At 45.6% G+C, this 115,343-nt stretch carries 92 protein-coding genes and 2 tRNA genes (2 of these 94 only partly in view); 41 read left to right on the forward strand and 53 right to left on the reverse strand.

Features of this window, described 5'->3' with window-relative positions:
* Nucleotides 1-1,280, forward strand: partial view of an alpha-L-fucosidase gene (locus tag A8C56_RS07235; protein WP_067761719.1) — the 3' portion only. The gene continues 217 nt to the left of window position 1, outside the view; the window shows 1,280 of its 1,497 coding nt (coding positions 218-1,497); its start codon lies off the left edge, out of view; the stop codon is at nucleotides 1,278-1,280.
* 18 nt (nucleotides 1,281-1,298) lie between these two features.
* Nucleotides 1,299-2,915 (forward strand): beta-N-acetylhexosaminidase, encoded by a 1,617-nt coding sequence (locus A8C56_RS07240; protein ID WP_084490085.1) that lies wholly within the window; start codon nucleotides 1,299-1,301, stop codon nucleotides 2,913-2,915.
* A gap of 230 nt (nucleotides 2,916-3,145) precedes the next feature.
* Here A8C56_RS07240 and A8C56_RS07245 read toward each other — a convergent pair whose 3' ends face one another.
* The gene (locus A8C56_RS07245) at nucleotides 3,146-3,817 is read right to left on the reverse strand and encodes a DUF1345 domain-containing protein (protein WP_067761722.1); all 672 of its coding nucleotides are present in this window, start codon (nucleotides 3,815-3,817) and stop codon (nucleotides 3,146-3,148) included.
* 71 nt (nucleotides 3,818-3,888) lie between these two features.
* On the opposite strand from A8C56_RS07245, the gene A8C56_RS07250 reads away from it, so the two are divergent.
* Entirely contained in the window at nucleotides 3,889-5,127 is a 1,239-nt protein-coding gene (locus tag A8C56_RS07250; protein WP_067753905.1) for an MFS transporter, read from the forward strand.
* Between the two features lie 147 nt (nucleotides 5,128-5,274).
* Here A8C56_RS07250 and A8C56_RS07255 read toward each other — a convergent pair whose 3' ends face one another.
* Nucleotides 5,275-6,174, reverse strand: coding sequence for a LysR family transcriptional regulator (locus tag A8C56_RS07255; protein WP_067753907.1), 900 nt, complete (start codon nucleotides 6,172-6,174; stop codon nucleotides 5,275-5,277).
* A gap of 28 nt (nucleotides 6,175-6,202) precedes the next feature.
* Here A8C56_RS07255 and A8C56_RS24385 point away from each other — a divergent pair, with 28 nt between their 5' ends.
* From A8C56_RS24385 to A8C56_RS07270, 4 genes are all read left to right on the forward strand, one after another.
* A complete protein-coding gene (locus A8C56_RS24385; RefSeq protein WP_157097904.1) occupies nucleotides 6,203-6,340 on the forward strand; it encodes a hypothetical protein in 138 nt (45 codons plus the stop codon).
* Nucleotides 6,330-7,751, forward strand: coding sequence for an FAD-binding oxidoreductase (locus tag A8C56_RS07260; protein ID WP_067753910.1), 1,422 nt, complete (start codon nucleotides 6,330-6,332; stop codon nucleotides 7,749-7,751). Before A8C56_RS24385 ends, A8C56_RS07260 begins: the two co-directional genes overlap by 11 nt.
* Before the next feature lie 64 nt (nucleotides 7,752-7,815).
* The gene (nhaA, locus tag A8C56_RS07265) at nucleotides 7,816-8,988 is read left to right on the forward strand and encodes a Na+/H+ antiporter NhaA (RefSeq protein ID WP_067753913.1); all 1,173 of its coding nucleotides are present in this window, start codon (nucleotides 7,816-7,818) and stop codon (nucleotides 8,986-8,988) included.
* Nucleotides 8,989-9,047: 59 nt separating this feature from the next.
* Nucleotides 9,048-9,926 carry a bestrophin family protein gene (locus tag A8C56_RS07270; RefSeq protein WP_067761724.1) on the forward strand — a complete coding sequence of 293 codons (879 nt, stop codon included), beginning with the start codon at nucleotides 9,048-9,050 and terminating at the stop codon, nucleotides 9,924-9,926.
* Between the two features lie 230 nt (nucleotides 9,927-10,156).
* On the opposite strand, the gene A8C56_RS07275 is transcribed toward A8C56_RS07270, so the two are convergent.
* The 13 genes from A8C56_RS07275 to A8C56_RS07330 form a co-directional block, all read right to left on the reverse strand.
* A complete protein-coding gene (locus tag A8C56_RS07275) occupies nucleotides 10,157-12,397 on the reverse strand; it encodes a tetratricopeptide repeat protein (protein WP_084490086.1) in 2,241 nt (746 codons plus the stop codon).
* Between the two features lie 239 nt (nucleotides 12,398-12,636).
* Nucleotides 12,637-13,320, reverse strand: coding sequence for a deoxyribonuclease V (nfi, locus tag A8C56_RS07280; RefSeq protein ID WP_067753916.1), 684 nt, complete (start codon nucleotides 13,318-13,320; stop codon nucleotides 12,637-12,639).
* Between the two features lie 18 nt (nucleotides 13,321-13,338).
* Nucleotides 13,339-14,172 carry an aminoglycoside phosphotransferase family protein gene (locus tag A8C56_RS07285; protein ID WP_067753919.1) on the reverse strand — a complete coding sequence of 278 codons (834 nt, stop codon included), beginning with the start codon at nucleotides 14,170-14,172 and terminating at the stop codon, nucleotides 13,339-13,341.
* A 197-nt stretch (nucleotides 14,173-14,369) separates the two neighbouring features.
* A complete protein-coding gene (locus A8C56_RS07290; protein ID WP_067753922.1) occupies nucleotides 14,370-16,097 on the reverse strand; it encodes an ATP-binding protein in 1,728 nt (575 codons plus the stop codon).
* A gap of 36 nt (nucleotides 16,098-16,133) precedes the next feature.
* The gene (locus A8C56_RS07295) at nucleotides 16,134-17,243 is read right to left on the reverse strand and encodes a histidine kinase (protein ID WP_067753925.1); all 1,110 of its coding nucleotides are present in this window, start codon (nucleotides 17,241-17,243) and stop codon (nucleotides 16,134-16,136) included.
* Nucleotides 17,244-17,255: 12 nt separating this feature from the next.
* The gene (locus tag A8C56_RS07300) at nucleotides 17,256-18,332 is read right to left on the reverse strand and encodes a porin (protein ID WP_067753928.1); all 1,077 of its coding nucleotides are present in this window, start codon (nucleotides 18,330-18,332) and stop codon (nucleotides 17,256-17,258) included.
* A 39-nt stretch (nucleotides 18,333-18,371) separates the two neighbouring features.
* Nucleotides 18,372-18,935, reverse strand: a complete 564-nt coding sequence (locus tag A8C56_RS07305) for a K(+)-transporting ATPase subunit C (RefSeq protein ID WP_067753931.1) — start codon at nucleotides 18,933-18,935, stop codon at nucleotides 18,372-18,374.
* A gap of 19 nt (nucleotides 18,936-18,954) precedes the next feature.
* A complete protein-coding gene (kdpB, locus tag A8C56_RS07310; protein ID WP_067753934.1) occupies nucleotides 18,955-20,997 on the reverse strand; it encodes a potassium-transporting ATPase subunit KdpB in 2,043 nt (680 codons plus the stop codon).
* A gap of 57 nt (nucleotides 20,998-21,054) precedes the next feature.
* On the reverse strand, nucleotides 21,055-22,773 hold the full coding sequence (kdpA, locus tag A8C56_RS07315) for a potassium-transporting ATPase subunit KdpA (RefSeq protein WP_067753937.1): 1,719 nt from the start codon (nucleotides 22,771-22,773) through the stop codon (nucleotides 21,055-21,057).
* A gap of 20 nt (nucleotides 22,774-22,793) precedes the next feature.
* Complete coding sequence (kdpF, locus tag A8C56_RS23840; RefSeq protein WP_157098102.1) at nucleotides 22,794-22,874, reverse strand: K(+)-transporting ATPase subunit F; 81 nt, start codon at nucleotides 22,872-22,874, stop codon at nucleotides 22,794-22,796.
* A 32-nt stretch (nucleotides 22,875-22,906) separates the two neighbouring features.
* Nucleotides 22,907-23,491, reverse strand: coding sequence for a GNAT family protein (locus tag A8C56_RS07320; protein ID WP_067753940.1), 585 nt, complete (start codon nucleotides 23,489-23,491; stop codon nucleotides 22,907-22,909).
* A gap of 30 nt (nucleotides 23,492-23,521) precedes the next feature.
* The gene (locus tag A8C56_RS07325) at nucleotides 23,522-23,881 is read right to left on the reverse strand and encodes a DUF7674 family protein (RefSeq protein WP_157097905.1); all 360 of its coding nucleotides are present in this window, start codon (nucleotides 23,879-23,881) and stop codon (nucleotides 23,522-23,524) included.
* Between the two features lie 167 nt (nucleotides 23,882-24,048).
* A complete protein-coding gene (locus tag A8C56_RS07330) occupies nucleotides 24,049-25,392 on the reverse strand; it encodes a sigma-54-dependent transcriptional regulator (RefSeq protein ID WP_067753946.1) in 1,344 nt (447 codons plus the stop codon).
* A gap of 183 nt (nucleotides 25,393-25,575) precedes the next feature.
* Here A8C56_RS07330 and A8C56_RS07335 point away from each other — a divergent pair, with 183 nt between their 5' ends.
* The 5 genes from A8C56_RS07335 (at nucleotide 25,576) to A8C56_RS07355 (ending at nucleotide 29,615) form a co-directional block, all read left to right on the forward strand.
* Complete coding sequence (locus A8C56_RS07335) at nucleotides 25,576-26,595, forward strand: LacI family DNA-binding transcriptional regulator (RefSeq protein WP_084490087.1); 1,020 nt, start codon at nucleotides 25,576-25,578, stop codon at nucleotides 26,593-26,595.
* A gap of 217 nt (nucleotides 26,596-26,812) precedes the next feature.
* On the forward strand, nucleotides 26,813-27,844 hold the full coding sequence (locus A8C56_RS07340) for a phosphotransferase enzyme family protein (RefSeq protein WP_067753953.1): 1,032 nt from the start codon (nucleotides 26,813-26,815) through the stop codon (nucleotides 27,842-27,844).
* Nucleotides 27,845-27,969: 125 nt separating this feature from the next.
* Nucleotides 27,970-28,043, forward strand: a tRNA-Pro gene (locus A8C56_RS07345).
* Nucleotides 28,044-28,508: 465 nt separating this feature from the next.
* The gene (locus A8C56_RS07350) at nucleotides 28,509-29,393 is read left to right on the forward strand and encodes a DUF2268 domain-containing putative Zn-dependent protease (RefSeq protein WP_067753957.1); all 885 of its coding nucleotides are present in this window, start codon (nucleotides 28,509-28,511) and stop codon (nucleotides 29,391-29,393) included.
* Between the two features lie 39 nt (nucleotides 29,394-29,432).
* Entirely contained in the window at nucleotides 29,433-29,615 is a 183-nt protein-coding gene (locus tag A8C56_RS07355) for a hypothetical protein (RefSeq protein WP_067753960.1), read from the forward strand.
* 347 nt (nucleotides 29,616-29,962) lie between these two features.
* Here the strand turns inward: A8C56_RS07355 and A8C56_RS07360 are convergent, their stop codons facing one another.
* Entirely contained in the window at nucleotides 29,963-30,148 is a 186-nt protein-coding gene (locus A8C56_RS07360; RefSeq protein ID WP_067753963.1) for a hypothetical protein, read from the reverse strand.
* A 290-nt stretch (nucleotides 30,149-30,438) separates the two neighbouring features.
* Between A8C56_RS07360 and A8C56_RS25265 the strand changes: the two genes are divergently transcribed.
* Nucleotides 30,439-30,564, forward strand: coding sequence for a hypothetical protein (locus A8C56_RS25265; RefSeq protein WP_262492539.1), 126 nt, complete (start codon nucleotides 30,439-30,441; stop codon nucleotides 30,562-30,564).
* Nucleotides 30,565-30,710: 146 nt separating this feature from the next.
* Here the strand turns inward: A8C56_RS25265 and A8C56_RS07365 are convergent, their stop codons facing one another.
* Entirely contained in the window at nucleotides 30,711-31,643 is a 933-nt protein-coding gene (locus tag A8C56_RS07365; RefSeq protein WP_067753966.1) for a metallophosphoesterase family protein, read from the reverse strand.
* A 252-nt stretch (nucleotides 31,644-31,895) separates the two neighbouring features.
* Between A8C56_RS07365 and A8C56_RS07370 the strand changes: the two genes are divergently transcribed.
* Together A8C56_RS07370 and A8C56_RS07375 are read left to right on the forward strand one after the other, a co-directional pair.
* Complete coding sequence (locus tag A8C56_RS07370) at nucleotides 31,896-34,991, forward strand: SusC/RagA family TonB-linked outer membrane protein (protein ID WP_067753968.1); 3,096 nt, start codon at nucleotides 31,896-31,898, stop codon at nucleotides 34,989-34,991.
* Nucleotides 34,992-35,005: 14 nt separating this feature from the next.
* A complete protein-coding gene (locus tag A8C56_RS07375) occupies nucleotides 35,006-36,556 on the forward strand; it encodes a RagB/SusD family nutrient uptake outer membrane protein (RefSeq protein WP_067753970.1) in 1,551 nt (516 codons plus the stop codon).
* 886 nt (nucleotides 36,557-37,442) lie between these two features.
* On the opposite strand, the gene A8C56_RS07390 is transcribed toward A8C56_RS07375, so the two are convergent.
* The 5 genes from A8C56_RS07390 to A8C56_RS07415 all read right to left on the reverse strand — a co-directional run bounded on the left by A8C56_RS07390 (nucleotide 37,443) and on the right by A8C56_RS07415 (nucleotide 40,162).
* Complete coding sequence (locus A8C56_RS07390; protein ID WP_067753976.1) at nucleotides 37,443-37,688, reverse strand: hypothetical protein; 246 nt, start codon at nucleotides 37,686-37,688, stop codon at nucleotides 37,443-37,445.
* 102 nt (nucleotides 37,689-37,790) lie between these two features.
* Nucleotides 37,791-38,618 (reverse strand): universal stress protein, encoded by an 828-nt coding sequence (locus A8C56_RS07395; RefSeq protein WP_067753979.1) that lies wholly within the window; start codon nucleotides 38,616-38,618, stop codon nucleotides 37,791-37,793.
* A 214-nt stretch (nucleotides 38,619-38,832) separates the two neighbouring features.
* Nucleotides 38,833-39,273: a L,D-transpeptidase family protein gene (locus tag A8C56_RS07400; RefSeq protein WP_067753982.1), complete on the reverse strand. Its 441-nt coding sequence runs from the start codon at nucleotides 39,271-39,273 to the stop codon at nucleotides 38,833-38,835.
* Nucleotides 39,270-39,518, reverse strand: a complete 249-nt coding sequence (locus A8C56_RS07405; RefSeq protein WP_067753986.1) for a L,D-transpeptidase family protein — start codon at nucleotides 39,516-39,518, stop codon at nucleotides 39,270-39,272. The genes A8C56_RS07400 and A8C56_RS07405 overlap by 4 nt, the downstream gene beginning before the upstream one ends.
* A gap of 461 nt (nucleotides 39,519-39,979) precedes the next feature.
* Nucleotides 39,980-40,162 (reverse strand): hypothetical protein, encoded by a 183-nt coding sequence (locus A8C56_RS07415; protein WP_157097907.1) that lies wholly within the window; start codon nucleotides 40,160-40,162, stop codon nucleotides 39,980-39,982.
* Nucleotides 40,163-40,789: 627 nt separating this feature from the next.
* Between A8C56_RS07415 and A8C56_RS07420 the strand changes: the two genes are divergently transcribed.
* The 4 genes from A8C56_RS07420 to A8C56_RS07435 all read left to right on the forward strand — a co-directional run bounded on the left by A8C56_RS07420 (nucleotide 40,790) and on the right by A8C56_RS07435 (nucleotide 43,721).
* Complete coding sequence (locus tag A8C56_RS07420; protein ID WP_067753994.1) at nucleotides 40,790-41,605, forward strand: universal stress protein; 816 nt, start codon at nucleotides 40,790-40,792, stop codon at nucleotides 41,603-41,605.
* Nucleotides 41,606-41,746: 141 nt separating this feature from the next.
* Complete coding sequence (locus tag A8C56_RS07425) at nucleotides 41,747-42,583, forward strand: universal stress protein (protein WP_067753996.1); 837 nt, start codon at nucleotides 41,747-41,749, stop codon at nucleotides 42,581-42,583.
* 96 nt (nucleotides 42,584-42,679) lie between these two features.
* Nucleotides 42,680-43,090 carry a hypothetical protein gene (locus A8C56_RS07430; protein ID WP_067753998.1) on the forward strand — a complete coding sequence of 137 codons (411 nt, stop codon included), beginning with the start codon at nucleotides 42,680-42,682 and terminating at the stop codon, nucleotides 43,088-43,090.
* Between the two features lie 190 nt (nucleotides 43,091-43,280).
* Nucleotides 43,281-43,721 carry an Hsp20/alpha crystallin family protein gene (locus tag A8C56_RS07435; RefSeq protein WP_067754000.1) on the forward strand — a complete coding sequence of 147 codons (441 nt, stop codon included), beginning with the start codon at nucleotides 43,281-43,283 and terminating at the stop codon, nucleotides 43,719-43,721.
* Here the strand turns inward: A8C56_RS07435 and A8C56_RS07440 are convergent.
* Nucleotides 43,718-44,776 carry a response regulator gene (locus A8C56_RS07440; RefSeq protein ID WP_067754002.1) on the reverse strand — a complete coding sequence of 353 codons (1,059 nt, stop codon included), beginning with the start codon at nucleotides 44,774-44,776 and terminating at the stop codon, nucleotides 43,718-43,720. The genes A8C56_RS07435 and A8C56_RS07440 overlap by 4 nt on opposite strands.
* Nucleotides 44,777-45,294: 518 nt before the next feature.
* Nucleotides 45,295-45,870 carry a DUF308 domain-containing protein gene (locus A8C56_RS07445; RefSeq protein ID WP_071609327.1) on the reverse strand — a complete coding sequence of 192 codons (576 nt, stop codon included), beginning with the start codon at nucleotides 45,868-45,870 and terminating at the stop codon, nucleotides 45,295-45,297.
* A gap of 480 nt (nucleotides 45,871-46,350) precedes the next feature.
* Between A8C56_RS07445 and A8C56_RS07455 the strand changes: the two genes are divergently transcribed.
* Both A8C56_RS07455 and A8C56_RS07460 read left to right on the forward strand, forming a co-directional pair.
* A complete protein-coding gene (locus A8C56_RS07455; RefSeq protein WP_218917263.1) occupies nucleotides 46,351-47,361 on the forward strand; it encodes a zinc-dependent alcohol dehydrogenase family protein in 1,011 nt (336 codons plus the stop codon).
* 101 nt (nucleotides 47,362-47,462) lie between these two features.
* Nucleotides 47,463-49,076, forward strand: a complete 1,614-nt coding sequence (locus A8C56_RS07460) for a sensor histidine kinase (RefSeq protein ID WP_067754010.1) — start codon at nucleotides 47,463-47,465, stop codon at nucleotides 49,074-49,076.
* A 113-nt stretch (nucleotides 49,077-49,189) separates the two neighbouring features.
* On the opposite strand, the gene A8C56_RS07465 is transcribed toward A8C56_RS07460, so the two are convergent.
* The 3 genes from A8C56_RS07465 to ppsA form a co-directional block, all read right to left on the reverse strand.
* Nucleotides 49,190-49,570: a hypothetical protein gene (locus tag A8C56_RS07465; RefSeq protein ID WP_067754013.1), complete on the reverse strand. Its 381-nt coding sequence runs from the start codon at nucleotides 49,568-49,570 to the stop codon at nucleotides 49,190-49,192.
* 199 nt (nucleotides 49,571-49,769) lie between these two features.
* Entirely contained in the window at nucleotides 49,770-50,420 is a 651-nt protein-coding gene (locus tag A8C56_RS07470; protein WP_067761730.1) for a BON domain-containing protein, read from the reverse strand.
* 105 nt (nucleotides 50,421-50,525) lie between these two features.
* Nucleotides 50,526-52,919, reverse strand: a complete 2,394-nt coding sequence (ppsA, locus tag A8C56_RS07475) for a phosphoenolpyruvate synthase (protein ID WP_067754016.1) — start codon at nucleotides 52,917-52,919, stop codon at nucleotides 50,526-50,528.
* 194 nt (nucleotides 52,920-53,113) lie between these two features.
* Between ppsA and A8C56_RS07480 the strand changes: the two genes are divergently transcribed.
* Both A8C56_RS07480 and A8C56_RS07485 read left to right on the forward strand, forming a co-directional pair.
* The gene (locus tag A8C56_RS07480; RefSeq protein WP_067754019.1) at nucleotides 53,114-53,866 is read left to right on the forward strand and encodes an SDR family NAD(P)-dependent oxidoreductase; all 753 of its coding nucleotides are present in this window, start codon (nucleotides 53,114-53,116) and stop codon (nucleotides 53,864-53,866) included.
* 33 nt (nucleotides 53,867-53,899) lie between these two features.
* Nucleotides 53,900-54,244, forward strand: a complete 345-nt coding sequence (locus A8C56_RS07485) for a hypothetical protein (protein ID WP_157097909.1) — start codon at nucleotides 53,900-53,902, stop codon at nucleotides 54,242-54,244.
* Here A8C56_RS07485 and A8C56_RS07490 read toward each other — a convergent pair.
* Nucleotides 54,225-54,995 carry a phosphosulfolactate synthase gene (locus A8C56_RS07490; protein ID WP_067754025.1) on the reverse strand — a complete coding sequence of 257 codons (771 nt, stop codon included), beginning with the start codon at nucleotides 54,993-54,995 and terminating at the stop codon, nucleotides 54,225-54,227. The genes A8C56_RS07485 and A8C56_RS07490 overlap by 20 nt on opposite strands.
* Nucleotides 54,996-55,281: 286 nt before the next feature.
* Nucleotides 55,282-56,892: a DUF6377 domain-containing protein gene (locus tag A8C56_RS07495; protein WP_067754028.1), complete on the reverse strand. Its 1,611-nt coding sequence runs from the start codon at nucleotides 56,890-56,892 to the stop codon at nucleotides 55,282-55,284.
* 419 nt (nucleotides 56,893-57,311) lie between these two features.
* On the opposite strand from A8C56_RS07495, the gene A8C56_RS07500 reads away from it, so the two are divergent.
* The 4 genes from A8C56_RS07500 (at nucleotide 57,312) to A8C56_RS07515 (ending at nucleotide 66,336) form a co-directional block, all read left to right on the forward strand.
* Entirely contained in the window at nucleotides 57,312-60,323 is a 3,012-nt protein-coding gene (locus A8C56_RS07500; protein WP_067761732.1) for a SusC/RagA family TonB-linked outer membrane protein, read from the forward strand.
* Nucleotides 60,324-60,343: 20 nt separating this feature from the next.
* Nucleotides 60,344-62,083, forward strand: coding sequence for a RagB/SusD family nutrient uptake outer membrane protein (locus tag A8C56_RS07505; RefSeq protein ID WP_067754031.1), 1,740 nt, complete (start codon nucleotides 60,344-60,346; stop codon nucleotides 62,081-62,083).
* 82 nt (nucleotides 62,084-62,165) lie between these two features.
* Entirely contained in the window at nucleotides 62,166-64,343 is a 2,178-nt protein-coding gene (locus A8C56_RS07510; protein WP_067761734.1) for a TIM-barrel domain-containing protein, read from the forward strand.
* Between the two features lie 448 nt (nucleotides 64,344-64,791).
* Nucleotides 64,792-66,336, forward strand: coding sequence for an alpha-N-arabinofuranosidase (locus tag A8C56_RS07515; protein ID WP_067754034.1), 1,545 nt, complete (start codon nucleotides 64,792-64,794; stop codon nucleotides 66,334-66,336).
* Between the two features lie 65 nt (nucleotides 66,337-66,401).
* On the opposite strand, the gene nagB is transcribed toward A8C56_RS07515, so the two are convergent.
* Nucleotides 66,402-68,333, reverse strand: coding sequence for a glucosamine-6-phosphate deaminase (nagB, locus tag A8C56_RS07520; protein ID WP_067754037.1), 1,932 nt, complete (start codon nucleotides 68,331-68,333; stop codon nucleotides 66,402-66,404).
* 30 nt (nucleotides 68,334-68,363) lie between these two features.
* Nucleotides 68,364-69,980, reverse strand: a complete 1,617-nt coding sequence (locus A8C56_RS07525; protein WP_067754040.1) for a beta-N-acetylhexosaminidase — start codon at nucleotides 69,978-69,980, stop codon at nucleotides 68,364-68,366.
* Between the two features lie 135 nt (nucleotides 69,981-70,115).
* Here A8C56_RS07525 and A8C56_RS07530 point away from each other — a divergent pair, with 135 nt between their 5' ends.
* From A8C56_RS07530 to A8C56_RS07545, 4 genes are all read left to right on the forward strand, one after another.
* Complete coding sequence (locus A8C56_RS07530; RefSeq protein WP_067754042.1) at nucleotides 70,116-70,637, forward strand: nuclear transport factor 2 family protein; 522 nt, start codon at nucleotides 70,116-70,118, stop codon at nucleotides 70,635-70,637.
* Nucleotides 70,638-70,783: 146 nt separating this feature from the next.
* A complete protein-coding gene (locus tag A8C56_RS07535) occupies nucleotides 70,784-71,806 on the forward strand; it encodes an isoaspartyl peptidase/L-asparaginase family protein (RefSeq protein ID WP_067754045.1) in 1,023 nt (340 codons plus the stop codon).
* A 47-nt stretch (nucleotides 71,807-71,853) separates the two neighbouring features.
* Nucleotides 71,854-72,597 carry a copper homeostasis protein CutC gene (locus A8C56_RS07540; RefSeq protein ID WP_067754048.1) on the forward strand — a complete coding sequence of 248 codons (744 nt, stop codon included), beginning with the start codon at nucleotides 71,854-71,856 and terminating at the stop codon, nucleotides 72,595-72,597.
* Between the two features lie 16 nt (nucleotides 72,598-72,613).
* Nucleotides 72,614-72,955, forward strand: coding sequence for a DMT family protein (locus A8C56_RS07545; RefSeq protein WP_067754051.1), 342 nt, complete (start codon nucleotides 72,614-72,616; stop codon nucleotides 72,953-72,955).
* Nucleotides 72,956-73,154: 199 nt separating this feature from the next.
* Here A8C56_RS07545 and A8C56_RS07550 read toward each other — a convergent pair whose 3' ends face one another.
* From A8C56_RS07550 to abc-f, 4 genes are all read right to left on the reverse strand, one after another.
* Entirely contained in the window at nucleotides 73,155-73,574 is a 420-nt protein-coding gene (locus A8C56_RS07550) for an SH3 domain-containing protein (RefSeq protein ID WP_067754053.1), read from the reverse strand.
* Nucleotides 73,575-73,586: 12 nt separating this feature from the next.
* A complete protein-coding gene (locus A8C56_RS25270; RefSeq protein WP_262492540.1) occupies nucleotides 73,587-73,712 on the reverse strand; it encodes a hypothetical protein in 126 nt (41 codons plus the stop codon).
* Nucleotides 73,713-73,762: 50 nt separating this feature from the next.
* Complete coding sequence (locus A8C56_RS24990; RefSeq protein ID WP_245645794.1) at nucleotides 73,763-74,071, reverse strand: BON domain-containing protein; 309 nt, start codon at nucleotides 74,069-74,071, stop codon at nucleotides 73,763-73,765.
* Nucleotides 74,072-74,271: 200 nt separating this feature from the next.
* Entirely contained in the window at nucleotides 74,272-76,239 is a 1,968-nt protein-coding gene (gene abc-f, locus A8C56_RS07560; protein ID WP_067754058.1) for a ribosomal protection-like ABC-F family protein, read from the reverse strand.
* 110 nt (nucleotides 76,240-76,349) lie between these two features.
* Here abc-f and A8C56_RS07565 point away from each other — a divergent pair, with 110 nt between their 5' ends.
* On the forward strand, nucleotides 76,350-76,976 hold the full coding sequence (locus tag A8C56_RS07565) for a DUF3347 domain-containing protein (RefSeq protein ID WP_067754061.1): 627 nt from the start codon (nucleotides 76,350-76,352) through the stop codon (nucleotides 76,974-76,976).
* Between the two features lie 51 nt (nucleotides 76,977-77,027).
* Nucleotides 77,028-77,100, forward strand: a tRNA-Lys gene (locus A8C56_RS07570).
* Between the two features lie 200 nt (nucleotides 77,101-77,300).
* On the opposite strand, the gene A8C56_RS07575 is transcribed toward A8C56_RS07570, so the two are convergent.
* Nucleotides 77,301-78,197, reverse strand: coding sequence for a helix-turn-helix domain-containing protein (locus A8C56_RS07575; RefSeq protein ID WP_067754064.1), 897 nt, complete (start codon nucleotides 78,195-78,197; stop codon nucleotides 77,301-77,303).
* 272 nt (nucleotides 78,198-78,469) lie between these two features.
* Between A8C56_RS07575 and A8C56_RS07580 the strand changes: the two genes are divergently transcribed.
* Both A8C56_RS07580 and chrA read left to right on the forward strand, forming a co-directional pair.
* Nucleotides 78,470-79,522 (forward strand): flavin monoamine oxidase family protein, encoded by a 1,053-nt coding sequence (locus A8C56_RS07580; protein WP_067754067.1) that lies wholly within the window; start codon nucleotides 78,470-78,472, stop codon nucleotides 79,520-79,522.
* Between the two features lie 62 nt (nucleotides 79,523-79,584).
* The gene (gene chrA, locus A8C56_RS07585) at nucleotides 79,585-80,739 is read left to right on the forward strand and encodes a chromate efflux transporter (RefSeq protein ID WP_067754070.1); all 1,155 of its coding nucleotides are present in this window, start codon (nucleotides 79,585-79,587) and stop codon (nucleotides 80,737-80,739) included.
* Between the two features lie 162 nt (nucleotides 80,740-80,901).
* Here the strand turns inward: chrA and A8C56_RS07590 are convergent, their stop codons facing one another.
* From A8C56_RS07590 to A8C56_RS24390, 6 genes are all read right to left on the reverse strand, one after another.
* On the reverse strand, nucleotides 80,902-82,176 hold the full coding sequence (locus A8C56_RS07590; RefSeq protein WP_067754073.1) for a multidrug effflux MFS transporter: 1,275 nt from the start codon (nucleotides 82,174-82,176) through the stop codon (nucleotides 80,902-80,904).
* Nucleotides 82,177-82,194: 18 nt separating this feature from the next.
* Nucleotides 82,195-83,631, reverse strand: a complete 1,437-nt coding sequence (locus tag A8C56_RS07595; protein ID WP_084490089.1) for an efflux transporter outer membrane subunit — start codon at nucleotides 83,629-83,631, stop codon at nucleotides 82,195-82,197.
* A gap of 573 nt (nucleotides 83,632-84,204) precedes the next feature.
* Complete coding sequence (locus tag A8C56_RS07600) at nucleotides 84,205-87,369, reverse strand: efflux RND transporter permease subunit (protein ID WP_067761738.1); 3,165 nt, start codon at nucleotides 87,367-87,369, stop codon at nucleotides 84,205-84,207.
* 486 nt (nucleotides 87,370-87,855) lie between these two features.
* On the reverse strand, nucleotides 87,856-89,031 hold the full coding sequence (locus tag A8C56_RS07605) for an efflux RND transporter periplasmic adaptor subunit (protein WP_067761740.1): 1,176 nt from the start codon (nucleotides 89,029-89,031) through the stop codon (nucleotides 87,856-87,858).
* A 207-nt stretch (nucleotides 89,032-89,238) separates the two neighbouring features.
* Nucleotides 89,239-89,835 (reverse strand): TetR/AcrR family transcriptional regulator, encoded by a 597-nt coding sequence (locus A8C56_RS07610; RefSeq protein WP_067754076.1) that lies wholly within the window; start codon nucleotides 89,833-89,835, stop codon nucleotides 89,239-89,241.
* Between the two features lie 33 nt (nucleotides 89,836-89,868).
* Nucleotides 89,869-90,036 (reverse strand): hypothetical protein, encoded by a 168-nt coding sequence (locus A8C56_RS24390; protein ID WP_157097910.1) that lies wholly within the window; start codon nucleotides 90,034-90,036, stop codon nucleotides 89,869-89,871.
* Nucleotides 90,037-90,247: 211 nt separating this feature from the next.
* Here A8C56_RS24390 and A8C56_RS07615 point away from each other — a divergent pair, with 211 nt between their 5' ends.
* Nucleotides 90,248-90,853 (forward strand): hypothetical protein, encoded by a 606-nt coding sequence (locus A8C56_RS07615; protein WP_067754079.1) that lies wholly within the window; start codon nucleotides 90,248-90,250, stop codon nucleotides 90,851-90,853.
* A 426-nt stretch (nucleotides 90,854-91,279) separates the two neighbouring features.
* Here the strand turns inward: A8C56_RS07615 and A8C56_RS07620 are convergent, their stop codons facing one another.
* The 5 genes from A8C56_RS07620 to A8C56_RS07640 all read right to left on the reverse strand — a co-directional run bounded on the left by A8C56_RS07620 (nucleotide 91,280) and on the right by A8C56_RS07640 (nucleotide 100,524).
* On the reverse strand, nucleotides 91,280-92,890 hold the full coding sequence (locus tag A8C56_RS07620) for an alpha-L-arabinofuranosidase C-terminal domain-containing protein (RefSeq protein WP_084490090.1): 1,611 nt from the start codon (nucleotides 92,888-92,890) through the stop codon (nucleotides 91,280-91,282).
* A 54-nt stretch (nucleotides 92,891-92,944) separates the two neighbouring features.
* Complete coding sequence (locus A8C56_RS07625; RefSeq protein ID WP_157097911.1) at nucleotides 92,945-94,579, reverse strand: RagB/SusD family nutrient uptake outer membrane protein; 1,635 nt, start codon at nucleotides 94,577-94,579, stop codon at nucleotides 92,945-92,947.
* Nucleotides 94,580-94,618: 39 nt separating this feature from the next.
* Complete coding sequence (locus A8C56_RS07630) at nucleotides 94,619-97,699, reverse strand: SusC/RagA family TonB-linked outer membrane protein (protein ID WP_067754088.1); 3,081 nt, start codon at nucleotides 97,697-97,699, stop codon at nucleotides 94,619-94,621.
* An 85-nt stretch (nucleotides 97,700-97,784) separates the two neighbouring features.
* Nucleotides 97,785-99,038 (reverse strand): MFS transporter, encoded by a 1,254-nt coding sequence (locus tag A8C56_RS07635; protein WP_067754091.1) that lies wholly within the window; start codon nucleotides 99,036-99,038, stop codon nucleotides 97,785-97,787.
* Entirely contained in the window at nucleotides 99,031-100,524 is a 1,494-nt protein-coding gene (locus A8C56_RS07640; RefSeq protein ID WP_067754094.1) for an FAD-dependent oxidoreductase, read from the reverse strand. Before A8C56_RS07640 ends, A8C56_RS07635 begins: the two co-directional genes overlap by 8 nt.
* Nucleotides 100,525-100,572: 48 nt before the next feature.
* Between A8C56_RS07640 and A8C56_RS07645 the strand changes: the two genes are divergently transcribed.
* Entirely contained in the window at nucleotides 100,573-101,688 is a 1,116-nt protein-coding gene (locus A8C56_RS07645) for a LacI family DNA-binding transcriptional regulator (RefSeq protein WP_169818753.1), read from the forward strand.
* A gap of 522 nt (nucleotides 101,689-102,210) precedes the next feature.
* Here A8C56_RS07645 and A8C56_RS24075 read toward each other — a convergent pair.
* A complete protein-coding gene (locus tag A8C56_RS24075; RefSeq protein WP_084490412.1) occupies nucleotides 102,211-108,498 on the reverse strand; it encodes an alpha-2-macroglobulin family protein in 6,288 nt (2,095 codons plus the stop codon).
* A gap of 401 nt (nucleotides 108,499-108,899) precedes the next feature.
* Here A8C56_RS24075 and A8C56_RS07655 point away from each other — a divergent pair, with 401 nt between their 5' ends.
* Together A8C56_RS07655 and A8C56_RS07660 are read left to right on the forward strand one after the other, a co-directional pair.
* Entirely contained in the window at nucleotides 108,900-109,556 is a 657-nt protein-coding gene (locus A8C56_RS07655) for a protein-L-isoaspartate(D-aspartate) O-methyltransferase (protein ID WP_067754097.1), read from the forward strand.
* 10 nt (nucleotides 109,557-109,566) lie between these two features.
* The gene (locus tag A8C56_RS07660; protein ID WP_067754100.1) at nucleotides 109,567-110,247 is read left to right on the forward strand and encodes a LysE family translocator; all 681 of its coding nucleotides are present in this window, start codon (nucleotides 109,567-109,569) and stop codon (nucleotides 110,245-110,247) included.
* A 73-nt stretch (nucleotides 110,248-110,320) separates the two neighbouring features.
* Here A8C56_RS07660 and A8C56_RS07665 read toward each other — a convergent pair whose 3' ends face one another.
* The 4 genes from A8C56_RS07665 to A8C56_RS07680 form a co-directional block, all read right to left on the reverse strand.
* Nucleotides 110,321-110,878: an FEKKY domain-containing protein gene (locus A8C56_RS07665; RefSeq protein ID WP_067754103.1), complete on the reverse strand. Its 558-nt coding sequence runs from the start codon at nucleotides 110,876-110,878 to the stop codon at nucleotides 110,321-110,323.
* 120 nt (nucleotides 110,879-110,998) lie between these two features.
* Nucleotides 110,999-111,292 (reverse strand): type II toxin-antitoxin system RelE/ParE family toxin, encoded by a 294-nt coding sequence (locus A8C56_RS07670; protein ID WP_067754105.1) that lies wholly within the window; start codon nucleotides 111,290-111,292, stop codon nucleotides 110,999-111,001.
* The gene (locus A8C56_RS07675) at nucleotides 111,282-111,512 is read right to left on the reverse strand and encodes a hypothetical protein (RefSeq protein WP_067754108.1); all 231 of its coding nucleotides are present in this window, start codon (nucleotides 111,510-111,512) and stop codon (nucleotides 111,282-111,284) included. Before A8C56_RS07675 ends, A8C56_RS07670 begins: the two co-directional genes overlap by 11 nt.
* Nucleotides 111,513-111,751: 239 nt before the next feature.
* A complete protein-coding gene (locus tag A8C56_RS07680; protein ID WP_067754111.1) occupies nucleotides 111,752-113,068 on the reverse strand; it encodes a (Fe-S)-binding protein in 1,317 nt (438 codons plus the stop codon).
* Between the two features lie 78 nt (nucleotides 113,069-113,146).
* On the opposite strand from A8C56_RS07680, the gene A8C56_RS07685 reads away from it, so the two are divergent.
* Entirely contained in the window at nucleotides 113,147-113,638 is a 492-nt protein-coding gene (locus tag A8C56_RS07685) for a phosphoribosyltransferase family protein (protein WP_071609328.1), read from the forward strand.
* 149 nt (nucleotides 113,639-113,787) lie between these two features.
* Here A8C56_RS07685 and A8C56_RS07690 read toward each other — a convergent pair whose 3' ends face one another.
* Nucleotides 113,788-114,669: a dienelactone hydrolase family protein gene (locus tag A8C56_RS07690; RefSeq protein WP_067754114.1), complete on the reverse strand. Its 882-nt coding sequence runs from the start codon at nucleotides 114,667-114,669 to the stop codon at nucleotides 113,788-113,790.
* A 150-nt stretch (nucleotides 114,670-114,819) separates the two neighbouring features.
* On the opposite strand from A8C56_RS07690, the gene cmk reads away from it, so the two are divergent.
* Nucleotides 114,820-115,343 carry the 5' portion of a (d)CMP kinase gene (gene cmk / locus A8C56_RS07695; protein ID WP_067754117.1) on the forward strand. 154 nt of this gene lie beyond the right edge of the window, so the window shows 524 of its 678 coding nt (coding positions 1-524); the start codon lies at nucleotides 114,820-114,822; the stop codon falls past the right edge of the window.

Genomic DNA, 115,343 nt, shown 5'->3' on the forward strand with positions numbered 1-115,343 from the left:
TTGCCGGAGGTGAATGGAACGGTGTAAAAGCGCCAACAGCATCCGAATGGATCCGGTCCTGGTCCGGGAAAACCGCTCCGGATAACTGGAAGGCTACCTACGACAACCTGTACAAACAATTTAACCCGGTAAGCTTTGATGCAACGCGCTGGGCAAAACAGGCCAAAGCAATGGGTGCGCGTTATGTGATCTTTACCACCAAGCATCATGACGGATTCTGTATGTGGCCCAGCCGGTTTTCAGATTATACCATCCGGCAAAGCCCGTATCAAAAAGATATTGTGCGGCAGATTGTGGATGCCTATGCAAAAGAAGGCATTGATGTATATCTTTATTTCTCCATTATTGACTGGCATAATAAAGACTACAGGAGCGCCTCTCCAAAAACGGCTGGGGAAAAAGCGTCTTATCAAAAGTTTTTGGATTATACCCGGAACCAGCTTTTTGAGTTGCTGAACAACTATCCGCAAATAAAGGGGTTCTGGTTTGATGGCACCTGGGATAAGGCCTGGATCGATTCTTATGCGTTCACCTATCAGTTGGAAAAAGACCTGCGTGCCGCCCATCCGGGGCTGATCATTGGCAGCCGTTTCCGTAATGACGAATATGGCAAACGCCATTTTGATTCCAATGGCGACCTGCTGGGCGATTATGAGCAGGGATGGGAGCGTAAACTGCCTGCCAAATATGAATGGCTGAATGGCAACGACTGGGATTGTGTAATGACCATTCCCCCCAATGGCTGGGGATATATTAAAGACTGGTCACCGTTTTATACCAAAACTTCTTATGACCTGATCGATATGCTGATGCACGCCACTTCTATGGGCGGAAATTTTGTGCTGAACTTTGGCCCCGATGGAAACGGGAATATGAGCCCCGGTGAAGACCGGCTTGCAAAAGAGATCGGCGAATGGGTGCAACTGAACGGGGAAGCGGTTTATGGAGTCACACACGCGCCGCTGGAGCCCAACAGTTACGGTTACTTTACCCAAAAGGGCAATACCTTGTATTTAACGGTGTTCAATCGCCCGGTCAATAATCTGATCCGGATCAAAATGCCGAAATCAGCTACAGAAGTGCCAACAGCAGCCAGCCTGCTGGTGAGCGGAACCTCGTTGAAGATGAAATTCACAGATATAGGACTGGATCTTGACAGGAATATATATGTTGATATTACTCTGCCTGACACCTTTGTAAGCCAGCAGCCTTTTGTAATAAAGATCATTACAAAGTCGGGAAAGATCAATGCTGCAGAGCTGGAGAAAGCGCATATGTAAAAACTAAAATGGTATTCAATGAGAATGAAGATCTGTTTGATGGCTGTTATTGCCGGACTTTATTTAAGCGGGGCAGGGCAGGAGCAATGCCCGGTTATTCCTGCTCCGGTTCAGGCCGTCAGATCTGCAGAAACCTTTTTGTTGAGCAGATATACGGGTCTTATTTTAGATGCTCCGGAATTAAAAGGCGCTGGTGCTTACTTACAGCAACGTTTGCTGGACCTGAAACAGATTCCTGTAGCTGTGAAGCCGGCAGATGCTGATTATATCCGGCTTTCAATAAATAAGCAGGCAAAGCAGGATGAATCCTACCGGTTGGCTATTACAAAAAAAGGCGTCAACATTACCGCTAATTCTGTTGCGGGAGTTACCAATGGCATCTCCAGCCTGTTACAACTGGTCAGTCTTCAAAAGCCGGTCAATGGCGGGGTTTCGCTGGAAGGATGGAGCATTAAGGATGCTCCCAGATACGGCTGGCGCGGGTTTATGCTGGATGAGTCCCGGCATTTTATGGGCAAAGCCAAAGTGCTGCAATTGCTGGACTGGATGGCATTTTACAAGCTCAACCGTTTTCACTGGCACCTGACCGATGAACCGGGATGGCGTATTGAAATAAAGCGCTATCCCAAACTGGCATTGCTGGGCGGGTTGGGCAACTTTACGAACCCGACCGCTCCTGCAGCGTATTATACCCAGGAGGAAATCAGTGAAATTGTGCACTATGCAGCTCAACGAAACATTACAGTAATCCCGGAGATAGACATGCCGGGCCATGCAACCGCTGCCAACCGGGCCTATCCGCAGTACAGCGGCGGAGGTAATGAGCAACATCCGGACTTTACCTTTGACCCGGGCAATGAAGGCACCTATGGCTATCTTATGAACATCTTAAGAGAGGTAAACCTTTTATTTCCCTCCGGGATGATACACCTGGGTGGAGATGAAGTGAGCTTTGGCTCTGATAAATGGATACAGCATGAGGGGGTCAAAAAACTGATGCAAACGCATTCCTTGAAAGACCTGAAAGCCGTGGAGCGCTACTTTATGGAGCGTATGGCAGATTCTGTTTACAGCCTGCATGCCGGGTTACTGGCATGGGATGAGATGGCAGCGGTGAATTTGCCCAAAGACAAAACGATTATCTGCTGGTGGCGGCATGACCAGCCCCGGCAGTTACAACTGGCGCTGGATAAAGGCTATCGTATTATTGTTTGTCCGCGGTTACCTTATTATTTTGATTTTGTACAGGACAGCAGCCACCGGATGGGCAGGAAATGGGGAAAAGCATATGCTCCCATAAAAGACGTGTATAATTATAAAGCAGAATCCCTGATCGCAGATCAAAAACAACAGGCACAGGTGCTGGGCATACAGGCAAACCTGTGGACAGAAACGGTGACCAATTTTAACCGGATGGACTATATGGTGTTCCCGCGTATTGCTGCTCTGGCAGAAGCCGCCTGGACAACGGATGCGCTTAAAAATTATGATGGATTTGCCACGCGCTTAAAAATGCAATTGCCTTTATACAGGGATGCGGGCATTTATTTTTATAATCCTTTTGATCCTTCAGAAATACCCGAACCTGTTTTTTTCAGGAGAGATACCAGGAGTTTATCAGCACAGGAGAATTGAGGGAAATGAGGAATAAGGAACAAGGAATGAGAAATAAGGAATGAGGAAGTGGGGAATGGTAAATGTAAAATGTAGAATGTTGAATTTGGAATGTAGAAGGGGCTGATAGCTCAATTCTTATTAAAGCGGGTAGCAAGTGGGAAGTGGCCAGTAGGGAAGAGGATCGTGACTGAAAACTAAAAACTGATAACGCAATTCTCACATCTCTCTTTTAACTTTTCTCTTCTTACTCAATGAATCAGCCCTGAAATAATATTGATCGTAAGCGCTACCAGGAATGTATTCAGGGCAAAGGAAATGAGGCCGTGATACATGGTTACATAACGCAGTTGTTTGGAAGTGGTGTTCACATCTGATACCTGAAAGGTACAACCCATACAGAGTGAATAATAGGCGAAATCAAGGTAATTGGGCTGATCATCTTCCGGGAATTTCAAACCACAGCCTTTTTCGCCATCCTGGTAATACAAATGCGCATAATGAAAAATATAGATGGTATGCACCAGCAGCCATGATGCCACGATACTGCCTACGGATACCGGTATCCATAAATACTTGCTGAGGTTGTTCTCCTTGGCATTAATAATAATGCTTAATACTGCTGCCAGGCACGCAAAGCAGGTGATCAGAATAAAAATAAAAACAAAGGCCCTGCCTCCATCTTCTACCGCTGCTTTTTTTACAATATATTCATGAGGTGTTGTGTAGATTATATACCAGCATATTAAAAGATAGCAGCAGCAAAAGAACAGCCACCCTATTAAAATATCCATCATTACCGGAGGCCTGAAAAAGCTGGTTATACCGCCGGCAATGCCTCCCACTATAAAGGAGATAAAGAGGCGCTGCAGGGCAAGCAGCTTATGCACTTTTTTTTCTTTAAACGGATGTTTGTTTTGCATACTTTTTTCTGAAAGATCAAATGTACTGGATAATCCGCTTTTTAAAGTAGCTTTGCGGCTTTTCAAATTTCATGAAAATACTTCGGATTTATATTAATTCCTTCAACGGGTTGTCAAAAGAAGCCTGGATGCTGGCAGTGGTTATGCTGATTAACCGGTCTGGCTCTATGGTACTGCCTTTCCTGGGAGTATATATGACGGAGCACCTGCACTTCAGCATAAAGGACTCTGGTATCGTACTGAGCTTTTTTGGCATAGGCTCTGTCATCGGGTCATGGCTGGGCGGTTTTATCACGGATCGCTTCGGGGAGTTCAGGGTACAGGTGCTGAGCCTGTTTTTAAGTGCACCCTTATTTGCCCTCCTCCCGTTTTTTACAACGGTACAGGGGTTAGCCGCCATCATACTGGTACAAAGCATCATCAGCGAATCGTTTCGTCCTGCAAACTCGGTAGCTATTACCAGGTATGCGAAACCGGAGAATCTGACCAGGGCATTTTCATTAAACCGGATGGCCATCAATCTCGGCTTTTCCATTGGCCCGGCACTGGGCGGAATACTGGCTGCCATTTCCTATAATTTTTTGTTTGCGGTAAACGCTTTGGGAGCGTTAGCCGCGGGAGTGGTCTATTTCCGGTTTTTCAGAACCAGGTCGCGGCAGTTCCGTAAAATTGAAAAGGAGCGCAAAAAGGAAACAGATACAATAACTATTATAAAAGAAGAATCTGCTTACAGGGATCTTCCCTTCATTGTTTATTCTGTTTTCTGCGGTATCTTTTCTGTTTGTTTTTTCCAGTTCTTTAATACGCTGCCGCTGTTTTATAAAGAAGTTGTCGGGTTGGATCAGCAAACGATCGGCTATATACTGGGTTACAGTGGTTTTATTATTGTAGTAATGGAAATGCTGCTGGTGAATATGGCTGAAAAATACCTGTCGGCAGCCGCCACACTGCTGATCGGAACCCTTGCCACCGCTATTGCTTATTCCGTATTGGTCATTAATCACCACTTAGCTACGCTTACATTGTCCATTACCATTCTTAGTCTTGCGGAGATCCTGGTGCTCCCGTTTATGGCTGCCATAACCGCTGTCCGGTCAGGGAAAGGCAATAAGGGATCTTATATGGGACTAAATGGCATGGCAATTGCCGTTTCTTTTATTATTACCCCTTATCTTGGAACCCGTGTAGCCAGTGATCTTGGCTTTACCACACTATGGGCTGGTACCGGTGTCATCCTGCTGGCAGTGGCTGTTGCTTTTTATTTTTGCGTGAAACGGATCCTGCCCGCAGATATTGCCACCGGACATTAATGCGCAAATGAAATTTATTACAGACCTAACAAAGCATTGCAACTAAATATGCGGGACTTAAGTAAAATTCATTATAGACCTAAACAAAGCGTTGCATTTTTGGGACACTTTTCGGTCTGATTAAAATGTTGCCTCCATATAAGCCAGCTATTGTTTAAAGTTGTAGTAATGATTGATGAATTTTATAAAGAAACCGGGAATGGCGGCAGCGCCGCTTTGCAGCTGCACAAACTGAAAATGCCGTTCTATTTCCAGCCCCTGTACATCAATGATAACCAGTTCCCCGCTGTTCAGTTCTTTTAAAATGGTATGAATGGAAAGAAAAGAAGCGGCCTGGGAGTGAGCGATATAGGACTTTATGCTTTCCGAGCTTTCCAGCTGTATTTCCCGGTTTAACTGTGATAGCCTGATGTGCCTGCTTTTCAGATGTTTTGCAATGACTTCCAGCGTACCGGATCCCGGTTCTCTTAATGCAAGAGGGATAACCTGTAATTCTTTCAGAGAGATCTGTTGCTTTTTAGCGATCGGGTTTTTGGCAGCGGCCACTAAAACGATTTCATCTTTTATAAAAGGCGTATATTTAAAAAGCCCGCTTTTGGGCTGTCCCTCAATCATGCCAAAATCAATTTCATTTTTTTGCAGCAGTTGCTCAATATGTTCTGTATTGCCACCGGACAGAACAACGGAAACATCTTTGAAGCTTTTTTTAAAAGCCGCTAGGGCGGGCGGCAAAAGATATTCCGCAATGGTGGTACTGGCACCTACCCGCAGCTTTCCTTTATGATGTTGGGTAAAAGAACTGAGCTCCAGCTCCATTTTACGATAAAGGGCAAACAGTTCTTCGGTATGCTGCAATAACAGCTCGCCGGCCGGCGTGAGCGCTATTTTTGAACCGCTGCGCTCAAACAGCTTTGTTTTAAAATGGCGCTCCGTTTCCCGGATATGCTTGGTCACTGCGGGTTGAGAAATGAACAGCTCTTCCGAAGCCCTTGTAAAATTTAGCCGCTTTGCAACAGCACGAAATACCTGTAGCCTGAAGTCAAACATATAATAACGGTGTGCTCAAAGATAAGAAATGCCGGTGGATGTGATTAAGGCCTGTCAGGAGCAGTTGTGTGCCTTTGCAGAACCAGAAGCAGGAATCCTGGAATATGGCCGAAACAGCGCGGGCGTAAAAGAGAAAAAGCGTATCTTGTATTTCTATGAGCAATAAATACCACAGGAAACTGTTTTTAAAGCTAACGGCGTTTGCCAATGCGGCATTGCTGTTAAAACCATTGGAAACCCTGGCACAGTACAAAACCGGCAAGGCTGCTATTGCTGAAAATGTGATCTTCTATAAGAAAGGAACAGCGCAATATGAACTGCTCCGGAAGGGATTTAATAAACGCATTAATAAATATCCGGAAGTAATAGCGCTTGCAAAGAATACTGCCGGTGTAGCAGAGGCTATACGTTATGCTGCCCGAAACCATTTACCGGTTGCCATAAAAAGCGGCGGGCACTGCATGGAGGGCTTTTCCTGTAATGACGGAGGAATGGTGATCAACCTTTCAGCGATGAAAGCTACCAGTTGGATGAATGACGGGCGGCTCCTGGTACAACCGGGCTGCACACTGGCGCAGTTATATGATAGTGTTTTATCAAAAAAGCGGTACATTCCCGGTGGTTCCTGTGGCAGTGTGGGGATAGGGGGGCTAACATTGGGCGGAGGATATGGTTTGCTTTCAAGAAAGTATGGACTTACCTGCGACAGTCTTGAGGAGGTAACAATGGTAGATGGCAAAGGCAATATAGTTAACTCTAATACCGATCCGGAACTGCTGTGGGCCTGCAGGGGTGGCGGTAATGGTAATTTTGGGGTTATCACTGAAATGAAATTCAAGACCTACGCGGCGCCTGTTACTATGCAAAGTTTCCGCTTCAGAGCCTTTAAAACGGACCCGGCCCGGATGAAAAATATTACAGAGCAATGGTTCCTGATCACGCAAAGTTTACCCGTATCCTGTTTTTCTGCTCTGGTGCTGAGCGCAAAAACGGTATACATACTTTTAACCAATATAGCCGGACATAGTGCTGATGTAGAGAAAGCAGTACAACAGCTGACCCAACTGACTGATAGAAAAACGGCCACCCGGCCCACGCCCCTGGCGCAGGCTTTAAAAGTTTTTTACGCGGAAAGCCAGCCGGTATTGTTCAAAAATGCTTCCGCCGGTCTGTACAAAAGTTTTGATGATATAAGCGGTTGTATTGATGCGGTGCTGGGTATAACAAGAAGCACGCCGGGCATGATCTACCAGATCAATACACTGGGCGGCAATATACAGAACGCTGAAGCAGAAAAAGCCTCCGCTTTCCCGCACAGGGCCTACAGCTATTTTTCCGAGCTGCAGACGTATTGGGAAACGGCGTCCCAGGGCAACAGGCTGCTGCAACGGTTTGAGGCGGTACAGGCACTTTTTTCAGGCAATAATATCCGTACCCAATACAGGAACTACCCCGATATTCATTTTAAAGACTGGGCACATTTGTATTATGGCAGTAATTATGAAAGGCTGCAAAAGGTAAAGGCAAAGTATGACCCTGATAACCTGATACGGCATGAGCAAAGTGTGCAGTTATAATAAAAGAAAGCACCGCAATTTTGTGGTGTATTGTATTTTAGCAGGTTAAAAGCGTTCAAAGATCATGCTCAGAAGATTTAATTTAAAACCATTCAGGGAATATTTTAGTTCCAGCTCTGTTGGAGGCATTGTGCTGATCAGTTGTGTGACAGTTTCTCTGCTTATTGCTAACCTGCCCTTGGGAATTCCTTTTGAAAATTTCCTGAACAGCACGGTAGGGTGGAAGAATGAATGGGTTGATCTTGAATTTACCCTTTTGCACTGGATCAATGATGGCCTGATGGCAGTATTTTTTTTGCTGGTAGGGCTGGAGATAAAAAGAGAGATACTGGAAGGAGAATTGTCTTCTCCCCAAAAAGCATCGTTGCCTATTATTGCCGCTTTTGGCGGTGCCCTGCTTCCGGCGGTGATCTTTTATTTACTGAACCGGAATGAACCAACCGCCGCAGGATGGGGCATACCCATGGCTACGGATATCGCCTTTGCACTGGCGGCGCTTTCCCTGTTAGGAAAGCGGGTGCCTGCAAGCCTGAAGGTTTTTTTAGCGGCGCTGGCTATTGTGGACGACCTGATCGCGATAGGGGTCATTGCATTGTTTTATTCATCAGATATTCACTGGAATTATCTGTTGCTGGCCGGCGGGGTTCTATTATTACTTCTTCTCTTTAACCGGCTGCGCCTGAAAAATATAGGGTTCTATATTGTTCCGGGACTTTTTATCTGGTACTTTATCCATCATTCCGGTATTCATGCCACCATTGCCGGGGTGCTGGTTGCCCTGACGCTGCCCTTGAGAGCAGGGACAGAAGCATCGCCCCTTGAAAGACTGGAGCATTTTTTAACAAAGCCTGTTAATTTTTTTATTGTACCGTTATTTGCCCTTGCCAATACCAACATCCGCTTTGAGCCGGCAATGATGAATGGATTGCTGGAGCCGTTGGGGATAGGTATTATATCAGGATTGTTTGCAGGGAAAACTTTGGGCATCTTTATTTCTACCAGGCTGGCTGTCCGTTTAAAAATAGGGAAGCTACCCCGCAATGCCGGCTGGAAACATATCATTGGCCTGGGAATGCTGGCAGGCATAGGTTTCACCATGTCGGTTTTTATCAGCTTATTGTCGTTTGATGATCCTGTACTGATTGCGGAAGCAAAGCTGGCGATCCTGATCGCATCAGTTCTGGCCGCACTGGCGGGGTGCTTATTTATGGCAACGCTTCAGCAAAAAACGAAATAACCGGTCAACCGGCTATCAGGGCTCATTATATTTGCGGTAACAAGAAATTGGTAAAGCGAATGACGATCTACAATTCCAAAGAGTGGTTTAAGGCTGTTTTTTATTTTCATAAATCAGACAGCTTCAGAAAGCTGCTGCCGTATTTGTTACTTATGGCGCTTATATCCTGGGGCATAGCGTATTTTGAACTGGAATACCTGAAGCTTTCTGAAAAAAGCTGGCTGAAGAATATTAACATGGTGCATAATTTACTGGGGTTTGCGCTTTCTCTGTTGCTGGTGTTCCGTACCAATACAGCCTATGACCGCTGGTGGGAAGCCCGCCGTCAGTGGGGAGCCTTGACCAATGTCTGCCGTTCAATGGCTATAAAGCTGGATGCATATCTTTCAAAAACGGATAAAGGAAGCCGGCATTTCTTTCGTAAATCGATTCCTCTTTATTCACAGGTACTTTCGGGCTTTCTGCGGTCTGACTATACCACATTTATGCTGGACAGCGCAGCCCATCCGGAGCTGGACCTGGAACAAAAGCACGGCCCGAATCAGGTGGCATCGATGATCTTCCGTTATGTGAACGGGCTTTATACAGACGGGAAGATCACAGGAGATCAGCTTATCGTTATCAATAATGAAATCCAGTCGCTGACGGATATATGCGGTGCCTGTGAGCGGATTAAAAATACCCCCATCCCTTATTCCTACAGCTCCTTTATTAAAAAATTTATTGTATTGTACGTGGTTACGCTGCCTGTAGGATTTGTTTTTTCTATGGGCTATTTTGTGATAGCCGCAGTTCCTTTTGTTTTTTATGTGCTGGCTTCATTGGAGCTGATCGCCGAATCTATTGAAAACCCGTTCGGGACGGATGCAGACGATCTTCCATTAGAGCAAATGGCAGGTAACATGAAAAAGCATGTACAGGAACTGTTGTATGCCTGATGTTTGATGGTTACCGGATGCCCGCTGCCGGTTACCCGGTTCAGAGTGCTGGTTTCCCGGTCCTGATCCCGATCCGATAGTTATCAGGACTCTCGGGCCTGATAACTGGCCTTTGAACTGATAACTGATTTATGGTTCATCTGATGCTGAATGCCGGATTCCTGATGCCGGATGATGCGTGTCTCATTTTCTCGTTTCTCACTTCTGAAAACTGATAGCTGACTACTGTTTTATAACAACCCTAACTGTTGCCAGAGCTGTAGGAAGCGCTGGTCGCCCGGATAATATTTTTTGAGCGTTTGGGCATAGGGTCTTGCCGCTGGGGGATTATTCTGCTGAAGGAACAGCACACAGAGTGCATAGTTGATGTCTGCATCTGCAGGTGCCAACTCTAATGCTTTCAGGTATTGCTGCGCTGCGGCCTGGTATTGCTGTTTTTGCTGTAACAGGATACCATAATTATAATATACACGCGGGTTAACGGTTTTAAGAGCGATGGCTTTCTGTAAACTCTTTTCTACATTTCCCGGTTGCTGTAATTCGTTATATAATAACGCAAGATTGAAATAGATACGGTCATTTTTTGGGTCAATTTTGATAGCGTCCTGCAATACCTGCAAGGCGGCCTGGTTATTGCCTTTAAGATTATAGACGGTTGAAAGATTCAGGCGGGCATAATTCATCTGATCATCTTTCTGCAGGGCTTTCAGATAAAAGGATGCGGCCTTATCATAGTTTTTCAGTTTCAGGTAATAATCCGCTGCCATAACATTACCGGAAGCAAAATCGGTCTGGTATAAAACATTATTATTGAGCTCAGCCAGTGCGTTGGTATATGCGGCGCCGAGACCTGCCATCAGATCGCCATCATTGGTGCTTAACACAAGGTTGGCTGCTGCAATACGTACCGCGCGTACCTTATCTGTAAGCAGCGGCCGGATGGCTTCTCCCCATACAGAAGGATCAAAATTATTAAGGCCAGTAACAGCACGGTACCGGATCAGCGCGTCTTTGTCCCGGAACGCTTTTACCAGCTCATTTCCATTGTTGCTGCCGGGCAGGCTGGAAAGATAGTGCAGGGTAGCTGCCTGAATAACAGACGGAGTTGCCGTATCCCTGATGAGCCTGATCAGATGCGCCTGGCTGCCTGCATCCAGTCTGCTGCCGGGGATCAGGTCTTCTGCAAAGTGATATTTACGTGTTGGCCCGAACCATTTTACAACGGCCGCTGCTGCCCATTGGGCAGATCGGTTGGTATGGCAATTGTTACAGGCGTTGGGAGTACCGTAGGTCACAGAAAGATCGGGACGTGGTACACGGAAGGTATGATCATTGCGCCAGTCATTGCCCATGTAGAACTTTCCGGGCATGTGGCAGTTCTTGCATTGTGCCCCTTCCGTATTCACTGCATGAAATGTGTGCGTGGGTGCATCGTACTTTTTATCATGGCATTGCAGGCAAACACCATTGCCGGCTATCAGCAGCTTACCGGTATGCGGGTTATGGCAGTTAGTACATTTTACCCCCCGGTTATACATTTTGCTTTGCAGGAATGAAGTATAGGTATAATCTTCATCGTTGGCCTGCCCGTCTGCATAGAAATGATCCGTGGTCGGGATCTCGGGAATATAATCATCCAGGATCTCATTACTGTTCTTCAGGTCTGCGCTGATATTGCTTTTACGGGCGTGACAGGGAAAGCAGGTTTGTATCTGCGATAGCTGGTTGCTGTTTTTCGGAGCCCTGAGATAAGAACCCGCAACGTGGGCACCGTTTTTGTAATCGCTGCTGTTGATATAATCAATATGTGTTTTTGCCGGGCCGTGGCAGGCTTCGCAGCTGACGGTTAATGCACTGTAGGTGGTGTTATAGGTATCGGTTTCAGTGGAATAGTTCTTTTTCAGATCCGTACTGTGGCATTCTGCGCACATGGTGTTCCAGTTCTGGCCGTTGCCGGTCCAGTGCAGCCAGTCCGTTGCGGCAATTTTTTGCCCTGCATACTGATGGAACCATTTTTTATCTTTACTGTTCCAGGACTGCCGTGTAGCCTGCATTCTTCCCCGGTCAAATGCTACTAGGTACTGTTGCAGGGGGTAGTAGCCGAATGTATACAGGATCTCATAGTCGTGGTTTTTTCCATCAGGGCCTTCGGTATTGATAAAAAATTTTCCATCCTTTTTAAAGAATTTTGATGTAACGCCGTCTGCTGTATAGGTTGCATTATTAAAATCGCCCAGTACGGTGGAATCATTGGCCGGCTGCATTGCTTTATAATGATCCGATAACAGCCACTGGTCATGTTCTGTTTTATGGCAGCTGACGCAGGCCTGGTCGCCCACGTAAGTATTGGCAGCTGTTTGTATGCTTTTCGGGCCGGGATGTGAGCAACGCACAATCACCAGGCTTCCCAGGAAGAAGCAACTGATTATGAGAACAGCAATAAGGGTCTTTTTGTGATGCGTCCAGCTCATGAGGAACAAATATAAGCAGCAGCCGTTGAAAAATCTATTGTTTCAGGGGAGAATGGGCCGGGGGCAGGAGGAGTGGTGAACAGCTCATGGTTTATAGGGTATCGTTCATAGCTGATGGCTGAGTGCTGATAACTGAAAACTGCTGGTGTATGGTCGATCGCCTATGTCCCATAGCCGATGGTACATTTTGGTTCCGGATGTTCGATCCTTGGTTTTCGATTCTGAAAACTCACTACTCATCACTCATTTCCCCTGGCTTTAACCCGTTCTTCATTGACGAGCAGGTGCGCCAGCCTTGTTGGCTCCGGTATGCGATGCTTACGGACGCAGCGTTTTATAATGTCCAGGCTTTGCAACATGCTAACATGGTAGCCGGGTGATACAAAAACAGGTTTGCAATTGGCCTTGCTTCTTAACACATTGCCTATTTGCTCCTCTTTATGCATGAGGGGTGTAGCGGCAAATTGCTGGTTGGCCGGCTCCTGGTAGCTGCCCGTAAGGCGGCTTTTGCCACAGCCAATGGTGGGCTGACCGGCGATAATGCCAAAATGTGTGGCGATGCCCATTCTTCTCGGATGCGCAATGCCCTGGCCATCCAGTACCAGTATATCCGGCTTTTGGGCCAGTTGCTGCCAGGCTTTTAAGAGTGCGGGCACCTCGCGGAACGCCAGCAACCCGGATACATAGGGGAATTTTACGGTAAAGGTGACTACCACATAGGTTTGTACCAGCAGCTCAGGATATTTTAATACAACGATGCCGGCATAAACCGTTTCTTCAAACTTATTAAAGGAAATATCAGCGCCGCCGATCAGCCGGATGGGGCCTGTAAACGGGTCAAGGGTCACCTTCTCTCGGAGTTGTTTTTGAATAGCAACTGCTTCAGAAGGGGTGAGGGTGTTGTAAAATTCAGGATCGGTCATGCCTAAAGATACAGTATATTACCTGTTTAACGCTGTTAAAGCCATCCGGTTAATGGTAAATGGCACGTCCGGGTCTTCTGCCACGCTTAGCATCCATATGCCTGAAAGGGCTGACCATGCTGCGATCCATTGCAGCATTCTTTTGGCAGGAATGCCTGTTGCTGTGCAAACTACTTTTAATTGCAGTTGCAGCCTGCCCGGCGCCAGGGCAATTTCTTTAGCCGGGTTGCAAAAAAGATTGGCATACTCAAAACCTTCATCGCCATACAATCTTTTAGGGTCTATTGCCAGCCAGCCCCGTTTATCAGAATAGAGAATGTTTTCATGATGCAGATCTCCATGCAAAACGGTTTTGGTGGTTGTTGTTTCTAAAAGCTCCCGGGCAATTGCGGCACTGGTCATAAACCGGTTGCTGTATTTTTCATGCGCATGCAGCAATTCATAAAACCAGTCGTTCAGATCAATCAGCTCCGGAAGCGGCTTACTGCGGGTTTGATGTAATTTCTTTGCCGTTGCACAGATCACTCCTGTGGCTTCGTCATCCCTGCCATTGGCAGCTATTTGTTTTAATGAAAGGTGCCCAGTAATACGTTCAAGCAATAAAGCCTCCCTGGTATATTGAAACACTTTAGCAGCGCCATATCCATCCCACCATTGCATCAATAGTCCACCGAACTGCTCTTCTTCCTCCAGCGATATTTTTAGCATTGCCTTTTGATGCCTGTAAATAACAGGCTGCAGGAGGCTGGCATATGAGAAAAAATAAGCGCCATCCGGCTCCAATTGCCATTGTTGCAGGTATTGCTTTTTGAGTTCAAGCGATTGGGTTTCTTTTTCTTTGTTCCAGAACATACAATTTGATCCTGTTGCAACTTACCACTTTTTTGTTGTTATTGTAAACGATGCAGAAAGCGGCCTCCCGACTTGTTTTGGATAAGATGAAATGCCTGGGGTTAGTAGCCAAAAAGACGATAGTGAAAACAACTTACCTGTTTGGTATTGGTGCCCCGGATTACTCTTTTCTGTCTGCAATATCCAGCATCCTGATACTATGTATTGCCGGATACCGGCAACACTACCGTAAATTCTGTGCCTACTCCAAATTCACTGTTAACGCTGATGGTACCGCCCTGTGCTTCGATCAGCTCTTTGCTGATGGAAAGGCCCAGTCCGGTACCTTCTTTTTTGGAACCGGGTATGCGAAAGTACCTGTCAAATATCTTATCCAGATAAAAAGGGGCAATGCCCTGTCCGAAATCCTTTACAGAAAATACCACCCGCTGTCCGTACGTGGTAATTGAAACGGCAATAATACTGTTATCGTGGCTATACCTGAGGGCATTGGAAATAAGATTGCTGAAGATCCAGGTTGTTTTATCGGCATCTACATGCAGCAGGGGTAGCTGCTCCGGTATCTTTGTCTGGATCCGGATATTTTTAGCTGTAGCCGCGGTTTCATTCATCTGGATAGCCTTCCGCATCAGCTCATCCGGGCGGCTCAATACCGGTTGCAATTGCAGCTTGCCACTTTCCAGTTGCGTTACGTTCAATAACTCACTTGTTATCTTTAGCAGGCGCTCTGCATCATCCTGTATGCTTTCCACCAGCTCTTTTTGCTCATTATTCAGTGTTCCGACCCCCGGGTTCTCCAGTAGCTGAGAGCTCATTTTAATGGAGGATATCGGCGTTTTTAATTCATGGGAAACAGTTGCTATGAAGTTAGTTTTTGCATAATCCAGTTCTTTAAACGGGGTGATGTTTTTCAGGAAAATAACATCGCCCAGGTGCTGTGGCTTTTTGTCTCCAACAGGAACGGCATTGATCGGGATGATCGCTTTGTCAAAATAGCTTTCTTTGTTATCTGCATATATCTTTAAAGGTTCATTTGTACCAGAAGGCTCAAAGAAGTCCCTGATGAGCATGCGGATGAGATCGTTTTTGATTGCAAGATCCTGCACCTGTTTGCCAATCACCTCTTCCGGCCGGGTATTGGTAATCTTGTAGGCCTCTTCGTTCATGAAAAGCACCTTTTTATTTTCGTCCAGGCCAATCACAGGCTCATGAATATTCTCAATCAGTGTTTCTACCCGCTGTTTTTCCGTCATTAACCTTGCAAGATTGCTGTTATTGTATTGTTCCAGTTTTTGTGCCATTGTGTTAAAGGCATTGGCCATATCGCCAAATTCATCCGGCCGGTTAAAGGTTACCCGTTTGGAGTAATTTTCGGCTGCAATGCTCTGGATGCTTTTTGTAAGCTCATCTATCGGACCTGCAATTGAAGCCGGCAGGTTCAGCAGTAACGTAAAGGATATAATGAAGCATAATGTGCCTGCTACTGCGATCCATACAATGGCCTTTTCCGCAGTTTCTGTGGCAATTTTGCTTTTCCGCTGAATGGCCTCCATGTTCACCAGCATAATATCGGCCAGGTCCTTTCTGATCTTTGTCAACATGGCCGTTGTTGTATTACCGGCTGTAATAGAGTTAAAATCCTGCTGCAGGTGATCTGTGGCCAGCCGCTCAGTGGGCTCTGTAATGTTTTTTTGCTGCATTTTGAGGTTGCTCTCAAATTTGGCACGTGCCTGGGGCAGACGTACGTCTTCATCCAGGGCCAGCAACATTTCGCGGGAGTAAGCAACAGAGTTATAGTTGGAAACCAGTATGTTCTTGGTGTCCGATGAAAGTCTGTTTACATACACGCTGGATAAAATAGCCAGAAATGCGATCAGTATAAAGAGGGCTCCCAAACCCAGTATCAATTTTGTTTTAATGCGCATTTGCTTTTGTTTTAATAGCTGCAGATTCGCACCCGCTTAACTAAGTATGACCAGATCAATATGACTATTGCTCAATTTTTTTAAAAGATTATTAAACACATTGGTGGCGCCAATGATCTGGAACAGGCTTAAATGGGGTTTGCCGATGCAGATGGTGGTTATTTTCCGCTCTTCTGCCTGCTCCACAATGGCGGCAGATATCCGATCCTCCTTTATTTTGATGATTTCCGCGCCCAGCTCTGTTGCCAGCTGGAAATTATTGATAAGATACCGCTGCTTGTTTAACTGGATCTTATCGGCGCTTTCTGCAGATGTTTCTACATACAGCACATACCATTTGCTGTGATAATAGTTGGCCAGGCGCGCGGTTTTACGGATGACGGTCTTTGCCGTAGCCTCGTTGCTGCTGATGCAGGCAAGGAACCGTTCCTGCTGAACAGGCAACTTTACGATCTCGGTTTCAACCTTGCGCTCTACGGCAGAGGCAACTTCCTTTAACGCCAGTTCCCTTAGCTGAAGGATGTTCTCATGCCTGAAGAAATTGCTGATTGCCGATTGGATCTTATCGGCCTTATAAATTTTCCCTTCTTTTAAACGGGTGATCAGCTCGTCAGATGGCAGATCAATATTTACCACATCATCGGCTTCCTTAATAAGGCTGTCCGGGATGCGCTCTGTTACATTTACACCGGTTATTGCAAGAACGTCCTCGTGCAGACTTTCAATATGCTGGATGTTTACCGCTGATATTACGTTAATACCGGCATCAAGGAGATCGCGTACATCCTGCCAGCGCTTTGCATTGCGGCTGCCCTCAATATTGGTATGGGCCAGCTCATCTACCAGCACAATTTCGGGCCGCAGGTTTATGATGGCGTCAGTGTCCATTTCTTCCAGCTCCTTTCCTTTATAAAACAGCCGCCGCCGGGGAACTTCGGGGATCCCCTTTACCAGCGCTTTTGTTTCTTCCCTGTTATGGGTTTCAATATACCCGATGCGTACATCAATGCCGTTTCTCAAAAGCGTATGCGCCTCCTGCAACATCCGGTATGTTTTTCCCACGCCGGCGCTCATGCCTATATAGAGCTTGAACCGGCCCCGTTTGCTTTTCCGGATGAGCTGTAAAAAATCTTCTGCTGAGTCCATAATGCTATGCTGTTAAAAAGAAAACGCAAGTGAACTGGTTATAAGAAATTTATTATATGTTGGTTGATTGTTTTGCAAAAATAGCTTGTCTTTACTGTTAAAGGCCCTTGCTTCTACCCGCCAGAGAAAATTGCCGGTAATTCTTCTGTCCACATTCAGGGAATATCCCCAGGTTTTAAACCCGTTGGCTGTTGCTACAGGGATGATAACGCCCCGGGGATCCTGGTAATACTCGCCACGCAAGGCTATGTTCCAGTTGTTAAGCGTATAGGCAGCTATAGCAACGGCACTGTACCAGGTGTTATAACGGTCACTGTTTTTAAACTGCTGTTCAGCTCCTGCATCCAATCCCAAAGTTAATGCGAAATGCTTTGAAAGCTGCAGTTGCCCGTACAAATCGTGGAAATAACGCATCTGGCGAATGCTGTCCGGCTTGTCATTGCCAATAAAGGAGCTGCTGTTGATTGTTATACTGGCATTGGGTTTAAAAATGACCTGATGACCAAAGGCAATGGAATTGTTCCCATCAGGACGTTCAATGCGCTGCCACCCGTTTAAAGCTAAGGCTGCTATGTACCATTTACCATTATCAGTAGTATAGGATAAACGTGCACCGGTTTCAAAATAAGGAGAGTTTTCCGCGGCAATACTGCGGGTTAGGGTCGGACCATCTTTTCCTATGGCGCTTTCCCATCCAATATGAGAGGGTAGGATACCCGCATCTATCCACAGATTTTTATTTTTTACAATCTTTACACCTGCATCCGCTTCATAAATATTTTTAAGCGCGCCTTTTTCATTGGTCATATTATCGTTTGTATATGTTCCGGCCATCAGGGCGATGTTTCCCCGCACCCGCTCCCTGTTATAACTTGCTTTGATCATTGCCAGGTTTACATTAAATGTATTATGGCGGTTGTAATTGTACAGGAACGGCGCAATAATATGATTGGCTGGTTTGTTAAAATCGTAGGCATAATATACATCTGCATAACCGCTGATTGACAGGGAGTGTTGTGCAGTGCTGTCATTTTGTGCCCATAGAGCTCTTGTTGACAGTAATGCTACTGTCAGAAAAATGTATCGCATAATTGTAAGGGCTAATTTTTTTTGATGAAAAGCTGTTTTTTACTTTATGTTATCCAGTGCAATATTTAATTTTAGAACATTGACTTTAGCCGGCCCGAATAATCCCAAAAGAGGTTTTTGAATATGGGCCTGTACCAGCATTTGAACCCGGCTTTCCGGCAGGTTGCGTGCCCTTGCTACACGAGGCACTTGTATGAAAGCAGCTGCCGGCGACAGATCGGGATCTAAACCACTGCCCGAACTGGTTACCAGTTCTGCAGGTATAGCCGTTTTCTCAACTCCCGGGTTATGCGCCAGGAACGTATCTGTTTTTGCCTGAACCTCTTTGAGGTAATGCGGGTTAGAAGGCCCTTTGTTACTACCGGCGCTGCCGGCAGCATTATAATTGACTGCGGAGGGGCGGCTCCAGAAATAGTTGTCAGCTGTGAATTTCTGTCCAATATTGGCGTACCCAACTACTTTTCCGTTCACACTTAATTTTTCACCATCGCCACCGCCTGGTGTTAACCTGCCGACTCCTGCAATCAGCAATGGATACAAAACAGCACATAGTATAATAAAGATCAGGGTTAACATTAAAGAGGGAAAAATATATTTTTTCATTTTTTGCGTTATTTTTTTACTACATAAAAAGTGCGAGCACCATATCAATTAATTTTATCCCGATAAAGGGCACTATAACACCACCTAATCCATAGATCAGCAGATTCCTGCGCAGCAACGCACTTGCCCCGATCGGCTTGTAGGCCACTCCTTTTAAAGCGAGCGGGATGAGGATCGGTATAATAATAGCGTTAAAGATAACCGCAGAAAGGATGGCACTCTGCGGACTGGTAAGATGCATGATATTTAAAGCCTGTAAAGTAGGCATGGAAGCGATGAATAAAGCCGGCACAATTGCAAAATATTTAGCTACGTCATTGGCAATAGAAAAAGTAGTCAGTGTGCCTCTTGTCATTAATAACTGCTTACCGATTTCTACAATTTCAATAAGCTTGGTAGGGTCATTATCTAAATCAACCATATTACCGGCTTCTTTTGCGGCTTGTGTACCACTATTCATTGCAACGCCCACATCTGCATGGGCCAGCGCAGGGGCATCATTGGTGCCATCGCCCATCATCGCTACCAGTTTACCACCTTCCTGCTCTTTTTTAATATAATCCATTTTGTCTTCAGGCCTGGCCTCTGCTATAAAGTCATCTACACCTGCTTTATCGGCAATATATTTGGCAGTTAAGGGATTATCGCCCGTAACCATCACTGTTTTTACACCCATTCTGCGTAAACGCTGAAAGCGTTCCCGGATGCCGGGTTTAATAATATCCTGCAATTCAATTACGCCAATTACTCTGTCGTTTTCTGCAACTACCAGCGGTGTGCCTCCGTTATTTGAAATTTCTTTTACTTTCTCAGCTATTTCTTCAGGGAAATCATAACCTGCTTTATCGCTCATTTTTTTTATAGCATCCACTGCACCTTTGCGGATGCGTACAGTGTCATAATTGATGCCCGAGCTTCTTGTTTCAGCTGTAAAAGGAACAAATTGCGGTCTTTCAATTTTTAAAGTAGCGGTATCAATTGCCGCAAGTTCCACAATCGATTTGCCTTCCGGTGTTTCATCGGCTAAAGAGCTGAGTACCGCGCATCTTATAAAATGCTTTTCTTCCACATCATTAGCGGGGAAAAAATGGGTCGCCTTTCGGTTACCAATGGTAATTGTACCTGTTTTATCAAGTAGTAAGGTATCAAGATCACCTGCTGTTTCAACGGCTTTACCGCTTTTAGTAATTACGTTGGCCTTTAACGCCCTATCCATTCCTGCAATACCTATAGCGCTTAACAAACCTCCAATTGTAGTAGGTATAAGACACACGTATAGTGAAACAAATGCTGCAATAGTAATGGGCGTATTGGCATAATCGGCGAAGGGCTTCAGCGTAACGCAAACGATGAGAAAAATTAATGTAAAACAGGCCAGCAAAATTGTAAGCGCAATTTCATTAGGCGTTTTTTGACGGCTGGCACCTTCTACCAATGCAATCATTTTATCCAAAAAGCTTTCTCCGGGATCGGTGGTTACCTTAACTTTTATATGATCGCTCAACACCTTGGTGCCGCCTGTTACGGAACTTTTGTCACCGCCTGCTTCACGGATTACCGGGGCTGATTCGCCCGTGATCGCACTTTCATCAATAGTGGCGAGCCCTTCAATGATCTCCCCGTCAATAGGAATAATGTCTCCCGTTTCACATATAAAAAGATCACCTTTCTGAAGTTGTGAAGAGGGAACGGTTTTTACCTCGTTTACATACATTTCTCCTACAAGGAAAACTTTTTTTGCCGGGGTATCTTCTCTTGTTTTCCGCAAGCTATTTGCCTGGGCTCTGCCCCTTGCTTCTGCTATAGCTTCGGCAAAGTTGGCAAATAATACTGTTATAAATAAAATAACAAAAATGGTAATATTATACGCCAAGCTGCCCTGCGATTGCTCCCCGGCCATGATCCAGCAACATACGCCCAGCATAATAATAGTACCAATGTAAACGGTGAACATGACCGGGTTTTTCATCATAACGCCCGGCTTTAGTTTTATAAAAGATTGCTTTATGGCTTCCTTAATTAAAGAAGCGTTTAATAATTTATTTTGTGATTCTTGTTTCATTGCCTGATATAAATTGTTTAAATGTTCAATGAATATTACAATAATTTATAAACGTGTTTATTGTAAAAGCTTTAAATATTCTGCTATCGGCCCAACCACTAAAGGGGGGAAATAAGACAGCGCGGTGATGATGAGAATAACAGCGAACGTCATGATGCCAAAGGTTGCAGAGTCTGCTTTCAATGTGCCTGCTGATTCGGGAATATATTTTTTATTGGCCAGTAACCCGGCAATGGCAACAGGCCCGATAATGGGTAAATACCTTCCCAGTATCATGGCAATGCCTGCTGTAATGTTCCAGAAAGCATTATTATCAGCCAATCCTTCAAAACCACTGCCATTATTAGCATTGGCCGAAGTAAACTGATACAACATCTCGCTGAATCCATGATAGCCGGGATTATTAAGCCAGTTAGCGGGCTTCACCGCCCATCCTATATCAGGATGGTGAACAAAATAATAGGCTGCTAATGCTGTGCCCCCTTTAATAATAAAGGCAGAGAGTAATGTAACCAGGGCAGCTATCTTTACTTCACGGGCTTCCACTTTATGCCCCATAAATTCAGGCGTTCGCCCTACCATCAATCCTGATATAAATACTGCAATGATGATATAGATATAATAGTTCAGTAACCCTACACCACACCCCCCGTAAAACGCGTTGACCAGCATACCCAATAGTTGCATTAAACCGGAAAGCGCCATGGAGCTATCATGCATGGAATTGACAGAACCTGTGGAAATAACAGTCGTTAATATGCTCCAGTAACCTGAAGCCGCCGGGCCAAACCGCACTTCCTTACCTTCCATTGCACCGGTAGGTTGCAGAATACCCATACGGGCTATTTCAGGATTACCATGAATTTCCGTGCTTATGGTGGGGACCAATAAGCAGAGCATGCCAACCGTCATAACGCCAAAAATGACATAAGCCAGTTTTTTCCTTTTTAAATAAAATCCTAACGCAAATATCATTGCCATAGGTATCAGCACCTGCGCGATTATCTCCAGCATATTTGTGAAATAATTCGGGTTTTCCAGAGGGTGGGCTGAATTGGCCCCAAACCAACCGCCACCATTTGTACCGAGATGTTTGATGGCAATCATACCGGCAGCGGGTCCGCGGGATACCTGTGTTGTGTCACCCTGCAGGGTAGTAATGGTGTCTTTCCCTGCATAACTGGCAGGGGTGCCGTTGAAAGCCAGCAATACTGCAATGAGGATACAAACCGGCAATAAGATGCGGGTAATGGTCTTTGTAAAAATTACCCAGAAATTGCCAAGATCGTTGGTGGTTTTTTCTTTCAGGCCTTTAAAAACAGCAATCAGGCAGGCTATTCCTGTGGCAGCGCTTACAAATTGTAAGAAGGTAATCACAAATAACTGCGTTAAATAGGTTACGCCTGTTTCGCCTGAATAGTCTTGCAAATTACAATTTACTAAAAAGCTGATAGCCGTATTAAAACTCAGGTCGGGCGTCATATCAGGGTTCCCATCCGGATTTAGAGGCAGGTGAGACTGGTAACGAAACATAAAAAAAGCGTAAACCAGCCATAACAGATTAATGCTCAGCATAGCCTTTAGGAATTCTTGCCAATTCATCCCCTGTGCGGCGTTCACCCTGCTGATGCGAAAAATAAAACGCTCCAGCGGGTTCATAAAATCAGTAAGTGTTTTTTCCCCGTTAAATACTTTAGCTATATACTTTCCAAATGGATATGCTAATAATACGGTTATAAGAAAACAGGCAATAACACCTGATAATTCAGTATTCATGTACAATTCAATTTTTGTGGTTAAAATTTTTCTGGCTTCAACAGCACATATAAGAGGTATATAAATACCAGGATCGAGACTATTAATAATGCATTAATCATTGTTTCATATTTTTTCAAAAAAGTCAATAGATTTAAAGAACAGGTAAAAGCAGGTCAGACCCGCCAGCAATAGAATGATTGTCATATAGATTTATTTTTTGTTTTTTATGTTGAGGATCAAATAGCAGGGCCGTGCACAAGCAATTTTTATACCCTGTCGATTGCAGCGTATTATAATGAGCGCAGCTTTTACAATTTTCCCGGAATAAGATGCCCAGTGTAATTTCAGCACAGGTAACCGGATTGAGTCCTAAGCTGGCGTTTATTTTCATTGTTGCGAGGCCGGTAGTGATACCAAATATTTTGGCATTAGGGAATTTTTTCCTTGTTAGCCTGAATAGATTCTTTTTCAGTTTCGTGGCAACGCCTCTTCTTCTCCAGTGAGGCGATACAATAAGGCCACAATGCGATACCAATTGATCGTCTTCCCAGCCTGATTGCGTAGCAGCAATTACGGCTTTCCCTTCCCGGATTTCCTGATTGATCAATTCCGGTGAACGTTTAGCAATTCCGGTTCCCCTCGCTTTTGCGGACGCTTCCATTTCGTTTACGATTGTCCTGGCATATTGCTGATCCTGGGGAACAGCTACACGGATAAGGATATCATTTATTTTCAACTTATAAAATTTAGAGATTAATAAATTGGTTTATAATCCTGAAGTAGACATTTGCTGAACATACACGGAATAAAGCGTTACGGGTATTTTGGTCTGAATCACTTTCCATTCCCTGTCATTGCATTTGGCTTGCCAACTCGAAAAAGAGAATACAAAAACATTTTCAATGGCGCTTTTTACAAAGCGGTTCCCTTTACCATAAATAGTGCCTACTAAACGCATGCATTGTATAACCTTAGGTAAATTATGTAGAGAAAGCATTTTTTTAGAATAGCCGGCTAATACGTTCATGATCTGAACCGCATCCCCAAAAGCGGAGATCTTTTTTATTTCCGGGCAAATACCAGGTATTTTATCTTCAATCATTGCCGGAATTTCATATTGATTCATAATGGTTGTTTTTATTATGCAGCTGTATTGCCAAATACATTCCAATTGTGAGCCGGCATGCCTTATAACGCTATTAATCAGTTAAATATGAATAGCTCATTCAGTGCCGGTGCATTAAAAAAGCCTATCAAAATGATAGGCCTGTTATCAAAATGAGTGGTTTTTGATCAGAGCTGGTATTCTTCTATTTTCCTGTATAAGGTGGCAATTCCTATTTCAAGCAGGCGGGCGGCTTCTGCTTTGTTTCCCCCGGTAAATTGTAATATCCGTTGTATATGGCTTTTTTCCATAGCTGCCATGGAGCAGGGGTTGATGTTTGCTTTGCCGGCTGCTGCGGCATATTGCTGTATTTCAAACGGCAGGTCTTCAACGTGAAGCTCATCGCCCTGCATTACTATTACGCCGCGTTCAATTACATTCTTCAGTTCACGGATGTTTCCCGGCCAGTTGTGGTGCTTTAACAGCTCCAGAGCTTCTTTTGAGATGGATGCGTTTTTCCTGTTTGTCTTTTGTGCAAAAGCTGTTAAATAGGACCGGGCCAATAGGGGCACATCCTCTTTCCGTTCCCTTAAAGAAGGAAGTTTTATTTCAAAGATCGAAATCCTGTAATAAAGATCTTCCCTGAAACTTCCTGCTTTAATGGCCTCCTGCAGGTCGCGGTTGGTTGCGGCTATCAGCCGTATATTGATCTGGGTAGGCCTGTTTTCGCCAATTTTTATGAATTCACCGGCTTCCAGCACCCGTAATAATTTTGCCTGCAGGTCTACCGGCATTTCACCGATCTCATCAAGAAACAATGTTCCGTTATGAGCTTCTTCCAGCAGCCCGGTCTGGTCTTTTGTTGCACCGGTAAAGGATCCTGCCCTATGGCCAAATAATTCACCTTCCAGCAGGTCGCGGCTAAAGGCCGCACAGTTGATCGCCACAAAATTCTTATGCCTCCGTTTACTTCCTTCATGAACAGCCCGGGCAAATACTTCCTTTCCTGTTCCTGTTTCGCCGGTCATTAAAACAGTGGTATCCGTAAAGGCCACCTTTCTTGCCAGCGTAATGGCCTGTTGTATGGCAGCGGATTTGCCGATAATGTTGTCAAAGGAATATTTATTACCCAATTGTTTTTCCAGGTGCTTTACCCTTTTTGTAAGGGCCACTTTTTCAATAGCCCGGTTCAGCAGCGGAATGATCTTATTGTTGTCATCTCCCTTTGTAATATAATCAAAGGCTCCGTTCTTTATAGCCTGTACACCATCCGCAATATTCCCGTATGCGGTCAGAAGAATGATCTCTGTTTCCGGTCGCTCCGATTTTATTTTTTTTACCAGATCCACACCGTTGCCATCCGGCAGCTTTACATCGCAAAGCACTACGTCAATGTCTGTTTTCTCGAGGTGTTTTAAGCCGGATCTGCAATCACCCGCCTGCAATACTTCAAATCCTTCCAGGGTAATAATACGGGAAAGTAACAGCCTTAGCTTTTCTTCATCATCAATGATCAGCACTTTATTTTTCATCTTCAGAAATGATAGCAAATGTACTACAATAAGGCACATTCCTCATTACCGGTTGCAGGTTGCCGTATTTGAGTTTGCGTGGTGGGCCAAGTTTGGCAGATTCCTGCCACATTCCTGCTGCTCTTTCTGTAAAAAGTAATAGGTTTGTGCACATGATTGTAAAAAAATGTATATATTAGAATTGTGAGTGATCCAATACCTACCATAAAAGAAATAGCAAAACGGCTGAATGTTTCCGTGTCTACCGTTTCAAGGGCGTTGAGTGATCACCCCCGGATCAGCGAAAAAACAAAAGAAGCGGTAAAGGAACTAGCCAAGGCATTGCATTATGAACCCAACTCTAAAGCCATTTTTTTTAAGCAGAAGAAAAGTTATGTTATCGGGGTGATTGTTCCTTTGATCTATGAAGATTTCTTTTCAAAAGGGATAAGCGGCATTGAATCCGTAGCCATGAATAACGGCTATACCATCCTGTTTGGTCAAAGCTACGATAGTCTGGAGAAGGAGCGGGTGGTGGTGGATGCCATGAAGAGCCAGCGGGTGGACGGGCTGATCATTTCTTTATCAAAAGAGACCAGCAGGAATGACCATTTAAAGGCCCTGGATACCTATAATATACCTGTTGTATACTTCGACAGAGTACCGTCCCTGCCCGATGTGAATAAGGTGTACAGCAATCTTTTTGAAGGTACGGTGAGCATGATCGAATGGCTGTTTAAACAGGGCAGGAAGCGGATCGCATTCATCAACGGCCCAAGTGCTTTAATAGCATCAAAGGAACGGTTAGACGGTTATATTGAAGGTGTATCCCGCAGGAAGTTAAAAGTGGACATGCAGATGGTGGAGCAGACCGACTTTTCTGAAGAAGGTACGCATAAAGCAATAGCAAGGCTGCTTTCTTTGAAAAAACCACCGGATGCTATTATCAGCTTTAATGATTATGTGCATATGGACGCAGTAAAATTTGCGGTGAAGCAACAGGTAAAAATCAATGAAGAAATCCTTTTTGCCAGCTATGCCAATATCTCGGTCAATAAACATACGGCATACCCTCCGGTTGTTTCAGTAGACCAGTTCCCTTACAAACAGGGAGAAGAGGCTATGAAAATGATGATGGAGCTGCTGCGGCACAAACAGGAAGGCACAAATGCCGCGCCCGGATTTTATAATAAGGAAATGCGGGCCCTTTTGGTTTTTAATTAGAATAATTTCCAAAGCAGATGCACCTGAAGACCGCTTCCCTGCGTTTCAAGTAACGACCGCTGCTGTATGATCACTGTATTCCTTTTTCCCGTTAAACCGGTTTGTGGCTGACCACTTTGCGGACCTTGCATAAGCCTGTTATGGACAATCGTTTGCACGTTTTTTTGTGTATTTTCATAAACATTATTTTATACATTTAGCCTTTTGAAACCGAAATATGGATAAAATACTTGCCGGATTTGGAATAAAGAAATCTGAGTGTTCTATAAAACCTTTTGGAAGCGGTCTTATCAATCATACCTGGATCCTTAGTAATGCCGATGGCGATTTTATTTTACAAAAAGTAAATGAGCATGTATTTAAAAAACCGGAAGATATTGCCTGGAATATTGAATTTATTAATGCTTATTTAAAAGAACAGGCACCTTCTTATTTTTTTGTAGCTCCCATTAAAACGGTTAATGGCCGGTCAATATTGTTTATTGAAGGAGCGGGGTATTATCGTCTGTTTCCTTTTGTAAAAGGAAGCTGTTCTTTTAATGTGGTGGGCAATCCTGACCAGGCTTATGAGGCTGCAAGGCAGTTTGGCCTGTTTACAAAAGTTTTGTCAGGGATTGATGTAGCGCAGCTGAGGATCACGCTTCCGTCTTTCCATGATTTATCCTTGCGTTACCGGCAGTTCCTGGAAGCATTGGAATACGGGAATACCAAACGTATAAAGGAGGCCGCACTGCTGATTGCCGAATTAAAAAGTCATGCAACTATTGCAGACCGGTTTGAAGTCCTGAAAAAGGATCCTGCGTTTAAGCAACGGGTGACACACCACGATACCAAGATCAGCAATGTGCTTTTTGATAAAGACAATAAAGGGCTTTGTGTTATTGACCTGGATACTGTAATGCCCGGCTATTTTATCAGTGATGTCGGGGATATGATGCGTACGTATCTGTGCCCCGTAAGCGAGGAAGAAAGCGATTTCAGTAAAATAGAGGTTCGCGACGATTATTATCAGGCGATCATGAAAGGATATTTGGAGGAAATGAACGGGGAGCTGACTGCTGCCGAAAAAGGATGTTTTTTTTATTCAGGGCTGTTTATGATCTATATGCAGGCCCTGCGGTTCCTGACGGATCATTTGAATGATGACCAGTATTACGGCGCAAAATATGCGGGGCATAATTTTGTAAGAGCGCAGAACCAGGCCACTTTATTAAAAAGACTGCTGGAAAAAGAAAAAGTATTGTCCTGATCGCTATTTCTTTGAAATTTTCAGAAAAATTATCTTACATTTGCACCCGCTTCATTTGTAAGGCAGGTAGTGCGTGGTGCTCAGGGGGCCAGTGGTACAGGTTCTGAAAATGTAAAAAATAAGTTCGGGGAGTAGCGCAGGCCGGTAGCGCACCTGGTTTGGGACCAGGGGGTCGCAGGTTCGAATCCTGTCTCCCCGACAATTTGGATTTCATATCCAGTTAAAGCCTTACAAATCAAGATATTTGTAAGGCTTTTTTAATTTCCGCTTGTCAAATAATTTCAAAAACAGCAAAATTCAGGTGAGTAAATCAGTGAGTATTTACAGGCATGGATTTTGCACTCGCCAAATTGTTGGTAACTAATTGTATTTTAAATATTTATGTTGTATTTTATGACACATTTTGAGAGGATGCGAAAAGAATTGGAACCTGCGGCGCATTGATTCAAGTGAAGAATGATTTCAATTCATTTCAAAACCTTTTAAAAATGATTGTATGGAAACGCAAACATTTAGTGTGAGTTTTTTAATTCGAAAATGCAAAGCTGACAAAACACGGGCTGACATTTATGCACGCATTACTGTTGACGGAGACGAAAAGGAATTGTCTACGAAGGAACAGATTGATACACTGTCCTTGTAAGCAGGGAGGGTTTCAGATAATATGGTATTGATTGGAACAGAATTAGCAACAGGAACGTCTGTAACAGATGTTTCTGACTTTAAAGATGATTGGTACCGATCCGTTTTTGCACATAATTCTTTAAATAGTATTGTCAGGTTAAATATTCACGAATATGTCCATACCCAGCAAAAAATAAATAATAGTATTCAGTTATTGAACCAGGTAATCAAAGAAGGTTCTTGCGATTTTATTACTGAGCTGGTTTTAGGAAGACCATTGCAAACAAATTATATTTCATTTGGGAATTTGCATTCAGACAAAATAAAAAAGAAATTTAAACAGGAAATGTTTTTAAATCTTGAATTTGAGGGCAATTGGCTATATAATGGTATTCAAAGAGGAGACAGTTCAGATTTAGGGTACTATATTGGCTATGAAATATGCAAGTCGTACTACAATAATTCAAGCGATAAAACAAAAGCGATAAAAGATATCATTGAACTAAACTATAGTGATGACAAGGCCATTGAGGAGTTTCTTATCAAATCCAAATTTTACAAAGAAAAAATCAATAGGAAAAAATTATTAAAAGAATATAAAAAAGAACTGCCGCGAATTGTAAAAATCGGTCCTTTCAAAAATGGTGCGCATAACGTGGATCCCAAAATACGTGAGTTTCGGATTACCTTTTCCAAGGAAATGATTCCGGAAAATTATTCCATTGACTACTCCGAAAAAGGAAAAGATTATTTTTCTATAAAAAAAGTAATCGGTTTTGAGAATAATGATAAAACCTTTGTTCTGCGCATTGAACTGCAACCTGGCAAGGAATATGAATTTATAATAACAAACAAGAGCTTCAAATCAAAAGACGGGTATAAGCTGAAAGAAGAAAAATATCCCGTGAAATTCAGGACGAAATAAAATTTATTCGGGAGCTTATCTTTTAAAGCTGCCTTTGATGTGCTGGGAAGCCCTGCAAAGCTTACACATGTTCCGACCGGGATTGTGAAAAGCGTTTTGCAGGTAATGCACCGGCTGACCAGCAGCAGGGTGTATGGCCCGTTTGAATTTGTTACGACTATACTTTCCAATGACATGGTGGCGCCCGCTTTTGGTCAGGATACCTTAGGCGATTATTTTTAAACAGCTGGTAAAAAGATAATGTTTCATAACACATAGTCTCTAAATTAAAGAGATTGTAAATTTTGATTGGCAGGACTATAATCGTTTCGGATAGAAAAGATTTAAAAAATGAAAGATGCGCCAGGCCGGTACTGTGCTAATAAGCAGGTTCCGGGCTGATAAGCCTGAAACACTCTGTTAGGTCTTGTTGTTACACTTGCATTCTTTATTTTTTGCCAGGGATGAGAAATATATTACAGGGCACGTTATTACAATCCGCAACATATAAAAGTAAAAGCCGGCGTTTTAAAAACTGAGGCCCGTTACCGCCGCTTATAGACTTCAAATACATAAAATAATTGATCTGTTTAAGCTTCGTCTTTTGTGTTTTTTACTAAGCTTATACCTGAGAAAAAAAAGATTAATCCAATAACACCTATAACAATAAGTGATGTATAACTGGTGCTTTTGTTAATTAATTCATAGCCCGTATAAATCAGACTGATAACGCCTAAAATGGTAAGTACCGCTCCAAAGACACGTTTTACATTCATAACCTTAGTTTTTTAGTATATCTACGCAATATCTGTGCCTTTTCCTTCTTTGATTAATCAGCAGAGGACAGGTGAGTTAAATATGTGTCCGGTTTTGCTGCAGAACGCGAGTAGCATCAAAGGGCCTGGGGGTCATAAAAATTTATAATTCAAGAATTGTGTAGTTTAATTGTTTTAGTATGATTATCAGGTAATTGTGTCTGTTTTTTTAAAGAAAACTATTATTTGAAAATGCCGATTATTTTAAATATCCGGAAAATGACCGGTAGGTTTTGATAATCCCCGGAGGTTTGAAGGAGCCGTTTGTAAAGAAAAAAACGGATGACCTGTATAATAACTCTGATTCCAAAAGGGATATCAGAATTAACTGGGAACTAACCGGACTGGGCAGCGACAGAAAATGGTATTATTTATAAGCCGATACAGTAAACTATATCCTGCACCTTTGGAATAGGAACAAGTATAAGCAGGAGCTGCAGCAGACACTGCATTATGAGGCAACTGCCATGCGGATCGTATTATGGGGTACCAATGAATTCCGGGATTGAAGCTCCACAATCAACTATTTCCACCCGTAAGGAACATACTCATTTTCTATGCTGCCGTCATCGTATAGGTTTACCATAGCGTACCCGTTCTTTGTTTGATACCTGGGCTCCGGTTTCCACCAGTTACCACTTACAGCACCATTGCAAACATAGGTTACTCCATTGTATACTATTTGCTCACACAGGTGAATATGGCCGCTCAGGCATAGCTTTACGTTGGGATGCTGGTCAAACAAGGAAATAATACGTGGAGCATCCGTATGCATAGAGGCTAATCCCAGTTCATAACCGTTTCCCTTATTTTTATTATCAACTACAACACTTGCTGCGGAAACAATGGGCGCGTGTGAGGCAATGATTACAGGAGTATTGACCGGCGTATCTGCCAGATCCTGCTGGAGCCATACAAATTGTTCTTCATCTAAGGCGCAGGTGTACCAGCTGCCATCCGGTTTGGGCATAATGCTGTTCAGGACAATAAAATGCCAGCCTGCCTTATCAAAGCTGCGGTAGGGTTTTGAAAGGTTCATTTTATCCAATGCATATTTCACGCCATATAAAGGATCGGTCTTTTCTCCGAAACCCCAGCAATCATGGTTGCCGATACAATACTCAATGGGCAGGGAATTATCGTTTTTAAAAGTATCATTCCAAAGCTTCCATTGTGTTTCCACTCTTTCCCTTGGCTGTTTGAGGGCGTCAAAGATACAATCCCCGGTATTCAGGATAAAAGATGCCGGGTCTTTCTGTAATTGTACGTGATGCAGGCAGGCTGCCAGTCCGGCGGGAGCATTCCGTTCCGGTTCTATGTGCACATCGGTTAAATGAGCAAAACGCAAAACTCTTTTTTTAGCCTTATTTTCCGTTGTGGCAAAAGAGCGGATGCCGGGAGTGGCGCTTAGTAAAAAACCAATGCCTGCTTGTTTTAGTAAGGTTCGTCTGTTCATGATATACTGTTTTTTCGGCGGGATATGAATGCAAACCTATTTACTCAGGCCATTTAATATTCACTAAAATAAATTCTTAATGATTATTTAATCCGGGGTGGAAAGCCTGTTGCAGTTTGGTGCAGAAGAAAAATAGAATCGTCTTTTACATTTTTAATCATAAGTTAATAGCATGTTTATTTTAACTTAATAACAGGGGCTCAACTTTGCACTTCTTTTGTAAACCGTTTACTGCAATAGTAAAGCCTTAATATGATCTGTATTTCAATCTCTCAAAAAAGGATTTTTGTTTTTTTAATGACGCTCCTGATCGCTTCTTTCATAAACGCGCAGCAAACAGGACTGATCAAAGGAAGGGTAGCCGGGAGGGATAGCGGTTTACATGGAGCAACTGTTTCATTGGTGCATACCGGATACGTTACCACTACAGATAGTGCGGGATATTACGCAATTAAGGTACCGCCTGGTAATTACACCATCAAAGTATCCTATGCAGGATATAATGATTTGGAAAAACAAAATATCCGGATAAACAGCCGGGGCCAGGCAGTAGCGGATTTTATCTTAACAGAAAACGCAGATCTTGCTGAAGTGGTAGTGAGCTATGGCAGGCAAAAGAACAGGGAAGTGACGGGTGCCATAGGAACGGTGGATGCAGACCACCTGCAGGATATGCCCGTAACACAGTTTGCACAGCAATTACAGGGAAAGGTAGCGGGTGTTCAGGTAAATCAGTACAGCGGGCAACCTGGTCGTGGTATTGGCTTTGTGATAAGGGGAGCGGCTTCCTTTTATTCCAGTAATCAGCCCTTATTTGTTATAGACGGGCTGCCCATCACCGGAAGTATTAACAACATCAATCCTGCTGAAATAGAAAGTTACTCTTTTCTGAAAGACGCATCGGCTACGGCACTTTATGGATCACGGGCAGCAAATGGTGTAGTACTGATCACTACAAAACATGCCAGAAAAGGGGAGACGTCTATTCAGTTTTCAGCAAATTATGGTGTTCAAAAGATCCCTGTGAACAGAATTCCCCGGATGATGAATGCCAGGGAATTTGCCACTTTTATGAAAGAACGTGGAGAGGATGCACTGAAATACGAGCCGGGCTATAAGATCTCAAATGATTATAAGGCTGCTTATGATAATCCGGAACAGTATGGCGAAGGTACCAACTGGTTTAAATTACTAACACACAGTGCGCCCATTCAGAGTTATGATTTAAGCCTTATGAGCTCCAGGGAAAAGTCTTCTTCCTCTGTGATACTGGGATATCAGGAACAGCAGGGAGTAATTATCAATAACGGAACAAAGTTGTTCTCGGCAAGATTAAATCAGGATTTCCGGTTTATGGATGATAAGCTGAAGATCGGGCTCAATATGGCACCAAGCTACCGGGTTGATCATAATAACCGGTTTTCAACCGATGGGGTAGGAGGGCTTTTTGAGCGTTTCTTTGAAGCGAGCCCTTTAATTGCACCTTATGACTCAAATGGAAATTATGTACGCAATGTAACATCCCCGGGAATGGTAAGCTATATCAATCCATTAGCGATTTATAACCTTACCAACGATGATTATTATACCACAAGGATTCTTGGCAACCTGTCTGTTGATTACGAATTTTTGCCTAACTTAAGATACAAAGGAAATATTGGGGGAGACAAAGGTGCTGAGACCCGAAAGTATTTTCAGTCGGGCTTTGTAACCGGCACCCAGGGCCAAACCACAGGAACCAGTGCGGCTGTAGACAACTACTCCTGGACATGGGAAAATAATCTGGAATACAGTAAGTCCTTTCACAACAGGCACAATCTAAACGTATTGGCCGGGTATTCTGCCCAAAGGTTTAACAGTTATAGTAATACGCTCACCGGCCTTGATTTTGTTTCGGACGATATCCCTTATCTGAATGCCGCCAGCACCATAACAGGAAGCAGTAGTGCCGGCTCTTATTCCCTTATTTCTATGATTGGCAGGGTCAATTATAATTATATGTCCAGGTACCTGCTCTCGCTTGCGGTTAGAAATGACGGATCTTCCAGGTTTGGCTCAAACCGGAAATGGGGCAATTTCCCTTCGGTTTCGGCCGGCTGGGTAATCAGTGATGAGCGGTTTCTGAAAGATAATCGCGTTATTAACTTTTTAAAGCTGCGTGCAAGCTATGGCATTACCGGGAACAATTTCTTTGGTAATTATGATCCTCAGGCCACTATCGGAACCTATTATTACAACTTTAATAATGTAATTACCCAGGGGCAAACCATTAACCGGCTGCCCAATGAAGACCTGCGATGGGAACGCAATAAACAGTTTGATATAGGACTGGACCTGAGCTTATTCAACAGCAGAGTAAATCTTACCTATGATTTTTACCGGAAAACAACAGATGGCCTGATTCAGCAGAGAGATATTCCCACTTCGTCCGGTTTTTCACAGATCATCTATAATGTTGGCGCGCTCAGGATGTGGGGGCATGAAATCGGTATCAGTACAAAAAATCTTGTTGGCGCCGTTCAATGGAATACCAACCTGAATCTGTCTTTTGATCGCAATCTGATTATTAACCTCGTTGACCCGGGCTATATCCGCAGGAATAATACGGTTACTTCCGATTACTACCGGCAGCAGGAGGGGCACCATCTTGGAGAATTTTATGGGTTTGTGTTTGAGGGCCTCTATAAAGATGCTGAAGACCTGGCCAGCTCGGCTAAATACTTAAGTACCCCGGCCAATCCTAATGGCAGCTCCGATATTGGCACCATTAAAGTTAAAGACATTAATGGAGATGGTGTGATCGATGATGTGAATGACCGCACATTTATTGGTGACCCTACTCCGACCTTTACAGGCGGAATGGTAAACCGTCTTACATATAAGAATTTCGATTTTAATATTGATATGACGTTTTCTTACGGCGGAAAGATCCTGAATGCGGCTAAGTGGGCTTACCAAACGAATATGGATGGATCCAGGGTAATGCTTGCCGCTGCGGCAGACCGATGGAGGTCTATTGAGAACCCGGGATCAGGAGTGTATCCGAGAACAAAGACCGGTACTACCGCAATAGGACGTTCTGTTAACACGCAATGGATTGAGGATGGTTCATATCTGACCGCAAAAAATATTTCGCTGGGGTACACGGTGAATTTAAAAAACAGTGTCTTAAGAACAGTAAGAATATATGCTTCTGTACAACAGGCGTTCGTGGTCACCGGTTATAGCGGTATGAACCCCGAAGTGAATGTAGGCGGTTCTGATCAGACGGCAGGGGTAGGTATTGACGAAAATGCCTATCCTATTCCCAGAACTTTTTCGATCGGTTTTACAACCTGTTTCAGATAATTAATAATTGTACAATGAAAGATAAACGGATAATCGTTTTATTGGCAGGTATGGCACTGATTGCCTCCTCCTGCAATAAGAACTTTTTGGATTTAAAACCGGAGGATGCTTACACCGCTGATAATTTTTATAAAACAGAGCAGCAGTTTCAGTCAGCGATAGTAGCTGCCTATGCTCCCTTACGTGATGTGCTGGTCAATGATTATTTTACTTCTGAAATGCATTCAGATAACACAGTCTATCAACCGGCTCCCGGAAACCGGGGTACTGCAATTGTACAGCGGGAAAATATTTCCGATTTCTTAAACACTTCTACGAATGCCTATGCAAATGCCACCTGGCAGCATAGCTATACTGGTATTTCCAGAGTAAATATTGTGATAGAGCGATTGAAAGCTTCAGATCTCAATCAGGACACCAGGAAAAATATTGATGGGCAGGCCAAATTCTTAAGAGCGCTGAACTATTTTAAACTGGTGCGCTTATATGGTGGCGTTCCACTTTTTTTACAGGAAGTAAAAGTGGCAGAAGATGCTTTCAAGCCAAGAGCGGCAGTTGATGAGGTGTATGCTCAGATTATTTCGGATGCAAAAGAGGCCATTGACGAGTTGAATCCCGTGGATAAATTTCCGCAAACCGGTAAGGCGACCAGGGGTGCTGCGGCTATGCTGCTGGCTGAAGTTTATGCGGTGCAAAAGAAGTGGGCAGCAGCAGAACCCCTTTTAAAAAGCCTGGCTTCAATGGGATATGACTTATTGCCGGAATATGAAAAAGTGTTTGATCCGGCCAATAAAGGCCATAAGGAGTCGATATTTGAAATACAATTTCTGGGAGGTAGTGATAAGGGAACTACTCCCAACCCTTTATCGTTTCATTTTTTGCCCAGAAGTAATAATACCATTTTAGCAACGGGTATTGCAATTAACAATACAGGCACAGGAGGCTGGAACACACCCAGCACCGATCTGATCAATGATTTTGAGCCCGGAGATAAGCGCCTGGATGCCTCTATTGGCATTGCTGAGGGTACTTATGATGCCAGCTATTATTTAACCTATTCCGCAATCAAAAGCATTGTGAACTACATGGCGCCCGAAGGAAAAGTAGGCGTTCCTTTTATTAAAAAATATCTTCATCCACCTCTTCCTGCCGTTACGGGGTCCAGTGATAATTTTCCCGTTTTCCGGTATAGCGGAGCTTTATTATTGCTGGCGGAGGCTCTGAATGAACAGGGAAAAACCGCAGAAGCGCTGCTCCCCCTGAACAGAGTAAGAGAAAGGGCGGGACTAATGCCGGTCACCAGTACTAACCAGGAAGTGATCAGAACAGCTATTTATCATGAAAGAAGAATAGAACTCGCCTTTGAAAATTACAGGTGGACCGATCTTTTAAGAACCGGGAAAGCGCTGGATGTGATCAACCAATTTGGAAAGAAAATAAAAGCAGAGCAGACATTTCTTGCCCCGGATGCTTATGTCATTGATGCGCATCATTTATTATTTCCTATTCCTGAAACGGAAGTGGGGCTTAATCCCGGCATACAACAAAATCCGGGGTACTTTTAGGTGCCCAGAATATATGCACCGTTTTGCCTTTTCCTGCAAAAAAAGTAGTGAGGCCTTGTATTCCCATTCATATGATCCTCATAAAGCCAATGTCATCAAAGGCGATGCTTCTTCATAGGAAGGAAGCGGTTTTAAAATAGGATAACAGCGTCTGCGCCGGAAATGCTACAAAAATGATTGAACAATTGAAGCCTGGCAAAGACAGCGAGGGCCAATCCTGATTGGTAGTGTAATTTTCTGATTCCGGTTTCCAAAGTTTAGGCTCATATTCAGGTATGAGCGGGTAAATAGTGCCGTACTCAAAAAATGATACAGATATTTGCAAAGAGACAGAGTTGTATATACAGTAGACTTCTGTAAGGACAGTTGTCAGCAAATTTAACATTTGGGTAATTTGGCAATAAGATCTTTGTATTGCAATTAAGTAAAAAGTGAAAAATTCATCAGTTTCTATAAAAGGAAAGCGCAGGCACATTTGCCCGCATTGTAAAAAGGGACAGCTGGATGAACGGGTGCATCGCCCGAAATTGGTAAAAACCCTTTTATTTTTTCTGCCATTGAAACGGTATGTTTGCTACCGGTGCAAACGAAAGTCGTATGTATGGGAGCCATAATAGCTGCCTGCGCCGGTATTAATTGTTCCAACGCTGTTTCAGAAATATATCATTTTTGCATTCAAACACGGCAGGGATCTTACAGCGCAGAAAAAGGCGACGGATGTGATGTACCGTTTTTGGGAAAAGAGAACAGTGATAAAGGGCGGAGAAAGGGCCTGGTCAGGTGCAGCCGGATAACGGTGATTGGAGCTGAAACAAGAAGTCTTTCTCAGACCAGCACTGCTGAATATAGAATACCGGATAGATTAACTGCGGTTACATTATTAAAATTAACGCTGCCGTAAGCTTTTTAATACATCACTGATCTTTTCTATAAGCTCCTTATCAATACTGTTCCTGGCATCGGGCTGCCGGGCAATGGCCCTGAAGTTTAACTCGTCATCCTGTTCAAAAATCAATTCCTGGCCTTTTACATTTACATAAAACTTATAATCATAGGCAAAAGTCACTAATCTTCCGTTAAGCAGTAAGTTTTCATTTTTATATGTTACAGGTAATTCAAAATAATGCTCCATTCTCTTCTTAAATCTTCAGCTGCAAATTTACGAAAAGCTTCTGGTATTGGCTCATTTTTATGAGGATGCCGGATGTTTTATGCTGAAGCGGATACCGGAGCTTCATCGGAATGCTCCTTTTAATTTTGAAGAAAAGAACATGACCGGCACCGGAGGCTCTTTAATGAAGGCTTTTGTGATGCTTTTATGAAAAATACCGTGCTTTTGAACAAACATAATTAAGAGGTCAGGAGCATTTTTTATTATATATTCCTTTATGCCATCCACTATATTGTCATTTGCTAAGAAATGATATTTCAAATTAAAGTTATCCAATTGCTCCTGAATTTCAACGGTCATGGGCACTTCTTTAGCGGATCCGGCTGAACCGGAGGAAACATATACAATGTCTGTTTGGGGATGAAAGGGCTTTAGCCAGCTCCTTAAAAATGGCCATTGCAGACTATCGCTGCCGGTCAGATCAACAGCGAGGCCTACTTTTTTGAATCCGTTCATGGTTGCCAATGGGGGAATAACAATTACGGGAAATGAACTGTATTTGGCAATAGTGACTGAATAAGTGCCTAATACGAGCCGTTCAAGGACAGTAACAAATTGTGATGCAATAAAAACAGCAAAAGGCGCTTCCCGGTCGCATAGGGCGTCCAGCTCCCGGATCACCGATCCCACTTTGTATACGGCTTCTATTTCAATTTCGTTATTGACCCTTTTTTTTGTTTTCAGGAGTAATTCAGACAATAGCTTGTCTGTTTCTTCTATAGTTGCCCCGCAGGCATCCAGGGGCAGCTGTGCGTCAGACATTGCCGGCACAATGTTTACCACGTTAAAGATAATGAGCCGAGCCTTTACTGCTTTTGCCACGTCTGCGGCGAAGTCTACCGCGTGATTTGAAACTTCTGAAAAATTGGTTGCTGCGATAATGGTTTTCATTATTAAACTATTTAAACCGAAGATATCTTTGAATTGCTCCTGCTAAAGGTAGGGCTGCTGACAGCCTTATTGAATGATCAGGCACAGTATGCCCATTGATAGTTGTCATTTTAAGAAATCACCGCTTTTATTGATGCCGGTGAAGTTTTACCAATAACAGTATTTAATGGTAACCAACATGGAAGGGCAATAATTCCTGACTGTAAATGCCGGGTTACTTTACCAGGTGGTAACTGTCTGCAAAATAATGAACGGTTTTGCCTGCCATTACATCAGCTGTCATATACAGTATAAAAACCGGAACAGGTTCCGGCAACAGTTTAATGACCGGTTGTTGTCCTTTAATACCCGCATTTAAAAAAGCTTCGTCAAGTGGTTCTTCCAGCAGCTTATTGGCTAGCGCAACCGGTTTTTGGATGCGCACACAGCCATGGCTTAAATATCTTCTGGAGAAATTGAATGCCAGTTTCAGATTGGTGTCGTGCAGGTATACGCTGTAAGGGCTGTTAAGGTTAAATTTCATAATGCCCAGCGCATTATCGCATCCGGTAGACTGCCGGAAACGATAGGGGAAGTTCTGTCTGGTGAATTTTTTCCAGTTGATCCTGTATGGATCAGGAACCTGTCCCTTGCTGTTAACTACCTGTATTTTCATAAGGCCCAATACTGCGGGATTATTTTTGTAAACGGAAGGATTTCATTTACCGCAATGCTCCGGGGCACATTCCAGTAAGGGTAAAGAATGATCTGATCACAGTAGACTGTAAAACGGGGCGTCCGGGTGGAAGATTTACCAGCTACTACCCGCATATTCAACTGAAGGGAATCCGCATCATAATAATTCAGCTCGGCAGCTGCAATATTTACAACGATGAACTTTTTAAACCTGAAGTGGTGCATTCACCGGTAATTATTGAGGGTTTCAGATAGTTGCCGCGATTTGTAGCGATTGCCGGAATCGAACTGTTTGGCCAGGGCCTCTTTTAGAAGCGTGTATTGAGGCGTTGCCGGTTCCATTTGGCTAACGATCTCTTCCGGGAGATCAGCAGTCTGCGCTTTTGCCAGTGTACAGATCAGGTATTGCTGATCCGGATAAGAAATTTTCCGGAGATTGCGTCGCTGCTGATCTCCCGGCCTGCGGGGTCACCCTGGTACAGGTCTTTCAGATATGCCAAAGCAGCATCCGTGAACATATGGTCCTCTGTCCGTGACCAGTTTTCCGGTCTTTTGGCAGATCTGACCCCGGTATCCGGAAGCAGTTTTAAATAATTGTGTTTATCAAGGCCCTGGAATGTGCATTGCGCTGTTATTATTTGTATCAATCGGGTGCGGAGGGCGCTATGTACGGTATCCGTCCCCACTCAGAAATTACTGTCCTTCCTTATTTGGTAGAACGCTGCTGCCAAAGGCTGGTTTACGGGTTGCCGCTGTGCGTGTACATCAGCGATGCCTGTTGCGGGAAACAGTAAAGCGATGACAAATGTTATTGCTGCTGCTCTTTTGTCCGGGATCAGCGCCAGGTATTTCAGGAAGTACTTTGGCATACCGGAATTTTCCATAAAACTGCGCACATCAGCCGGTAAAAAAAATGACAGGGATCACTATAGCTTTTGATGTGTATTAAACGGACTGACGATTATAATTGGTTTCAGGGGATCATACATTTTGAACCGGTCCGGGATTGCTCCAGGCTTTGACAATTGCTGGTCAGTGAACGGGATCATATGATCTGATGTGTGTCAGGGTGCCTGCTGATGCTTATCATTGCAATACCTTATGCGGATGCGTATCTTGGAAATCAGAATACAGGAAATAGGAAAGCATTAGTCTATTTGCAGTCAGCAACGATAAAGGCGTTGCATTCATGGTCATTGAATCCGATCATTCGGATGTCAAGTAAATAAAGTGTCGTCATACTGTTGCTATGGCTATCGGTAAACGTATAATGCCGCCCCGTCCTCCGGTTGGCAGGGAAGTATTTCTGGGTAATCGGCTGGTCTTAATAATCGACAGACTCATCTGCTCCTTCCGCTTTCAGCGGAATACGGCCTGGATGATGTACAGTACTTCTCGTTAACAACTTGTCGAATTACGAACCATGATTTACATCTTTCGGCAGGCTCAGGAAAGTATTCCTTTTTTAAAATCTAACTGATATTAATGATTAAGATATGAAAAAAATACTTTTAGTCTGCGATCCTGATCATTATCCCCATGGCCCACTGGAGTTCGTGAAAGGGATAAGGGAGCATGAGCCTGTTTTTGTAAAAGGAGTTTTCTTTGGTGCTGTTAACGCGGCTGACCTGAATGCTGAAAAAGATGCTCCTGAAGTTTATGAAGTGTTATTGAAAAAAAGGAAAGAAACAGAGGGGAAAAATGTTGAGCGGTTTATTAATCAGTGTAAAAACGGCGGGATCAGGTATCGGTCCATCGAAAAAGACTGTTTCTCCCGGAATGAAGATTTCTGGATGAAAGAGACGAGGTATGCTGATCTTATGATCATTAGTCTGCAGTTATTAAGCTCCGGCGCCGGTTCTTCTTCGCCCGGTGTTCATGCAGAGCAGTTGCTGCGGTGGTCAGACTGTCCGGTACTGATCGTTCCTGAAGCCGTTTACCACCCGGAGCGCATCATCGCGGCATATGATGGCACGGATGAGAGCATGCATGCGATTATCCAGTTCTGTAAAACGCTGCCATTGTTTCAGTCGTTGCCGGCGGAATTTGTCTATATAAAAAATGAGAATAATGACAGGATTCCCAACCAGGAGCTGTTGCAGGAGTACATAAATGCACACTTTGAAAATGCCGCTGTCTTAAAGCTCCACTGGGAGCCTGGCAGGCTTCTTACCAGATGGATGGAGTGCCACCGGAATCCTTTGCTGATCACCGGCGCCTTTGGCAGATCTGCATTATCCAACCTGTTGCATAAAAGTTTTGCAGAGCTGATCGTAAGCAAAACCGGTTGTTTTGTTTTTATTGCCCGCTAATCCTGCTTTTGACAGGCTGTTATCACAGACCGCCGTAATTAGAATCAATCCGCGCATTGATCCTGCTCATCGGAAAACGGTCCTTTACAGCAGTAAATTTGATTGGATATTGATTGACAAACAGTCATAAAAACCATAGGCATGAAGAATATACTGTTTATAACAAATGCTGTTTCCATGAATTGGAAGGTACTGGATTTTGCCTGTTTCATAGCAGGGGCAGCTCATTCCTCACTAAAAGGTATTTTTGTTGAAGTAGCAACAGTATCAAAAACCTATATCCTGGAAAGTGATGATGAACCTCCTTGCGGGGATATTTTAGGTGGATCGGATATAATGGGATTTGAGACCCGGCAGGGGCGAAAAGATACGAATATCCAGCGCTTTAAAGAATACTGCGAAAAGAAGAATATTCCCTGTTCTACCCTTTGTGTGGAAGGAGAGCCGATGAAAGCCGTTTTAGTGGAGAGCCGGTTTGCAGATCTGATCATTGCAGGTGCAGCAACATCTGCAGAGGAGAACCGGAATCAATTCCCTGCCGAATTTATGAAGCGGTTATTGCAAAAGGCGGAATGCCCTCTGATAATTGCTCCTGATCATTTAAATGATATTGATGAAATTATTTTTGCTTACGATGGTTCCGCTTCTTCTGTATTTGCCACCCGGCAATTTGCGCAATTGATGCCTTTTTTTGAAGATAAAAAAATTTTTGTGGTCCAGGTGGGCAATGCGTCGGGTATCAAATATAAGCGCCAGATCAGTGACCTGTTACGGGGTTATTATTCACAAATAGGCTATAAAGTAATAGATGGCAGCGACCCCTCTTATGAACTTTTTGAGTTTCTGAGGCATCGGGATAATTGTATGGTCGTAATGGGCGCCTATGGCAGGGCGTATTTTTCCCGGCTGTTTAAAAATAGTACAGCAGATCCGCTGATCCTGTTGCTGAAAGTGCCGATTTTTATTACGCATTGCTAAGCCAGCAGTGGGCTTTCCGAACAGAGGTCAAAGAACCATGGATACTGTTGCCGGGAAGCAGCTGACAGCCTGTTTTAACTATAAAACATATATAAAATGGAAATAAACTTTGGCGGGCAATCCTCTGTAAAAGATGTTCAGGAAATTTTTCATGGCCAATATCCTTATTTAAAACTTGAGCTGTACAGGTATCCTCATTCACGGGGTATGGCTTCGGCAATCGGGGGTAAAATAGATGCATCCGTATTGCTGAAAGCGCTTTCTCCTTTAAAAGGCCTGGTATCCTTTAATACAGACCCCTCTCAAACCGTGGCAGGTTTTGAAGCAGAATTTTTCCGTAAAACGGGTATCGGCGCACAGGTGGTGCGACGGTCAGGAAAACTTTGGCTTCAGACAACGGATACTGATGATCTGACACTACAGCAACAAAATGAAACAGGACGTGAAAGTACTTATTACAAGGAGGACAACGGACCGGAGGATTTTGGATTACTGGACGAGGATTAGTGCAGCAGATACGGTATGGCAGTGCTGACACGTCCGGGCTTTGCTGAATAGATTACTGTCAAAGCCCGGAATCCTTAAGATATTGAATTCAACGGTATCAGTACATACGTCGAATCAGATGGGTGCCGGCCGTTCCGGGATTTTAAAGAATCAGTAAAAAGATCTGCTTATAAATTTAAAAAAATAGGTTATGTATAATCAGCCATTATTCAATTTAAGAGAAATTTTTCCAGGTGCCGCAAGCGACTTTTTTTTTCCCTGGAGCGAATGGTTAGGCAGGAATAATATCTTTAACTATGATACTGTTCCGGCCCTGAATGTTTCGGATGACAAAGAGCGCTACAAGATTACGGTTGCGGCCCCGGGCCTTGAGAAAGGCGATTTTGATATTGCCGTGGAGGATGATGTGCTTACGATCAGTGCTGCATCCGAAAAAGAAAAAGAGGAAGAAAAGAAAAAATACCGTCGCAGGGAGTATAGCTATTCCGGTTTTTGCCGTACGCTTACACTTCCTTCAGATGTTGATACTGACGCTATTGAAGCAACATATGAAAACGGGATATTGACATTAGGTCTATATATAAGAGCTGCAATTTGCATCGCCCTCTCTTTTCAGGTACGCCTTCATTAATTGAACATTTGCTCCAGTTTATTATAGTTCAGGATTTTAATTTTACTCCCTTCAAGGCTGATCAGTTTCTCGTCTTTCAGCTCGCTCAGCATGCGGATCAGCGACTCTTTGGCAACACCGGCGATAGCCGCGAGGTTTTCGCGCGACAGGTCGATCTGGAAAGCAGCATCATCCTGCGGGTTGTATTTATTATGTAGGGTTACCAATGTGTCGGCCACTTTTTTGCGTAATGAATTATAGGCCGTGGCAAGCAACTGTTCTGCTTTTTCGTCGATATTGCTGGCCAGGATGCCCATAAATTTTTTCATAACAACGGGATTGCTTCCCAGTAGTTCCTCAAATTCTGAACGTGGTATCAGTGCTAATTCCACATCGTCCAGCGCTTCAGCCGTTTCCCGGTAGGTTTTCCCTTCCATCAGGGGCAGATAACCTAGAAAATCACCTGCTGCATACAAACCTACGATAAGCTCTTTTCCGTCATCGTTTCGTTTAAAAGTCTTTACTTTTCCCTTCTGTATATAAAATAACCGGGATGGATGGTTCCCTTCAGTGTATATAATCTGTTTTTTCTTATAACGGTTGATTGTTCTGTCTTTTCTCAGTTCTTCCAGATAATCCTTTCCATAGGTGACGCTGATCAGTTGGTTAACTCCATCCAGACTGCCGGGGAAGAACTTTTTGATCCGTTCTGCTTTTTTCAGGCGCACTTCTATAGCGTTCAATAACTCGGTACTGTCGAAAGGCTTGGTGATATAGTCATCTGCTCCCAGTTCCATCCCTTTTCTTATCTCCGTTCTTTCAGACTTTGCTGTGAGGAAGATAAAAGGAGTGGACTGTAGGTCCTTATTCCGTTGAACCATGTGCAGTACACCGTACCCGTCTAAAACCGGCATCATAATATCACAAAGGATCAGATCTGGCCGGTTCTTAATAGCCGCATCAACTCCTTCCTTACCATTTTCGGCGGTAATTACTTCATATCCTGCGAGCTCCAGGATCTCTGCCATATTCTCCCTTATATCAGGGTTATCTTCTATGATTAATATTTTGGCCATTGTTCAGAAAATTTTTAACAGGGTTTCGGTCTCCTGTATTTTGACCCATTGCCCGGATATTCATATTCAGTTCTTTTGGAAAGCACAACTGTCAGATCCGCGGTCCTTAAGGTTCAGTAACCATTTATTCGGTATCAATTAAGTCTTTTTTATTTAGAGGAAAATCAATAAAGAAGCAGATGAAATAATAGCATGAGTTGCTACTATAACAATCATTACCTCCCAGAGAATTCCCAGGTTATGTGTCCATTAAATTTTATCAGCCTGTAAAATAAACAGGTAATACAAATATAGCATTATTATGCTGCGACTGATGAAGAGAATATCGATTTTATGCAGGACGGGTCAGCAATGATGCTCTTGTAATAAAGGCTGGTTAGCTGGTTAAAGCCTGTCTGTTAACCGGTTTGCAGGCCGGCTGTTTACCGGTAAACAGGAGCCGGTAGTTATAAACACCGGGGGTAGCGAATAACAATTCATGCCACCGGTGCCACAACCCAAAAGTATTTTATTATGCATTATATAAATGCAGGGCGCCCCGGCCTGTATGCCTTGTTTTTTAAGTTAACAAGAAGATTCAAAAGCCCAACGAGCAGCATTAATACAGCGGTCCATTGGATGGTGTGCCAGGTCTTCATAAAAGGATTGGTTAAAAGGAGCACCCCAATGGTAATTGCGCAGGCCCCTTGTGCGCTTAAAAAATACCAGTCATTTATCTTTTCTTTTTCAAACAGTGCGTAAAGGGCTTTTAAAATGCCCCAGGCTATTGCCCAGATACCGGTAAAAAAGGCAAAGAGAAAAAAGGTAAATAACAGATTAAATGCCAGCAAGGTTCCGAAAAAGCAATTCAGCATTTCTTCTGCCAGGATCCAGTTTGCCGATTTTGAGGAGCTCTTTTCTGCGGAGAACAGTGCTAAAAGGTGTATCCCGCTCAAAAGGATCCCAATACCGGAAAGTTTGATCAATTGGAGATAGCTATTCCACGGGAATAGCAGGGTACAGACACTTAGTCCGATTAAAAGGGCACTTGCAATTTGTGTAATCATCCATAAATGAAAATTGATAGTGGGTTTATTGATCTTATAGGGTTGCATCTGTAGTTTTTGACTAAATTATGATGAAGGAGGGCCCCGCTCCAATGAGGGCGGATACGGGCAGGGGTGATTGACATCACTTATAGTTGAAGTCTATGGGTGTAGCATTGAGATGATCTCAATGCAGCATCAATCAACAGCGCGCAGTAAACTGGTTTGCGCCTGATCAGGCAACCGTTTGATGCCGCTCATTTTTATTTATGGCAACCGGCGTTAACTTTGCTGATGATCATCTTTAACTCCGTAACAAATGACAGATAAAAAAGAATCAATATTATTTTACCGGCACCGGATCAGCAAAAACACCGGAGCAGGCAGGTGGTACGGTTTGCTATGTTCCATCAGCAGATCACGGATACTCCTGCCCGCGGTCTCGCCGGCTTTTTCGTCAGACGGAGGCGGCCTGCGATTGTATTACTGGAATAAGCAACCACTAACAAAAGCCCCTGTCTTATTGTATCCGGATAAATATTCAGCGTTATGATACTGCCCTATACGATGCAGGCAATGGTCTTTCATGGAAAAGGACAGCCCCTGGTATCGGAAACGTTGCCTGTGCCCGTACCAGAGAACGGGCAGGTGCTGGTGAAGGTGATCGCCTGCGGCGTATGCCGTACTGATCTGCATATTATTGACGGAGAACTTACGGAGCCGAAGCTGCCGTTAATACCCGGTCATGAGATCATAGGTACTGTTGTGCGCACAGGCCCGGGAGTGCAACAACTGAAAGAAGGCGTTATAGTAGGCATCCCCTGGCTGGGCCATACCTGTGGTGCCTGCAAATATTGTCTTAGCCACCGTGAGAACCTTTGTGAACAGGCAGAATTTACCGGTTATACCCGGGACGGTGGATATGCCACCTACACCCTTGCCTGGGAACAGTTTTGTTTTCCGTTGGCGGATGAATATGCCGGGCCTTCAGGCGCGCCCCTGATGTGCGCGGGTCTGATCGGCTACCGTTCTTACCGCATGCTCCCGGCCGAAGTGAAAAAGATCGGCATTTATGGTTTTGGTGCGGCTGCACATATTCTTACGCAGGTAGCTTTATTTGAAGATAAAGAGATCTATGCCTTTACCCGCAGGGGGGATGTAAAGTCTCAGGATTTTGCCCGCCGTTTAGGCGCAGTATGGGCAGGCGATTCCTTACAGGACTTGCCACGGCAATTAGATGCCGCCATTATTTTTGCTTCCGATGGCGCTTTAATTCCAAACGCATTAGCCAATGTAGACAAAGGCGCTACGGTAGTATGCGGCGGGATTCATATGTCTGATATTCCTGCATTTCCCTATAGCTTATTATGGGAAGAGCGCAAGATTTGCTCCGTGGCCAACCTTACCCGCGCCGACGGTGATCAGTTCCTGGCACTGGCGCCCCGCATTCCTGTTCATACTACTGTAAATTTGTTTGAGTTGCACCGGGCCAATGAAGCACTGAATGCCCTGCGCAACGGTCAGGTAAACGGAGCAGCCGTGTTGGTGATGCCTGCTTAAGCTTCCTGGCAGGCACGCGCAGTTTTTTATGATATCATAGATTGAGGAACAATAAAGAGCGCCCTGAATGTTAGTATATTTGTGCTGATAAGGTTTATCGCATGAATAAAGCTACAGGAATAGGGTTTGATGCATTGTTTACAAATGCCACGATGGGCATTATGGTAGCAAATGAACGGGGAATAATCGTACTGACCAACCCTTTTCTGCTGAAACAATTCGGCTACAGGGAGGAAGAACTGCTTGGGCAAAGGATCGAAAAGCTGATCCCGCAGCGCTTTCACCAGCGACATGTCCGCCACGTGGAGCACTTCAACGAACATCCTAAAAACCGGCCTATGGGGATGGGAATGGACCTGTATGCCGCAAGAAAGGATGGGAGTGAATTTCCTGTGGAAGTGAGCCTGGGTAATTATGAAACAGATAATGGCAAATATGTTATTGCTTTTTTGAGCGATATTTCCAAGCGTAAGGAGGCCGAGCTGGCATTACAGCAACTGAATGAGGAGCTGGAACAAAAAATTGAAGAGCGCACCCGTACACTCACCAGTACGGTAAAGCAACTGGCTGCCCTTATTGCAGAAACAGAAGCCAAAGACGCAGAACTGAACCGGATCAACATATTTCTCAACAATATCTGGGACCACGCTGAGGCGATTATTTATGTTACAGACAGGGACGGAACAATCAAGATGTTTAATCCTGCAGCGGAAAGACAATTAGGTTATAGGGCTGAAGAGGTGATTGGTAAAGAAGATCCTACCCGGTTCCTTGATGATACTGAAATAACGCTTTCAGATCTGCTTGGAGCGATGAGTATTGTTCAGCCTAATGAAAGAGAGCTGTTCTACACCCGCAGGAACGGGAGCCGTTTCCCGGTTTCTCAGACCTTCACAGCCATGCGCAACGTGCAGGGTGAGGTCGAAGGATACCTGGGCATTGCCATGGATATATCCAAACGCAAAAAGGCAGAGACGGATCTTCGCATAGCGCTGGAAAAGGAAAAAGAGCTGGGCGAGCTGAAGTCCCGCTTTGTTTCCATGGCTTCGCATGAATTCCGAACGCCGCTTAGTACCATTCTTTCGTCCGCCTATCTGGTGTCCAAGTATAAAGAAAAGGAAGATCACCCCAAAAGGGAAAAACATGTGCAACGCATCATTTCTTCCGTGAACATGCTTACTGATATCCTGAATGATTTTCTTTCCGTGGGAAAGATTGAAGAAGGGAAAATACAGATGCGCTGCAGACCCTTCGACATTGTGCAACATTTGCAACAGATCATCAGCGAGCTGAGCGGGCTGCTGAAAAAGGGACAGCAGGTACACTATGAGCATGATGACAGCTGCCTGGTAGAACTGGACCCCTCCCTGATGAAGCATATTATTATGAACCTGTTAACGAACGCCATCAAGTTTTCACCTGAAGATACCACTATTGAATTGCGCAGTAAGCTGACAAAAGGATCTTTGATATTAACTGTGGCTGACAAGGGGATTGGTATTCCCGAAGAAGATCAGCAACATTTATTCGAACGATTTTTCCGCGGATCAAATGCTGCTAATATCCAGGGCACCGGCCTGGGCCTTCATATTGTAAGCAAGTATGCCGAATTGATGGGCGGTACCATTTCCTGTAAAAGCCGGCTTGATGCCGGTACTGTGTTTGAGCTCGGTTTTACGCTTAAGAAAGCTCCCGGTAATAATGAAGATAACTAACTGAATGCAATCGTAAGATTGGGGGAGCCGTACCTGATTGCCAGGGTGTTTAGCGGAAATTCTATAGATTGGCTTTTGAGAAGGAGGGGCTGGTAGCCATCCTATTGCTGCAGCTACACATCTTTAATCCGGGATAGTAAACTTATAAAAGATATTTTCATCTGTTGGAACTCATAGACCAGCCGGTGTATATCCCTTTCCAGCACAGCACATTGAAATTTGCCTGAATTGGTAATTTTTCCCCGATCCGACACTTTTTGTAATAAGATACTGATCTCATGCCTTAACAGATCTATGACCTGATCTTTTTCTACAAAACGTTGCTGGAAGCACTCTGCCTGTTCTATGAACTTCAGATCTACCTGCCCGCTGATGGTTTCCGAAAGCCGGTTCTTTAGAAGAATATTTTCTACCTTAAGTTCATTTAAGGCAACCAGCCATTCAGCGCTTTGTTTTACATAGTAGGATCCATCTGACTGATACTCTTTTTTCATGTTCCGGTAATGATCAAAAATAATCCCGGCCGCCTGATTTCATCGTAACAACTATTATATACAAACATGACAAAAATCATTGTTTATATGATAAGGGGTAATTAAAATACGGGCATTTATGATCTGCTTCCCTTTTATGTCAGTTGAATCCTGTGCCTTTCTTAAAGGGCATGCCCGCAGTCAAAAGACATATAGTTATTTACACTACTTCTATTTCATCTTTAACATCGGTAACCCCGGGTGAGGCCCACGCAGCTCTTTGGATAATATTTTTTTCATGCCAGGATCCGGCCTGCCCCTTCAGTATGACTTTATTACCGGAGGTCTGGATATCTATATTAGCTGCCTGGATATCTGCGTTCCGTTCCAGGGCCCGCTTGATGTCGTCTTTTAAAATGGCTTTGTTAACCACCGGCTTTACCGCAATCAGGTCGGAAATCCCTTTAACACCCTGTAGCAGATCAATGGCATCGTACGCCGCTTTTTTCTGGTATTGCCATTCCACTGCTCCTTCGAGGGTTACCCATCCGTTTTCTACCTTAACCCTGATCTTATCCTTTGGAACAAGGGTATGATAACGAAATGCTGCGATGATAGCCGCAGCCACCTCGGTATCGTTGCTGTTATCTTCAGGCCATCTATCCACATTGATGTCGATAGCCACTGCTTTTACACCTTTTACCCTTTTAGCAACCAGCTCCGCCTGGGTTTTCTTTGCAAAGCTGTCCACATTGCCGGAGAGTGTTACTACTCCATTATGCACAGCTACTCCTATTTCTGTGGCATTCAATACCGGCTCCCATTGTAATTCAGCCAGTACGTCTTCCCGGATCTTTTTGTCTGATTTCATAAAGCGCTGTTTAATTGTCTGAAAACAGGTGCATGTTAAGAACACCATTGTAGAATAAAGATAGATTTGTGTGCAGGGTTTTACAATGATTCCGGTCAACCGGGATCATGATGCTGATGATCCTGCCGGCAGCCGTTGTTCTGCCTGCACCATATTTTTGATACCCTGCAACAATGCATCGGGATTAAAGGAAATGCTGTCAATTCCCTCCGTTACAAGGAACGCTGCAAAATCCGGATCGTCGCTGGGTGCCTGACCGCACAGCCCTATCTTTTTATTGAATTGCCTGGCCTGGCGGATCATATCCGAAATCATCTTCATCGCTGCCGGGTTCTTTTCCGAAAAGAGCGGCGCAACAATACCGGAGTCCCGGTCAATGCCCAGCGTCAACTGCGTCAGGTCATTGGAGCCAATGGAAAAGCCATCAAAGAGCTGCGCAAACCTGGCTGCCAATAATATATTTGAGGGTATTTCCGCCATCATGTAGATCTCCAGGCCATTTTCCTGTTGTACCAGGCCATTTTCGCGCATAGCAGCAATCACCTGTTTTCCTTCCTCCGGGGTTCTGCAGAAGGGGATCATCAGCTTTACGTTGGTGAATCCCATTTCGTCTCTTACCTTTTTCATAGCAAGGCATTCCAGCCTGAATCCCTCTTTGTACAGGGGATGATAGTACCGCGAAGCTCCACGGAAGCCCAGCATGGGGTTTTCTTCCTGTGGTTCAAACGGGCCGCCTCCTAAAAGATGTGCATATTCGTTGGTCTTAAAGTCGCTCATTCTTACAATTACGTCTTTAGGATAAAAGGCAGCGGCTATCTTCCCTACTGCTAGTGCCAGTTTGTCAATAAAGTACTGCTGCTTATCGCTGTATCCTGTTGTTAAATGAGCAATCTGCTCTTTCACCAGCACGTCTTCAAGTATAGCAAACTTTACCAGTGCCATAGGATGAATACAGATGGCATTATTGATAATGAATTCCATACGCAGCAGCCCGACTCCCCTGTTCGGATAGAAGGACCATTGAAAAACATTGCCGGGGTCGCCGATGATGAGCATCGGCGCTGTTTTACCGGGAAGTTGTATACTGCTTAGGTCTGTTTGTTCTTCGGTCCATTGTGCAGTTCCTTCATAAACACGCCCTTCCCTGCCTTCCGCACAGCTGATGGTGATCTGCATGCCTTCCCGGATCTTTTGTGTGGCGTTGCCGCAACCTACCACTGCGGGGGTGCCCATTTCTCTTGCGATGATGGAGGCATAACTGGTACGGCCACCTTTATCTGTAATAATGCCCTGTACCTTTTTCAGAAAGGGGGCCCAATCGGGACTGGTAAGCCCGGTAACCAGGATGTCGCCGGGTTGCAGTTTTGCCGCATCGGCAGGGTTGGCCAATACTCTTGCTCTTCCGGAAACGATCTTGCTGCCTACGGCCATGCCGCTGGTGATCAGCGGGTAACTGCCTTTTAGCCTGTAAATATGTTGCACCGGCCACTGCCGGCGGCTGTGTACCGTCTCCGGCCGGGCCTGTAAGATGAACAATTCCTGGGTGGTGCCGTCTTTGGCCCATTCAAGGTCCATCGGTTTTTCGTAGTGTTCCTCTACGATCACCGCCCAGCGTGCCAGTTGCATCACTTCTTTATCCTCCAGCACAAACAGGGCCCTCATACCTTCCGGTGTATCCATATTTATGGTACCGGTGCCCTCCTTTACTTCTGCATACCGCATCCATTTTTCCTTGGAACCCAGGTTCTTTTCCACTATGGCGTATTTATTTTGCTTTAATGTTGGTTTAAACACCAGGAATTCATCCGGGGTAACGGTGCCCTGTACCATGTTTTCTCCCAGTCCCCATACGCCGGCTATATGTACTGTATTGCGGAACCCTGTCTCGGGCTCCAGTGTAAAACAAACACCGGAACAGCCTTTATCGGCGCGTATCATTTTTTGTATTCCCGCAGACAGGGCAATTTTGTCATGTGGAAAGCTGTTCTCATTACGGTATTTGATCGCCCGGTCTGTATACAGGGATGCAAAGCATTCCTGCACTGCCTGTAATAAGGATTGCTCGTCACGTATATTCAGGAAAGACTCATGCAGCCCGGCGAAGCTGGCCTCAGGCAGGTCTTCTGCAGTGGCGCTGCTTCTTACAGCCACAGCCGCTATTTCAGGGCCGTTTAGTTTCCGGTAGGCAATACAAAGCTCTTCCCGGAGGCTTTGCGGGAGCTGCGCCGAGATCAATAACCCGCGACAGGCCTTGCCTATTTCAGCAAGGTTATCATAGGTCGTTGTATTCAATGTTGCCAATATCCGTTTAAGAGGATACCCCAGTTTATTTTCCCGGATGAAGATATGGAAGGCTTCGGCGGTAGTAGCAAAACCGTCGGGTACGTTTATACCTGCAGAAGAAAGCCGGCCCTTCAGTTCTCCCAAAGAAGCATTCTTGCCACCAACCAAAGCAATATCCGCTATGCCTGTTTCAGAAAAAAACTTAATAAAATGCATCGTACAATAATTTATACAAAAATGCCGCGGGGCTGAAGGCGCCCCTATGACGGGTATCATCTCAGGATCTGACATCCATCAAATACCGGTCGGTGATCAGCATTGGTACGGAAAATGATCCGCGTCATTTTATATATGTTATGCCCGGTTTTATTTTGTAAAAAACTTTAAGTTTATAATTAAAAAGTATAGGTATGAAACAACTTGAAAATAAAGTGGCTATTGTCACCGGCGGCGGTTCCGGTATCGGCGCTGCTACGGCCCGCCTTTTTGCAGCAGAGGGAGCCAAAGTAATTGTATCTGATATTCATGAAGATGCCTGTTTAAAGGTGGTGCAGCAAATAACCGAAGCCGGGGGCCAGGCTTATGCTGTGCGGGCAGATGTGAGCGACCCCCGGCAATGTGAATCCCTGGTCGCCGCCACCCTGGCACAATATCATCAGCTGGATATAGCTTTCAACAATGCGGGGATCGGCGGAGAAAGTAATCCTGTAGCAGATATGAGCATTGATGGCTGGAACAAAGTGATCAGCGTTAATTTAAGCAGCGTGTTTTATTGCATGAAATATGAAATACCGGCGCTGCTGGCCAATGGAGGAAGTATTGTAAATATGGCTTCCATTTTAGGAGCCGTAGGCTTTGCCGGTTCTGCGGGCTATGTGGCAGCAAAACACGGAGTGATCGGCCTTACCCAGACATCAGCTATTGAGTATGCAGCCAAAGGTATTCGAATTAACGCAGTAGGTCCGGGCTTTATTGATACCCCTTTATTAAGTTCGGCCGGTATGGATACGGAAATGAAACAGCAACTGATAGCACTGCATCCGGTTGGCCGGTTGGGCAAAGCGGAGGAGGTTGCAGCGCTGGTGCTGTGGCTGAGCACAGAGAAAGCTTCTTTTATACAGGGTGCGTATTATCCCATAGACGGGGCCTATTTATGCCGGTAAGGCATTTATTATCCAGATGCTCACCTTTTGTATATGAACAACAAAACAAATATCCGCCATTGGGAAAGCGCTCATAATGACTGGTTGCGCACTCTGGATTTTTATAAAGAAGAGATCGGTATTCTGAATAACCGGCTGAAAGAAATTGCAGGAAAAAATACCGGTAAAGAAGTTGGGATGCAGGTGGAGCATTTTCAGAATGCATTTATCCTGCCTTGCGATTATATCGAAGAGCAGGAACATGCGATCCATTTGAACCTGGCTGAGATTGCCGGAAAATCACCACGCAGCAGGGATTTATATCCAATCAGGTGCTGCTACAGACCGTTCAGGATCGCGGGCACGCGATTGCGCCGGTTTAATGTTTCAAAGGTATAAATTGCTTGAACGTATCGCCACGTAACCCAATCCTTAATGTTTCCAATGGGATAACATCATCCGGGGCTATATTGCCCAGGTTTACATTAGGGCCAAGCAAACTTATGAACCAGGCCTGCTGCGATTTATTCGGCGCTTCCCAAAGTATTTTGTCGTTAGGAATATTTTTTAATATTTTGTTGACCAGGGCAGAGTGGGCATTACCATTAGGGCGATAGATACCAACGGTACCGCTTTCTCTCGATTCGGCAATTACCTTCCATGCCCCGCATTCTATTTCTTTACTCATCATCGAAATCCACAGGTTGGGACGGATGATTAAACCCGCTTCTTTGGAGCCGACTTCTGACAGTACGGTAAATTCCTTTGACAGTTCTTTTATATAATGGCATTTTTTCTCATGAGGCATTTGCAGTGAGCCATCAGACACTTCAACATATTCCATTTTGAGGTTGCTTACAAGACGGCGATAATCATCAAACATATCCCGTACAATAAAAGCTTCAAAAAGAGTTCCTCCAAAATAGGTTTTTATTCCGGCCTCGTGGTATAGGTCCAGTTTCTTATTCAGTTCTTTGGTTAAAAGGGAGGTGCCGAAACCCAGTTTAACAATATCCGTATATTCATCGCTGACACTTACCAGGTCCTCGGCCTGGCGCAGGCTAAGCCCCTTGTCCATTACCATTGTTATGCCACTTTCCCGTGGCTTATCACTTCTTTCCGGCAATCCGGGTAGTTCAAAGTTCCGCATTTGTTCTCTGTGAATTTAAGCTGAAATACAGGAGAGGTGAAAGCATATAACAATAGCTTTCGCCATAAAACGATAGGGATGTGTGTAGAAACCTGCCATGAAGCCGGCTTATTATCTTTGATGTCAGATCTCGTCATCGGGGGCAATATTACGTTTTTATTAGGGTCTTACAAATTTTTATGCCGGTCCTGGCAGGTTGAGAATGCCGTTAAGCACCGTTATGGGGAGTCTTTTAAAAACAGGTGATCAATGCTGGCCCGTTTTGATCGTCCTGGAGAGGAGGAGGTTAATGCGGGAAGCTGTCGATAAATTTAATTTCCATTATTTTCTGCTCAAAATCACTGGCTGGAACCAGCGCCCGTGACTTGATCCGCATTTTATAAGTATATACTGTGCTGACGCTGTAACCCAGTATCTGGGCGATGGTTGCATGTTCCTTTATCCCCAGGCGCATTAAAGCAAATATCCTGAGCGTAGCATTGAGCGTTTCCCCTGACTTTGGCCAGATCTGATCTTCCTTTTTTAAAAGCGCATTAAAGGAGGTGATAAAATTGGGGAACAGCGTTAGAAAAACCGTATCCAGCATATGGTATAAATGCTCTTTTTCTTTTTCGACATGAATGTTGTTTAAAAACAGGTTGACGTCCTTATATTTTCCCAGCTTGATATTGTGCAGGGTCTTGTGCTTTATATTCCCCAGCGTTTCTATATAGGAGGAGCAGGTTTTAAAAAATAACCCGATGAGCTCTTCCTTTATTTTAGAAGACTCCCATAGCTTTTGATTGACGTTCTCCAGTTCGCTGTTTTTTTCTTTTATTTCCAGTTCGCTGGCTTTGATCCGTAATAGTTGTTTGCGGTAAATGACCAGCAGAAAGAACAGGACAACCGCAACGATCAAAAAGGTCAGGAAACCTATGAGCAGTTTATCTTTCTGGTGTTGTTTTTCATCGATCAGCTTAGCCGCGATCACCGGTAATATGGATTCGATCTGTACCGCGCGGTTCCTGGCGCCGTAAAAATGGGCATTACGGGCAGCTTCCTGCATAAAGAGATAAGCATCATTGGTCCTGTTGAGTTTAAACAGTTCCTGCCCCAGCAGGAATATGGCCAGTGTTTCTTTGGTAGAGGAACGGATATCATTGATGGCAGCAAGGGCAAGGAAAAGGATCCGGTCCTCGCCCGTATAGGCAAAGCTGATCCTGGTAGCAACCATCGCTATACTATGTTCAGGCAGTTGATGCCGGATAATGGTATTATAGAAAAAATCAGGTGTCTTTTTTTTTTGTTTTATCGAGTCCGGAAGAAAGGCCAGGTTAATGGTTCGCTCAAAATCATTGGGAGGAGTAACGATCTCGGCTTTCTTAAAATCTTCCTTCGATTGCCTGTAATAGCCCTGTGAAAAATGAGCGTCACCATCATAATCGCCGATACCTGCATTCAGTCTGGCCCGCAGGAACAGGTAATCCGTTTTGAGCGCGTTAGGCAACCCGCTGGTATCAATTTGCCCGGTAATATCAAAAGCTTCCTTATAAAACCCGGAATGCAGTAATATACTGCCCAGCAGGATCTTACTGTGGATCAGGCTGTCCTTTTTCTGAAATCGCTCCGAAAGATCGATCATCTTTTTAACATAAACAAAGGCAGAATCAAACTTAAAGGAACGGTATTCTTCAAAGATCTCTGAAGAAAGATTGAACTGCGTGTTAAACTGGGTACTATCGGTATGAAGCAACGCCCCCCGCAGCATAGCGATCCGCTTTTCTTTGGCCTGATCATAATGGTCTTCCCTGGTCAGTTCAGATTTCAATACTCTTAGCAAGCTGTCTGACCGGATATTTTGAGCAAATCCATTGCAGCTTCCCAGTAAAAAAAATAAAGCAAAAACTATTTTATTCATATAAATAACACACCTTATTAGACAAAATGCGATTCCTTTTTTTTGATATTGTTTTCCACTCCGCTCAAACCCGGCAGCTGCTGTTTTCCAATTCCAGTAAGAAGAGAATGAAACAGCAGATCCGGTGTTTGTCAGCCGTTAAAAGTAGGGCTTTGTTCTGAAATCCGGAAAAAGCGGACCTGTCAACCCTTAGATTTTTTGGCATAAATAAAAATATAATTATTTGATCATCAGTTATTTGCTTTTTTTAGAAGTTGGATTTTTTTACCAGGTCGGGCTTTGCAGGGTATTCCGCTCAATTAGTGATTTACTTTGCCCCGCCAGTTAAAACGCCTGTGACCGGCGTTAGCAGTGCCCATCCTCGGCTGCAGCGATGAACGATAAAATTTCCACGTTTTATGATCCACAACCAGATTGTTATGTCAAGAAAAATTCTACGATTATTAAGTTGTATTGCCCTGATCCTTGCCCAGGCTTATCCTGCCTTTGCACAAAACAGGGTGATCACCGGTAAAGTGATTGATTCCACTACTTCAGATCCTTTGCCCGGGGTGACCATTGCGGTGGAAGGAGGCCGCTCAGGAACTGTTACAGACGCAGATGGCTCGTTCCGGTTGACGGTGCCCCAGTCCGGCCGTATGCTGACCTTTTCTTCCATTAGTTATACTACCCAAACGGTTCCTGTAACGGATCAGAATACCTTGCTTGTGAAGCTGGTTCCGTCAGGACAGGAACTTCAGGACGTGGAAGTTGTCAGCGTGGGTTATGGCACATTGGATAAAAGGGAAGTATCGAGCGCTATAACACATGTAACAGCCAGGGAGCTGAAAACCGTTGCGGGAAACAATCCCTTAATGTCTTTACAAGGTAAAGTGGCAGGGTTAACCATCTCCAATACGGCAACGGCCGATCCCAACTCTTCTCCAAGTATCCAGTTGCGCGGGGTATCGTCCCGCAGCGCAGGACTGGGGCCGTTATATGTCATAAACGGGGTGCCGGGTGGAAATATTGATAACATTAACCAGAATGATATTGAATCGATCGATGTGCTGAAAGGCGGCGCAGCGTCGGCTATTTATGGCACCCGCGGCAGTAACGGCGTTGTGATTATCACTACCAAGAAAGGAACAGGCGACTCAAAAATGATATATGACGGCTATGTCAGTTTTGATTACCTTACCAATACCCCCGATGTGCTTAGCGCCAGCGATTTTCGTAAATACCGGGTCAATGCCACACCGGCCCGGGGCATTGACTATGGCGGTAATACCGACTGGATGAAGGCCGTTACCCGCTCACCAACCTACGGGCAAAAACATACCCTGCAGCTTTCAGGCGGAACTGCCAGGAATAATTATTTTGCCTCCGCTGACTACCGGAATGCCAACGGTATTGACCTGCGGGCCTACAAAAAAGAATATGGCGGCCGCCTGAACCTGAATCATACTTCAAAAAGCAATGTTTATACGGTTACCTTAAACGTTGCACCCAGGTATATGCATACCAGCAACTCTGACCAGGGAAATTTTAACAACGCTATTACGCTGAATCCTACCTTGCCTGTTAATGACAGCGCAGGTGGCTACCGGTATATCAATACCGGTTTTTTCTCCAACAACCCGGTTGAAAATGCCCGGCTGATCAAAAGCGAGGCAGAGATAAAGGAGTTGGATATGAATGCCTCCCTGAAGGTGAATATTCTTAAAAATCTGTACTCCACAGTAACCATATCTGATATCCGGTCTTCCTACAAGAACCTGAATTTCCGCCCGTCTACTTTAACAACCATCGTTCATGCCGGGCAAACGACCAAGACCAATTATGCCTCCCAGGAGCAGGTAGATTACGACCAGCAGAACATTGAGTGGACATTTAATTACGCGCTCAACATCAGGAAAAATCATTTTAAGGCATTGGGCGGGTATTCTTACAGCTACTTCAACCATCAGCAGTTCAGCGCCAATAACTATGATTTCCCGTTTGACGTATTCCTGTGGAACAATCTTGGCTCCGGCACCTGGAATGGTGGCGACAAAGGCAACGGGCAGGGTGCTGTGGCCTCTACCCAGGATGATTCCCGCCTGGCAGCATTCTATGGCAGGATCAACTATGATTTTGACAATAAATATATTCTTACTGCAAGCCTCCGGCACGAAGGTTCATCAAAATTTGGAGCAGATAACAAATGGGGCAATTTTCCTGCTTTATCCGCCGCATGGCGCATCTCCGATGAGGACTTCCTGAAAAACAAAGTCAGCTGGCTGAACGACCTGAAGCTGAGAGCCGATTATGGTGTAACCGGCAACCAGGATTTCGGCAACTACCTGTCGCTGCTTTTATATGGTGGTTACGGATATTTTCCTTTTGATGGCATCACTTACCAGGTGTATGGCCCTGCACAGAATATTAACCCGAATCTGGGTTGGGAAAAAGCCATCAACTTTAATGCCGGAATTGATTTTGAGATCCTCAACAGCCGTATATCGGGCTCGCTGAACTACTATGTACGTACCAACAAAGACCTGCTGGGCTATTATAATGTGCCGCTCCCGCCCAATCCCCAGTCGCAAACGTTTACCAATGTAGGTACTATGAAGAACTCCGGATTCGAGGTGCAGTTGAGCGCGGCCGCTGTAAAGCACGAAGCCTTCAGCTATAACATCTCCTTTACAACCGCTTATAATGATAATAAATTTGTTTCCTTCTCTAATAAAATTTACCAGGGTGCTCCTTTCCAGGATATGGCAGGGTTACCGGCGCCCGGCAGCCCCGGCACCATTCAGCGGTTACAGGAAGGCCACCGCATTGGCGATTTTTATATGTTAAAATCGGCGGGGGTAGATGAAACGGGCGCGCTGCTGGTATATAAAAAGGACGGAACAGTAGTGCCAGCCAACGAGGCCAATGCAGACGACAAGCAGTTTGTAGGCAATGGCCTGCCCAAATTTACCGGTTCGCTGGGCAATCTGCTCCGTTATAAGAACTGGGATCTGAACATCTTCCTGCGGGGGAACTTTGGCTATAAGCTGTTTAACATGCAGGCTTTTTACATAGGTACCCCGGCCACGCAAACCGATGCCAATACCTTAAGATCAGCCTATGATTCCAAAAGCAAATATTCAAAACTGACCAATTCATCTACCGCATCGCTTGCCTCAGACTATTTCCTGGAATCAGGTTCTTTTGTTAAGGTGGACAACATAACACTGGGCTATAGCCGCCCGGTCAGTTCTAAATACCTGCAGGCCATCAGGATTTATGCCGCAGTAAGCAACCTGCATACCTTTACCCGCTTCACTGGCGGAGACCCGGACCTTTACCCGGTGAACGGCTTAACACCCGGCGTTCAGGGAAATCCGAGTACGGGGTATAGTCTGAACTTTTACCCGGCAACGCTACAGCTGTTGGCGGGCTTACAAGTAACATTTTAAAATAATTAACCGGTACAGCCATGAAAAAGAGTTCTGTAAAATATATAATCAATACCGCTTTGATCTCCCTGTTGATAGTTAGCGGTTGTACAAAACTGGATGAGCATGTTTATGATAAGGTGGATGTGTCACAATTCCTTACCCGCCGCGATGATGTGATCAGGGATTTTTTACGGCCATTTGAACATGCCTACTGGAGCATCCAGGGAAATGACATTTATGCTGTAGGAGAAAACAGCACGGATGAGATAGGTACTTTTAACCGCCAGGGCGACTGGCAGGATGGAGGCTATTACCAGCGTATGCATTATCATACCTGGACCACGCAGGATGGTTTTACCAGCGGTGCCTGGACAGCCTTTTACCAGGGCATTGTGCTGGCAACCAATTCGCTGCAGGATATGGAAGGAATTACTGATCCGGATAAACTGAACGTAACAGCTACCGAACTGGCCGACTTTAAAGCAGAGCTCAGAACGCTGAGGGCCTGGTTCTATTTAAGGGCATTTGATTTTTACCGCAATATTGAAATTGTACCTGATGTAAAGCACACCACCACCGGTAATCCGCAGTCTCCCCCGGAAGAAACCTTCAAATACATAGAATCAGAACTGAAAGCAGCAATCCCGGATCTGCCCAAACGTGAAGCACTGGGCGATGACGGCATTGGCCGCTGGACGCAGGCAGGGGCCGCGGCATTGCTGGTACGCCTGTACCTCAATGCCAAAGTGTACATCAACCAGGACCGGTTTAGTGATTGTGCCACGGTATGCCAGGACATTATAAATGGTAAATATGGCAATTATCAGCTGGATACCCGCTGGGATGCGCCGTTTGATTATACCAACAGTACGGTGAATTCGGAAACCATCTATGGTTTTCCCAGCAGCCTGGCACGCACGCACTGGCAATATGATGGCGGCATGTACTTTTGGGCAATGACCTATGATGCGGCGCCATTGTATTGCGGCTTTACAGACTTCGGCCAGGCGAACCCCAGATTTGCGCTGCAGCCGGGCAGGGATGTGGACAGTGTTGAATACAGTTTTCAACTGGGCAAGCCTTTTGTTAAGTTCCAGCACTACCCGGATGACTACAGGCTGAAGCTTTACAAAAACCTGGGCAACAGTAAACGGGAAGGCATGTTCCTGTATGGCTACCTGCCTTACCAGCATGTGGTGAACGGTAAAACGGTCACTGATACTGTTCGTGGCAATAAGGGCTCCTATCCACTGTTCATCCGGGATCAGGTAGGGTGGTTTCTTGATGCAAAACCCGGGCAGCGGATTGCTGATAAAGAATCCAATATGAATCATGCTGATCATAACTCCGGTGTCTTTTTCCTCAAATACCCTTTATACCCAACGCCGGATCCGAACCGCATCACATCGGCTTATGCCGAGATCCGTTTGTCAGAGATCTATTATTCCCTGGCGGAATGTAAATACAGGGCAGGGGATAAAGCAGGTGCGGCAACGTTATTGAATGCCGTGCGTGCACGGAACTATCCTGCCGGCTCCCCCAGCCTCTATAAAGCCGGTGGCAGCCAGCTCAACGACCAGGAAATGCTGGATGAATGGGGCCGCGAGTTTTTAGGGGAGAACCGCCGCCGTACGGATCTGATCCGCTGGGGGCTGTTTAACAGCGGTACCTGGTGGGATAAAAAGCCCGATGCTGATAATCATACAGCCATATTCCCGATAGGCCGTGATATTATGGGCGCGAACCCGCAGTTTGTACAAAACCCTGGGTATAATTGATAACAACACCTGTCGCTTCAAAATCATCTGCACGGGCGGCAGGTCTGATATTCCCTGGACATTTATTAATTGCCAGTATTCCATGAACCTGTTGCTAAAATGTTTCTTGCTGATCATTGCTGTGCTCTCCCGGCCGGCATCCTATGCACAGCAGGTCCCGGTTCAACGGTCGGGTCTTGTTGGCAATTCCATCGCAGTATTCATCCCCACAGGGTTTGATTCCTCCCAAACGCCATCATTAATGCTGCAAGGTCATCCTTCTATACGGGGTGCGGTACCGGCCAGATGGAGCATCATCCCTGAATTTTTCCTAACGGGCGGCAGGGCCGGCGCGCGTGTCCGTTTAAAAGGCGACATCAGTCTGTATGGCGGGGGCGAAGTGACCGGTCCGTTGTTACGAAACGGCCAGACCATCAAACTCTGGAACACAGATAACGGCGCTTACGGCACAGACAGCGGCAGGCGGCTTTACCAAACCCACCCCTGGGTGCTGGGTGTGCGGGAAGACGGCACTGCCTTCGGAATACTTTTTGACAGTCCCTGGAAAGCAGAGCTGACCACCAGTCCGGATAAGGTCGAATTCAATACGGAGGGAGCCCTGTTCCGTGTTTTTGTGATCGACCGGAGATCACCGCAGCAGGTGCTCGAAGGGCTGGCAGAACTGACCGGCACCATTGAAATGCCGCCGCGGTGGGCTTTAGGTTACCACCAGTGCAGGTTCTCGTATGCGCCGGAACGGCGCGTAAAGGAAATTGCCGATACTTTCCGGCAAAAAAAGATCCCCTGCGATGCCATCTGGATGGATATTGATTATATGGAAGGTTACCGGGTATTCACCTTCAACAAAACAGGTTTTCCGGACCCGAAACGGCTAAATGATTACCTGCACGCAAAAGGATTTCATTCCGTCTTTATGATCGATCCGGGTGTTAAGGCAGACAGCACCTACTTTGTTTACCAATCAGGCACGGCAAAGGATGTTTGGGTGAAAGACACTGCCGGAAAGGAATACCACGGGAAAGTGTGGCCGGGAGATTGTACTTTTCCGGATTTTACCATGCCCCGCACCCGGCAGTGGTGGGCTGGCCTCTACAGGGGCTTCCTTGCAAACGGTATGGATGGCATCTGGAATGATATGAACGAACCCGCCGTTAATGATAACGAACTACCCCCAAACCTGCGGTTGGGCACTATGCCTTATAACACTCCTCACCGTGGTGGAGGCAGCCTGCCGGCAGGGCCGCACCTCTTATACCATAATGCTTACGGCAGACTGATGGTGCAGGCGACCCGGCAGGGTGTGATGGCCGCCCGGCCTGGCAAGCGGCCTTTTATTCTGACACGTGCTAATTTGCTGGGCGGGCAGCGCTATGCTGCTACATGGACGGGCGATAACCTGGCAGACGAAAAATTCATGAAGGTTTCCGTGCCCATGTCGCTTACGCTTGGCTTATCCGGCCAGCCTTTCAGTGGCCCGGATATTGGCGGTTTTCTGGGCAATACTACGCCCGGGCTGTGGGCCAGATGGCTGGGCTTTGGCGTTTTCCTGCCTTTTGCAAGGGGGCATGCCTGTGCCGGAACCAATAATAAAGAGCCCTGGGCATTTGGGGCAGATATTGAAAAAACATCGAAGATCGCCATTGAGCGGCGGTATCGCTTACTGCCCTATCTCTATACCCTGTTTTACAAGGCGCATAAAACAGGCTTGCCATTAATGTGCCCCGTATTCTTTGATGATCCGAAGAACCTGAGACTAAGGGCAGAGGATCAGGTTTTTCTGCTTGGAAAAGATTTGCTGGTGGTGCCTTCATTTGCCAGGGACCCCGAGCTGCCAGAAGGTATCTGGGCGCCTTTAAGCCTCGTCAACGGGGATCAGTCAGATTCCTCTCAGGCGAAACTGTTCATTAAAGGCGGCAGTATTATTCCTGCAGGGAAAATTATCCAGCATACCGGCGAACGGTCAATAGACGAGCTGACGTTATTTATATGTCCTGACAGCAAAGGCCGGGCCAGTGGTGTGCTCTACTGGGATGCCGGTGAGGGTTGGGGTTTTAAGAATGGGGATTATTGTCTGCTCAGGTTTCAGGCAACGGAAAAAAGGGGCTGTATTCAAATTCATCTGGCTTCCCGGCAGGGGCGTTACAACATTAACAAGGACATCCGCCAGGTAAAAGCAGTAGTTGTTAAAAAAGGGCGCACCTGTTCAGGGCTGATAAATTTAGAAAACGGCCTGTTAAGAACAGATTGTTCACCGGAATAATGGTTCATCGTTCGGCAGTCTCACTGCAAAAGGCTGTTAATGACAAGTATATTATTGTTTTGAAAGCCAATAATATACAAGACCGTCATATCGTAGCGCAGCGTAGTGGAGAAATCTCTACAGAGTTATAGACCCCCGGTTTCTCCCGCGATAGCGGGATGCGCCCGGGATAACGATTGAAAAACTTGTCATCCGAATGAACTTAAATGCAATGTTTTTAAGAGTGCCGCCGGGTGACCGTGTTCTTTTAATGTTCAAATGATATTAAAAGAATGTGTCATTTTAAAGAACTTAACCGCTCTATTATTGAAACTGCTGACAGTACTTTTTGATCAGCCCAATGATTTCTATTGATGCCTTCAGCCCTGAAAACGGATCGCCTGTATCATTCAGGATTTTTTAGTATTTTTAATTGTCATTTCGTCAATTATTATTAAATGTTTGTCATATGAAAAAAGGGCTTTTCCTGTTTTTATCCGGTATGCTTTTTTTAATGAGCTTTGGTCAGCAACAGGCTGTGCTGACCATTGATGCTGCTGCTCCCAAAACAACGATCAGCCGGCATATTTATGGCCAGTTCTCAGAGCACCTGGGGCACTGCATTTATGACGGGTACTGGGTGGATGAAAAAATGAATGTTCCTAAAAAAGACCGTATACGGCTGGATGTGGTGGCCGCTTTGAAGAAGATCCATATTCCCAACCTCCGGTGGCCCGGTGGCTGCTTTGCAGATGAATATCACTGGCGCGACGGGATTGGTGAAAGAAGCAGGCGCCCGAAAATGATCAATACGCATTGGGGCGGAGTTACAGAAGACAACAGTTTTGGCACTCATGAGTTCCTGGAACTATGCGAACTGCTGGACGCGGAGCCTTATATTGCAGGGAACATGGGCAGCGGCACCGTTGAGGAAATGTCGCGCTGGGTGGAATACCTGAATGCAGACGGAGATAGCCCGATGACCCGGCTGCGTAAGGCCAATGGCCGGGACCAGCCCTGGAAAGTGCCGTTCTGGGGAGTAGGCAATGAAAGCTGGGGCTGTGGCGGCAACATGACGCCGGAATACTATGCCAGTGAATTTCGCAGGTATGCCACTTTTGCAAGGAACTATCCCGGTGCTCCTCTAAAGAAAATTGCCAGCGGCGCCAATGCAGATGATTATAACTGGACGGAGGTTTGCATGAAAAATATTCCGCAGCACATGATGTGGGGATTGAGCTTACATTATTATACGGTACCAACGGGTAACTGGGGCAGGAAAGGTTCAGCAACTTCCTTTAATGAAACTGAATATTTTAAGACCATGCAGCGTTGCCTGCATATGGAAGAGCTGGTGGCCAAACATTCCGCTATTATGGATCGGTATGATCCTGAAAAGAAGGTTGCGCTGGTGGTGGATGAATGGGGCATATGGACAGATCCGGAGCCTGGTACGAATCCGGGCTTTCTGTACCAGCAGAATAGCTTAAGAGATGCATTGATCGCGGGCACTACATTGAATATTTTTAATAACCATGCTGACCGGGTACGGATGGCGAACCTTGCCCAAACAGTAAATGTGCTGCAGGCACTGATCCTTACAAAGGGCACGGAAATGCTGCTGACGCCTACCTATTATGTGTTTGATCTTTTTAAGGAGCATATGGATGCAAAACTGCTGCCCATTCAGCTTGCTGCGCCCGGTTATAATAAGGACGGCGCAACCATACCGGCAGTGAATGCATCGGCCTCTGTTGATTCCAACGGGAGGGTACATATTACATTGGTAAATCTTGATGCAGACAATGCCATTACCGTGCAAACAACACTAAAGGGAAAGCCATTCAAAACGGTTAGCGGACGTATACTGACTTCCGGGAAGTTTACGGATATCAACACCTTTGAAAATAAAAATTTAGTAAAACCGGTCGCTTTTAACGGCTTTAAGCAAACGGGGGCTGTCCTGTCTGTTCAGCTTCCCAGGTTAAGCATTGTGAGCCTGACGCTGGAATAAAAGAATAAAGAAAAGCCCCCGGTAGTACAGCGGGGGCTTTATTCATAACTAAATATATTCGCCTGCTAATAATGCCAGCGTACAAAGGCTTCCATTGCCGCATAGTGGGTCAGCCCCAGATCTGCATAGATGGCTGCGGTATTGGCATTCCGTTCTTCGGCTCTTTGCCAGAACTCACGGTTATCTGATCCCTGGAAAGGCACCATATCTTTTTGCGACTGGTGAATGAAAATACCAAAACGTTTTTTTAACACCTGCTCCGGGCTCATGGGGATGGCCATTTCAATTTCCTCAATATTCCATTCCTGCCAGGCGCCTTTATACAGCCACAGCCAGCAGTCCTTTACCCATTCATCGCCAGCAGCCTTGATCCGTTGCAACGCTGTTAATACAGCGTTGAAGCAAACAAGGTGCGTACCATGCGGGTCTGCAAAATCTCCTGCGCAAAACACCTGGTGCGGTTTGATCCTGCGCAGCAGCTCCATGGTAATCTTAATGTCTTTTTCCCCAAGGGGTTTCTTTTCGATGGTGCCGGTTTCGTAAAACGGCAGGTTCATGAAATGGATATTGCTATCCGGAATGCCCACATAACGGCAGGTAGCGCTGGCTTCGCCGCGGCGGATCAGCCCTTTGATCTCTCGGATGGTGGGGGTGTCTACCTGGTTGGGCTTTTTGCCTGCAACATATTTGCGTGTTTGGGCCAGTATTTTTTCCGGCTTGTCTGAACCGATTTTTGCAATCTCGTTAAAACCCACGGCAAAATCAAGAAAGCGGGTTACAAACTCGTCAGTAACCGCAATATTCCCGGAGGTCTGATAGCCTACATGCACATCATGGCCCTGGTCGTGCAGGCGCTGGAACGTGCCGCCCATGCTGATGATATCATCATCCGGGTGAGGAGAGAAGATCAGCACGCGCTTGGGATAAGGCTCAGAGCGTTCCGGGTGCGCCGGAATCACCGCGTTGGGTTTGCCGCCGGGCCACCCTGTAATGCTGTCGCGCAGCATATAATATACTTCCAGGTTAATTTCGTAAGCATTGCCTTTTTCAACCAGCAGGTCACTCAGTCCATATTCATTGTAATCTTCATTGGTAAGGGAAAGCACCGGTTTTTTCAGTCCCAACGCCATGTTTACGACCGCCTTTTTGATCAGTTTTGGTGTCCATTCCACATCTCCTGTCAGCCAGGGAGATTTCAGCCGGGTTAATTCAGATGCAGCCAGTTCGTCAACAACAAATTGCACATCAGGATGGCTTTGCAATAACGATGCAGGAACCAACTCTGTTTCATCATCTTCCACAGCGGCTTTTACCGCTTTTGCCTTGGCCACGCCCCAGGCCATTAAAATGATCTTTCTGGATTTTAAAATGGTACTGATGCCCATGGTAATGGCCATCCTGGGCACATCGGAAATAGTGGCAAATTCAAAGGAATTAGCCAAACGCGTGGAATGATCCAGATTGATCAGTCTTGTTCTGGAATGGACTGCTGAACCGGGCTCGTTAAAGCCGATATGACCGTTATTACCGATGCCAAGGATCTGGAGGTCAATGCCGCCTTCCTTTTCGATCTCTTTTTCGTATTCCGCACAGGCGGCCTTAACGGCTTCTTTGCTCACCTCTCCGCTGGGTATGTGAATGTTCTTCGGATGGATGTCTACATGCGCAAAAAGATGGGTGTGCATAAAGCGATAGTAGCTTTGGATTGCATCACGGCTGATGGGATAATATTCATCCAGATTGAAAGTAACCACATTTTTAAAGCTGAGCTTTTCCTCTTTATGCATGCGCACCAGCTCTGCATATACGGTTTTAGGGCTGGACCCTGTTGCAAGCCCCAGCACGCATTTCTGTTTTGCTTTTTGTTTGGCACGGATCAGCTCTGCGATCTGTCTGGCAATGGCAATAGAACCATCATTGGAATTTTCGTAAATCTTTACATCTATCTTTTCTAATGAATCCAGGTAATTTTGCTGAGCAGTTTGAGATTTAGGCATTTTATTCTGTTTTATAATTATATGGATGCTTTATTTTTTGCCGTAATAATTAGCGTTCCAAAGGTCGTAACGTTTCTTCTGAGTTTCCAGGCGTTTATTGAAATCGTCAAAGTTCCGTTCCGGCTTGGGCGTCCATAATGCTTCAGCCAGGGCCGACATCCGGGGGAAGATCATATATTCTACTTTTTTAGGATTGCCGATATACTCCGTCCATAAATTTGCCTGTCCCCCCCAGATCAGTTTCTTTTCATCATCATTCAGGGAAGGAGGTATAATTTCCCAGTTATATACCTTTTCAACAGGCAGATGGCTCTTATTATGAGTAATTGTTACCGAGTCTTCATTTGGGGCCTGCTGGTAATCAAAGTAAACATAATTATTGGGGGTCATAATTACCTGGTGCTTTTGTTGTGCTGCTTCAATGCCCCCCTTTTCACCCCGCCAGCTCATCACAGTGGCGTTAGGTGCAAGGCCACCTTCAAGGATCTCATCCCAGCCAATGATATTTTTCCCTTTTGAGTTAATGAACTTTTCCATCCGGTGAACGAAATAGCTTTGCAGCTCATGTTCGTCTTTCAGGTTATTGTCCTTTATTCTTTTCTGGCAAACGGGGCATCTTTTCCAGTTCTCCTTAGGGCATTCATCGCCCCCGATGTGTACATATTTGGAAGGGAACAGGGGCAACACCTCGCTCAATACGTCTTCCAGGAACCGGAAAGTGCTTTCTTTTCCTGCGCAAAATACATCCGGGAAGACTCCCCAGGTTTGCTGTACCTGCTTGCCGGTTTGAGGTCCGCTCCAGGTAGTACCTTTGGGCGCTTTTGTTGACTCGTCCGGAAAACAGCTCAGATAAGGATACGCGGCAATAGCAGCAGAGGCGTGGCCGGGCATTTCAATTTCCGGAATAACCGTAATATATCTTTTGGCGGCATATGCAACAATTTCCTTTACCTGCTCCTGGGTGTAAAATCCGCCATATTTCAGATTGTCATTTCCGGAACCGGGAAAATTGCCAATGATGGTACCGTTGCGCCAGGCCCCGACAGCAGTCAGTTTCGGGTATTTTTTTATTTCGATTCTCCAACCCTGGTCATCCGTAAGATGCCAGTGGAAATAGTTCATTTTATGTAAGGCAATATAGTCAATATATTTCTTTACAAATTCCACAGGAAAGAAATGACGGCACACATCCAGCATCATTCCCCTGTAGGCCATCGCCGGCGCATCTGTAATGGAAACAGCAGGAACAGCAAGAGCGGCGGAGCGTTCCACAGGTAATAATTGTATTAAAGACTGAATGCCGTAAAAAGTACCAGCTTCCGAATTTCCGGTTATGCTTATAGCATTGGGAGCTGATTCAAGGCTGTAACCCTCTCCGGAAGCCGGTTGGGTAGCCAGGATAATCCCTTTGGTTCCTTTGGCAACTACGGGTAAAGTAAAACCATAATAGGATTTAAGGTAGCTGTTCAGCAGCGCTGCTACGTTTTTATCGGATTTGGCAACAGCAACGATAGGAGTGGAGGGACTGATAGTAAAATGACCGCTTTTAACGGTAACGGAGCGGGGTTGGGGTATGATATTTATTTCCTGGGCACCAGTATTCTTTAAGATACAACAAGCTACTAATAATAAAATGGCAGTACGCATAATAGAAATTTCAATTTAGTGAGCCAAGTTAAGGATTTTTCATGTGAGAATTTAATAGAAATCAATGCAAACGATTGTCTTATATTAGCGGCAAAGAAAAACTTTACAGATTTTTACACTGCATAGTATAACTGAATGACCAATATAGAAATTATAGACCGGTTCTTTACTGCGTTTGGTAACCTGAATGATCGCGACCTGAATGCTTTGTATAGTGATGATGTTATTTACAGCGACCCGCTGTTTGGCCTGCTGCAGGGCCAACAGGTAAAGGAGAAATGGGAACTGGTATGTAAGAGCGTAAAGGAGTTGCAACTGACGGTTATCAAAAAGGAAGAGATCGATCATGAATATGCCACCTGCCAGTGGAAAGCCGAATACGTATCAGCCAGCACGGGAAAGCCTGTAATCTTCTATTCAAAGTCTTTTATGCGGTTTGCTGACGGAAGGATCACAGAGCACAGCGAAGGGTTCCGTCTTACGCAGTGGATTGCCCAGGTTTACGGGATCAAAGGCCGGCTTTTCGGATGGCTGAATTTTATGAAGAGAAAAGTGCAGGCCGAATACCAGGAACGGCTAAATAAATATTCAAAATCAAAAGTTTTTTTTGAAACCGGAAAAAAGCGCCGCCATATTTCTGATTCTTTTGATCAGTAAATAACCGGGTTTCCGCAGCGTCCGCTGAATGCGCAGATCATAATAGTTCTCTGCGTGCATCTGCGGGAAAATTGCCCGGGGCCTTCAATTATTTTAATACCGGCAAATGTGTGCAGGAATTCCTATTTTCGGAAAAATTTTAGGGTATGATCAACAGGAAACGTTTTCTGCAATTGGGATTGCTTACCGGAGCTTCTTCCTTACTGGTAAAAAGCGCAAAAAGCCGGCAGGCCACGGGTCAGGCAGGCCCCATTGTTATTGCCACCTGGGATGCGGGCCTCGCTGCCAATAAAGGCGCCTGGGAGGTCTTATCACAGGGCGGCACCGCTTTGGACGCAGTTGAAAATGGCGTAAAAATAACAGAAGCTTCGCAGAACTGTTGTGTGGGCCTGGGTGCCAACCCTGACAGGGATGGCTATGTAACACTGGATGCCAGCATTATGGATCACCGGTTTAATTGCGGCGCCGTTGGTTTCCTGGAGCGGATCAAACACCCGATTGCTGTTGCAAGGCGGGTTATGGAAAAAACACCGCATGTAATGCTGGTAGGAAGCGGGGCCCAGCAGTTTGCAGTTGCAGAAGGTTTTCCGCTGGAACCCGAAACACTTTCGGAGGATGCACGTAAAGCCTATCAGCAATGGCTGAAGGATTCCCGGTATGCGCCGGCCATTAACAGGGAGAATAAAGGGCATGGCCCTGCTGCTCCTGCAAGATTTGATAACGGAGAGTGGAATCATGATACGATAGGAATGCTGGCCATGGATGTAAAAGGCAACCTGAGCGGCAGTTGCACTACCAGCGGTATGGGATTTAAAATGCGTGGGCGGCTGGGAGATTCACCCATTATTGGCGCCGGTCTTTTTGTGGATAACGAGGTGGGGGCCTGTGTAGCCACCGGGCAGGGAGAAGATATAATAAGGGTTGCAGGGTCGCACAGCGTGGTGGAAATGATGCGCCAGGGACTGACTCCGGAAATAGCGTGCAAAAAAGTGATTGAGCGCATTGCAGCGATCAAAAAAGAAGCGGCAAAGCAAATACAGGTGGCGTTTATTGCGCTGGACCGGAATGGTGTTGCAGGGGCATATGCCCTGCATCCGGGGTTCAACTATGCCATTAAAACAAATGCGCAGGAAAAGCTGATCAATTCAAACAGCCATTTTTCATCTTAAATAACAGGTGTTATACACGGGCAGTTTAGCGGGCTAAAACAGGAAAAATGAAAGGAGGATATAACGATTTTACAATTGAGATTGCGACTACTGATTTTGAATCAACCAAAAATGCGGTGGCCGGAGGGGCCGACCGTATTGAATTGTGCGCCAATCTGGGCGAAGGGGGTACTACACAATCCTATGGCGTCATAAGAAGGGTGCGGGAGCAGTTTGACATCCCGGTGTACCCGATCATACGTGTAAGGGGCGGTGATTTTTTGTATACTGAAGAGGAGTATGAATGCATGATGGCTGATGCCCTGAATTGTAAAGCGCTGGACTGTGATGGGGTGGTTGCTGGATTTTTAAAAGCAAACGGAGAAATAGATGTGGCGCGCACTGCAAAAATAGTGGAGGCAGTATATCCGCTGGGAGTTACTTTTCATCGTGCGTTTGACCGTTGTAAGGATCCCTTGCAGGCGCTGGAGCAAATCATTGATACCGGCTGTAAGCGGATCTTAACAAGCGGGCAGGAAACCACAGCTATTAAAGGAAGCAGGCTGATAAAACAGCTAATGGAGCAGGCTGCAGGCAGGATCATTATTATGCCGGGAAGCGGCGTGCGGGCAGATAATGTAAAAGCACTGGCTGACAGCACGGGTTGTGTTGAGTTTCACAGTTCGCTAAGAGAACTGATCCCTTCTAAAATGAAATATATTGCACCCGCTTTTGCAAAAGACGAAGAAAGCCTCCGGCATCCGGGAATAAACCCTGCTGCGGTAGCCGCTTTTAAAAAAGCTTTGCAATAAACCAGGTATTCATCGTATGTTTTACAGAACCATTCTTTTATTGATCTGTTCCAATGTTTTTATGACACTGGCCTGGTATCATCATCTAAAAAATGAAGGCTGGCCGCTGTGGAAGGCAATTGTGCTGAGCTGGCTGATCGCCTTTTTTGAGTATTGCCTGGCGGTGCCTGCCAACAGGATCGGTCAAAGGGAGGGAATGAATCTGTTCCAGCTAAAGATTACACAGGAAGTAATTACATTGAGCGTGTTTACCATCTATGCGGTGGTCTTTGCCAATACAGCTTTTCACTGGAAATACCTTGTAAGCTTTATTTTGCTGATAGGTGCCGTTTATTTTGTTTTTGCAGATATTAAATAGGAACTGCCCGTAAAAACATTGATGTTGAGCATCAATAATGCTTTAAAATGTACGTTTTGATAAAAAGCGCGTTTTATGACCAACAAGCCCTTGTGAAGAGCAACGTAATACCTGCCTGCATTTTGTATTTCCGGAAGATCTTAAAATAAAAAAAGCTCCGTACAGCCGGAGCTTTTTGAATGGGGTTCTTTGGTGGTAATTATGCAACCGGTTCCAGGTACTGGGAATAGGCATAACCTTCTGTTCCGTCATCAGTGCGTACAGAGGCCCACTGGTCATTGGCCTGGCTGATCAGGGTAATGATCTCGTCCTTCTGCGCTTTACCCACAATAGGCTGATCGGTACCAGGGCCCTTACGGATATTCAATGCTGTTTCCTGGGTGGCAACCCTTACTTTAGAACCCGGGTCCGCTTTTGCATTTACGTTCAGTACCAGATCACCACTGGCATAGTTAGGGTCGATCTGGTTGTAGATGTCCCACAACTGGTCTTTCACAGCCCCGCTTGGAGCATCTCCGTCAATATATAAAACACTATCCTGCTCTCTTACGGCAAGGTTGGTAACGCCTGCTGCATTGGCGGCGTCTATCAATGCTTTGTATTTATCTTGTAATGCCATGTTTTTAATTTTTTATTTTACAGTTAAACCGGTACTTACTACTTTTTTAGGATGTGTGCCCTGTACTTTCTGCATCAGCTTTTGCAGGTCTGCTTTTTTTATTTCACCAGTCAGGGTCACTGTACCGTCGGCCGCCACATCTGCTTTTACGGTAGGATTGTCTTTAATGGCGTCATTTACTTTGCTTGTCAGGCTGTCGGCTGCTGTAATAACCGGGGGGGAGGAGGGGGTGGCACCGTAGCCTCGTTTATAACAGATTTAACTCCTTTTACTTCTTTTACAGCCGGATCAACAGCTGTTTTTGTAGCATCATCCTTCACTGTGCCGGTAATAGTAACCGCGCCGTCCTTAACATCAGAAGTCAGACCGGAGAAATCAGGATTTGTTGCTAATTTGGTATCAACGTCTTTTTTAATGTCGGCATCGCTTTTTCCCTTGCAGGCGGGCAGGGCAAAAACAAATGCAGCGAAGGCAATCATAGCCAGTATTCTTTTCATTGATTTGGGATTTTAGTGAAAAAAAAATTTACCTAACGAATATAAGTTAAAATGAAAATAAAAGGATGAATGCACTGTTTTTTATTTCTTAATTTTTAGGATAACAGGAGGCCGGCTCATTATCTGTAGTCCATAGTTCATGGTCCATAGATAATGGGTCATAGTTCCTCTCAATTCCGACGGCTCAATTCTGAAATCCATTACAGTGCTTTTTCTTCAAGCTCCATCAGCTTTGTAAAAAGTTCCTCATATTTTTTTTCCAGCTGGTGATTTTCAGTAACAGCGTTCTTATATTCCTGTTCGGTCTTCAGGAAACGGTCTTTATTGGAATACAGTTCCGGGTCTGCCAGATCCTTCTCCAGGGTTAGCATCCGCTCCTTGTTTTTATTCAAAGCCTCTTCTGCCTGCTGAAACAATTTTTGATGGCGTTGAATCTCTTTTTTCAGTTCTTTATTAACTGGCCCGTTTACAGCAGGCGGAGGTGCCGGTATTGTTATTGCTTTTTCCTGCGGTTGCCGCTGCTGTACCTCGGGTCTGGTTGCTTCTTCTTTTTTGCCGGCATTGTTCTTTTTCATGCGCTCATTCCAGGCTACCCATTCATCATAGGGCCCTTTGAATTCCTTTATTTGCCCGTCAACAATCTCCCATATTTTATTGGCTGTTTTGGCAATGAAATGCCTGTCGTGGCTTACCAGAATCAGTGTGCCTTCATACCGGTTCAGTGCGCTGATCAGCAGGTCTACACTGTGCATGTCCAGGTGGTTGGTTGGTTCGTCCAGCATCAGGAAATTGGCCCTGCTTATGATGGTTTTGGCAAGGGCCACCCGTGCCTTTTCACCTCCGCTCAGGATCTTTATTTTTTTATCGGCATCATCCCCGCTAAACAGGAAGCAGCCCAGTAAAGCACGCAGCTCAAGGTCTGTCATCTGGCTGCCGCATTCCCGCATTTCATCCAGTATGGTATTGTTTAAATTCAGCGCTTCCAACTGGTGTTGCGCATAAAAGCTTTCTTCAACATTGTGGCCCCATTTCCGGTTGCCGGTAAAGGATTCGGCATCTGCTATGATCCGTAACAGGGTCGATTTCCCTTTTCCGTTGGCGCCGATCAATGCAATTTTATCGCCACGCTCAATTCCGGCAGCCGCGTTTTTCAGAATCGCGTTATCTCCAAAGGCTTTTGATAAATGATCCAGCTCTACGATCATGCGCCCGGGCACTTTATCTACCCTGAAATTGATCCTCAGGTCGGGCCGCTCTATTGCTACATCTTCAATGCGCTCTAACTTATCCAGCTTTTTTATAATGCTTTGCGCCATCGCAGCTTTGCTGGCTTTGGCGCGGAAACGCTCCACCAGCCGCTCGTTCTGTTTAATATAATCCTGCTGGTTCTCATAAGCCTTCTGCTGCATTTCTATGCGTACCGCTTTTTCTTTTTCATAGAACTCATAGTTGCCGTTATAAAAATGCAGCTGGCGCTGGTAAAGTTCCACGATCTTTGTAACCATCCGGTTCAGGAAATACTTGTCATGGCTTACAATGACCACGGCTCCCTGGTAGTGCTGAAGATATTTCTCCAGCCATTCAATAGAAGGCAGGTCCAGGTGGTTCGTCGGCTCATCCAGCAGCAGCAGGTCAGGCTGTGCCAGGATCATTTTTGCAAGCAGCACACGCATGCGCCAGCCTCCGCTGAATTCCTTATAAGGGCGGTTCAGGTCTGCATTGGCAAAGCCAAGTCCCTGTAATACTTCCTCGGTTTTATGCTGGATGTTATAACCGCCCAGCAGTTCCAGTTCATGCAGCTTATCCGTATATTCCAGCAAGGTCTTTTCGTCGCCGGTTTGCTCCAGCTCTTTTCCCAGTACTTCGATCTCTTTTTCCAGTTGCAATACTTTTTCAAAAGCGCTCATGGCTACCTGTAAAATAGATTCATTGGTGTCAAAGCTCAGCAGATCCTGGTGCAGATACCCGATGGTGGTTTCACGGCCGCGCTCCACAGTACCGGCAGAAGGCGTATATTGTCCTACCAGTACTTTCAGCAGGGTCGATTTCCCGGTTCCGTTATAGCCGATCAACCCGATACGTTCATTGGGCTGGATGTGCCAGGTAGCGTCCTGCACAATGATCCGGGCACCAAATTCAAACGTAACATTCTGTAAGCCAACTAGCATATCTTACTTTTTATTTGTACTAATGATCAACCGATTGTTGATTTATTATTATTTTTGCTTTTTAAAACCTGCAAATTTAGCTAATAGATGCGAGTAAATGATATACAGGTATGAAGAAGCTGTTGATTTTAGTGCTGATGCTGGCAGCTGCTTTTTTGATTTACCGGTTTGCTTTTAAAAAGAAGCGGGCGCCCAGGGAAAAACCGGTTCCTGTTGCTGTAAGCGAACAGAGCGCCGGCTTCAATCAGTCTATGAACTCGATATTGAGCAGCTATTACAGGATGACGGAAGGTTTTGTGAACTGGGACACTGCAGCTGTGGGCAGTGCTGCAACCGGTTTGGAAACGGCTTTAAAACAATTGAACGTGGAGGAACTGAAAAAGGACACTACTATTTATCAGACCGCATTATACCCACTGGAACTTGCCAAAACCAATACGGCAACCATCGCTGCAGGCAGGGATTGGACGGAGCGCCGGCATGCGTTAAATGATTTGTCGGATAATATCCGTACCCTGTTATTAACTATAAAATATGATCAGGCTCCTGTATACTGGCAGGAATGTCCTATGGCTTTCGGAGAAGGGGAAAGCGGAGACTGGTTAAGCAGTAAAGCGGAAATAATAAATCCTTATTTAGGAAATAAAGATCCGAAATATGGAAAAAGCATGCTAAATTGCGGCGAAAATAAAATGACCATCGATTTTACAAAGCGTGATTCAGCGCGGCTAAAATAAATGGGTAATAACTGCTCTGGTTGGTTATGCCGGAAGTTGCAGCAAGAAGCTGACTCCTTAGCTCAGTTGGTAGAGCTACTGACTCTTAATCAGTAGGCCCAGGGTTCGAGTCCCTGAGGGGTCACAGAAGGCGCAGGAAATTGCGCCTTTTCTGTTTTTAAGTGAGTCGAACAAGATGGGTGCAAAAGATATTGCTGTTGCTTTATGTGCATGGCTATAGCATGCAAACGGCCCCTGCGGGAGCCGCCTTAATTAAAAATGAGAGGATCTGTCTTGATTTTGATACGATTTAGCCGGATTCCTGATATGCGCTCTTTTTGTACTTCAGGAAACAGATTTTCTGAATTCCGAAGGCGCCATTCCGGTATGTTTTTTAAAATATTTTACAAAATAGGAAGGATCTTCAAAACCTAAATGATAACCAATTTGATTAATATTCTGACTGGAATGTAATAACAGGCGCTGCGCTTCGAGGATAATGCGCTCCTGTACCATTTGTGAGGGTGTCTTATTTAATAATTGCCTGGTAATATCCGATAAGGTCCTTGGTGAAATGCACAGCAGCTTTGCGTACTCAGATACAGCAAGTGCCTTATTATAATGTTCCTCCACAAGATTTACCAACCGGATCAGCTGCGCTCTTTTATTATCCCGGGCAAAGGGATCCCTGCTCTCAATTTTTTCCAACTCGTTTTTCTTCCGCTGTACCTGGATCAGAAGCGACTTTAAGCAGGCTCTTAGCAATTCTTCTTTACCAAAGGTTTCTTCCTGTTGCAGCTCTCTTGTCATTTGCCGGATGTATTCATCTAAAACAGACCCAATATGGCTGTCAATACAGCAGGACGGCTGCTGATATGGATTATTAAAAATGCTGCATTTCAGAAAAAAATCTGTTTTATTGTCCTTTTGTACCAAAAAGGTTTCGTTGAAATGGATCAGCACGCCGTTGTAACAGGCATTCTGGTCAAAATAATGTACCTGGTTTTTTTCGATAAAAAACAGAGCATTTTTGTAAACCTCATACTTTTTAAAGTCAACGAAATGACTGCCGTTGCCGCTTTTGAACCAGATGATCTGATAAAAGCTGTGGATATGCGGCCGTGTGGCATCGCCCATGTTCCTTTTCAGGTAGCTGTTTAAATCATGAATAGCAAATTGCGGTTTATCAGGTTGATTCCTGTTAAGATGGTATTCATGAATGGTCCTTTTTTCTTTTACCATAACTTTTCAAAATCTTAGCAACGGCCTGTGATTGCTGTTCCTTGTAAGTATGTTAGATACATTCCCCCAACAACTAATTTACAAAAATGGGTGATAACAGAGGTTTCACTGTGCTGCTTTTGACCGGTTGCTTATATCTACCATAAGAATGCTCATTTTTACACTAAATAACCTGTTTCAAAAAGAGATTTTCGCAAAGTAAAAGCAGTTATAATTATCGGTGCGCCGGTTCCTTTATACAGTTCCGCCGGTAAAACAATAAAAGCAGACAGATGCAATTGCAGAATGATGTAATGATCATCGGAGGCGGCTTAAGTGGTTTGACACTGGCCTGCTTCCTTCAAAAGAAGGGGATAGAAGCAGTTATTTTAGAGGCTTCTGAAAGACCGGGGGGCCGCATACATACGGTGACTGGTTCTTTAGATACACCTTTAGAACTGGGCGCTACCTGGTTTTCAGATATACATGTTCATTTGCTGGAGCTGATTGAGGAACTGGGCCTGACAAGGTATCCGCAATATTCGGAAGGAATCAGTCTTTTTCAGACCAAATCCTTTGAACCGCCGCAGCAATTCTTTATTCCGGCTGCAGATATTCCTTCTTACAGGATAGCAGGAGGTACGGGAATGCTCATCCATGCTTTGGCGCAAAAGCTAAACCACAGCTGTATTCAGCTGAATAAAAAAGTTATAGCAGTTAAACAGGCAGCGCATAATTTGATTGTTGAAACGGCTGATGGTACCATATTTAACGCAGAACGGGTGGTTGTCTGCATTCCCCCGCAACTGGCCGCTGCTACAATCCGGTTTTTGCCTGAATTGCCGGAATCCATAAGACAAGTACTTCCTGCTGTTCAGACCTGGATGTCCGGGGCAGTAAAATTTACCCTTGAATATGATGAGCCCTTCTGGAGAACAGCAGGCTATTCGGGAATGTTATACAGTCATGCCGGAATCGTAACAGAAATGTATGATCATACCAGTTTTGAAGAAGACAAATATGGATTTACAGGGTTTTTAAACAGCAGTGCTGCTGCTTATAGCCCTGAGGTGCGTAAAGAACTTGTGCTGAACCAGCTTCGGGAGCTTTTGGGAGCGAAAGTCATGGAGCCGGCGACTTATTTTGATAAGGTATGGAACGACGAATTTATTGCAGCGGGAAGCCCTGTTATTATACGCCCTCATCAGCATAATGGTCATCCTGCCTTTTTCTCAGCCTATATGGGCAACAGATTACATTTCTGCGGCACAGAAACCGCGGCTGCTTTTCCCGGCTATATGGAAGGTGCTGTTATTGCAGCCCGGTTGGTTGGCAGCAGGCTGTAAAGCCGCCCAAAGTTTATTTTGTATTTTGCAGACCAATCTTTAATCCATAACATACCGGGGAAATGTCATTACAGGTTACAAAACATAGTACAGAAAGCAAGGCAAAAAAATTAAAGGAAATTGCAGTCTCCTGTTTAAAACTGGGAACAATCGGATTTGGAGGTATTGCAGGTATGGTAGCCACCATAGAAAATGAAATGGTGGTCAGAAGAAAATGGATCGATCATCAGCACTTCATGGACGTTCTGGGCACCTCTTATATTATTCCGGGTCCAAACGCTGTAGAAGTGGTCATGCATTGCGGAAAGGAGCGTGGCGGACGCCTGGGATTGGTGGTTGCAGGTATCTGCTATATAATGCCTGCTATGCTGATCTGCCTGGTTTTTGGCTACTTTTATCAGCAATACAGTTCACTGCCGGATGTGCAGGATTTTATTTTTGGGCTCCGGCCTGCTACAACGGCCCTGGTTATCAGTACAGTTTTCCGGCTGGCGGATAAAACCCTTAAGAACAATAAGGTTCTTATCCTATTATGTCTTCTGGTTTTTGCAGGCTCTCTTTATGGTATAAGCGAAGTGCTGCTTATTATTGCAGCAGGGGCTATTAATTATTTTGTGTATAGTGCAAAAAATAAATTACCGGCGATCACCGGTTTATTGCTCTCTCCGGTATTATTACAAATGAATATCCGTTTTTCTGAGAGTAAGCTCTTTTTGATCTTTCTCAAGATCGGTGCTGTTTTGTATGGCAGTGGCTATGTGCTTTTTGCTTATATGGATGAATCGCTGGTGCGCCATAACTACTGGTTGAGCCGCCAGCAACTGATGGATGCTATTGCCGTGGGACAAATTACCCCGGGGCCTATATTGTCAAGCGCCACCTTTGCAGGATATCTTATTGGCGGAACAATGGGAGGAGTGATCGCTACCGCAGGTATATTCCTGCCATCCTTTTTTATTTCCTTTTTTCTTCACAGATTGCTTTCCTCTGCCAGGAGAAGCCGGAAGCTAAGGATTTTCTTAGATGGGCTCAGTGCCGCTTCTATTTCAATAATAGCTGTTGTGGGCTTTCATTTATTAAATGAGTCCATCCAAAAATGGCAGGGGGTGGTGATCCTGGCGGTTTGTCTTATGTTAACACTTTTAATTAAAAGGCTAAGTACCGTTATTATTATTCTTACAGGCAGTATTGGCGGTTTTTTATTGCTTAAGGTTTAGATATGCGGCCAGGTACCCAGGCACAAGAGAACCAGCGGTATTCATTTAATAACCAGAGAAGGACAGACAAGCTGGAATATAAATGCACCAAAACAAACCAGCGGAAACGAACCGCTGGTTGTACAGATGCAGACAACCTGCATCCTCAATTTATCCATACTGCTATACCATAATGCACGCTTCTTCTTCTGCCTGCTCTGAAATCGTTTCAGTAATGCTTTCCATTGCCGGTAATTGCTTTACCCGCCGCTGGCCAACCAGCAGGGCGCCCAGGGCCAGCAATCCGCTGGCGGCAATAATGATGGCTAGAGGCACAGGCGTGTTGTTGGCAAAAACACCGGTAAGGGCGGCGGCCAGTGCGCCCAACCCCATTTGCAGGGCACCCAGCAATGCAGAAGCACTTCCTGCTTCCTTACTAAAAGGCAGGATGCTGAGCGCCGCCGTATTGGGGGAACTGATGCCCAATGTGCAGAAAAGGAGAAAGATAACTGCAATAGTACTATACAGTCCTAAGATACCGGTGGTAATACCGATCAGCAGCACAAAGCCAATAAAGGTTTGCAACAGGATGGATGCGGTGACCAGCTGCTCGCTGGAATATTTTTTTAACAGGAAGGCATTTAACTGGCTGCTGCCAATGAGCCCCGCTGCAATAATCGCAAAGATGGCTCCGTACCCGGTTTTGGATACACCAAAGTATTCCATAAACAAAAAGGGCGATCCTGACAGGTAGGCAAAAAGCCCTGCAAAAGAAACCCCACCGGCAAATGCATAGGTAGCAAACTGCGGGTTTTTGAGCACACCGCCAAATGCATTGAGTATGGGCCGGGGCTTTAATGATACGGAAGCATCCGGCGCCTTGCTTTCACGAAACAGGAACACCACAGCAGCCAGGGTAGCAGCGGCAATGAGGGCCAGGATGATGAATACGTCCTGCCATTGATATACGTCCACTATATAGCTGCCAAAAGTGGGTGCCAGAATGGGAGATACTCCTAATAAAAGAATAAGCAATGACAATACTTTGGCATTGTCTTCCAAAGGGAACACATCCCTGGTAATGGCACGGGGTGCCACCATAGATACACAGCAGCCCAATGCCTGTATAAAACGCAGCGCTATGAGCCCCTCCGGCGTACGCACCAGTACACAGCCAATGGATGCGGCAATATATACTGCCAGCCCGATGATCAGCGGGCGTTTTCTTCCATAACGGTCCAGCAGCGGACCGCTGATCAGCTGCCCCACACAGAGCCCGATAAAGAAGCTGGATAGTGAGTAGGCAATGGTATTGATGGAGGTATGCAGGTCATTGGCCATGGCCGGAAAACCGGGCAGGTACATATCTATGGAAAAAGGACCAATAGCGGTGAGTAAGCCAAGGATGGCTATGAGTACTACTCTTGTTCTTTTATTTGTTATGTCTGTTGTTTGCATAAAACAGGGTTTATTGTTTTATTTCCATCCGCCTCCAAGGGAGCGGTAGAGGTCTACTGCAGCACTCAGCTGCAAACGGTGAATATTGGCGAGGTTCAGCTCGGCCTGCAATACATTGGCCTGTGCTGATAATACTTCTATATAATTGGCCATACCGCTTTTGAACAGCAGTCGTGCGTTTTTAATGGCCAGTTGTAACGTATCTGCCTGATCCATGGCAATGGTCTTTTGCTCCTTTAATTTTTCTGTGGCTACCAGGGCATCAGACACCTCGCCGATGGCGGTCAATACCGATTGCCGGAACTCCAGCACGGATTGCTCCCGCTGGATCTTTGCGGCCTCCAGTTGTGTTTTTAACCGGCGTTGCTGAAACACAGGTTGTGTAACGCTGCCCAGCAGGGTACCAAACAGGGATGCCGGTATGTTGAACCAGTTATTCGCCAGATAAGAATTTAACCCGCCCTGCGCTGTTATGGACAGGCTTGGGTACATATTGGCCTGGGCAATACCTGCCTTTGCATTGGCAGCGATGAGCTCCATTTCCTTAGCGCGTACATCCGGCCGCCGGCTGAGTATTGCAGAAGGAATGCCCGGCGTCAGCCACTGTGGTATCTCCGACCGGAAGAGCCCTTTGCCCCGCTCCACCGGTCCGGGCAGACTACCGGTTAAAATGCTTAGGGCATTTTCCTGTACGGCAATGTTCTGCTCTAACTGGGGAATGAGCAGGGCAGTGGATTGCTTCTGTGCTTCCACCTGCTGTACGGCCAGTGTGGTTACTTCGCCTGCATTGCGTTGCAGTCGGGTAAAATAAAGCGTACTATCTACCAGCAACAGGTTCTTTTTTGCGATGTTCAGCTGTTCATCAAGCATCAGCAGGTTGTAATAGCCCTGTGCAATATTGGCTACAATTTGTGTCTGCACCGCCTTTGAAGCCTCGTAGGTTTGTAAATAGCCGGCCATGGTGGCTTCCTGCTGGCGGCGGATCCTGCCCCAGATGTCTGCTTCCCAGGAAAGATTAAAAGCTGCATTGAAATCTTCCACGTGTTGCCTGCCAATATAGCTGCCGATGTTTAACCCGTTTAAACTGTTGTTGGACGGGTTGGTGGTTTGCGCCGCAACGCTGAAGCTAAGCTGGGGTAGTTGCAACAGCCTGGCCTGCCTTAATGTTTGTACAGAAGCAGCTACACGTTTCAGCGCTATCTGTAGATCATAATTATAGCTGATGCCTTTGCTGATGAGGGCCTGTAAAGCCGTATCCGTGAAGAACTGATTCCATTTCACATCGGCAATACTGCTGGTATCAGCCGTACTTACGGTGCGGAATTCCTTTGGAAGCGGCACTTCCGGTTGTTTATAAGCCTGCCCCACTTTACAGGATGCTGCCATAACAATGATAATAACCAATGGCAGCAGGTAATGCAGGGAACTTCTTGTTTTCATACTTAAATAATTCATAGTTGATTTGATCCTTTTGAAACGTTTCTAATAATGCCTTTCATTCTCTGTCGTCATGCTGAGCGGAGCGCAGCGAAGTCGAAGCAGCTCTGTGTTATTAAACCGTTCGATATTCGTGAGACCCTTCGGCTTCTTCCTCTTTTGAAGGAATCCGCCCAGGGTGACGGACGATCATCACACTGTCGTTATGCTGAGCAGAGTGTTCCCGAACCTTCGTGTCGAAATAGCTCTTCGGATTAAAAGATCCTTCGGTTGCTCTGCCGATTGGCGAATGCGCTCAGAATAACAATTTTTGTTGTCACGGTGAGGCAACCATAAAAACATTGCATTTAAGTTCATTCGGATGACAAATTTTTTTTAATCGTCATCCCGAGCGCAGCCGAGGGATCTCTGTATTCTCAGAGAGATTCCTCCGCTCATTCCGCTCTGCTCCATTCGGTCGGAATGACGTTCCTTATGTAGATTCATTTCCAATAACTTACAACACTTGTCATTAACAGCCTGACGAACCGTGGTATTTATAGTCAAATCATGCTTCGTCAGGCTCAGCATGACAATCACCGTGACAACAGCTTATTCCATTTCCCAGTCATCCTCCTCATGAGCTCTTTTTGCCACAACCTTTTCCTGCAGGTACTGGAAAATGATGTACAACACAGGAATGATAAAGATGCCGAGCAACACACCCGTAAGCATGCCGCCAACCGTACTGTAGCCAATAGAGTGGTTACCGATGGCCGAGGCGCCTTTTGCAAACACCAGCGGCAGCATTCCTACAATGAACGCAAAGGAGGTCATTAAGATGGGGCGCAGCCGTAAACGTGAGGCTTCCAGCGCGGAGGCCACCAGGCTCATGCCTTTGCGCCGCCGCTGTACTGCATATTCCACAATCAGGATGGCGTTCTTCGCCAGCAGCCCGATGAGCATGATCAGCCCGATCTGTACATAAATATTATTTTCCAGCCCTGCAAACCCGATGAAAAGGAACACACCCAATATACCTGCGGGCACCGTAAGGATCACCGCAAAGGGCAGTATATAACTTTCATACTGTGCGGAAAGCAGAAAGTAAACAAAGATGATGCTGAGCAGGAAGATGTACACCTGCTGACTGCCGGCACTTCTTTCCTCGCGGGTAATACCTGTCCACTCGTACGAGTAGCCTCTTGGTAATGCCGTCTTTGCTGTTTCTTCAATAGCATGGATCGCATCCCCCGTACTGTAACCTGGCTTGGGCATCCCGTTGATCGTAACCGCATTGAAGAGGTTGTTACGGGTTACGGTTTCCGGTCCAAATACCCGCTTTAGCTTTACCAGTGTTTTCACGGGTACCATTTCACCCAGGTTGTTTTTTACAAAGATCTCATCCAGGGACGCGGGGTCCTTACGGTATGGAATATCTGCCTGCGCCATTACCCGGTAATATTTTCCGAAGCGGTTGAAATCGGATACAAAGCTGCTCCCGAAATAGATCTGCAGGGTTTGCATCAGGTCGTTAACGGATACACCCAGCTGTTTTGCTTTTATATAATCTGTTTCTATTGAAAACTGCGGGTTGCCTGCTGCAAAAGTGGTAAAGGCATAAGCTATTTCCTTTCTTTTCATTAATGCGCCGATAAAGGCACCTGCGGTATTGCCCAGTTTATCCAGCGGGCCGTTGGTACGGTCCTGCAACATGAATTCAAAACCGCTTACGTTGCCAAAACCCTGAACGGTAGGAAAGTTGAAGAAAAAAGTATTGGCATCTTTTACTGAAGTTACTTTTCCCGTAAGCGCTGCTGCGATCTCATCCGGGTTTTTCAATGCCCCGCGTTTGTCCACATCCTTCAGCCGGATGAAACCTGCTGCGTAAGGAGAAGCACTGGCATTGCTGATAAAGTTCAACCCGTCTGCCACCCAAAGATTATTTACCGCTTCTTCTTTTTTAATGATCTTGTCGATCGCTTCTGTGGCTTTATGGGTACGGTGCAGGGAGCTTCCGGGTGGTGTATTAACGGCATACAATACAAAACCCTGGTCTTCCGTTGGAATAAAACCGGTAGGCGTCCGTTTAATAAGCAGGTAACTGGCTACTGCTATAAGGGCCAGCGCACCAACAGCGATCCATTTTTTACGGATCAGGAAACGCAGGCTTCCTACATACCGGTTGGTTAAAGACCGGAAACCTGCATTAAAAGCAGCAAAGAAGCGACCTGCAAACCCGGCGGGTTTTTGATGGTGGCCTTTTTCACCGGCATTGTGCGGGCTTTTTAAAAAAAGCGCGCACAATGCGGGACTCAGTGTTAATGCATTAACCGCCGATATTAAAATGGCGATGGCCAGTGTAAAGGCAAACTGCCTGTAGAACACGCCAGCCGGGCCCTGCATAAAACCGACCGGTACAAACACTGCCGCCATTACCAGGGTGATGGAAATGATGGCGCCGGAGATCTCGTTCATAGACTGCACGGTGGCTTTGCGCACCGGCATATCCTTGTGCTCCATTTTTGCGTGCACGGCCTCCACTACCACAATGGCATCATCCACCACAATACCAATGGCCAGCACCAGCGCAAACAGCGTTAACAGGTTAATGGTAAAACCGAATAGCTGCAGGAAGAAGAAGGTACCTACAATAGCCACCGGCACTGCAATAGCCGGTATGAGCGTGGAACGGAAATCCTGCAGGAAAATAAATACCACAATAAATACCAGTATGAATGCAATGATGAGCGTTTCCCGTACCTGGTGTATGGACGCGTCCAGGAATTCCTTGGAGTTATACATGGTAACCGGTTTGATGCCTTTGGGCATGGTCGTGTACAGCTCTTTTAACTGTTTGTCCACCTCGGTAAGAATGTCGTTAGCGTTGGATCCGGCGGTCTGCAAAATAGCAAACCCGGAAACCGGTTTCCCGTTCAGGCGGTTGTTGGCGTTGTAGGTAAAAGCGCCAAACTCCACACGGGCCAGGTCTTTCAGCCGCAGCACGGAACCATTGGCATTGGCTTTTATGACGATATTTTCATAATCCTCATTCTGGTTCAGCTTGCCTTTATACTTCATCACATATTCAAATACCTCATCGCTGTTCTGGCCCAGCCGGCCGGGAGCTGCTTCCAGGCTCTGGTCCTTGATGGCTGCCAGTACATCCTGGGGAGAGAGGCTGTTGGCTGCCAGGCGGTCCGGTTTCAGCCAGATGCGCATAGAATAATCTTTGGCGCCAAACACCTGTGCCTGTGCCACACCGGGGATCCGCTGTATCTGGGGGATCACGTTGATCTTTAAAAAGTTTTCCAGGAACAACTCATCATATTGCGTGCTGTCTTCACTATAAAGACCGGTGAACATGATAAAGCTGTTCTGTACCTTTTGCGTGGAGATGCCTGATTGCACTACTTCCTGAGGGATCTGGTTGACGGCTTTTGATACACGGTTCTGAACGTTCACTGAAGCAATATCGGGGTCAGTCCCCTGTTTGAAAAATACGGTCAGGGTCATGGTGCCATCATTACTGGAATTGGAGGTCATGTAGGTCATGTTCTCCACGCCGTTAATGGCTTCTTCCAATGGTGTTGCCACAGAACGGGCCACTACTTCTCCGTTAGCGCCCGGGTAGGTAGCTGTTACCTGCACACTGGGTGGTGCAATATCCGGGAATAATGTAACCGGCAGCGAGAAAAGGGATAAGATACCCAGCAAAAGCAGAATCACTGAAATTACAGTGGATAATACGGGTCGTTGTATGAATTTTTTAAGCATGATAAATGAGTTGTAAGAATGCTGTGCGTAAATAATGCCAGTCAAATATTAAAAGTGGTTCAATAAGTAATGTTATGCTGAGCTTGACGCCTGCCCGCCATAGCGGAACCATGATTTTTTGAAAAATGTCCCCGCCCGAACGACGTTCAGTCGGGCTGGCTTTGTCAGGCCCGGTCCGGTCGGACGGGCTCAGGATGACACTGTCTTTTAGAAGTCCAAACGATATAATCGGGATAAAAGATCCCTGAAGCAACAGGGTTGCTGTTTTTTCAGGGTATGTTATCCGAAAAAATAAGTGTGATCAAATGGGCTGACCAATAGTCGCTACACGTCATCCGATAGTCTTTATGTAAAAGGATTCGACTGGAGCGAAGCAGAGAAATCTCCTTATCTGATATTTATGTATTCGAGATTTCTCAACTTATTTCTCAACTTCACTACGTTACGCTCGAAATGACGGCTATTGGGTCCATCCAATCAATCCCGCTAAATCGGGTTTGCCTTTAATACACTGTCGGCGGAAACCAGTTGGGGTTGTATCTGTGCGCCATCTTTCAGGTTACCGGTACCGGAGAGTACGATCTTTTCACCCGCGGAAAGTCCTTTGTTCACAAAATAGAAGTAGGCATTTTTACCGGAAACCCCGATGGGTTTACTGCTTACTTTGTTACCGGCATCTACGGTAAATACAAAAACCTTATCCTGGATCTCAAAAGTGGCTTCCTGTGGCACTACCAATACTTTGTTAAAGAGCTGCGGCAGGCGTATTTTCCCGGTGTTGCCGCTCCTCAATATCTTATTGGGATTAGGAAAGGCTGCGCGGAAATTAATAGCGCCGATGGTCTTGTCAAACTGTCCCTGTACCAGCTCTATCTTTCCTTTCTGCGGGTACACCGTATTGTCGGCTAATAACAGCTCAACAGCAGGAACGTTCTTTAATTTCTGCTCAATGGTTTCGCCCGGGTATTTATTTTTAAAGGCAATAAAATCGGGCTCGCTCATGGAAAAGTAGGCGTACATGGTATTGACATCGCTGAGCATGGTGAGCGGTTGCGCTTCTCCGCGTCCGACAAGACTTCCTGTTTTAAAAGGAATGCTGCCGATGTACCCGTTCACCGGTGCTTTGATCAGCGTGTAGCTTACATTGATCTCAGCATTGCGTACCATCGCTTTTGCCTGTGCCAGTGCAGCGGCGGCGGCGTTATAATTGGCTTTTGCAGTTTTCAGCTGTACATCAGATACAACGCTGTTATCCACCAGTGGTTTCAGCCGGTCTACATCTACCTGCGCTTTCTGCATGCTGGCCTGTGCTGCCAGCAGGCTGGCCTTTGCATTGTTCAAAGCTTCATTGTATAACTGGGCGTTAATCTTAAACAATGGCTGGCCGGCGGTTACGTAGGCGCCTTCATCTACATAGATCTTTTCCAGGTAACCGTCTACCTGCGGGCGTATTTCCACATTTTCTTTTCCTTCCAGGGATGAAGAAAATTCCTGGTACACCGTAACAGGTGATTCGGGAGCTCCCATTACAGGCAATGCCGGTGCCTGGTTTTGGGGAGCCGGATTGGCAGATCTGCTGACGCAGTTTTGCAGTGAAAGGGAAAGCGCAATAAGCGCCGGTACAAAAATGAGTGTGTGAATGGTATGGTTGTTTGTTTTCATCTGTAAAGTAGTTTTTGAGTCAAAGAAATAGATGTCCGGCCGGGCCATTAGCCCCCGGTGCTTGTGCCGGAAACTGATGCCCGGGCATAATGATCCTGTTTGTAAGCGTGGATCCCGCTTTCTCTCAGCAACGCGAACCCGTTGTCGCCTGCTGCTCCATTTCAGGAGTACATTAAAGAATTACCACTGGATGTTGTTTTTTTTGGCTTAAAGATTTTGAATAATATTCACCACCATCTGATCCAACACCGATACGTTCATTGTTTGCGGAACATCGGCACTTCTTGCGATCATGATCGATGTAAAACCATGTATTGCTGACCAGAATGCATGTGTTTTATAACACGCGGATTCAACATTGGTTTTCTTTTCAATGATTATTTTTTTTATGATTTCGTAAATGATATCCTGTAAAGCTCCGAATTCTGTTTTCATTTTTCCTTCACCGCAACAGGGCATGCCCACACCAAACATCAGTTTAAAATAACTTTTGTTCTTAAGCGCAAACTTCCAGTAACATTCTACAAGCGCTTTCAGTTCTTCCTGGGGCGACTCTTTTTTTGAAATGGCTTTATGAATGTTTGACAACAACAGCTTGAACCCGTCCTGCGAAATTTCAAAAAGAATGGCCTCCTTGTTGGCAAAATGATCATAGATAACGGGAGCACTGTATTCGATCGCATCCGCTATTTTCCGTATGGACAGGGATTCCCATCCTTCATGCTTTACCAGCTGCAAGGCTGCCTCAATGATCTTTTTGCGGATCATTTCCTTTTCCCTCAATTTACGCTCTGCTACACTCATAAAAGTAAAATTTACCTAACAGTGTTAGCAAAGTTAACGGTGTTTCGAAATTACTTCCAAATTTTTTTTGAAAAAAACAGGAGAAGCCGTAAAACAACCTGCGCGTTCCGGTGGGCGGTTATTGCTTTTTACAGGGTGTAAATAATTGTTTTTTAATACTTGTGTCTTGGAAAGTGCTTTTGAAAAAATAGTTGTCTTCATGCTGTTTTTGTTTTTTGAAGCTCAAAGCTAAAAACAGGGGATGACAGCAGTGTGTCAGGATGTTTTGTTTTTGAAATGTTTTTGAGCACCATGGAGGCTTGCGGAACAGATGGTGTATCTGAATATTTTATTCGATACAATGCAGCAGTTTGCTTTTCATTGTTTTGTTAAATAGGCTATATTAGTGATATAAATAAAATCGGAACTACTCATGAGAGCAAAAACACACTTACTGGCTATTGTGCTTCTGACAATTGTTGCATGTAATAATAACCATGTACAGCATCAACCTGTAGCTGATGTTCCAAAGGCCTTGGAAGATAACAATAATTCATACAAACTGATTTCAAAAAGAAGTACCGGGGATCTGGTAGAAAACCTTTACAGTGAATTGATAAGTAAAAACAAGAATCTAGAGCAACTGGAAGCAGGATTGGACACTCTCAGTCAAAGCAGGGTTGACTCTACTGACCCGTTCAATCAGTTCAATCAAAAAGTCCTGTCGTATTACAATGCAGCCGATCAGCATATAAATCATATTGCGGACTCTTTGTTAAGGGACAAAATCAGGAATCTGGTGGAAAGCTATCTGGCAAAGTATGTCGCCACAACGGCGAAGCATAATGAACTTTTGAAGACGATCAATGCCAAAAACGTGAAATTAAGTGATCTTCATACCGTATTAAAAATTGTAAAGACACTTCCTCAGATTGAAAGATATCAGAAAGAAAACCTGCCAGGCACCTTATCACTTGAAGGGTATATTAAAAAGCAGGATGAGGCAATTAAAAAGGAAGATCAGATGATGGATCAATAAACAATAAAAGACAATGACAAGTAGATTACTAAAGCGAATGTCATGGTGTGCTTGACGAACCATGCCCTTCGTCAGGCTGCTAATGACAGATTACATTATACGTTGAAAACCAATCCTACTTTAGTCATGCTGAATTCCCGCCCGGACGGGTATTTCAGCATCTATGTATATGATCACTCAACAGACCCTGAAACAGGAATAGATCCCGGGACAAGCCCGGGATGACATCTTCAGGATGACCCGTAGGAATGATTGTCATTGCCTCATCCGAACTTTCGGATGATTTTGTTTTTACAAATGGAAAACTCAGGGTGACATACTACTATTATTAGTCTTTACAGCATTTTTTAGTAACAGTCCGCGTATGATCCGGGCGGACGGGCCTGACGAACCATGAGAAGCAACATTATTTAAATCGGATTGAAGTTACATCCGAACCAGTTTTACGATCATCACCGCGCAGGGCAGCAGCTTTGTGCTGTAGCTTCCTTTCCTGTTATTCACAGTTCGGATCTTCGGGATCAATACATCCCTGTCTGTAACACTATTGAAAGCATTAATATTCTGATCAGCTATTTCCCAGGTCTGCGTTACTTTATAACCTTTTGGAACAGTGACTGCAACTTCCCGGCCGGTATTCCAGGAACGGTTGACCAGTGAAATATAAATGCCTTTTTCTGAAGATCGTACCGCTGCCGCATCAATATAAGTGAGCTGCTCATTGCCCGTTTTTATTTCTTTACAATCGCCGTCAATAGTAGCTGCAGCGGCTGCCCCTGTGATACCGGGGCCCTTTACGGTTACTTCCAGCTTTGAGCCCGTCATCCATTGCCGGTATTGTTTAAAGAGATAGAAGAGCGGTGTCTTTAACGCATCATTAGTGCCTATAGTGCGGATGAGGCCATGCCCGTTTACCGGGAAGATATAATTGGCCATGCCCACTACAGGGCTTTGGCGAATGAATACATTCAACATGCCCGCGGCCACCGCTACATCAAACTGCCGCCTGGGTGACTGACGCGTAAATTTGTATTCTCCGTTTTCAAGTACGGAATGCCGGTTGTTCCATTCATCGATGCATAACCGTACAGGATCCCCTGCTTTGCTTTTGTTATAACGGCCAAGAAGGTTGCTAAGCAGCCGGAGATGCGCTTCCATTTTTGCCGGTGCAAAAAGCGTATTATCCGGGTTCTGCAACTGCCCGTCCTTTAGCTTGCTGACCACATAATAATGCTGTGTAAGATAATCGATAGCCTGCCCGCTTTTTTCCAGTACTGTACTGTCCCATGCTGCTGTATGTCCAACGCCTAAAAGATGCAGCTCCGGGTATTTGCTATGGATGGTTCCGGCCCATACCGCCAGCCGGTCGCCATACCCGGCGGCTGTTTCCTCCTTATGCCGGCCCCAGGGGCCATAATTTTCATTGCCGATGCCCCAGTACTGTACTTTGTAAGGTTCTTTGTGACCATATGCCGCACGTAAGCGGCCACCATTGGTCGTATCCGGGTTGCCATTCACATATTCGATCCAGTCCAGCGCTTCCCATAAAGTACCGCCATATAACGGGTGGTTGGCCATATTAAAATTAATATAGGGCTGGGTGTTGATCTCTTTACACCATTGCAGAAATTCATCCGTTCCAAACTGGTAATTTTCTTTTCCTTTCCAGGCATAGGTGGGCACTACCGGGCGCAGCTTACGCGGCCCAATCCCATCGCGCCAACGGTACTCGTGTATGACCGTGCCGCCGGGCCAGCGCATTACAGGAATATCTAATTCTTTCAGTAACCGGGTTATGTGTGGCAGCACATTTCCGTTACCGTCAGTAACGCCACCATAGATCACGCTGTCGTTGACGTTTTCCAGCATCTGCCCGTAGATCATCGGGTCAACCGGTTCGGGGTCTTGTTGTATGCTGATGGTGACTATAGTTTTTTGTTGTGCATAGCCGTTTGGGTGCATCCCTATAAAAAGCAAGAGGAATGCCCCCGGTAATCGAAAAAACAGGTGTGCCGCTGTTGTATGAATTCGTTGCATGACAGGAAATTGGCGGGTGAAAATAAGTATAATAAGCTATTACAGGGAACAATTTTAATACCCCGGGTTCTGTGTCAGATTTTTATTGGTCTGTATCTCAATATCCGGTATCGGCCATACATAGTTGGCCGGATTGATAAAGGTACGTACCTGTATAACCCGCATCTTATCCTTATCCGGTACCTTGCTATAATCCGGCGTACCGTTGGCATCAATGGCAGGAGCTACGGAAAGAAATCCCCTTGGGTTACGGCCATAGCAGGGCCCGTTCAGCACTTTATCTGCGATCTTCCAGCGGATAATATCAAAATAACGCAACCCTTCTCCGGCCAGCTCTACTTTGCGTTCTTTGCGTACAACGGAACGCAGCTCGGCGCTTGTTTTTCCACTGGCGATATCAGGCATACCGGCTCTTTCCCGGATCTTATTGATGGCTGTATAAACTGATGCATCAATTTGTCCTGCTTCAATTTTTGCTTCTGCATAATTCAGCAATACCTCCGCATAGCGGATGATGATGGTATTGATCTCTGATCTTGTAGGATCTTTTTCCGAAGAATCTGCATACTTTCTCCAACAGTAGCCGGAAAAACTTGCATAGGTATGTGTTGCATCCAGGTTATTGACACGGACAGCGGGAGACACATTGTAGTTCCAGCACATCAGGCTGTCCTTGTTGGTTTCAAACTGGTACCCGTAATACACAGAGCCGGGCAGCGCAATGGTCATGGCCAGCCTGGGATCCCTGTTTTTAAAGGGATGCGCGGGATCATACAGAGGCGACTGATCTATGGATAACCCATCCGTGCAGTCATATGCGTCTACCAGGGCCTGCACCGGTATCCGGTTGCTGTACCCCCCGGCCATCCGGGAGCGGTAGGAAAGCGTCGTCTGATGATAGATATCGTTATAATTGAACTGGATAGCCCAGATGATCTCCTTAGAGGTTTCGCCGGACAGCATAGTAAGCGCCGCGTAATCGGGGTTCAGCACATACTCTGTTCCTTCCTGCTGCATTACCTTTTGAGCGGCTTCAATGGCATCTTCCCATTGCTCATTATAGAGGGCTACTCTTGATGCCAGCGCCCATGCGGCACCGGAAGAAACATTCATGGTGTTGGGCTGGTTGGCAGCAGGAAGCAATGCAGCTGCTGCTTTTAGCTCCGAGAGCACGAAATCAGTTACTTCCTTTTTAGGATTGCGGCCCACATAGGCTTCCTGTAAGGTCTGGCTTTTGATGATCAGCGGTACATCGCCATATAATTGTGAAAGTATGGAGTAGCTGTAGGCTCTTAAAAACCGTGCAGTGGCCTGTACATTCTGTTTGGCCTCCTCACTGGCATCGGCCACCCTGTCCATATGATCCAGCAAAAAATTGCATCGGGAAATAACGGTGTACATTGTATTCCAGATGGTGTTTACATCGCCGGCTGTGGGTGTGCCCCAGGAAGCATTGGGCGTAACATCCCTGTTGGCGGCAATGTCAGAGTACATCTCAAACCAGATGGCGTAAGGATTTTCTCCAAATCTTAAATTAAGCGGACTAAAACATCCTACCAATGCCGCCTGCATTTCAGATGCGGTGGCCGGGAAGGTTTCTGTTGAAGGCGCATCCAGGGGCAGCTTGTTGAGCTCCTTTGTGCAGGAGCATACCAGGATGATCATATATAAATAGAATAGCTTTTTCATGCGTGTAAATTTTATAAAAACATGCAATTTTCTTTCGTATCAGAACCTGAGGTTAATACCCAGGTTATAGGTTTTTACCTGCGGATAATAGGAACCGTTGCTGGCAGCATCGATCTCCGGATCCCAGCCCGGCCAGAAATGATCCATGGTAAACAGGTTTTCGCCGGATACATAGATCCGCAGCTGGCTGATACCGGCTTTTTGTAATAGCTGTTTGGGAATTGTATAGCCGAGCTGTATATTTTTAACCCGTAAATAGGCAGCGCTTTTCATCCAGAAATCTGAGAGCTGGGTATTGTTGGTCTCCCCAAAAGCAAGACGTGGAAAAACGGCATTCGGATCAGGGTTATCAATGGTCCACCTGTTTTTCTGATATTCATACGCAGTGCCGCCGGTAAGGAACGGCTGTATGGCATTGCCGGTTAAGTAACCATCTCTTTTGCCAACGCCCTGGAAGAAAACAGAAAAATCAAATCCTTTACAGGCCGCATTCAGGTTCAGGCTGTAGGTAAACCGCGGAATGGTGCTGCCCAGCACTTCCCGGTCGGATCCGTTGATGATGCCATCTTCCACCAGGTCTGCATACCGGATGTCTCCCGGAGCCAGCTTTCCGAATTGCTGGGCATGCAGGTAGCTGCCATCGGCACCAAAATCCGCTGCGGATAAAAGCCCCATAGACTTGTAGAGATATAAGGAGTTAATCGGATAACCTTCCCTGTTTACAATCGTGCCTGTTTGCTGGATGCCTTTAAGATCCAGTACCTTATTTTTAACATCAGACAATGTAAATGTGGCCCCATATTTAAATGCTTTTGCGGCATCAGAAGTATAATCCAGCTGCAGATCCCAGCCCTTGTTTTCCACTATCCCGGCATTTTGAAACGGCGCTGCAACACCCATTGTTTTGGGAATGCTCAGCTGCAATAAAATATCCCGGGTCTTTTTATAATAATAATCAAAAGAAACAGAAAGGTTATGCCACAACCGGGCATCCAGCCCGATATTGCTCATTTCGGTGGTTTCCCATGAAATATCCGTATTGGCCAGGCTCACAATGGCCGCGCCGTTCTGAACTTCTCCGTTGGAAACATACCTGGGATCCAGCGATACGGTGGGTGCAAAAGGATAGTTGGTACCTATTTCCTGGTTGCCCAGCTGCCCCCAGGAGGCCCGCAGTTTTAATTCATTCAATACATCCTGCGCCGCTTTCATAAATGGTTCTTCTGAAATGCGCCAGCCGGCAGAAAAGGAAGGGAAGGCGCCCCATTTGTTACCGGCAGCAAAGCGGGAAGAACCATCATAGCGCAGGTTTGCTTCCAGCAGGTATTTATTATCAAAGGCATAATTGATCCTGCCAAAATAGGAAATGAGTGTCCACTCCGTTGCATACCCGTTATTTTTCATATTGGCTGATGAACCACCGGAAAGCACAGGATAATCCGGGAACAGAAAATTATCCCGGAAGGCGCTGAAACCACTGTTAGACCCGGTGTAATACTGATAACCGGCCAGTGCACCAAGCGAATGCTTGCCAACATTTTTTGAAAAAGTAAGCGTGGCTTCCAGTTGGTTGGTCTTGTTCTGGTCCGTACTCTGATCCATGGTATTTACAGCCGGTACTGTAAAGCGCAATGCCCCGTCCGGATCATAGGTCTTAACCATATTTACAAAAGAGCGCACATTGGGCTGGGAATAAGTAGGGGCAAAGCTGATCTTACCTGTTAAAAAATCAAAGGGCTTATAGCTTAATGAAAAGTTACCGGCCAGGGGATAGCTGGTCTCTCTCCAGAATCCTCCATTGTTGATTATGGCCACCGGGTTGACGCCGTTCTGTCCCTCTGCCCACAGACCATTGGAATATTTTACAGCCTGTACGGCAGGCAGCTTATTCATCAGTCCGAAAATAAGCGCCGTGCCGGTAGTGCTGCCCAGCGCAGCGCCTGAACCGCCCGGGAACTGTGCTACCGACTGCCGGTCAGTATTTACCAGGAATACATCGAAAGATCCGCTTAATTTCGACGACAGTTGTACATTGGCGTTCAGCCGGGCGTAGTAGCGTTTGAAGTTCACATTATCAATCAGCCCTCCCTGGTTTAAATAGCCAAAGCTGCCGAAGAACTGAATCCTGTCTGTACCGCCGGAAGCGGTTATTACGTGATTGGTCTGGATGCCACTGCCGGTCAGTACCGCCTTCTGCCAATCCACATCCGGGTAGTGATCCGGATCTGTTGCTTTATTATTTTTATAGTTATTAATATACTCGTCGGAGTACAGCGGGCTTAAGCCCACATTGGTGTATGCTTCGTTAAGGAGCTGTATATGATCCAGCCCGTTGACCATTTTGGGCAGATTGGTGGCGCTTTGTTTGCCAACATACCCGTCATAGGAAAAGGAAAATTTTCCTTTCTTTCCCCTTTTGGTGGTAATAAGGATAACTCCGTTGGCCGCCCTGGATCCGTAAATGGCAGAGGAGGCGGCGTCCTTTAGAACGGAAATGGATTCAATGGAAGATACATCTACCGCATCCATCGACATTACAACGCCATCCACCAGCACCAGCGGGTTAGAATTATTGAGCGTGCCAATGCCGCGCACTCTTACGGTACCTCCGTCAACCCCCGGCTGGCCGGTGCTTTGTGTAATGGTAACGCCCGGTGCTACGCCCTGCAGGGCCATGGAGGTTTGTCCTACCTGGCGTTTGGCCATTTCTTCACCGGAAACGGCGGAAACGGCGCCGGTAAGGTTCACCTTTTTAGCAGTACCATAACCAATGACCACTACTTCTTCCAATCCTCTGGTATCGGCCTCCATAGTAATGGACAATGCGGTTTTCCCTTCAACGGACAGCTCCTGTGTAAGATAGCCTACAGCAGAGCAAACCAGTATGGCATCCGGCGCGGCTTCCAGCCGGAAGCTGCCCTGCTCATCGGACGTGGTGCCCAGTATCGGATTATTTTTTACGCTAACGGACACCCCCTGTAGCGGGCTGCCCTGCGCGGTGGTTATTTTTCCGCTGATCATTGTTTTCTGCTGTGCATTTAATGAAACGGAAATCAGCAGCAATGCCAGCAGGTGAATCCGGAAAGCGCTTCCGGCATAATGTAAAATCTTTTTTATCATATGGACATTATTTTGGTGATTAATACTCAATTCAGCAATCGTTTACGTAGCAGACCTATAAGGTTTTTTAAACCTTATAGGTCTGTCATAGCCGGATGATCTGGCCCAGCTTACCGATCAGCAGTTGTACCCCGAAAAAAGTGAGCAGGTACATGAGTCCTACGGCAATAAAAACAGGCGTATAGGAAACGTTCTGAACCGTCCAGCCAATGGCAAACTGGGTAAGGATGGACGCACACCCGCCCAGCGTGCCACCCAGCCCGGTTAACGTGCCCTGTACCGATTTGGGAAATACTTCCGCCGGTAGGGTAATATTGCCCCACAGCCCGTGCCCGAACATGACGCCCGTAATGGCCATCAGGGCAATGGATAAGCTATGCGATTGAAACAACGCCAGGCAACAAAGGGGAATGAGCAGGGAAGCCGTCAGCATTACGGTTTTGCGTGCACGGTTCAGCGACCAGCCGTTGCTGATGAGCTTCCGTGGGATAATGCCCCCGGCAATGGTACCAATGGCCAGGGCCAGGTAGGGGATCCACGCAAAATAGCCAACAAGGTTTAATGACATGCTCTGTTCTTCCTGTAAATATTTAGGGATCCAGAAAATAAGGAAATAGGTGCAGGGATCAATAAAGATACGCGCCACAAAACAACCCCAGGACTGGCGCATGCCCAGCAGTTGCCGGATGCCTGCCTTTTTTTTCGAAACCTCGGGTTCTGTATCGCTTTCTATATATTGCAGCTCTTTCTTTGTAATGCGGGGGTGGGTTTGCGGGGTATAATAATATTTCCACCAGCAATACACCCATACAAAACCGATAATACCGGTAGCTACAAAAGCAGACTGCCAGCCCCAGGCAAGGGTAATAAAGCTGACCAGCGGGGCTGCTACGGCTGCCCCTGCGGAAGAGCCTGCATTCAGCAGTCCTATGGCCAGCGCGCGTTCCTTTAACGGGAACCATTCGGCGGCAGCTTTTACCCCTGCAGGGAAATTGCCGCTTTCTGCTGCACCCAGCAGGAACCGGGCACCACAAAACTGTGCTACGGTTTTGGCAAAACCATGCAGCACATTGGCCACGGACCAGCCGCCGGCAAACCAGAGCAGGCTCCTGCGGGTGCCCCATTTATCTACCAGCCGCCCGCTGATGGCATACAGGATCGTATAGCTGAGCAAAAAGGAAGAAGTGATCCAGGAATAATCCATATCTGACAACCGAAGCTCTTTCTGGATAGAGGGTGCCAGTACAGACAATACCTGCCGGTCCAGATAATTGAGCGCCGACACAAAGAACAAAAGCGCACCAATGCCCCAGCGTATATTACCGGTACCCTTATCCATGCTCCATATCTTTAAAAGGATTAAAATGGCTGGCCGCCGCCCCGGAACCGTCTCCCTTGGTCAGGGCCAGTTTGGCGTTGGCTTCCATCGGGTCTTCCATACCAATAAGGTATTGCCCCTGTTCAATCAATGCGGCCCTCAATGCTTTTGTATCTACCTCTCTGGTGGTCAGTTGCTGCTTTACCATGGCGGCGGCCGCAACACCGGCACCCTGGCCAATACCCATGCAGGTGGCCATTACACGTGCGGAGCCAAAGGCGGTATGTGTGGCGGAAATGCTTCTGCCGGCTACCAGTACATTGTCCAGCCCGGCCGGCAGCAGGCTGCGGTAAGGAATTTCGTAAACGGCCTTGCCGGATCCCGTAAAGATCTGCTGTTCCCCTTCCGGCGGGTGAATGTCGATGGCAAAAGTGCCGCAGGCAATGCCATCCTCAAAAGCGCGGTTGGAAAGTACATCCTGTTCGGTCAGTTTATAGTCGCCTTTTATATGCCTTGTTTCCCGCACGCCCACCTGCACGCCCGTGTCCAGGATATATGAGTTTTCAAAACCACCCACATGTTTTTTCAGAAAGTTATGGATCGCCCAGGCCTGTGAGCGGGTCTCCACTTCCGCGCGTGTAAGATCAGCGGCATTGGTGCCGTCGATGCCCTGGAGCCGGGTGGCATTCACTGCTATTTGTCCCTCCTGTGGTAACTGGTAAAATAAAATCCTGGGTGCTGCGTCTTTGGGAAACTCACCCGTTTCCATGCCTTTTTTTACCAGCTCCTTTAGCCCCAGAAATGCGATGGCTTCGCTGGAATCAATTTCTTCATCGGTAGGAGCGTCCTTCAGCAGGTCGCGGTTTTGTTTCATCCAGTTTCTGAGCGTTGTTATATCAATACCGCCGATGCGGTAAAACAGGGTCACCGGCTGCATGGCGCCGTCTTCTTCGCGGCCTTTTACAAACGGTGCCCCGGCCATCGCCGCAATATCAGCATCAGCAGAGCAGTCAATGATCACCTGCGGGCAAATGGCCTGGCGGCCTGATTTATTTTCGATAATAACAGCAGTAACTTTCCCGTTCTCTTTCTGTACCCCCACTGCCCATGTATGTAATAACAGTTCCACACCTGCTTCCTGTGCCATCTGAAATAAAAGGTATTTCATACCTTCCGGGTCAAAGGGCGTCATGGAAGCATTGTCAAACGTAAGATCGGTAATATGGCCCTGTGAAGATTTTAATGCAACGAGCCGGTTTACCAGTTCACCGGCAATACCGCGGATCACCTGTTTGCCTTGCACATCATGAAAGGTGAACATGGGGTTTACCATTGCAATGGTTAAGTTTCCTCCCAGGAAGCCATAACGTTCCAGCAGCAGCACTTTTGCCCCGTTCCTTGCAGCGGCAATGGCTGCGCCAATACCCGCAGGGCCTGCACCCACTACCAGCACTTCCGGGCGGGCATATACCGGCAGCGCTCGTTTTTCTTCTTCAATAAAATTCATATGACAACTAATTTTCTGCTAATCTATTGCCCAATAACCGATAAAACAATGAATCGGATCATAAATTATGCGGGAACATTCCCGCAACCGTTCCCGCAATTTCGTATCTTTCCAAATAAGGAACGATTTTGTTTTATGAAGAATCATCAGATAACGATCATTGATATTGCGCGGGAACTGGGCATCTCCAAGTCTACCGTTTCCCGTGCTTTGACCAACAGCACCAACATCAGCCCGGAAACGAGGGAGGCGGTACTTAAAAAAGCAAAGGAACTGGATTACCAGCCCAATATGCTGGCGCTGGGCCTTATCCGTAATGAATCGCGCACCCTTGGTGTGGTGATACCGGATATACAGAAACCATTTTTTGCTGCTATTGTAAGCGGCATTCAGCATACGGTAAGCCGTATTGGCTATCGTATTGTGATTGCGCAGTCGGACGAATCGCCCGAAGTGGAAAAAGAAAATATAAAGGCCCTCATGCTGAGCCGCGTGGATGGTTTTATTGTATGCCATACCCGCGATACAAAAGACTTTGAGCACATTAAGCTGCTGCATGGTAAAGGCTACCCGCTGGTGTCTTTTGCCCGTATTTGCCCGGAGCTGCCCATACCCAAAGTGGTGGAAGATGATTTTAACGGGCTTTATACCACTACCCAGCATCTGATAGAACAGGGTAAAAAAAGGATCGCGCTCCTGGCGGGGCCACGGCAACTGCTGGCCAGCAAATTACGGGTGAACGGGTATAAGGTGGCATTGCAGCAGCATGGTATTCCGTTTGATAAAGAACTGGTGGCGCATACAAAATTCCTGCACGACCAGGTGGCGGCTGCACTGGAACGCTGGCTAAGTCTGAAAAACCCGCCGGATGGAATCTGCACGGTGTATGATGCCGGCGCAGTAAAGCTGGTTGAACTGCTGAAACAAAAAGGCATAAAGGTCCCGGATGAGATCGCTGTTGCGGGTTTTGGAGATGATCCTGCCGCATCCATCATAGAGCCGGGGCTGACCTCCTATGCGCAAAAGCCTTATGAAATAGGAGTGGTTGCCGGCAGGTACATGCTGGACCTGCTGAACAAAAAATACCCCGTGCATCATTCGGACATGACCATTTGCAAGGGAACGCTGGTAGTACGCAAATCAACCTGCAGCCGGCTCAGATAGGGGGAGTGCCCGGTGCCATTTACGAAGCAGCGCATTGTATGCTTTAAACATGGTGACCTGTAACAGAAACCGATTTCCTGAACCGGTAATAGTGTATGGTCAGGAGAATAAAATAAGGAAGAAAAATGGCGGCGATATCGCCCATTAATACCTTTTAGATTAAAATCCGTTCAATAAGCAATCTCGTGGGAGCTTGTCGAACCATAATTCATTTGACAAACTTCCTTCGTCAGGATGACAATACTTTTTTTAAAGCATCTAATTGGTATAAAACCAGCAGTACAATAACAATAAGCAAAGGCAGCAGGAAAAAGCTGCGCAATGAGTGCCAGCGATGGACACGGATGCTTTTATTAAGATTCAGATAGATGGTGGCGGAGCCGATCGCCATCATTAGAATGATGCCAACACTGCTGATACATGCACTGCCGCACAAGGGAGTGACACAACAGGCGATGATAGCAGCACTGCAGCCGGGTCCATAAAAAAAACATTATGTTGCTTTGTAACAATAGGGTTGCTTTATGGATCAATAGTAACTCTTATTCCTTCGCTGTGCGCGGTAAATTCCGGCGCATACATGCACTGGATGCTGGTAATGCCATTGCTGAAGTTTCCGGCAACGGTTGCAAACAGATTGTATTCAAATACATAGGCTCCCTTTGGCAGGTAGCCGAAAAAGAAATTGGTACTGGCGTCCCTGGTGGTTTCATAATAACCCAGGCCACCCTGCCATTTGTAGGAGCTGAGCACATTTACCGGCTCAAAACCACTAGCACGCATGTCTTTTAGATGTACGTATTCCATATCCCGGTCAGCCCGCAGCTCTATGCGCACTTTTATCTTATCGCCTACTTTTACGGAACCACCTTCTGCCACCGGTGTTAATACAGGGCCCCGGTCGCTATTGGTTTCCACAAATAATTTTTTGCTGAGCTGTAACGGCGTTTCCGCAAAGCTGATCTTGTCCAGGTCTTCAAAGTATTGCCAGTACAGGCTTCCCCAGGTGGGCAGGCTGCTGCTTTGATTGCCAGATGCAGGGGCCTTTACAAACACTTCAACGTTGCCCATTGCCGGTTTTACCTTTTCCCCCGGAATGGTCTTTTTCAGATAGCCTGTTCCTGCTTCTGCTCCTTCCCCGGATGAGGTGATCTCCATAGCTCCCAGTTGTATTTTTACGTCGGGCGTTATCGTAAGCCATTGCGTTCCCTGTAATAATAAGGCGTAGCAGGCTTCAGCCGTAGCTTTGGTGCTTTCCCAGTTATTGGTCTGCTTGTTTTTCAGCAGCCAGGTACGCAGATCATCTGCTGTCTTTTTATCTTTTGCAATTTCTTCAAAAGCTTCTATGATGAGTGCCTGGCGCTCAATGGGCGCCTCATACCACCACCAGCTGCGGGCGGCATCTTTATAATACATGCCCAGCTCTTCATTGTTTACAGCCGTCTCCTGTAGAGACTTTAAGATCGCTTTTGGCGTAGCTGCATCGCCCTTGCGGTGCAGCGCCAGGGCAATCATGCCCTGCATGTATTCGTTGGCCTTTGTCCATGTCCTGGCTGCGCGATCCGTAAAGTAAGTAACGGCTTTTTGGGCATCCGCAGGAATTTTCTGATCATCAAAAAAGCTGCGCATGTATAAATACTGGATCATATAATAAGAAGGAGTGTATTCATTTAGCCTGACTTTATTGCGGATCAGTTCTTCGTATTCCTCTTTTATACGTGCATCCAGGTAGGGAATGGCTTTGCGGATGATGCTGTTTAATTTTTGTGCCTGCGATGGTTCAATCGCGTTTATCTTTTTCAGATGTCCGATGCCGGTCAGAATGTACTGCGTCATGTAACGATCGTCCCTGCCGCCTTTGAACCATACAAAACCGCCGTTGGGACTTTGCAGCTGGCTGAGCTTATCATAAGCGCTGTTCAGCTCCCGGCTCATGCGCACCAGGTCAAACAACAGGGTAATGTTCTTTTTTTGCTGTGTTTCATTCCGGGCCTGCAGCACCCAGGGAGTTTCTTCCAGCAACACCGCTTTCAGCTCCTGGTTCTTTTGCAGGTTGCTGAGCAGGGCAGCAGTATCGGCCCCGGAAGGGGAGGCTTTCGACCATTGTTCGAATACCTGTTTTATTTTGGGCGAACTATTGGCAATGAGCGTAGCCAGTGAGTTGGCGTAATAGCGGTTCCAGGTCTGCTCTGCGCATTCATAAGGGTATTCCATCATATACGGCAGTGCCTGTACCGCATACCATGCGGGGTTGGATGTATATTCCACTGTTAATGCCTGCGTGGTAAGCGTTTCACTGCCGCCGCTTTTGAGCAGTTTATCAAACCCGAATTTTTTAGTGCCAAAGCCGCGCAGCTGCAAAGGCAATGATTCGGTAACCAGCATACGGTTGGTGAGTACCGGCAGCATGCTCTCTTCACCATCGCTTAGCGCTGTTAGGCTGTCACTGGTAACTTTTGCCACAATGCGCCAGGTTATGGCCTTGCTAAACTGGTAGGGCACTTCTACGGGAAATTTTACGGCCTGGCTTTGCCCCGCCGCTATGGTAAAATATTGCTGCGGTATGGCGTTCTTAAACCAGCCATCAATGGGCTCATTGGTGGCTGCATCAAACAATTGCAGGGTGGCAATACCGGTTACTTCTTTTGCCGACAGGTTCACCACCTTGGTACTGAGCTCCAGTTTGTCGCCTTCCCTCAAAAAGCGCGGTATGTTGGGCTGTATCATCAGCTCTTTTTGGGTAATAATCTCTTTGGAGGAATAGCCCAATGCAAGATCCCTGGTATGCGCCATTGCCTGGAACTTCCACCGGGTAAGTGCTTCGGGCATGGTAAAGGAAAAGCGGATATTGCCCCGGGCGTCTGTTTTCAGATCAGGAAAAAAGAAAGCGGTTTCATTAAAGTTGCGACGCGGTGTAACAGCTGCATTATTTTCCTCAGGCAACTGGAAACCATTTTTCGTTTTTATGACGATAACGCCGTTGGCTCCTTTTGCCCCGTAAATAGCAGTAGCTTCTGCGTTCTTTAATATTTCTATGCTGGTTATCTGGTCGGCAGGGATCAGTTCTGTGGGGTTACCGGTGCCGGTGTATATTTTACCGTCAATAATATATAAAGGGGGCGTGCCGGATGCTGCCGTGCTATTGCCGCGTATGAGTATGCCCGATTGCTCCTGCGCTATGGCTGCATCGGCAGCAGGCGCGCTTATCCCCCTTACGGCACCCGTGAGCGCTTTTCTCATCACCCTGCCGTACCCCACAGTTACTACTTCTTCTAAATAGCCGCCGCTGTAGTAGCCGGGAAAAGCAAACTGATCATAGTTTTTTTCATAGCTTTCATAGCTGGAGGCTATTGTATTGTTATCTTGTGAACGGATGCCCGTAAAATTACTGTTGGCGTTCCATGCAGCAGTATTATAACGGCTGGACCATAATGCGGGTATGTTCCATTGATGCGGGTAAAACTGGTCTAAGGAGGCATCGTACATACCGGCCAGCATTTCAGCCGCCACCCGGCTGCCTTTATACCCGCTGATCTTTATGCTCCACTTTTCTTCTGCACCGGGCAGGGCCTTATCCCTGAAGGTTTCATATTCTATTTTCAGGTCTTTATTGGTCCAGGGCACATGGATCGTCTGATTGCTGGTATAGACCCGGTTATTTTTTACAAACAAAAAACCTACGCTATAGCCACCCCTGTCTTTTTCGGTGGCACCCAGCTCCAGCTTCTTTATGCTGTTGTTGAGCGAAGAGAAGGTATAGCTGGTCTGATCCTTACTGATGCTTTGTACCAGGAACACCTCCGGTGCGGCACTGCCTATTTCAATACTGGTTGTTTCTCCGGGCTCAATGGCAGCAGGTGCTTTTGTCCATAAATATTGCGGAAAAGCAAGCCGGCCCTGCTTTTCATTATAGACTTCCGTATAATGAATGTCTTTTACTTCTTTCCCGTTTTTGTCCTTTGCTGTAACTTCAACTACATAATAACCGGGCTCTACAGCACTTTTGTTTAACACAAAGGTTCCTGTTGAATCAGTTACGCCCGACTGAAGAACCACCTGCTGCTCTTTTGGCCAGTTGGCCGGCTCGTTCTCATTCTTATAAATGTCGTTGGGGAAGTTCTTTATATATTCTTCTTTTGACAGTACAAACTGGTCGGGCTGCTCCCAGTAGCGGCTTCTGAGCAAACGTTGCTCGGGCTTCAGCCTTGTAATGGTTACGTTAACAGTTGCTTTTTCAAAACTGCCTGCCATATTTTCTGTTCGGATATTCAGTTGCTGCAGCTGCTCTGGCAGAACACGTGCAGGAATATCAGCTTTTATCAATAAGGATTTATAGCCTACCGCAACCCCGTTTTCCCCGCTTCTTACCTCCCCGTTGATATCGGTAACATCTGCATAAACCCGGTAGTCAAACACAGGCTCCATTTCCGGATCAATACTCCGGTCGGGTATCGCATTAAAGCGGATAACAAATTTGCCATCTGCATCGGTTGTGGTGGTTCCCTGTGTAATTTCCATCTGCTGCTGGTTTACCGGCCACCAGTAACGGGCCCGGATCCAGGGATAGGGGAAGCGCGCCTGGCGTACCACACGATAACTTACCGCGGCATTGTCCACATTATTACCGGCGTAGGCTTTTGCAAAACCAGTAATGGTGATGTCTTCGTTCAGTTGATAGGTGCCTTTCATTTTTTCAAAATCCACGTAAAACTTCGGGCGCTTGTATTCTTCCATTTTAAAAGAGCAGCTTCCATCAGGGCTGGAAATGCTGAAGTTGCCATTGAGGCCATTTTCCGGCAGTTGAAAAGTGCCGTTAAAGGAGCCAAACTCATTGGTAGTAACAGCTATGTCTGAGACCTTCTGATGGTTGGCATCATACAGGGTTACGGTTGTTTTAAATCCTGTAAGGATCCCGGATCTCTTATCCCGGGGATCATAGCTGACGGCTATACCTTTAAAATAAACAGTCTGCCCGGGGCGGTACAGACTGCGATCTGTAAAAAAGAATACCCGGTTCGATTTTTTGGTATCAGTGCGGGTATAATCGTTGTAATAATAGCCGCTGCTTTGATCGTCCATAAACAGGCGTTCATCATTGTAAGTAATATCCAATAAATAGTTATAACCGGCGATTCGTTTTGCTGTTGCAGTGTTTTGTTGGTGCTTAAAGGTAAAATGCCCGTTTGGGTCGGTGATCAAGTCCGCTATTTTTGTGTTGGTGTACCTGCGTGCCGTGTAGTTATAAGCCTTATTCCATACCGTCACCTTTGCATGGGGCAGGGGCTGCCCGCTGTTCCGGTCCAGAACAAAAAAGTCGTTTTTATTATTCACATAACTGATGCCGGAGATATAGGTGAGCTGGGCTGCAAGAATATTTCCGGACTGCCGGAAGTCTTCATGGAGGGATGTTAACACATAATATTCTCCTGCCGGTAAGCCTTCCGCTTTTATTTCCACACGATGCTGCCGGTAATCATCTGAAGCGGGTAATGCCTGCTGCCAGCTGTTTACGGGCTGCGCTGCTGTAAGCTGGCTCCAGTACCCCGGGTTGCTACCGGGATCCGTAACAGCGTTTTTTAGTTCCCTGGTAGCCTTAATAACGCGCAGGTAAACAACGGGCGCATTTTTATAAGTAATGAACAGGCGAAAGGGCGCTAAAGGTATATTTACTTTCTCCAGCTGGAAGCCCAGCTCCGGCTGACGTAGTTGCTGCAGCAGGTTCCGGGCATTTACGCTTCCCTCGCTTTTTTCTTTTGCGGCGGCAATTTTTTCAAGGATCGCTTTTGCGTTTGCTATGTGCCGGTCATCAGGGTGCTTTTTGTTGTCAGGCAGATTGCCCTGGTTGTACTGCCATTGCGCCATCAGGAACCAGGCCTGTGCTGCGGCAGGAAGGTCAGCGTATTTTTGGGCAATTTTTTCAAGCGCAGCATAATAGAGCGTATCCTTATCGGGGTTTACAGCATGGTCATATACAAACTGCAGGCGGCTGATATCTGCATCAATCAGGGCATCGGGTTTATTATCCTTTAAGTGAAATTGTAATAATTGCTGATAAATGCGCAATGCATTCAATAATAGCGATGCGGAATCTTTTGTCTGAAAAACAGTGTGGGAAAAGGTCTCAGCGGTTGCAAAGGCTTCCGGCTGACTGATCTCAAACCGGTATGCAGGTTGTGTTACGGACCGCTCGGGGTTGGTAAAATAGTCAAGCGCGCGGTAAGCCAGCAGGTCATAAAGAGTAGAGCGCAGGTAACGCATGTTTCCTTTGATGATCAGCGCATCGTAGGCTTCTAATTTTGTATGCTGCAGCAATGGCGCATCCTGTAAGGACGCCAGGTATAAGCGGCTGATCTGCCGGTTAAAATCATCAATCGTCCAGGTGGCAGGATCAGTTTTTTCAAATTGTGTTGTGTTGGTACGGTTGTACAGCTGGTACCGGTGCCGGTTAAAATATTGCTGGTACACACCGGCCAGGTAGCTTTTCAGCAGGGAAGCAGCAGGTTCTCTTGTGGCAGCTGTTTCTTTTTCCAGCTCACTAATGCTGCGGAGCCCGTTATCTTCCCGGTTCTCCTGCTGCAACTGGTTCATATATATGAGCGCTTTTACTATTTGTGCATCCTGTTGATCGGTCTTTGCTTTTGTGTATATTTTTTTTACGATTTCAAGAGCAGATTTAGGCAGCCCTTTATTTACATTATCTGTTACTGTTTCCCAATCGGACTCATAATTCTTTACGGATTGAGCAGAGCTTTTCATAAATAAAAAAAGAAGCGTTATTAAAAACAGGACATTGGTTTTCAGGATCTTCATAAATGCTGGTTTATTGATAGATGCAGATACAGGTAAAATTACATAAAACGGCAACTAAATGCGGGTTTGGCCGGATAGTTTGTAGTGGAGGTAGCTAGTAGTAAGTAGCGAGCAGGGAGTGGGGAGTAGTAAGTGGGGCGCTGATAACTGATAGCTGAGAAACCGGAGGTGGTTCATGGTTTATCCTGGCAAGTGGTGAGTGGGGAGTAGTAAGCGGGGCGCTGAAACTAAGAACTAAAAACTGATAACAAAGCTAAAAGTGAAATAAAGAATGGTGAACGGACAAGAATAATGACAGAGAACATTGAAGGCTGACAATTACATCTTTCATCTCACGTCTCAAATCTCAATTCTCAATTCCTCATGCCGTGAAAAACAGAAATCAGTTACATTTGCCACTTATGAGGAGGACGTTAGAAGATACATACCGGCACAAAGGCTTGAGAAAAAAACTGGTTGAGGTTATAAAAGAAAAAGGGATAACGGATGAAGCAGTGCTTGAAACGATGAATGCTATTCCCCGTCATTTCTTTCTGGATTCTGCATTTGACGATGTGGCTTATGAAGACCGGGCCTTTCCCATAGGTGAGGGGCAAACTATTTCCCAGCCTTATACGGTAGCTTATCAAACACAATTGCTGGAGGTCCGGCCCGGGCAGAAAGTGCTGGAAATAGGCACAGGAAGCGCTTACCAGGCTGTGGTGCTGGCAAAGATGGGCGTTAAAGTGTTTACGATTGAGCGCCAGAAAAACCTGTTTGAGGAAAATAAAAAATTTGCTTACCTGAAACAGTTCCCGTTCATCAAATTTTTTTATGGCGATGGGTACCAGGGGCTGCCTACTTATGCCCCGTTTGACAGGGTGCTGATCACGGCCGCAGCCCCGGAAGTGCCTCAAAAGCTGCTTGATCAGCTGAAACCCGGAGGAATGATGGTCATTCCTGTGGGAACGGGGAGTATACAGCAAATGAAGCGGATCTGGAAACAGGCAGACGGAACCATAAAAGAAGAAGTATTTGATCATTTTTCTTTTGTTCCGATGCTGACAGGAAAAAATTAAATCATACAACGTGCGTGAACACCTTGCCGGAGGTTTAATAAAGATTTTTTTTACGGGAATGCTGGTCAGCTTTCTCGGATCATTACCATTGGGAACGTTGAATGTGGCTGCCATGCAGATCGCCATCAGCCAGTCTGTAAAAAATGCCCTGCTGTTTTCCCTGGGGTCCTTAACCGCGGAAATGATCTATGTGCGCCTGTCGCTGGTGGCCATGGACTGGGTGCGCAAACAGGAAAAGATCTTTCGTTTGCTGGAATGGCTGACCTTGCTGATCATTGTGGCGCTTGCGGTTTCCAGCCTGTACGCAGCTATGCATCCTTCGGAGGGCAAAAACGTGATCCTGAATAATAATCTGCCTTCTTATTTGCTGGGGCTGACCATGAGCGCCGTAAATCCTGTGCAGATCCCGTTCTGGTTTGGATGGAGCACGGTATTATTTACCAGAAATGTACTGAAGCCCAAACCTTCCTATTATAATTTTTATATTGTAGGCATCGGGCTGGGCACTTTGCTGGGGAACTGCGTGTTTATTTTTGGTGGCCGGCTGATCGCCAGCAAGATCCAGAACAACCAGTCGCTGATGAATTATATCATTGGCGGGGTCTTTGTTATAACCGCCTTTATACAGGCCTGGCGGATGTTTGTAAAAAAGAAAGACATCAGCTCTAAATTGCACGAAACGGAGCGGTGAGGCAGTAAATAGTATTTTTGCTGATCCTGATTACCTCCCAAATGGATATCCCTCAAATGATCCTGTAATAAGTTCATTGGCGTTTGTATGCTTCCAGTTCTTTTTGCATTCGTTCTTTCCAGCCTTTGCCATTCCTTTTGTTAAGATAGGCTTTGGTTAATTGTTTATAATATGCGTTGTATTTTTCAGAAGAATTGTCGATCGTGCAATAGAAGGCGGTATGGATCCCATATCTTTCCATAATACTGTCTCTTTTAAGATCAATAGAATCGTATAAAGGAAGTCCATCTGAAATAAAGGTAACGGCATCTCTTTTTATATCATTTTCAGCCCGCTTTTCTGTTGCCCGGATCAGCTCTCCGTACTGCTGGTTTATTTTATACAGGACAATTAATCCATAAATAATGAAAAATAAAATAGCGGCCGATTGCAGTATGCAGACTGCTTTTAGGAAGGTTTTAGTAAAAACGCCTTTCCGGGATATGGCAAAGGCCAGGGTGAGTGCCAATAACAATAATGCCAGGTATAGAAGGAGCAGGGGCTTCCATTCTGCCTGTTTGATTAGTGCTGTTATTTTAAAGGTTTGGGGATAGTTAAAGGCATAATAACTGGAAATGATAATCGCCCACATTAGCAGCATTGTTAATAAACTCAGCCGTCCCCATCTTTTCATATAGGTATAGACGGGGAGAGAACGATTTTACATAGAAAAAAGAATAACTTATTTTTAGAACCGAATTTAATATAGGGACTATTTTATACGCTTTTTATCCGGATTTTGCCGATACATAAATACGCTGTAAATAACTATTGTTGTATCAAAGATTTCATATGCTACAGTATAAGGAAAACGATTCACTTTGCCTTGACGAACGGGTTTATCATAATAAGAATAGGTCTGAGGATTGCGATATAATGTATCATAAAATTGATCCAGCTCCGCTAAAAATTCAGCACCTAAGCCGCTCTTCTGCTCTTGATACCAGTCATAGGCTTCTATAATTTCCATTGCAGCCAGCGGTCGGATCTCAATTTTATACTGCATGTCGCTGTGACTTATTTAGCGCCATTGCCTTTACCTCTTCAGGAGTAAAAGATACACCTTCCCCTTGTAAATATTTGGTTCGTTCTGCCTGTATTAACGCTTTTCGTTGGGCATCAGTATCAATCTCCTGTTCTAACAGCGTGTAAATCGCTTCCGCCTTTTTATCTTCTATTGTATCAATAAACTGATGTAGTTTTTGACGTATTATTGCTGTCTGCATAAATAATCTTATTTTCTACAAATTTAATTCTTAAAATTGAGAGTACTCTAAGTTTAACAAACCGCTATTTGCGCTCATTACAAGCTGTTTTCGGTACTCCTTTATTCTTATTCTGATAATCGCTGATTTTACCCCTTGCCGGTTCCATGTTACTGTAAATGATCATATACTGATAAGCAGGGTCTTTTAGTGGGCCTGAGTATTACAGACCAGACACTAAAGCGATCAACCGGAAGGCCTTACATCGTTTCCGTCCATGCATCCCGGTCGTCCGGACTGAATTTCCAAGGGGCAAAGTTATTTTCCACATTGCTGAACAGCGTGTTCCATTCCTGCGGGGCATTGCTTTCTTCCATTACCAGGTAGCGGCGCAATTGCAGGATAATGTCCAGCGGGTTAATACTTACGGGGCATTCCTGCACACAGGCATTGCAGGTGGTGCAGGCACGTAATTCTTCAACGGAAATATAATCATGCAGCAGGCTTTTGCCATCGTCTTTCCATTCTTTATGAGCATCAATATTTTTACCAACTTCGGCAATACGGTCGCGGGTATCCATCATGATCTTACGGGGCGATAGCCGTTTGCCGGTAATATTGGCAGGGCAGGCAGCACTGCAACGCCCGCATTCGGTGCAGCTGTAAGCATCCAGTAAATTTTTCCAGCTCAGGTCCATCACGTCCTTTGCTCCAAATTTTGCAGGTGGCGCTGCTTCTGCGGGTGCCAGTTCCGGCTGCATGGCATACAGCACTTCATTCTGCACAGACGGCATGTTCTCCATTTCCCCCATGGGAATCAGTCTTGCGTACCAGGCATTGGGAAAAGCAAGCAGGATGTGCAGGTGCTTGGAGTAAGGAAGGTAATTTAGAAATGCCAGGATGCCGATGATGTGCAGCCACCAGCAGGCCCGCTCGGTCATTTCAAGCGACGCGTCGGAAAGCCCGTTCAGGAGTGGCTGTAAGTGTCCGGATATGATAAAACCACCGGTCGGGTGCGCCGCATAATGTGCTGCACCTCTTGCCTGTAACAGGGTATCGCAGGTATTCATCGTAAGGAAAAGCGCCATTAGGGCGATTTCCGTCATCAGGATATAATTGGCATCGCTCCGGGGCCAGCCGTCGAGATCCTTGCTGATAAACCGCCGGATCTTTAAAAGATTCCGCCGGATCAGGAAAATGGCGCAGAATAGCAGTACCAGAAGGGCCAGCACTTCAAAGGCGTTGATCAGGAAGGTATAAAAACCACCAAGAGCTCCTGCAAATAAGCGGTGCGTTCCCAAAATGCCGTCCAGTATGATCTCCAGAACTTCAATATTAATGATGATGAACCCGGCATAAACAAAAAAGTGCAGAACACCGACCAACGGGTTCCGGAACATTTTTTTTTGACCAAATGCCAGCAATAGCACATTCTTCCATCTTTGAGCGGTATGGTCATTAATAACCTCCTCGCGACCCAGGTTAATATTACGGCGGATCTGCCTTATTCTTTTTGAAAATAATACAACGGCTATAATCAATAGCGCTACAAATAAAATTTGTTGAGCAATTTGCATGAGCATTCAGTTACAAAGTGCTAATTTACGGCTTCCTTTATAAGTAAATTCATTTAAGAGCATATAAATAGAGTACAAGTGAAAAAATACATATTAAACGCGGAAACGGTTGAGAAAAAAATGCAGCGGCTGGCACTGGAGCTGATCGAAAATAACCTGGACGAGCAAGAGCTCATCCTGGTAGGTATCGAAGAAAACGGCCTGGTGCTGGCGAAAAACATCCGGCAGTTAATGAAGCAGAGTGCAGCTATTCAAACGGAGCTGATTACCTTAAAGCTGAATAAAAAAAAACCGGAAGCCGTTACGCTTAGTAAAGAAATGGATTTTACGGATAAAGTCATTGTGCTGATCGATGATGTAACCAACAGCGGCAAAACATTACTGTATGCTTTAAAACCTTTCCTGAACGCGCATCCCCGGAAAATACAAACACTGGTATTGGTAGAACGGACACATACCTTATACCCGATCACGGCAGACTATAAAGGCATTTCACTGGCTACCACGCTCCAGGATCATATTTATGTGGAAATAGATGGCGATAAAGTGACAGGGGCCTATCTGAAGTAGATTAATAGTTCATAGCCGATGCTCAATACTGATAACTGACGACTGAAAATAGATAATTCAATACTCGTCGCTGCGTGAGGCTGGGAAACAGCGAGTAGCAAGTAGCGAATGGGATAGTGATTGCTGCCTGCGGATCCCAACTCTCATTTCTATGAGAACACCTTTGCCAGGAATTTTTTCATTTCTTCCCAGGAAGCTTTATCGGCCGCCTCATCATATCTGATGTCTATTTTATATTTTTCGCCAATAGCCGTCGCTGCAGGGTTGGTAAAGGCATGCTTTGCATTCGGATAACCGATAAACTGCATATTGGCATTAGCCGCTTCCATTTCCTTCTTAAAATCATTGACCACGCCAACAGGCACAAAGGAATCTGCATCGCCGTTTAATACCAAAATAGAAGGATGAATGCCGCCTTTACGGGCAGTGATTCCATAATTTTCCAGCCCGCCATGAAAGCTTACCACACCCTTCAGGTCCTCTCCAAGCCGCGCCATATTCAGGGCCATAGTGCCTCCAAAACAATAACCGATTACTGCTATTTTAGAAGTATCAGCCTCCTGGTAAGACTTGGCAATAGCCAGGGCATTATCAAAACGCTCCTGTGCCAGCTGCGGATTTTTATAGTATTTCATGGCTTCAGCGCCCGCCTCTTTAGGGTTTTCAATTACTTTGCCATTCCCATACATATCCACTACCATTGCAAAATAACCCAATTCTGCAATCTGCTTTGCACGGCTCTTAATGTAATCGGTAACGCCCCACCATTCAGGTATGATCAGCACAACAGGTTTTTTACCGGGATTGGCGCTGTCAAAGGCCATTACGCTCTTGAATGTTTTAATGCCGTCTTCATATTCCACGGGTTCCGTTTTAACGTGGGGAAGCTCCCTTATTACAGCTGTGCCTGCTGTATCAGAAGAGTCCGTATTGGGAGTGGTTGCAGGTGTTTTATCCTTTCCCCCGTTACAGGCAAATAAAAGCAGGAGTGTAAAAAAGAAAAACAGGGATGCTGTTCGTTTTAATACCATAGTTGAAGGTTTATTTGAATATACGAAATAAATTTTAATAAAGGTAAGGGCTGCAAATTTATTGATAAAGCAACAATTTTCCTTTAATAAAATTGTATCTTGCTTTTAAATTCAGTGTTTGTAAAAAACAGTTGGGTGATAAGTTACAGTATGAAGAAGATCATTGTTGCGATAGATGGCTGGTCCAGTTGCGGGAAAAGCACTTTGGCTAGACAAATGGCCAAAGCGCTGGGATATATTTACATAGATAGCGGAGCCATGTACCGTGCCATTACTTTGTACTTTTTAAGAAACCATATTAACTGGGAAAACAGTAAGGAAGTAGAAAAGGCGCTAAAGAATATTGAGCTGGATTTCAGGCCAAACGATCAGACCGCTCAAAATGAAATTTACCTGAATGATGAAAACGTAGAATACCTGATCCGTGATCTGGTGGTGGCCGAAAAGGTGAGTGATGTAGCGGCTATACAGGAGGTGCGTGCGTTTGCAGTGGCGCAGCAGCAAAAGCTGGGTAAGAAGAAAGGCATTATCATGGATGGGCGGGATATTGGCACTGTTGTTTTTCCAAAGGCGGAACTGAAATTATTTATGACTGCGGATAATGTGGTACGGATCGAACGCAGATTTAAGGAGTTGGTTGAGAAAAACCCGAATATTACGATCAAGGAAGTCGC

Source organism: Niabella ginsenosidivorans, assembly GCF_001654455.1.
Taxonomy (GTDB): Bacteria; Bacteroidota; Bacteroidia; order Chitinophagales; family Chitinophagaceae; genus Niabella; species Niabella ginsenosidivorans.

Coding starts and splice junctions, on each gene's coding strand:
- A8C56_RS07240 (WP_084490085.1), top strand. CDS start 1,299: ATGAGAATGAAGATCTGTTTGATGGCTGTTATTGCCGGACTTTATTTA.
- A8C56_RS07245 (WP_067761722.1), bottom strand. CDS start 3,817: ATGCAAAACAAACATCCGTTTAAAGAAAAAAAAGTGCATAAGCTGCTT.
- A8C56_RS07250 (WP_067753905.1), top strand. CDS start 3,889: ATGAAAATACTTCGGATTTATATTAATTCCTTCAACGGGTTGTCAAAA.
- A8C56_RS07255 (WP_067753907.1), bottom strand. CDS start 6,174: ATGTTTGACTTCAGGCTACAGGTATTTCGTGCTGTTGCAAAGCGGCTA.
- A8C56_RS24385 (WP_157097904.1), top strand. CDS start 6,203: ATGCCGGTGGATGTGATTAAGGCCTGTCAGGAGCAGTTGTGTGCCTTT.
- A8C56_RS07260 (WP_067753910.1), top strand. CDS start 6,330: ATGAGCAATAAATACCACAGGAAACTGTTTTTAAAGCTAACGGCGTTT.
- nhaA (WP_067753913.1), top strand. CDS start 7,816: ATGCTCAGAAGATTTAATTTAAAACCATTCAGGGAATATTTTAGTTCC.
- A8C56_RS07270 (WP_067761724.1), top strand. CDS start 9,048: ATGACGATCTACAATTCCAAAGAGTGGTTTAAGGCTGTTTTTTATTTT.
- A8C56_RS07275 (WP_084490086.1), bottom strand. CDS start 12,397: ATGAGCTGGACGCATCACAAAAAGACCCTTATTGCTGTTCTCATAATC.
- nfi (WP_067753916.1), bottom strand. CDS start 13,320: ATGACCGATCCTGAATTTTACAACACCCTCACCCCTTCTGAAGCAGTT.
- A8C56_RS07285 (WP_067753919.1), bottom strand. CDS start 14,172: ATGTTCTGGAACAAAGAAAAAGAAACCCAATCGCTTGAACTCAAAAAG.
- A8C56_RS07290 (WP_067753922.1), bottom strand. CDS start 16,097: ATGCGCATTAAAACAAAATTGATACTGGGTTTGGGAGCCCTCTTTATA.
- A8C56_RS07295 (WP_067753925.1), bottom strand. CDS start 17,243: ATGGACTCAGCAGAAGATTTTTTACAGCTCATCCGGAAAAGCAAACGG.
- A8C56_RS07300 (WP_067753928.1), bottom strand. CDS start 18,332: ATGCGATACATTTTTCTGACAGTAGCATTACTGTCAACAAGAGCTCTA.
- A8C56_RS07305 (WP_067753931.1), bottom strand. CDS start 18,935: ATGAAAAAATATATTTTTCCCTCTTTAATGTTAACCCTGATCTTTATT.
- kdpB (WP_067753934.1), bottom strand. CDS start 20,997: ATGAAACAAGAATCACAAAATAAATTATTAAACGCTTCTTTAATTAAG.
- kdpA (WP_067753937.1), bottom strand. CDS start 22,773: ATGAATACTGAATTATCAGGTGTTATTGCCTGTTTTCTTATAACCGTA.
- kdpF (WP_157098102.1), bottom strand. CDS start 22,874: ATGATTAATGCATTATTAATAGTCTCGATCCTGGTATTTATATACCTC.
- A8C56_RS07325 (WP_157097905.1), bottom strand. CDS start 23,881: ATGAATCAATATGAAATTCCGGCAATGATTGAAGATAAAATACCTGGT.
- A8C56_RS07330 (WP_067753946.1), bottom strand. CDS start 25,392: ATGAAAAATAAAGTGCTGATCATTGATGATGAAGAAAAGCTAAGGCTG.
- A8C56_RS07340 (WP_067753953.1), top strand. CDS start 26,813: ATGGATAAAATACTTGCCGGATTTGGAATAAAGAAATCTGAGTGTTCT.
- A8C56_RS07350 (WP_067753957.1), top strand. CDS start 28,509: ATGGTATTGATTGGAACAGAATTAGCAACAGGAACGTCTGTAACAGAT.
- A8C56_RS07360 (WP_067753963.1), bottom strand. CDS start 30,148: ATGAATGTAAAACGTGTCTTTGGAGCGGTACTTACCATTTTAGGCGTT.
- A8C56_RS07365 (WP_067753966.1), bottom strand. CDS start 31,643: ATGAACAGACGAACCTTACTAAAACAAGCAGGCATTGGTTTTTTACTA.
- A8C56_RS07370 (WP_067753968.1), top strand. CDS start 31,896: ATGATCTGTATTTCAATCTCTCAAAAAAGGATTTTTGTTTTTTTAATG.
- A8C56_RS07375 (WP_067753970.1), top strand. CDS start 35,006: ATGAAAGATAAACGGATAATCGTTTTATTGGCAGGTATGGCACTGATT.
- A8C56_RS07390 (WP_067753976.1), bottom strand. CDS start 37,688: ATGGAGCATTATTTTGAATTACCTGTAACATATAAAAATGAAAACTTA.
- A8C56_RS07395 (WP_067753979.1), bottom strand. CDS start 38,618: ATGAAAACCATTATCGCAGCAACCAATTTTTCAGAAGTTTCAAATCAC.
- A8C56_RS07400 (WP_067753982.1), bottom strand. CDS start 39,273: ATGAAAATACAGGTAGTTAACAGCAAGGGACAGGTTCCTGATCCATAC.
- A8C56_RS07405 (WP_067753986.1), bottom strand. CDS start 39,518: ATGCACCACTTCAGGTTTAAAAAGTTCATCGTTGTAAATATTGCAGCT.
- A8C56_RS07415 (WP_157097907.1), bottom strand. CDS start 40,162: ATGCCAAAGTACTTCCTGAAATACCTGGCGCTGATCCCGGACAAAAGA.
- A8C56_RS07420 (WP_067753994.1), top strand. CDS start 40,790: ATGAAAAAAATACTTTTAGTCTGCGATCCTGATCATTATCCCCATGGC.
- A8C56_RS07425 (WP_067753996.1), top strand. CDS start 41,747: ATGAAGAATATACTGTTTATAACAAATGCTGTTTCCATGAATTGGAAG.
- A8C56_RS07430 (WP_067753998.1), top strand. CDS start 42,680: ATGGAAATAAACTTTGGCGGGCAATCCTCTGTAAAAGATGTTCAGGAA.
- A8C56_RS07435 (WP_067754000.1), top strand. CDS start 43,281: ATGTATAATCAGCCATTATTCAATTTAAGAGAAATTTTTCCAGGTGCC.
- A8C56_RS07440 (WP_067754002.1), bottom strand. CDS start 44,776: ATGGCCAAAATATTAATCATAGAAGATAACCCTGATATAAGGGAGAAT.
- A8C56_RS07445 (WP_071609327.1), bottom strand. CDS start 45,870: ATGCAACCCTATAAGATCAATAAACCCACTATCAATTTTCATTTATGG.
- A8C56_RS07455 (WP_218917263.1), top strand. CDS start 46,351: ATGATACTGCCCTATACGATGCAGGCAATGGTCTTTCATGGAAAAGGA.
- A8C56_RS07460 (WP_067754010.1), top strand. CDS start 47,463: ATGAATAAAGCTACAGGAATAGGGTTTGATGCATTGTTTACAAATGCC.
- A8C56_RS07465 (WP_067754013.1), bottom strand. CDS start 49,570: ATGAAAAAAGAGTATCAGTCAGATGGATCCTACTATGTAAAACAAAGC.
- A8C56_RS07470 (WP_067761730.1), bottom strand. CDS start 50,420: ATGAAATCAGACAAAAAGATCCGGGAAGACGTACTGGCTGAATTACAA.
- ppsA (WP_067754016.1), bottom strand. CDS start 52,919: ATGCATTTTATTAAGTTTTTTTCTGAAACAGGCATAGCGGATATTGCT.
- A8C56_RS07480 (WP_067754019.1), top strand. CDS start 53,114: ATGAAACAACTTGAAAATAAAGTGGCTATTGTCACCGGCGGCGGTTCC.
- A8C56_RS07485 (WP_157097909.1), top strand. CDS start 53,900: ATGAACAACAAAACAAATATCCGCCATTGGGAAAGCGCTCATAATGAC.
- A8C56_RS07490 (WP_067754025.1), bottom strand. CDS start 54,995: ATGCGGAACTTTGAACTACCCGGATTGCCGGAAAGAAGTGATAAGCCA.
- A8C56_RS07495 (WP_067754028.1), bottom strand. CDS start 56,892: ATGAATAAAATAGTTTTTGCTTTATTTTTTTTACTGGGAAGCTGCAAT.
- A8C56_RS07500 (WP_067761732.1), top strand. CDS start 57,312: ATGTCAAGAAAAATTCTACGATTATTAAGTTGTATTGCCCTGATCCTT.
- A8C56_RS07505 (WP_067754031.1), top strand. CDS start 60,344: ATGAAAAAGAGTTCTGTAAAATATATAATCAATACCGCTTTGATCTCC.
- A8C56_RS07510 (WP_067761734.1), top strand. CDS start 62,166: ATGAACCTGTTGCTAAAATGTTTCTTGCTGATCATTGCTGTGCTCTCC.
- A8C56_RS07515 (WP_067754034.1), top strand. CDS start 64,792: ATGAAAAAAGGGCTTTTCCTGTTTTTATCCGGTATGCTTTTTTTAATG.
- nagB (WP_067754037.1), bottom strand. CDS start 68,333: ATGCCTAAATCTCAAACTGCTCAGCAAAATTACCTGGATTCATTAGAA.
- A8C56_RS07525 (WP_067754040.1), bottom strand. CDS start 69,980: ATGCGTACTGCCATTTTATTATTAGTAGCTTGTTGTATCTTAAAGAAT.
- A8C56_RS07530 (WP_067754042.1), top strand. CDS start 70,116: ATGACCAATATAGAAATTATAGACCGGTTCTTTACTGCGTTTGGTAAC.
- A8C56_RS07535 (WP_067754045.1), top strand. CDS start 70,784: ATGATCAACAGGAAACGTTTTCTGCAATTGGGATTGCTTACCGGAGCT.
- A8C56_RS07540 (WP_067754048.1), top strand. CDS start 71,854: ATGAAAGGAGGATATAACGATTTTACAATTGAGATTGCGACTACTGAT.
- A8C56_RS07545 (WP_067754051.1), top strand. CDS start 72,614: ATGTTTTACAGAACCATTCTTTTATTGATCTGTTCCAATGTTTTTATG.
- A8C56_RS07550 (WP_067754053.1), bottom strand. CDS start 73,574: ATGGCATTACAAGATAAATACAAAGCATTGATAGACGCCGCCAATGCA.
- A8C56_RS24990 (WP_245645794.1), bottom strand. CDS start 74,071: ATGAAAAGAATACTGGCTATGATTGCCTTCGCTGCATTTGTTTTTGCC.
- abc-f (WP_067754058.1), bottom strand. CDS start 76,239: ATGCTAGTTGGCTTACAGAATGTTACGTTTGAATTTGGTGCCCGGATC.
- A8C56_RS07565 (WP_067754061.1), top strand. CDS start 76,350: ATGAAGAAGCTGTTGATTTTAGTGCTGATGCTGGCAGCTGCTTTTTTG.
- A8C56_RS07575 (WP_067754064.1), bottom strand. CDS start 78,197: ATGGTAAAAGAAAAAAGGACCATTCATGAATACCATCTTAACAGGAAT.
- A8C56_RS07580 (WP_067754067.1), top strand. CDS start 78,470: ATGCAATTGCAGAATGATGTAATGATCATCGGAGGCGGCTTAAGTGGT.
- chrA (WP_067754070.1), top strand. CDS start 79,585: ATGTCATTACAGGTTACAAAACATAGTACAGAAAGCAAGGCAAAAAAA.
- A8C56_RS07590 (WP_067754073.1), bottom strand. CDS start 82,176: ATGCAAACAACAGACATAACAAATAAAAGAACAAGAGTAGTACTCATA.
- A8C56_RS07595 (WP_084490089.1), bottom strand. CDS start 83,631: ATGAATTATTTAAGTATGAAAACAAGAAGTTCCCTGCATTACCTGCTG.
- A8C56_RS07600 (WP_067761738.1), bottom strand. CDS start 87,369: ATGCTTAAAAAATTCATACAACGACCCGTATTATCCACTGTAATTTCA.
- A8C56_RS07605 (WP_067761740.1), bottom strand. CDS start 89,031: ATGAAAACAAACAACCATACCATTCACACACTCATTTTTGTACCGGCG.
- A8C56_RS07610 (WP_067754076.1), bottom strand. CDS start 89,835: ATGAGTGTAGCAGAGCGTAAATTGAGGGAAAAGGAAATGATCCGCAAA.
- A8C56_RS24390 (WP_157097910.1), bottom strand. CDS start 90,036: ATGAAGACAACTATTTTTTCAAAAGCACTTTCCAAGACACAAGTATTA.
- A8C56_RS07615 (WP_067754079.1), top strand. CDS start 90,248: ATGAGAGCAAAAACACACTTACTGGCTATTGTGCTTCTGACAATTGTT.
- A8C56_RS07620 (WP_084490090.1), bottom strand. CDS start 92,890: ATGCAACGAATTCATACAACAGCGGCACACCTGTTTTTTCGATTACCG.
- A8C56_RS07625 (WP_157097911.1), bottom strand. CDS start 94,579: ATGAAAAAGCTATTCTATTTATATATGATCATCCTGGTATGCTCCTGC.
- A8C56_RS07630 (WP_067754088.1), bottom strand. CDS start 97,699: ATGATAAAAAAGATTTTACATTATGCCGGAAGCGCTTTCCGGATTCAC.
- A8C56_RS07635 (WP_067754091.1), bottom strand. CDS start 99,038: ATGGATAAGGGTACCGGTAATATACGCTGGGGCATTGGTGCGCTTTTG.
- A8C56_RS07640 (WP_067754094.1), bottom strand. CDS start 100,524: ATGAATTTTATTGAAGAAGAAAAACGAGCGCTGCCGGTATATGCCCGC.
- A8C56_RS07645 (WP_169818753.1), top strand. CDS start 100,573: ATGAATCGGATCATAAATTATGCGGGAACATTCCCGCAACCGTTCCCG.
- A8C56_RS24075 (WP_084490412.1), bottom strand. CDS start 108,498: ATGAAGATCCTGAAAACCAATGTCCTGTTTTTAATAACGCTTCTTTTT.
- A8C56_RS07655 (WP_067754097.1), top strand. CDS start 108,900: ATGAGGAGGACGTTAGAAGATACATACCGGCACAAAGGCTTGAGAAAA.
- A8C56_RS07665 (WP_067754103.1), bottom strand. CDS start 110,878: ATGTGGGCGATTATCATTTCCAGTTATTATGCCTTTAACTATCCCCAA.
- A8C56_RS07670 (WP_067754105.1), bottom strand. CDS start 111,292: ATGCAGTATAAAATTGAGATCCGACCGCTGGCTGCAATGGAAATTATA.
- A8C56_RS07675 (WP_067754108.1), bottom strand. CDS start 111,512: ATGCAGACAGCAATAATACGTCAAAAACTACATCAGTTTATTGATACA.
- A8C56_RS07680 (WP_067754111.1), bottom strand. CDS start 113,068: ATGCAAATTGCTCAACAAATTTTATTTGTAGCGCTATTGATTATAGCC.
- A8C56_RS07690 (WP_067754114.1), bottom strand. CDS start 114,669: ATGGTATTAAAACGAACAGCATCCCTGTTTTTCTTTTTTACACTCCTG.